The organism is Knoellia locipacati (genome assembly GCF_044791685.1).
GTDB classification, from domain to species: domain Bacteria; phylum Actinomycetota; class Actinomycetes; order Actinomycetales; family Dermatophilaceae; genus Knoellia; species Knoellia locipacati_A.
Map to the genome: position 1 here is coordinate 2,572,633 of NZ_CP087730.1, position 110,721 is coordinate 2,683,353.

Consider the following 110,721-nt stretch of genomic DNA (forward strand, 5'->3'; position numbering starts at 1 on the left):
TTCACCGCCGAACTTGAGAGCGGTTGCGCCGCCCAGCTCCGGGCCAAAGCCTACGCTCTCTTGAGCGATCTGCCGAGAGTAGTGGAGGAGGGTTGCCCTGTCTAGGGCCAGTAGGCAAGGAAGGCAGGGATGACCAGCAGGATCGGGACGGCGACGGCGATCCAAGGCGCGGCGCTAAGTGCACCCGATGCCAGAACCCGTGCCGTGTCTCGTCGCCTCTCCGGAGGGGGAGGTTTCAGCGATCGTTGGGCGCGCATGAAGTCGACGGTGGTGTGGTTCTCGCTTTCGTCCAACAGATCGTCATGTTCAGAGTTCAGTTTCTCAAAAACCTCCCGTGTGCACTGATCTTCATCACGTTTCGCCGTTTCAGCTTGCACGGAGAGACGCTGGAGTTTTCGGTAATTCTGAAACATGTTGCGACTTCGAGCCCCGTAGCCGATGGATGAGGAGGTGAGCGACCCGGCAAACGTCAATATTGAGATAAACAACCACAAAACATCGCCGTTCGCTCCATATAGGTTACGATCTCTCAGCATTCCGCCTGCGGCGATAAGTCCCGATAGGGATAGAGCGACTACTAGGCCATTTAGCGCTCGGGCTCGAGCCTCTAGCCGTTTGCAGGCCTCCAACCTAGCCTTGTAGGTGAGGTACGACCGGCTCTCTAGAGTGGCAAGTCGTCCGGACCATAGTTCGGTTCCGCTCATCTACTCTCCTAATGCTCGATGGGCTGACGACGCTACCGTTGTGTGGCTATGGATGCTGGCGGTAATGGTTCCTGAGAAGGATTTCAGAGCAGCGTCCAGGTGGGGCAACTGAGCGGGGTTGTAGCGGGCGGCCGGCATTGAGATCGAGAGGCCAGCCACTGCCGCATCTGACGACCCGCGGACTGCTCGACCGACCGCGGCGACGCCTTTCTCGGAGAGGCCACGGTTGACGGCCAGTCCGCGTGACCGGATCCGCGCCAGCGTCCGAAGCAGCCGCGGCACATCCGGTCGCTCGCTTTCGCGGCCGGCATACCGGTCCGCCGAGTACAGCTCCTCCACGTCGGCATCGGTCAGCTCGGCCAGCAGGATCTGCCCGCCCGTCACCCGGTGAGCAGGGAAGACCATCCCCTCTCGCGACCCCACCCTCAGCGCCTGGGGTGACTCCACCGACGCAATGAACCGCGCCGTGTCCCCGGTCCGGATCGTCAGGTTCACCGTCTCACCGACCAACGCCACGAGGTCCTGCATCGGCCCCAAAGCCGCCGCCCGCAGAGCAGACGTCTCCGAGGGCGAGTTCCCCGCCAGCTCCAGCACCGGCCCCGCCCGATAGCCGCGATCGGCGTTCTGCACCGCGAAGTCGCGATAGACGAGCATCGCCAGCAGCCGATGCGCTGTCGAGCGTGCCACCCCCAGTCGCGAAGCAGCCTCCGCCACCGTCAGCCCGCCCTCGAGCTGAAGCCAAGTCGCGAGGCGCAGCGCATGGTCGACGGACGTCACGGCATACGTGGGTTTGGTCTTGAGCTCACGCGCGTTCACCCCAAGAGTCAAGCACACGCTGTTCTGTCAGACAGAATTCACTTTTCCGCTCCACCGAATGGCCGTCACTCTCGAACGCATGGCAACGACGCCCACCCTCACCGCACAGCCCACACGGGTCCGCCCGGCCTGGCTCGTGATCCTGCTCTGCTGGCTCATCGTCGTCTTCGACGGCTACGACCTCATCGTCTATGGGACGACGCTGCCCTCGATCCTCGCCGAGCCGGAATGGGGCCTCACGGCCACCACGGCCGGCCTGATCGGGAGCCTCGCCTTCCTCGGGATGCTCGTCGGGGCCCTGGCCGCCGGCCGCCTCGCCGACGCACTCGGACGCCGCCGAACCATCCTCTGGTGCACGCTGTGGTTCTCGCTCTTCACCGCCCTCTGCTACGTCGCCCCGAACGCCGAGACCTTCGGCGCCTTCCGCTTCATCGCCGGCCTCGGCCTCGGCGGTCTCGTGCCCAGCGCCAATGCGCTCACCGCCGAGTTCGTCTCGGTCCGCGCCCGCTCCGCCGTCGCGACGATCATGATGTCGGCGTCCCGATCGGCGGCACCATCGCGGCCCTGGTCGGTCGTGAGGTCATCCCCGCGAGTGGCTGGCGCCCCATGTATGCCGTGGCGTTCGTCGCCGTCGTCGTCCTCCTCCCGCTGTGCTGGCGCTACCTGCCGGAGTCGCCGACGTGGCTGCGGTCGCGTGGCCGCCTCGACGAGGCTGCTGCCGTCGACGCCCTGCATGGCATCGACACCTCCGGTGTACCGACCGAGAAGCCGGAGCACGAGGGGATCAAGGGCATCCTGCGTGGGCCCTGGCTCGTCGCCACCGTGCTCTTCTCCCTGGCGACCGTCGCCACGCTCTTCGCCTGGTACGGCCTCGGCACCTGGCTGCCGAAGCTCATGGGCAGCGACGCCCGCTTCGACCTCGGCAACCCGCTCAACTTCCTCATCGCCCTCAACGTCGGTGCGGTCATCGGCTCCGTCGTCACCGCTTGGGCGGGGATGCGGTTCGGCCCGCTGCGCAGTGCCATCGGCGCCGCCCTCCTCGCCGCCGCCGGGCTGGCGTTCCTCCTGACCTACCCGTCCGAGGTCACCCCGATCTACGCCGCGCTCATCCTTGCCGGCGTCGGCACCCACGGCACTCAGTGCCTCATCATCGCCGCCGTCGCGAGCCACTACCCGCAGCAGACCCGCGGCACCTCGCTCGGCTTCGTCCTCGGCATCGGGCGCATCGGTGCGGTCGCCGCGCCCTACATCGGCGGCTCGCTGCTCGACGCCGGGCTCGGAGTCGGCAGCAACTTCGTCGCCTTCTCGCTGGCCGCCGCCCTCGCCGCCGTCCTCCTCGTCGTCACCGCCGTGGTGACCACCCGCCCGCGAGCGGGCGCCAACACGACCGAGCCGCGCACCGAGCGCGTCCCCGTCGCCGCCCACTGACCCTCCCTCTCACCCTCCCCACCCGAAGGAGAACCCGAGATGACCGACACCATCGACCAAGCCGCGCACCAGCGCGTCGCGTCGCCCGTCACCATCACTGCCGAGGACGCCCCCGGCCAGCCCAAGGTCACCCCCGAGCTCGAGGACCTCTATCGCGGCTTCGAGAAGGAGCTGCTCGTTCCGCTCTGGACCGAGATCGGCGACCTCATGCCGCACGAGCCGAAGTCCAAGGCGCAGCCACACCTCTGGGAGTGGGCCACGCTCATCGAGCTCGCCGGCAAGGCGGGCGACATTGTCCCCGTCGGCCGCGGCGGCGAGCGCCGGGCCATCGCGCTCGCCAACCCCAGCCTCGGCGGTCGCCCCTATGCCAGTCCCACGCTCTGGGCCGCGATCCAGTACCTCAACGCCGGCGAGGACGCCCCCGAGCACCGCCACACCCAGAACGCGTTCCGCTTCGTCGTCGAGGGCGAAGGCGTCTGGACCGTCGTCGAGGGCGACCCGGTGCCGATGCGCCGCGGCGACTTCCTCCCGCAGGCCGGCATGAACTGGCACGCGCACCACAATCAGGCGACGACGCCGATGGCGTGGATCGACGGCCTCGACATCCCGTTCCAGTTCGACATCGAAAGCCAGTTCTTCGACTTCGGTCGCGACGCGATCAGCGACGCCGAGCGCATCTCACCCGAGCGCTCCCGCTCGCAGCGCCTCTGGGGCCACCCGGGTCTCGCGCCCGTCTCACAGCTGGGCGCCACCGCGGCAAGCCCGCTGCTCGCCTACCGCTGGGAGGACACCGACCGTGCCCTCGCCGACCAACTCGCCCTCGAGCGCGAGGGCCACGTCGGCACGATCGAGCCCGGCCACGCGCTCGTCCGTTACACCAACCCCACGACCGCCGGCGACGTCCTCCCGACGATCCGCACGCAGTTCCACCGCGTCGCCGCCGGCGTCGAGACCGTGCCCCGCCGCGAGACCGGATCCTCGGTCTACCAGGTGTTCGACGGCTCCGGCCGCGTCACCGTGGGGTCGTTCTCGTGGTCGGTCACCCGCGGCGACCTCTTCGTCGTCCCGTCGTGGCAGCCCTTCTCAGTGGTCTCGGAAGCAAGCGCCTCCGACTCCGACTCGGGCGCGCTCGACCTCTTCCAGTTCTCCGACGCCCCGATCTTCGAGCGTCTCCACCTCCACCGCACCCACGTCGAAGGAACCTCCTCATGAAGCTCGCCACCCTCCGCCTGCCGACCGGCACCACCGCCGTCCGGGTCGACGACGACGCCTACGTCGAGATCGGGGCCGCCGACGTCGGTGAGCTGCTCGCGATGCCCGACTGGCGCGAGGTCGTCGACGCCGCCGACGGTCCCCGCCACTCCCTCGACGACGCCGAGCTCGCCCAGCTCATCGAGCGCCCCGGCAAGGTGGTCTGCGTCGGCCTCAACTACCGCACCCACATCCTCGAGATGGGCCGCGACCTGCCCGAGCACCCGACCCTGTTCAGCAAGTTCGCCGACGCCCTCGTCGGACCGACCGACGACATCGTGCGCCCCGCCGAGACCGAGGAGTTCGACTGGGAGGCCGAGCTCGCCGTCGTCATCGGCTCCACGGTCCGCCGCGCCCGCGGCGCCGAGGCCGAGGAAGCGATCGCCGGCTTTACCGTCCTCAACGACGTCACCGCCCGCGACTGGCAGTTCCGCACCCGCGAGTGGCTCCAGGGCAAGAACTGGGACTCGACCACCCCCATCGGCCCGGTCCTCGTCACCCCCGACGAGCTGCCCGGCGGCGTCCGCCCCGACCTCGCCATCTCGCTCACCGTCGACGACGAGGTCATGCAGAAGGACTCCACCGCCGACCTCCTCTTCGACCCCGTCGCCCTCGTCGAGTACGTCTCGACGATGATCCGCCTCAACCCCGGCGACGTCATCGCCACCGGCACGCCCGGGGGAGTGGGCCACGCCCGCAAGCCTGCCCGCTACCTCACCGGCGGCGAGGTCGTCGTCACAGAGATCGAGGGCATCGGCCGGCTCGTCAACCACGTCGTGCGCGAGGCGGAGCAGGCCTGACATGAGCCACCCCCTGGAGAGCTCCCGAGCCTGGGTCGACGAGGGCACCGCCCTGTGCCGCAAGGCCATCGCGGACCTCGACGAAAAGACCGTCCGTATGCCGTCCGCCCTCGACGGCTGGACCCGCGCCCACGTCGTCGCTCACCTCGCGGCGAACGCCGACGCGGTCGGCAACCTCGCGACCTGGGCCCGGACGGGCGTCGAGACCCCAATGTACTCCTCACCGCAGCAGCGGGCCGAGGACATCGAGGCCGGGTCGGCTCGCTCGCTCGACGACCTCCGGGAGTGGTTCGACCGCTCCGCCGACCGGCTTGCGGCCTCGTTCCACGCACTCTCCGCCGACCAGTGGGAAGCGCCGGTCCGCACGGCCCAGGGGCGCACCGTCCCCGCGACCGAGACCCCGTGGATGCGGGCCCGCGAGGTCATGGTCCACGCCGTGGACCTCGCAACCGGCGTCACCTTCACTGACCTGCCGAGTGACTTCCTCGAGGCGCTCCAGGCCGACATCCGCGCGAAGCGCGGTCCCGACGCCGTGCCCGAGGTGAGCGGACCGCTCGCCGAGGTCACGGCATACCTCGCGGGTCGGCCGTTCCACGACGTCGTGACCCGCGACGGCCACCGCGCCCCGGCACTGCCGGCCTGGCTCTGAACGACCGAACACACCACATGACACAAGGAAGTGTTGACCATGACCAGCAACGTTGTTGACCCGAACGCGGGAGCCATCGTCGTCGGTGGCGGCATCGGAGGGCTCGCCGCCGGCATCGGCCTCGTCCGCGCGGGAGTGCGCGTGCGGCTCTTCGAGCGCGCGGCGGAGTTCGGCGAGGTGGGAGCAGGTCTGCAGATCGCGCCCAACTGCACCCGGATCCTCGCCGAGCTCGGGCTGCTCGACGAGGTGCTCGCCCTCGGCGTGCGGCCGCAGTCGATGGTCATGAAGGACGCCGTCGACGGTGGCGAGCTCACCCGGCTCGACCTTGGCGACCTCGAGGAGCGCTACGGCTTCCCCTACGTCGTCATCCACCGCAGCGACCTGCACGGCGTGCTGCTGCGCGAGGCCTGCCGGCTGGGAGTCGAGCTCGTCAACAACGCTGCGGCAGTGGCCTACTCGACCGGCACCGACCACGCCGAGGTGACGTTCGCCGACGGCACGACCCACCGCGCCGAACTCGTCGTCGCGGCCGACGGGCTGCACTCCGTGGCCCGCAGCCTCGTCTCCGACGACGAGCCGGTGAGCTCGTCCTACGTCGCCTACCGCGGCGCCGTGCCGATCGGGGCGGTGCGCGAGGACGGCGTCTCCGAGACCGACGTCGTCGTCCACGTCGGGCCCGGCTGCCACTTCGTGCAGTACCCGCTGCGCGGTGGCGCGATGTTCAACCAGGTCGCCGTCTTCGAGTCGCCGAAAGCGATTGCAGGACAGGAGGACTGGGGCACGCCCGACGAGCTCGACGCGGCGTTCTCCCGCACGTCGGAGGAGGTCCAGCAGGGGCTCCGCCACATGTGGCGGGACCGCTGGTGGCGGATGTTCGACCGTGACCCCATCTCGACGTGGGTCCACGGCCGGATCGCGCTCCTCGGAGACGCCGCACACCCGCCGTTGCAGTACATGGCGCAGGGTGCGGTCATGGCGATCGAGGACGCCTGGGTGCTGTCGCAGCACGCCGCCCGCCTGACCGACCGCATCGGCCGCGTCGACTGGGACGGTGCGCTCACGGCATACCAGGCGGTTCGTCCCGAGCACTGCCGGCGCGTCCTCACGACGGCACGCGACTGGGGCAAGCTCTGGCACCTCGACGGGCAGGAGCGGCTGCAACGCAACGCGGTGCTCACCGCTCGTGAGACCGACGACTACGCGTGGATCGACTGGATCTACGGGCCGACCGCGCTCTTCCCCGAGGACGAGCCCGAGCGCTACCCGCAGACCTCGCTCGCGTCGGCAGCAGCCGAGGTGAGCGTGCCTGCCTAAGTCAGGACAGGGTCAGCCGCACGACGTTGCGGTCCACCAGTGCTGCGCTGAGCTCTTCGAGGGTGGGGAGGCGGTCCACGTTGAGCTGCAGACCCAGCCTGTTGGCCCGGTCGCGACCCATGGCCGCGAGGAGGTCGGAGAAGATGACGGCCACCTCGTGGGGATCGTCGACCAGCACGCCGCGGGCGTGACGACGGCGCCCGTCCAGGGTCACGTCGCAGTCGGCGCCGTTCCTGAGGTTGCGCCTCCAGCTGCCCCCGGCAGAGGCCACCAGGCCGCCGTGGTGCTCGTGGCGCCCCACGGGGACGACATACACGCGTCCGGTCCTACGGCCCGTCACGTGCAGCAGCATGAGGTCCTTGCTGAAGGCACGGTGAGCCGGCGACCTCAGCACGGTCCTCAGGATCGGGTTGAGGATCCTGATCACCGCGGCAGGTGGGGGTTTGTCCTCCACCGCCGGGCCGCCGTCGTCGCGCACGCTTGGCACTGTCCGCGGTCCCGCGCCCTGTGAACAGAGTCATCATGGGACTCACCACGTGGGCACCATGACGGTGACGCGGGACCACATCCGACGGAGGGCCGGTTCAGGGGGCTCCTGCGTGCTCAGATGTGCTCAGGTGCCGGCGGCGAGGGCTCCGCGGTGGTCCCGGCAGGACGCGTGGCCCTGGCGGGGGCGGACCTGCGCTCGGCACGCTTCTCGCTGAGCAGCTCTTGGAGCTCCGGGTCCGACTGGACGAGGTAGACCAAGCCGCAGTTCTGCGGTCCGTCGGCGCCGGGGAAGCAGAGGCTGCAGGGTTCGCCGAGGCGGATCGGGCACATCGGCTGGGGCTGTCGGGGCAACGGAGTCTCCTCACTCGTACGAGGAGGTTAGGCCTGCAGCACGAGCCCGCACCTGGGTCCAAGGTCCCGCTGGTCGACCAGCAGGGTCGGTGACGGCCGAGGTCAACAGACCCGGACAGCGGTCAGAGCTTGGTCATCTTGCGGAACGGCGTCTCGACCCGCACCGTCTTGTTCGTGAAGTCGACCGTCACCCCACTCGCGTCGACACCCACGACTCGACCCAGGCCATGGGAGTCGTGGCAGACGCGATCATTGACCGCGAACAACTCGACCTCCGGCTCGGACCGGGCAGCGAACGGGCTGTTGGCGTGACGCGGACGCGGGTGTGCTGATGACGGGACCATGTCCCTGAAGTATGCGCCTTCTCCGCCGCTGTGGCGAACGCCGCAGGTCAGGGGTTGACAGTGGGGCGCGACAGGTCGACCTTGAAGAGGTCGGCCAAGGTGGGCCGTGCAGGCACAGGGAGGGAGCGCCACATGGCCATGTCGATCTTCGCCCGCGTCGGCACCATCAAGGGTGAGTCGCGCGATGCCCAGCACAAGGACGAGATCGAGGCACTGTCGTGGTCGTGGGGTCTGTCCCGGGCCGCGACGCCGGGTCGTGGAGGAGGCGCCGGCATCGCGCGGGCGGGCCGGCCGACCTTCCACGACTTCACCTTCACGCACCGGATCGACAGGGCCTCGCCGGCGCTGATGACCGCGTGCGCGACCGGGCAGCACATCGCCGACGCGGCCATCTCCGTGCGCAAGGCCGGCGCGGGGCAGCAGGACTACCTCCTCATCACGATGAAGGATGTCGTCGTCACGGGCGTCTCGACGAGCCTCAGCGCCGAGGCCGACGACACGACCGAGATCGTCGTGCTCGAGTTCGGCAAGGTCGACTTCGAGTACCGGCCGCAGCAGGCCGACGGCAAACTCGAGGCCGGGGTCCACTTCGTCTACGACCTGAAGGCGCACCACTGACCGCACTCTGAACGGACATGGCGGTAACTGCGTCAGTCCGCGGAGCGCAGCCCGCCGTCGGATGGTACGTCCGCCCCGAGCGGGTCCGCCCCGACCGGGTCCAGCGCGTCCGGCGTCAGCCCATCCGACTCGAGATCGTCCGGCGTCAGCCCTTCCGGCTCCAGCGCACCCGACTCAAGGGCGTCGGTGAGCAGCGACACCAGCGCCTCGAGCTGCACGTCCGCCGACGAGCCGACCTCCTCGTCGGACCCGTCGAGCGCCCGCGCGGCCAGGCCGGCCTTGTCGTCGATGAGCTGGGCGAGCCGTGAGTCGATCGTCTGAGCGGCGATGATCCGCCACGCCGTGACCGGCTCGGTCTGCCCGATCCGGTGCACGCGGTCGATGGCCTGCGTCTGCTCGGCCGACGTCCACGACAGCTCAGCGAGCACGACGTTCGACGAGACCTGGAGGTTGATCCCGACGCCGGCAGCGCTGAGCGAGCAGACGATCACCTCGACGGCGGGGTCGGTGAGGAACGCCTCGATGTTCTCCTTGCGCGACTTCGGGCTCTGGTCGCCGCGAATCGACGCGTAGCCGATGCCCCGCTTCTCGAACGTCGCCTCGGCCACGTCCATGACGTCGATGTGCTTGGCGAAGAAGACGACCTTGCCGACGTTGCGGGCCAGCTGGGCGGCGTAGTCGGCGGCGAGCCCGGCCTTGGCCTGACCGATCCGGCGCATGAGCGTGAAGACGTTGTCGCCCTTGTCGCCCGAGCCCGTGCCGGTGTTCTTGAGCTCGGCCGCCGCGACCCGGCGGACGAGGTCGTGGTCGATCCCGTCCGTGCCGTCGCTGCCCGAGACCGCGCCACCGGTGACCGCCCCCGACTCCTTGCGGGTCGCGATCGTGTAGCGGTAGCGCTCGACCAGCCGAGCGGCGAGCTCGGCCTCGGCGGCCCGGATGGACCGGCCGACGGCGTCGTCGAGCTCGACCGGCAGGTCTGCGACGCGACGAGCCGGGATGTCCGAGGCCACGTCAACCTTGCGCCGGCGCACGATTCCCATGTCGATGACGGTGTTGCGTGCGGCCCCGTAGAACCCGTGGTCGGACGGCGCCAGCCCCTTCGACTCGAGCGCCGCCATGAGCGCCGGCCGCGGCTGCTTGTCGTCGATCCACCCGAGGAACTGCCAGATCGCCCGGAAGTCCTCGATGTCGTTGATGAGCGGCGTCCCCGTGAGCGCCATGAACAGCGCGTTGGGGATGCGCTCGCGGATGCGCTCCGCCAGCGCGAGGACGTTCTGCGAGCGCTGCGACGTCTTGTTCTTGATGAAGTGCGCCTCGTCCACGACCATCCCGCGGAAGCCGTGGCTGCCCAGCCAGCCGACGTGGCGGTCGAGGATCTCGTAGTTGACGATGACGATGTCGGCGAACCCGTCGACGGTGTCACCGTCGCCGTGCACGACCGTCGCTGTCCGGCGCGGGGTCCACAGCTCGGCCTCGTGCGCCCAGTTCGCCTTGACGACGTTGGGGACGACGACGAGCAGCGGGAAGGCGTGCGCCGCGTCGGCCGCGAGCAGCGCCTGCGCCGTCTTGCCGAGACCCGGCTCGTCGGCGAGCAGGAAGGTGCGGTGACCCTCGGCAGCCGCTGCGACGACCTGGCCCTGGTGGTGCATGAGCTCGAGGTCCTTGATGCCGTGCACGACGTTCGAGGGCTCAGGCAGGGGCATCGAGGTGGCGTCGCCGCCGTACTCGAACGACCGGAACAGCGGGCTCAGCAGCTCCCATCCGGCGAGCCGGTTCGTCGTCGGTCGCGGGGCGTGCGCGATCGAGAAGTCGGGCGCGAGGAAGGGGTTGGCCAGCTGTCGCGCGATGACCGTCTGCGGGACCACGCTGCGGTTCGCGGGGGCCGGACCGGTCGTCTCCGGCTCGGGCGCCTCCTCGGGCTCCGGGTCGGGCTCGCGCCCTGCGGCCGTGAGCATGTCGTTGCGCAGGCTGGCTGCGGCAGGCGACACGGCGGCGCCGTCCGCGAGCAGCTGCAGCAGCGAGGTGTCACGGGCCGCGGTCTTGGCGAGGATCGTCGCGATCCCGTCGAGCCGGGTCATCATCGCGGTCCGCTCACCCTCGGAGATGGTGGTGTCGGCCCTGACCCGGGTGCGCTCCTCGCGGACCAGCAGGGCGACGACCTGGTATGCCGTCCGCTCCCGCGGGCGCACCTTGCCGCGCTGCGCGGAGGCCTCGACCTGGCGCACGGCCTTGGCCAGCACGGGGATGATGCCCTCGCCGTCGCCGCCCCGCGGGTGTCGACGGTCGCGTGACGGCGTGCGCGACTGCGTGCGGGATGAGCCGCCACGTCGCTGAGGTCGCTGGGCCAAGCGGAAACCTTCTCCTGAGTCAGGCACGGCCAGGGCGCGGATCGGCGCCGGACCACCGTGCTGGGGCAACGCGGTCACCGAGCCGGATGCACGGCATACCGGCTCGAAGGCGAACGCGTAGCGGGGGATGAGACCCCGGCCCCTTGTCGCTGAGCGCCCTCGCCGAACGACGGGGCGCACCACAAGGCTACGTGCTCCGCGGGCCGACGGGTACCTCGACGGCCCGTTCGTCTCAGGAGCCGCCCCCGCAGGCCCTGGGTCGTTGCCGGTGAGGAGGGCCGGTCGATACGCTCCGCGAGGGTCGGGCGCTCGCCGGACCTGCCCGACGGGAGGAACACCGTGTCATCAGCATCGGACGACTGGCCCAGCCTCCACGAGCTCGCCCGTGAGGAGCACGAGACCATCCTCTCCGAGCTCACCGAGAAGGTCGCCTACGACCTCGGGCGAGCGGCCGCCGACGCGGCGTGGGCCGACCAGCTGCCGGTCGTCGTGGGGATCTGGCGTGGGGAGCACCAGCTCTTCCACGCCGCGCTCCCCGGCTCCTCGCTCGACAACGACGAGTGGCTGCGCCGCAAGGGCCGGGTCGTCATGCGGTTCGAGCACTCCTCGCTCTACATGGGGCAGGTGTGCCGGGATGCGGGGACGACGCTGCAGGGGAAGTTCCTGCTGCCGGAGTCCGAGTACGCGGCACACGGAGGCGCGGTCCCCCTGCGCGTCGCGTCGGCCGGGGTGGTGGGGTGGATGGGCATCTCGGGTCTGCCGCAGCTCGACGACCACGCGCTCGTCATGCGGATCCTGCGCGAGCACGTCACCACCTTTTCCGGCTGATCACGGACGGGCGGTGTCCGGCCCGGAACCGTCCCCGGCTGAACCCTCCGTTTTCCTGATCGCCGGAAAAGGGGAGGCGGTGCCGCGGGTTGGGTGGCTCCAGCCGCCCAGTGACAGGATGACGACCATGCAGATCGCCCAGACCTCCGCCATCGTCACCGGCGGCGCCTCCGGCCTCGGTGCCGCGACGGCCGCCGCCCTCGCCGCCCAGGGCGCCCACGTCCACGCCTTCGACCTCGCCGAGAGCATCGAGCAGGCCCCGCAGGTCGACGGCGTCACCTACGTCGCGACCGACGTCACCGACGAGGAGCAGGTGCGCGCCGGAGTGGCCCAGGCCGCCGCCGACACCGCGTCCCCGCTGCGGGTCGTCGTCAACTGCGCCGGCATCGGCCCGAGCGCGCGCATCCTCGGCAAGAAGGGCGTGCACGACCTCTCGCTCTACCGCAAGGTCGTCGAGATCAACCTCGTCGGCTCGTTCACCGTCCTCGCCGTCGCCTCCGAGGCGATCGCGCAGACCGAGCCCGACGAGCACGGCCAGCGTGGCGTCATCGTCAACACCGCGAGCATCGCCGCCTACGACGGCCAGGTGGGCCAGGCCGCCTACAGCTCCTCCAAGGGCGGCATCGTCGGGCTCACGCTGCCGGCGGCCCGCGACCTCGCCCAGTACGGCATCCGGGTCTGCACCATCGCCCCCGGCATCGTCGAGACCCCGATGCTCGCGACCGTCTCCGACGAGTTCCGGGCGGGCCTCGCCGCCGGTGTGCCGTTCCCGCAGCGCCTCGCCATGCCGGCCGAGTACGCCAAACTCGCGCTCGCGATCGTCGACAACGACTACCTCAACGGCGAGACGATCCGCATGGACGGCGCCCTCCGGATGGCCCCGCGCTGAGCCGCTGCCGCGCGCACCGCTGACATGGACATGGGCCTCGCGCTGCTGCCGGGCGTCGACTGGTCCGTCTCGGTCGTCGACCTCGGCAGCGGCGAGGTGCTCGCCTCCCACGCGCCGGACCGTCTGCTCTCGACGGCGAGCGTGGGCAAGGTCTTCGTCCTCGTCGAGCTCGCCGAGCGGCTCCGCTCGGGCGAGCTCGCTCCCGACCAGCCGCTCGACCGCCGCGCCGTCGCCCCGGTCGCGGACTCCGGCCTGTGGCAGCACCTCATGACCGATGTCCTGCCACTCGTCGACGTCGCCCGGCTCGTGGGCGCGGTGAGCGACAACCTCGCCACCAACGTCCTCATCGACCTGCTCGGCCTCGACGCGGTCCGCGCCCGGGCCGGGGAGTGGGCGCCTCGCGGGTCCGACCTCGTCGACGTCGTCCGTGGGCTGCGCGGTCCGGACGACCCGCCTCACCTCAGCCTCGGCTGCGCCGCCGACCTCGTCGACGTCCTCGCGCGGCTCTGGACCGAGCGGTCGACGTCCGGCTCGGTCGGCGAGACCGTCCTCGGCTGGCTCGCCCCCGGCATGGATCTCTCGATGGTGGCCTCCGCCTGGCACCAGGACCCGCTGTCGCACGCCGAGGAGCCGGCCGGGCCGGTCATCGTCAACAAGACCGGCACCAACCTCGGGGTGCGCGCCGACGTCGGGGTCGTCGACAGCGGCGGGCGAGCCACGGCATACGCCGTGCTGGCGAACTGGACCGAGGACCCTCCCGGCAACGGCCGCGACGAGGTCATGCGGGCGCTGCGCGGCATCGGCGACGCCGTCCGCGCGGCCGTGGGCTGACCCACCCCGACGTGACAGGGTGACGGCATGAGCAGCGAGCACGAGCACCGCCCCGGCCACGCCCACTTCGACGAGGTCGCCCGCACCTGGGACGACGACCCCGCCAAGATCGAGCGCGCCCACGCCACCGCGGCCCTGCTCCGTGAGGCGCTCGCGCTGACCGGAACCGAGCGGGTGCTCGAGATCGGCGGCGGCACCGGCCGTCTCAGCCTCGCCCTGGCCGACGACGTGGGCTCGGTGCTCGTCACCGACGCGTCACCGGGGATGGTCGAGGTCGCCAGCGACAACATCGTCGAGGCGGGGGTCGCCGACCGGCTCACCGCCCAGCGCCTCGACCTCGTCGCCGACCCGCTGCCGGACGAGCGCTTCGACGGCGTGTGGGCCCAGCTCGCGCTGCACCACGTGGGCGAGGTCGACCTCCTCCTCGAGCGGGTCCGCTCGATCCTCGTCCCCGGCGGCTGGCTGGCCGTCGTCGAGCTCGACGACGACCGGGCCGGTGCCTTCCACGCCCACCACGACGACTTCACGGGGCACGACGGGTTCGACCGCGACGCCTTCGCGGAACGCTTGCGCGACAACGGGTTCCGCGATGTCGTGGTCTCGGACGCCGGTTCCGTCGAGAAGGAGCTCGGCGGCGACCACCAGGGTCGGGGGACGTTCTCGATGTTCCTCGCCGTCGGCCGTGCCTGAGCGCATGACCCGCACGCTGCGCGACGACCTCGGTCACGACGTGGTCCTGCCCGACACCCCCGTATGCCGTGTGGTCTCGCTCGTGCCCTCCCTCACCGAGGCGGTGGCCGCGACCGCGCCCGGCGCCCTCGTCGGCGCCACCGACTGGTGCACGCATCCGGCCGACCTCGACGTGCCCCGGGTGCGCGGCACGAAGAACCCCGACCGGGCGGCGATCGCCGTGCTCCAGCCGGACCTCGTCATCGCCAACAAGGAGGAGAACCGCGAGCTCGACGTGCAGCGGCTGCGCGCGGACGGCATACCGGTCTGGGTCACCGAGATCGAGACCGTGCCGCAGTCGCTGGCCTCGATGCGGCGGCTGTTGCTCGACGCCTGCGGGTGGGACGAGCCGGCCTGGCTGGCCGAGGCCGACCGGCTCTGGGCAGGGGAGGTGCCGGCGCCACGCGCCACGGTCGTCGTGCCGATCTGGCGCGACCCGTGGATGGTCGTCGGGCACCCGACGTTCACCGCCGACCTGCTCGCCCGCGTCGGGTTCGAGGTCGTCACCGCCGGTGAGCCCGGCCGCTACCCACACGTCGACGTGGACCGGCTCGACGCGGCGGGCGCCGACCTCGTGCTGCTGCCCGACGAGCCGTACGTGTTCACCGCGGACGACGGGCCGGAGGCGTTCTCGCGCACGGCCACCCGGCTCGTCAACGGTCGCCTCATCACCTGGTACGGGCCGTCGCTCGTCGAGGCGCGGTCCACCCTCGACGGGCTGTCCTGAGCGGGGCCGGGCTCGGTCAGACGTCGGCGTAGAGGACGCGGAACCGCTCGCACACGACCGGCATGTCCGGCGAGAAGCCGTGCTCGTGCGTGGCGTGCTCCGTGAAGAAGCGCTGGTGCACCTCGCGCCACGTGGCGAGTGACCGGTCGCCCTCGCCCTCGAGCCGGGCGTGCTCCTCGCCGACCTGGTCGAACGGCACGACCTCGACGTCGGTGGTCTCGATGAGGGCCCGGGGCATGCCGGAGCCGTCGAGGACGATGCTCAGCTCGCCCTTCTCGGGCACCTTCTCGTCATCGGCCTCGTAGTCCCAGAGGGCGCTGGCGGTGGCCGTCTTCGTGCCGGCGAGGACGAGGTCGAGCAGCTCGTCGGCCTGCGACTCGCTGGCGCCGAACGACCACGCCGGCGGGGGCACGGAGTCCAGCGGCGTCGGGCCGAAGTACGGCGAGGAGACGTTGAGCTTGGCGTGCACACGCGCCAGCTCCCAGAAGGTGGCGACGCGGTCGTCTTCGCTCATGCCCTCAGCCTAGGTGGGGCTCCGCCCCGGCCCGGCTGGGGCTCTGCGCACGCCCGGGTGGGGCTCCGCCCCGGCCCGGGTGGGGCCTCGCGCCGGGTCCGACACCGCGGGGGAGACTGGGGGCATGGCGAAGCGAACGGGATCCGAGCGCAGGGTGACGACGTGAGGGCCGTGGTCCACACGGCATACGGAGAGCTGCCGACCGTCGGCGAGGTGCCGGAGCCGACCTGCGCGAGGGACGGCGCCGTCATCGCCGTGCGGGCCACCGGGGTGTGCCGTTCCGACTGGCACGCCTGGAAGGGCCACGACCCGGTTGACCTGCCGCACGTCCCCGGTCACGAGCTGGCCGGGACGGTCGCCGAGGTCGGTGCCGACGTCACGCGCTGGCGGGTCGGGGACCGGGTCACCGTGCCGTTCGTCTGCGGCTGCGGGGTGTGCGAGTGGTGCCTCGCCGGTGAGGCGCAGGTGTGTCCTGACCAGACCCAGCCAGGGTTCACCGGCCCGGGGTCCTTCGCCGAGCGGGTCGCGATCAGCGCCGCTGACGTCAACCTGGTCGCGCTGCCGGACTCGGTCGACTTCGTCACGGCCGCGTCCCTCGGGTGCCGGTTCGCCACGGCGTTCCGGGCGATCACCGCGCACGGCCGTCTCGAGGCAGGGCAGGTCCTGGCCGTCCACGGGTGCGGAGGCGTCGGGCTCTCTGCGGTGATGATCGGTGCGGCCCTGGGCGCCACCGTCGTCGCGGTCGACGTCAGCGAGGCCGCATTGGCGCGCGCCCGCGAGCTGGGCGCGGCGCACGTGGTCGATGCGAGCAAGGACCCCGATCCCGCCGCCACCATCCGTGAGCTGACCGGGGGAGGGGCGCACGTGTCGGTCGACGCCCTCGGAGCACCGGCCACCGCGGTCGCGTCGGTCGCGTGCCTGCGGCGCCGCGGCCGGCACGTCCAGGTCGGGCTGCTGCTCGGCTCGTCGTCGACGCCGCCGCTGCCGATGGACCGGGTGGTCGCGCACGAGCTGGAGCTCTACGGCTCGCACGGGATGGCGGCCCACGAGTACCCCGCCATGCTTGCGCTCGTCGAGGACGGCACGCTGCGGCCCGACCTCCTCGTCGGCGACGTCATCCCGCTGGACGGGGCCGGTGCGGCGCTCGCGGCGATGGACCGTCCGGCGACGTCTGCCGGCATGACCGTCATCAGCCTCCCGGGCTGACCGGGAGCGGACGCTGGCCGGACGAAAACCGGCTCCCGCTGGGCCTCCCGGGGACGGATTTCGTCCGCGCGCGGGTGTCCGTGTAGCATTCCCGACGCACTCAGCCCGGGTCTGACCCGGTGCCTGATCGGCCCCCTTAGCTCAGTCGGTAGAGCGTTTCCATGGTAAGGAAAAGGTCGTCGGTTCGATTCCGACAGGGGGCTCTGGTCCGGGCCAGCACCTCGCGTGCCGGCCCTCGACCCCCAAGGCGGGGTAGCTCAGCTGGTTAGAGCGCACGACTCATAATCGTGAGGTCGCGGGATCGAGCCCCGCTCCCGCTACTCAAGGCGATTTCGGGGAATACCCGTCCTCGCGTATTCTGTTGTGCTGGCGTCGCGCGCAAGTCCCTTGGCGCGGCACGCTGACACACTTCACACACGATCAACGTTTCCCGAGAGCAGGTTGCCCCGATGGCCAAGGCCACTGACGTCCGCCCCAAGATCACCATGGCGTGCACGGAGTGCAAGGAGCGCAACTACATCACCAAGAAGAACCGTCGGAACGACCCCGACCGTCTCGAGCTGGCGAAGTTCTGCCCCCGCTGCAAGAAGCACACCGAGCACCGCGAGACCCGCTGACCCCAGCGTCTCGATCGGCCGAAGCCGCCCCCACGTCATGTGGAGGGCGGCTTCGCCGTTCCGGCTGCGACTGCGCGTTGCCTAGAGTGTCCGCATGCCCGTGAACGCAGACTTCCAGGGTCGGTCCTATCCACCGAGCGGTCCGTATGCCGTGACCGCCGCCGAGATCGCCGCCTTCGCCGCCGCGGTCGGCTCGGACGACCCGGTCCACCACGACGCGGACGCGGCGCGAGCCGCGGGTTATGGCGACGTCATCGCTCCGCCGACGTTCGCCGTGACGATCGCGCAGCGCTGCGACGCCGAGTACGTCAAGGACCCCGACTCGGGCATCGACTACAGCCGCGTCGTCCACGGTGAGCAGCGCTTCGTCCACCACCGCCCCATCACCGCGGGCGACGAGATCCTCGGCGAGCTCACCGTCGACTCGATCCGCTCGGCCGGCGGTCACTCGATGATCACGACCCGCACCGAGCTCGCTGCAGCCGGAGAGCCGGTCTGCACGTCCACGTCCACCATCGTCGTGCGAGGAGGCGAGGACGCATGAGCATCCGCACCGCAGCCGAGACCCAGGCCGGCGACGTCTTCGGACCGCAGTCCGTGCTCGTGACCCGCGAGATGCTCGTGGCCTACGCCAACGCCTCCGGCGACCAGAACCCGATCCACCAGGACGAGGACTTCGCGAGGTCGGTCGGACTCCCCGACGTCATCGCCCACGGCATGTGGACGATGGGTGCCGCCGGCTCGGCCGTCTCCGAGTGGGTGGGCGACGCCGGGCGCGTCGTCGAGTTCGGCACCCGCTTCACCAAGCCCGTGGTCGTGCCGAGCGGTGGAGCTGACGTCGTCATCACCGGCACCGTCAAGAGCGTAGACCCCGAGTCGCGTCGGGCCGTCGTCGACGTCACCGTGACCGCGGCCGGCGACAAGGTCCTCGGCCGCTGCGTCGCGGCCGTCCAGCTCGACTGATGCAGGAGACCCACGACGCCCCGCTCGCCGAGCACACGACGATGCGGGTGGGCGGCCCCGCCGATCGCCTCGTCGTCGCCGAGACGATCGACGAGATCGTCGACACCGTCCGTGAGGTCGACGACGCCGACGAGCCGCTGCTCGTCCTGGGCGGTGGCTCCAACCTCGTCGTCGCCGACTCCGGCTTCGCGGGCACCGTGGTCAAGATCGCGACATCCGGCATCGAGGTCGAGTCCGACGACATGTGCGGTGGCGCGATGATCCGTGTTGCCGCCGGTGAGGTCTGGGACGACGTCGTGAGCCGGGCGGTCGCGGAGGGCTGGTCCGGGATCGAGGCGCTGTCCGGCATACCCGGTTCTTCGGGAGCGACTCCGGTGCAGAACGTCGGCGCCTACGGGCAAGAGGTCTCCCAGACCATCGCCCGCGTGCGGGTCTGGGACCGAGGGACCCAGGAGGTGAGGACCATGACGGCCGACCAGTGCCGGTTCACCTACCGCCACTCGCTCTTCAAGGCGAGCTCGAACTACGTCGTCCTGGACGTGACGTTCCAGCTCAGGGTGGCCGACCTGTCGCAGCCGATCGCCTATGCCGACCTCGCCAAGGGGCTCGGCGTCGAGGTCGGTGCGCGAGTGCCGCTCGCCGAGGCGCGTGACGGGGTGCTCGAGCAGCGTCGACGGCGCGGGATGGTGCTCGACGCGGCGGACCACGACACGTGGAGCTGCGGGTCGTTCTTCACCAACCCGATCATGTCGGCGGAGCGCTTCGACCAGCTCGCCGACCGCGTGCGCGCGGAGCTCGGGGACGACGGACTCACCCCGCCCCGGTTCGCCGACGCGAGTGGCGGGGTCAAGACGAGCGCCGCATGGCTCATCGACAAGGCCGGCTTCGGCAAGGGGTTCGGGATGCCCGGTCCTGCGGCGCTGTCGACCAAGCACACGCTCGCGGTGACGAACCGGGGCTCCGCGACCGCTGCCGACGTGGCCGCGCTGGCCCGGCAGGTGCGCGACGGTGTCCACGACCGCTTCGGCGTCACGCTCGTCAACGAGCCGGTCTTCGTCGGCCACGAGCTCTGAGAGGACCGAGCATGCGGACCCACACGCTGCAGGTGCGGACCGGTGGCGAGGACGTCGTCCTCGACCTCACCGACGAGTGCGCTGACTTCGTGCGGGAGCTCGGCGACGGGCTGCTGCACGTCTTCGTCCCGCACGCCACTGCCGGTATCGCGATCATCGAGACCGGCGCGGGCTCGGACGACGACCTGCTCCGCGCCTTGGCCGACCTGCTGCCCGCCGACGATCGGTGGCGACACCGGCACGGCACCCCGGGCCACGGCCGGTCGCACGTCATGCCGGCTCTCGTGCCGCCGTATGCGAGCGTCCCCGTCGAGGGCGGCCGGCTCGCTCTGGGCACGTGGCAGAGCATCTGCCTGGTCGACCTCAACGTCGACAACCACGAGCGCAGCGTCCGACTGGACTTCCTCGCCGGTTAGCGACGACGCGTCCGGGGCGGCAGCTCGTGCAGCACGAGGTCGGTGATGGCGCCCCCGCCCACCGTGCACGTCAGGTAGGTGCAGTGCGGCTGTCGGCGCCGGTCGGTGGGGGAGCCGGGGTTGAGAAGGCGCAGCCCCTCGTGCTCGGTGTCCCACGGGATGTGACTGTGCCCGAAGACGAGCACGTCGAGATCGGGGTGTGCCGCGCGCATGCGCTCCTCGCGCCCGGCCTTTGCGCCGGTCTCGTGGACGACACCCCAGACCAGACCGCCCAGCTCGACCCGGGCCACCTCGGGCAGGCGGCGGCGCAGCTCGGGTCCGTCGTTGTTGCCCCACACGCCGACGAGCCTGTCCGCTCTCGCCTCGAGGGCGTCGAGCAGGGCGGGGCTCATCCAGTCGCCGGCGTGGATCACGACGTCGGCGGCATCCACGGCGCGCCACACCTGCGCCGGCAGGTCCCGGGCGCGGGCGGGCACGTGCGTGTCGGCGAGCAGGAGCAGCCTCATCGGAGAGTCGTCGTCCGGACGGCGGTCGCGATCAGTCGTCGAGCCGGTCAAGGTCGGTCAACGCCTCCTCCCAGCGACGACGCCGCTCCGGGGCGTCCTGCTCCCACCACGCAGTGCCACGCTCGCCCAGGCCGTGCTTGGCGAGGTCCACCCGACGACGAGAGCGGGCCGGGTCCTCACCGGCCCGGGTGGCCGCGCGCACACCCGAGCGGCCACGGCCCAGGTGGGAGAGGAGTCGCTCGGCGACCTCGGGAGGCAGGTCCGGGTCCTGGCGCCGCCAGCGCCGACCGTTGACGACGAGCCACCGGTCGGGATGCTCCTCCGTCGTGGGCGTCGGCTCAGCCACGACGCGGCTCCTCCGGGTCGGCGCGAACCTGCTGGGAGGCGGCATATGAGGGTTCGCGCAGCCGTGCCCACAACGGGTGTGTCCACGCCCCGGCGGGAGGGTGCCCGACGGGGTGGTGTCGTCGCGTGCAGTCCTCGTTGGTCCAGGTGATGTCGAGCCGGCCTCGCTCGTGCCACGGTCGGCCCGGCGCCGCCACGAGGAGCCGGTAGGACGAGGGCGGGTCGGCCGTGTCCGTCAGGGGGTCGAAGCGCAGGAGCAGTGGGCCCGACGGGGTGCTCAGCGGGAGCAGGGTGGTGAGGGGGCCGTGGTCCTGACGACGGCGGACGGTGAGCAGGTGCCGGGTCAGGACCCCGGTACCGGTCGAGGCGACGAGCACGTCGCCGGACGCTGGCCCCTCCAGCCGGACGGCGAGTCCCTCGATGTCCGGGCCATCCCGCATGCCGGTGGCGCGTGACCACCGCACGAGACAGGGGTGCGGGCCGGGGTCGTCGAGCAGCACCACACCGCTGCGGGCGCCGGGACGGACGGTCAGCAGGCCGGTGCCGCAGAACCCGACCGCGTGCAGGGCCCGGGTGCCGCGCATGCGCGCTGCCAACCCGAAGGTTGCCGCCAGTACCTGCCCGCCGAACCACCCGAGGAGTGCGGTCGACCCCGATCGGATCGTGGCTGACGTCGCGCCCCCGTGCCCTGCGTGACGTGCTTCCATGGCCCCAACCTAGGTGCCGGCAGCCCCGCTTCGGGGGCCGCTGCGTCAGGCGTTGTCGCCCGCGAGCCACGCGTCGATGTCGGCGTATGCCGTCTCGCGCACCTCCGCCGGGGCGCGCGACGCCCGCAGCGAGGCCCGGGCGAGGTCGGCGAGCTCGGCGTCGGAGAACTCGAGCAGTCGCGCGACCTCGTACTGCGCCTGCAGCCTCGACCCGAAGATCAGCGGGTCGTCGGCTCCCAACGCCACGGTCGCCCCGGCATGGACGAGCCGCCGCAGGGGCACGTCGTCGAGGTCGTCGTAGACACCGAGCGAGATGTTGCTCCCCGGGCACACCTCGAGCGCGACACCGTCCTCGACGACGCGGTCCAGGGTGCGGGGGTCCTCGACCGAGCGGACGCCGTGGCCCAGCCGGTCCGGAGCCAACGAGCTCAGGGTCCGCTCCACCGCATCGGGCCCGAGCAGCTCGCCGGCGTGCGGCACGAGCGCGAGCCCGGCCCGTCGGGCGATGGCGAAGGCCGGCGCGAACGCCTCGGTCTCGCCGCGCCGCTCGTCGTTGCTCAGGCCGAAGCCGACGACGGCACCCGGCCCCTCGCCGGCATACCGGGCCGCCAGGCGAGCCAGGGTGCGCGCCTCGAGCTCGTGGCGCATCCGGGACGCCGCGACGATGACGCCGACCTGCGCGGCACCCGGCTCCCGCGACACCGCGGCGGCCTCGTCGAGCACGATCTCGAGCGCCGGCGTGATGCCACCGACAAACGGCGCGTACGAGGTCGGGTCGACCTGCAGCTCGAGCCAGCGGGAGCCCTCGGCCGCGTCGTCGTGGGCGGCCTCGCGCACGATCCGCCGCATGTCGGCCTCGCCGCGCACGCAGTGACGGGCGGCGTCGTAGAGGCTCTGGAAGCGGAACCACCCACGCTCGTCCCGCGTCTCGAACGTCACCGGCCAGTCGGCGCCCAGGGCGGACGGCAGCCGCATCCCGTGCGACTCCGACATCTCGCGCACGGTGGTGACGCGCATCGAGCCGGTGAAGTGCAGGTGCAGGTGGGCCTTGGGCAGGGTGGCGGTGTCGCGCTCGCTGCCGCGCAGGCTGTCGCGCTGGGCGCCATCCACGCTGTCGTTGGCGGCAGCGAGCGAGCTACCCGGCCCGGACGAGTCCTCGCTCACTCCTCGACGATGCGCATGCCCGACTCCTCGGCCGTCTCGCCCTCCGTCGAGCCGGGCTCGCCAGAAGCGAACCCCTCGTCGCCGACGAGGGTGCCCTCGTCGTCCGGACCCGTGCCCTGGTCGGGGCTGGTCAGCGACCCGCCGTCGACGTCGGTGCTGGGCTCGCCGAGGAAGTCGTCCTCGGCCGGGATCGCGTCGGGGTCGTCGCCGCCCACGGGTGCCTCGCCGTCGAGGCCGGACTCGTTGTCCGGGGCGCCGTAGGCGGAGTTGGGGTCCGGCTCCTCCTGGGCGATGCGCTGGTCGATCGTCTCGTCCTGCGCCTGCTCCTCAGCGGTGGTGCCCCACTCGGTGTTGCGCGGCTGCAGGTCGGGCGGCGACACGGGGAGGTTGTCGCCCTCGCTCGAGTCGAGCAGGTCGGGCTGGCCGCCCCCGGCGTCGACGCCGTCGTCGAGGCTCATCGAGCCCAGGTCGTTGTCGAAGCTCTCGGTTCCAGGCTGGTCGCTCATGACCTCAGCCTTGCACGCCCGCCAGCTTTTCGGCGGCCGCGAGGAGCACGCAGGTCGCGACACCGGCCATCGCGGTCTCGACCTCCTCGAGCACGGGGAAGGACGGCGCGAGGCGGATGTTGCGGTCGCGCGGGTCCTTGCCGTGCGGGTACGACGCGCCGGCCGGGGTGAGCGAGATGCCCGCGCCCCTGGCCAGCTCGACGACACGCGAGGCCGTCCCGTCGAGGACGTCGAGGTTGACGAAGTAGCCACCGGACGGCTTCGACCACGTCGCGACCTCGCGACCGTCGAGAGCCGAGGTGAGCGCCTCGTCGACGGCTGCGAACTTCGGCCCGAGGATCTCGCGGTGACGCTTCATGTGCTCGCGCACGCCGTCGGCCGTGCCGAAGAACTGGACGTGCCGCAGCTGGTTGACCTTGTCCGGCCCGATCGATGCGAACTGCTGGTGGCCGAGGTACCAGTCGACGTTCGCCTTCGACGCCGCGAGGAAGGCGACACCGGCGCCGGCGAAGGTGATCTTGGAGGTCGACGCGAACATGATCGGCCGGTTGGGGTGCCCCGACCCCGACGCGAGCGTGATGATGTCCGCGCTCTTGGCCTCGTCCTCGGTGAGGTGGTGGAACGCGTACGCGTTGTCCCAGAAGATCCGGAAGTCCGGCGCGGCCGTCTCCATCGAGGCGAGCTCGCTCGCGACCTCCTGCGAGCACGTCGACCCCGACGGGTTGGCGTAGGTCGGGACGATCCACATGCCCTTGACCGACGGGTCCTTGACGACCTCGCGCACGGCAGCGACGTCGGGCCCGTCCTCGTTCATCGGCACCGTCACCATCTCGATGCCGTACGACGCCAGCATCGTGAAGTGCCGGTCGTACCCGGGCACGGGGCAGACGAACTTCACGGTCGCCTCCTGCGACCACGGCCGCGGCGAGTCGGGCCCGCCGTGGAGCAGCATCTGGACGAGGCAGTCGTGCATCATCGTCAGGCTCGAGTTGCCCCCGGCGACGACCTGGTCCTGCTCGACCCACAGCAGGTCGGCGAACATCGCGCGCAGCTCGGTGAGGCCGGCCAGTCCGCCGTAGTTGCGCACGTCCGTCCCACCGGCGTCCTGGTGCCCGCGCGGGAGGCTGAGCAGCTCGTTGCTCAGGTCGAGCTGCGCGACCGACGGCTTGCCGCGCGTCAGGTCGAGCTTGAGCCCGCGCTCCTGAAGTGCGGCGTATGCCGTGCGCTGGCTCTCGAGGAAGGCCTCCAGCTCGGCGGGGGAGAGGGACGACAGGGCGGCGTGGGTCGGCTCGGTCACGTGCTACATGCTTCCAGACCCGGGCGCGCACCGAAATATCTGCTCAAACCGGGGAACCCCGGGGACCTCACGCTGCGACAGTCGTTGTATGTGGCACGTCGATGAGCCCGCGGACGCGGAGCTGGTCCGGGCCCTCCACCGGGGGGACGTGGACGCGCTGCGGGTGCTCTACGACCGCCACGCCCCGTGGCTCGCCGCCCGCCTCCGCCGCCGGTGCAGCGACCCCGACGTCGTCGCCGACGCGCTGCAGGACTGCTTCACCTCCGTGTGGCGGACGAGCGGCGCCTGGCGGGGTGACGGCGAGGTCGCGGCATGGCTCTGGGGCATCGCCATCCGCAGGCTCGTGTCGCGGCTGCGCTCACCCGGCGCGGTGCACCGCGACCCGGCGCGCTCCGAGGCCGCGCCCGCCACGACATCAGAGAGCGCCGAGGAGCGCGTCCTGCTCGGGATCGAGTACGGCGACCTCGGAGGAGCCCTCGACCGGCTCAGCCCGGAGATGCGCGCCGTCGTCGAGGCCACCGTCCTCGACGGGCTCACGAGCAGGGAGGCCGCCACCCTCCTCGGCATCCCGCAGAACACCGTCAAGACCCGGCTGCACCGCGCGAAGGCGCAGCTCCGGGCAGATCTCGCCGGAGGTGCGTCATGACCCAGGGACAGCCCAGGTGGCACGCGGACGGAAGGCTGCTCACGGCATACCTCGAGGGTTCGGCCACGGCGGCAGTCGCGGCGTCGGTCGAGCAGCACCTCGTGAGCTGTGCGCAGTGCCGTGGTGGAGTGGCCGACCTCTCCGACCCGGAGCCGCTGCGGCTGGTCTGGGACCGCGTCGTGGCCGAGGTGTCGACACCCGCACCGTCACGGGTCGAGCGGCTGCTCTGCCGGCTCGGGCTGCCCGACCGAGACGCCGTGCTCATCCGCTCAGCGCCGGCGGTGCAGGGCGCGTGGCTCCTCGGCATCCTGCTGTGCCTGCTCTTCGCCGTGATCGCCGCGGCGACGGGCGGTCGCTACGGCTCGCTGCTCTTCCTGTGGACCGCGCCGCTCGTGCCCGTGCTCGCCGTGGGCACGGCGTTCGGTCCGCACGCCGACCCGAGCTGGGAGCTCGCGGTGAGCAGTCCGTCGTCACCGCTGCGGGTCATCCTCGTGCGGGCAGGGGCGGTCATCGCCACGGCCGTCCCGCTGTCCGCGCTCGCGGGCGCCGTCCTCCCCGGGTCGCCCTGGGCCTCGGTCGCGTGGCTCCTGCCCTCACTGGCCGGGGTGGCGCTAACCCTGGCGCTCGCGACGTGGTGGCCGGTGGCGCACGCGGCGGCGAGCGTCGGCCTCACCTGGTCGGTGGTCACGGGAGCGGTCGTCGCCGACGGCCACCGGTCCCGGTTCGGGGAGACCGCCACGGACCTGCTCTCGGCGAGTGCCGCACCCGCCTACGTCGTCATCGCCGTCGTCGCGGGGGTCGTCTTCGTCCACCGCGCGGACCGTCTTTCACACATGGGGGAAACAGCATGAGCACCAGCCTCAGCACCGGCACCAGCACCACCGTCCGGTTCGACGCAGTCACCCGGCGCTACGGCAAGGGCATCGCGCTCGACCGCCTCGACCTCGTCCTCCAGCCGGGAGTCACCGGCCTGCTCGGGCCCAACGGCGCGGGCAAGACCACCCTCCTCCGGCTCCTGGCGACGGTCCTGCCGCCCACGGAGGGCGCGGTCCGGATCCTCGGGATGGACCCGGACGAGGCGCAGGACCGCACGGAGATCCGTCGCCGGCTGGGCTACCTGCCGCAGGAGGCCGGCCACCCGCGTGGGTTCACCGCCTTCCAGTTCGTCGACTACGTGGCGGCCCTCAAGGAGTGGACCGACCGTCCGGAGCGTCACGCCGAGGTGGGGCGGGTGCTCGACCTCGTCGGGATGCGCGAGCTCGCCGGCAAGAAGATGCGCCGGCTGTCCGGTGGCCAGCGCCGCCGGGTCGCCCTGGCCCAGGCCTTCATCGGGTCGCCCGACCTGCTCGTCCTCGACGAACCCACCAACGGCCTGGACCCGGAGCAGCGCGCCTCGCTGCGCGGAGTGCTCTCGGAGGCAGGCCGCCACTCGACGGTCCTGCTCGCCACCCACCAGACCGAGGACGTGGCCGCGCTCTGCGAACGCGTCGTCGTCCTCGATGCCGGGCGGGTCCGCTACGACGGGCCGGTGCGCGAGCTCGTCGCCCGGGCCGCCGGGCGCGTGTGGCTCGCGGACGAGGAGTCCCGCCACGCCCTGAGCTCGTGGCGCGTGGGCACGGGTCGCTACCGGCACGTCGCCCACGAGGCGCCTCCCGGCGCCGAGCTGGCCGAGCCCACCCTCGAGGACGCCTACCTGCTGCTGCGCGGTGGCCGGGCCGACGCCGACGACGCTGCTGCGGAGATGACGGCATGAGCGCCGCGGTCGCCGCCGCTCTGCCGTCCGCGCCCCCGGCCACGGGTGACGTCGTCCGCAGCCTGGCTCGGATCGAGACCCGTCGCCTGCTGCGGCAGCCAGTCTTCGTCGTCGCGGTGCTGCTCTTCGTGCTCGTTGCCGCGACGACTCCTTTCAGCGAGTACGCCAACGCCGACTTCGTCGTCACCGCCGAGAACGGCACCGAGACCAACCTCGACTGGCCCGTCCTCCCGGCCTTCGCGCTCGGGTTGGGTGGCCTGCTCGCGATGAACCGCCTGACCAAGAGCGCCTCGCGCACGGGTGACGTGCTCCTCGCCGCGCCGGCCACCGCCTTCCAGCGCAGCCTCGCCCTGTGCCTCGTCTGCCTCGTCCCGGCCGGGATCGCGCTGGTCGGAGCTGCCTACGTCTTCGTGTTCTGGATGGTCGACCCGCCGATCCAGGCGGTCGCGTGGACCGAGTTCACGACCGCCCAGCTGTTCTCGATCATGGTGCAGGGCGTGCTGACGGCCGCCGGTGGCCCGCTGCTCGGTGTCGCCGTCGCCCGGTGGTGGCGCTGGCCGACCGCGGGTGCCATCACCGCGGTCGGGCTCATCCTGTGGGCCGTGCTCGGGAGCCTGTTCCGCGACACCTCGTGGTGGGACCGGCTGCTCCACCACCTGTCGCCCTTCGCCCTCGTGGCCGCCAACAGCGAGACCTCCACGTGGATCCAGGGTGGCAGCCACCACTGGCGCGTGGTCTACCTCCTCGGCCTGTGCCTCCTCGCCGCGCTGGCAGCGTGCGCCCACGGGTCCGCGGGACAGCAACGGCGTCGCCTCGTGCGGCTGTCCCTCACGGTCGCAGGCCTGACCGTGCTCGCACTCGCCCTCACCGTCCTCACCGGACCCGAGGGCTACTACGGGCCGTGGAACCCGCTGTGGTGACCCGGCCCGCCCTCGCCGCCGAGCTGCGAGCGATCGCATGGCCGCCGGTCGTGGCTGCGGCCGGGGCCTCCGGGCTGCTCCTCGTCCTCGACGCCACCGTCTGGCCGAACGGCCCGGGTGCGGTGACCGCGTGGCTCGGCGTCACGCTGCTCACCGGCGCGGCCTGCTTCGCCCTCGACCAGCCCGCCGAGGACGTCGTGCGGTCGTCGCCGACCACCCGGGCCTGGCGCACGGCGGTGCGTGCCGGCGGCGGTCTCGTCGTGCTCGCGGTCTGGGCGGCGTATGCCGTGTGGTGGCGTTCGCAGCTGACGTTCGCCGTTCCGTCGTGGTGGGCCCAGGGGCTGGTCGGCCTCTCGCTCGTCGTCCTCGGCCTCGGGCTGTGTGCGGCCCTGGTCCGGAGGGGGCGCAGCGAGCCGGCGGCGACGGTGTCCGGGGGACTGGTGTTCGCGGTGCTGGCCCTCGGGCTCGTGCCGGTGCCGGGGGACGTGCAGACCCTCGACCTCTCGGGGACACGTGGCTCGACCACGGCGTTCTGGGTGGTCGTGGGTGCGGTGGGGGCTGTCGGTCTGGTGTGGGGCAGTCGGGATGAGGGATCCCGCTGGAGGGGGCCCCACACCGGACCGGCGGTGCATCGCTGAGGTTGCCGGGCGGCCGGGAGTCGTGCTCCGGTCGACCTTCCTCGGGGGAGTGCTCCCCATGGCCGATTCGGCAGCCCGCTGTGAGGGTGGGGACACCGGGGGGTCGAGACGCGACTCCCCGATGTCTTTGGGGAGGAACACATGAAGCTGTCCACCATCCGCCACGGCGCCGCACTCGCGGCCGCTGCACTGGCGACGACCGGCGCCCTCGGCGCCGCAGCCATGACGCCGGCACACGCAGCACCGATCAGCCTGAAGATCGTCCAGCACAACACCGACCAGGACAAGGCCCGCTGGAACCGGGTCGTCACGCTGATCGCCTCAGGCAGCTGGGACGCGGCGACGGTCCAGGAGGTCTGCAAGGGCTGGAAGGACGATCTCGTTGCCGCCCATCCGACCTGGACCATCGCCTATCACGAGCAGGTCGCCAAGGGGGACTGCCCGGGCGGTGCCAAGGGGAACGTCGTCATCCGGCCCGGTGGTGGGTCGCGGTTCGGCGAGGCGTTCGACGTCCCGGGGGAGGACAAGAACTTCGGAATCGCGTGCGTGAAGTTCGGCAAGGCCGGGCGCACCGTTCACGCCTGCTCCACGCACTTCACTGTCTACGCCGACAACCCGAAGGAGGTCCGGCTGCGGCAGGCTCGTCGGGTCAAGGAGATCACCGCGCCATGGATCGGCAACGGCCACTCGGTCGTCGTCGGCGGCGACCTCAACACCACTCCGACGGCCGCCGCACTCAACCCGGTCTACAAGTACCCGACGACACGGTCGAGTGGCCGGTTCGTCGAGGCGGAGCAGCTGAGGACGGGCTCTACGGGCAGGGTCGGCCGGGACACCGTCACGGGTCGCAAGATCGACTACGTGTTCTTCTCCGCCAACCGCACTCCGTTGTCGGCGCGGGGCACGCTCACCTTCGAGACGCCGGTCGAGGGCAAGCACAAGATCCTCAAGGCGACCACGACCATTCGCTGAGCTGTCGTCGGGGCGAGCCCCGGTCCCGCGCACGAGCGGGGCCGGGGCTCGCTCGTGCGGTGTCGGCGCGGCGGGTGAGGACTGGCTCAACGGCGTCGAGCCTCGAGCTTCGCGGCCCGGGTCGGGCCGGCGGCCACGGTTTCGCGTCGGGCCGGGGCGTCACGTATGCTGGTTCCTCGGTGATTGCACCATGATTCGTCATGCCTGCCGTCACCAACGGAACCACCACCCCAGCGGGTGCGTTCCTAGGGCAGTGGCTCAATTGGTAGAGCACCGGTCTCCAAAACCGGCGGTTGGGGGTTCGAGTCCCTCCTGCCCTGCACGTTCAGATCATTTCGGAGAAGAGGAACCGTGACGGAAGTGGGCGAGTCCCGCGACTCTCGCCAGGCGAACAAGCGCGCCGGCAAGAGTGGCAACCCCGTGTCGCGGCTGTTCGGCTCCCTGGGTCTGTTCATCAGCCAGATCCTCGACGAGCTGCGCAAGGTCGTCCGTCCGACGCGCTCCGAGCTGTGGAACTACACGCTCGTCGTCATCGTGTTCGTCTCGGTGATGATGGCGCTCGTGTCCGGCATGGACTTCGGCTTCCAGAAGCTCGTCGGTCTGGTCTTCGGCAACGGGGGCTGACCCCCCAGGCTCGTCCGCGAGGTCGCGCCCGCCCCACGATTGAACTCAACGCTGTACAGGAAGTAGGTCTGCACGTGTCCGACCACACGACGTCCCAGGACGCCGAGTCGACCTCCGGCGACCCCGACACTCTCGCCGTCGACGATGCCGACAGCGCCGCCCAGCGTGAGTCGCTGACCCTCGGCGACACCGCCCCCGAGTTCCTCGACACGCTCGCCGACGAGCCTCGCGAGAGCCTCGACACCGTCGTCTCCGACGACGAGAAGGTCGAGGACACGGACGGCACCGACGCGGACGGCACCGACGAGGACGAGGACGACGCGCCCGCCGAGAGTGCGCTCGCGGCCGCGACCACCGAGTCCGACGAGGACGGCGACGTCGTCCCGACCGACATCGACCCGGTCCAGGCGTTCAAGGACGACCTCGCAAGCAAGTTCGGCGACTGGTACGTCATCCACTCCTACGCGGGCTACGAGAACCGCGTCAAGACCAACCTCGAGACCCGGATCCAGTCCCTCAACATGGAGGACTTCATCTTCGAGATCGAGGTCCCCATGGAGGAGGTCACCGAGATCAAGAGCGGTCAGCGCAAGCTGGTCCGCCGGGTCCGGATGCCCGGATACGTCCTCGTCCGCATGGACCTCACCGACGAGTCGTGGGGCGCCGTGCGCCACACGCCGGGCGTCACCGGTTTCGTCGGCAACGCGCACCAGCCGGTGCCGCTGAGCCTCGACGAGGTCTACACGATGATCAAGCCGGCCGAGCTCGAGATGGCCGCTGCCGCCTCCGCTCCGGGCGCGGCTGCCTCATCCGGCGGCTCATCCTCCGACACCCCGCTCGTCGACTTCGAGATCGGCGAGTCGGTCACCGTCATGGACGGCCCCTTCGAGACCCTGCCGGCGACGATCTCCGAGATCAACGCCGAGAGCCAGAAGCTCAAGGTCCTCGTCTCCATCTTCGGCCGGGAGACCCCGGTCGAGCTGTCGTTCAGCCAGGTCGCCAAGATCTGACGCTCGACCAGCACTGCAACCGGGTCATCGCCCACGGCGTGGGCCCACAACCAGAAAAAGGAACACAGACATGCCTCCCAAGAGCAAGAAGGTCTCGGGCTACATCAACCTGCAGATCCAGGCAGGTGCCGCGACCCCGGCTCCCCCCGTCGGCCCGGCCCTCGGTCAGCACGGCGTCAACATCATGGAGTTCGTCAAGGCCTACAACGCTGCGACCGAGCACCAGCGGGGCAACATCATCCCCGTCGTCATCACCGTCTTCGAGGACCGCTCGTTCACCTTCATCACGAAGACGCCGCCGGCCTCCGAGCTCATCAAGAAGGCCGCGGGCGTCCAGAAGGGCTCCGGCGAGCCGCACAAGACCAAGGTCGCCAACCTCACCGTCGACCAGGTCCGTGAGATCGCCGAGCAGAAGCTCCCCGACCTCAACGCCAACGACGTCGACGCCGCGATGAAGATCATCGCCGGCACCGCCCGCCAGATGGGCATCACGACCGACCTCGGCTGAGGTCACCAACGACGTTCCGTATGCCGGCCGCCCAGGCGGGCGGCCGGCATACGGGAAGCGTTTCCTCACCTGAGCGAAGCGCGTGGGAGGGCCAGCGCTGGCCCGGACCACAACTCCACCACTGCAACCCAGGAGCAGACATGAAGCGCAGCAAGGGCTACCGCGCCACCGCCGAGAAGATCGACGCCGACAAGGTCTACACCCCGCTCGAGGCCGTCCGCCTCGCGAAGGCCGGCGCCAAGGCCAAGTACGACGAGACGGTCGAGGTCGCCATGCGACTCGGCGTCGACCCCCGCAAGGCCGACCAGATGGTCCGTGGCACGGTCAACCTCCCCAACGGCACGGGCAAGACCGCCCGCGTCCTCGTCTTCGCCAACGGCGACAAGGCCGAGGCCGCCAAGGCTGCCGGTGCCGACTTCGTCGGTTCCGACGACCTGCTCGAGAAGGTCGCCGGCGGCTGGCTCGACTTCGACGCGATCGTCGCCACCCCTGACCTCATGGGCAAGGTCGGTCGTCTCGGCAAGGTCCTCGGTCCGCGTGGCCTCATGCCCAACCCGAAGACCGGCACGGTCACGATGGACACGGCCAAGGCCGTCACCGACATCAAGGGTGGCAAGATCGAGTTCCGCGTCGACAAGCACGCGAACCTCCACTTCATCATCGGCAAGGCCTCCTTCGACGAGAAGGCCCTGGTCGAGAACTACGCCGCCGCGCTCGAGGAGATCCTGCGCCTCAAGCCGGCGTCGTCGAAGGGCCGCTACATCAGCAAGGCCACGATGTCGACGACGATGGGCCCGGGTGTCCCGCTCGACTTCACCAAGACCCGCAACCTCCTCGAGGACGACGCGCAGGCCGACGCCTGATCGTCGATCTCGACCCGCAGCGGCCCCCGTTCTCCGGAACGGGGGCCGCTGCCGTTGTCCGGGGAGGGGGACGGGGGGACGGCCAGACGCGGCCGGGGACCACGTCGAGAGATGGCTCCGACCTAATCCCCCGTGCGGCGCCGATGTGACCTTGACTGCTCTCCGTGCCTGGAACTTGTCTCCGAGGTAACCCCGGGGTAACTTCACCGAAGCCCTGTTGCACGGTCGCCTCGGGCTCAGCTCGCGGCGACGTCCCCCTGCCCCGCAGCACGAGCTGGAAATGAGGTTGTGATGGGTGTCGCCATCGACGTCCAAGGACTCACGAAGTCCTTCGGGTCCCAGCAGATCTGGAACGACGTCACCCTCACCCTCCCCCCGGGCGAGATCTCCGTGATGCTCGGTCCGTCGGGCACCGGCAAGTCGGTCTTCCTCAAGACCCTCGTCGGGCTGCTCAAGCCGGACAAGGGCTCGATCGTCATCAACGGCGAGGACCTCGTCACGCTCAAGGAGCACGACCTCTACGAGGTCCGCAAGCTCTTCGGTGTCCTCTTCCAGGACGGCGCGCTGTTCGGCTCGATGAGCCTCTACGACAACGTGGCGTTCCCGCTGCGCGAGCACACGAAGAAGTCCGAGAGCGACATCCGCAAGATCGTGCTCGAGAAGATGGACCTCGTCGGCCTGTCCGGGGCCGAGGACAAGCTCCCCGGCGAGATCTCCGGTGGCATGCGCAAGCGCGCCGGCCTCGCCCGCGCGCTCGTGCTCGACCCCGAGATCCTCCTCATCGACGAGCCGGACTCCGGCCTCGACCCGGTGCGCACGTCCTACATCAACCAGCTCTTCATCGACCTCAACGCGCAGATCGACGCGACGTTCCTCATCGTCACGCACGACATCAACACCGCGCGCACCGTCCCCGACAACATCGGGCTGCTCTACCACCGCCACCTGGCGATGTTCGGCCCGCGCGAGATGCTCCTCAGCTCGGAGGAGCCGGTCGTGCGCCAGTTCCTCAACGCCCAGACCATCGGGCCGATCGGCATGTCCGAGGAGAAGGACGCCGACGAGCTCGCCGCCGAGTCGGGTCAGGAGCTGCCGCCGCTGCCGCCCATCCCGCTCCAGCTGGGCACGAGCGACGGCACCCCTCGCCGCGCCGAGAAGCCTGCGGGGGAGTGGTGCCGGGCCAACGGCGTGACGCCGCCCCCTGGCTCGTTCCAGTCCAACAACGCCGGTGTCCCCGGGGTCTCGCAGTCCGTTGCTGCCACGTCCGTCCTCGACCGAGGTCCCGTGGCATGAACCTCCTCACCGGGCCGATCAAGCAGGCCGGCGCGTTCTTCGCCATGTTCCTCGACGTCGTGCGGGCGCTGCCGAAGCGGCCGTTCCAGACCAAGGAGTTCATCCAGCAGTGCTGGTTCATCGCCTCGGTGACGATCATCCCCACGGCGCTGGTGTCGATCCCGTTCGGCGCGGTCATCGCCCTCCAGCTCGGCACGCTGACCCGCCAGCTCGGCGCCCAGTCGTTCACCGGCGCGGCGAGCGTCCTCGCCGTCGTCCGTGAGGCCTCCCCGATCGTCACCGCCCTGCTCATCGCGGGTGCCGGCGGCTCCGCGATCTGCGCCGACCTCGGGTCACGCAAGATCCGCGAGGAGATCGACGCGATGGAGGTGCTCGGCATCAACCCCATCCACCGACTCGTCGTGCCCCGGGTGCTCGCGGCCATGCTCGTCGCGGTCCTGCTCAACGGGCTCGTCTCCGTCGTCGGCGTGGGTGGCGGCTACTTCTTCAACGTCGTCATCCAGGGCGGCACCCCCGGTGCCTACCTCTCGTCGTTCACCGCGCTCGCCCAGCTCGCCGACCTCTGGACGTCGGAGATCAAGGCCCTGCTGTTCGGGGCCGTGGCGGCGATCGTCGCGTCCTACAAGGGACTCACGGCGGGCGGAGGGCCGAAGGGCGTCGGCGACGCGGTCAACCAGAGCGTCGTCATCACCTTCATGCTCCTCTTCGTCATCAACTTCGTCGTCTCCGCCGTCTACTTCCAAGTCGTTCCGCAGAAGGTCTGAGGGGTGATCACACGATGAGCCGGACCAAGGACCTCGCTGCCCGCCCGGGCAAGGCACTCGACAGCCTCAGCGACCAGATGCACTTCTACGTGCGCTCCATCGCGTGGAGCCCGCGCACGATCCGCCGCTACAAGAAGGAGGTGCTGCGCCTCCTCGCCGAGGTCTCGCTCGGCAGCGGAGCGCTGAGCGTCATCGGCGGCACCGTCGGCGTCCTCACCTTCATGGCGTTCTTCACCGGCAGCCAGGTCGGCCTTCAGGGCTACTCCTCGCTCAACCAGCTCGGCACGGGAGCCTTCGCCGGCTTCCTCGCGGCCTACCTCAACACCCGCGAGATCGCGCCGCTCGTCGCCGGGTTGGCGCTCGCTGCGACCGTCGGCTGCGGCTTCACCGCCCAGCTCGGCGCCATGCGCATCTCGGAGGAGGTCGACGCGCTCGAGGTCATGGGCATCCCGTCGCTGCCGTTCCTCGTGACGACCCGGATGATCGCCGGCTTCATCGCCGTCATCCCGCTCTACGTCCTCGGTCTGCTGTCGTCCTACGCCGCGACCCGCTTCATCGTCACGGACTACTTCGGGCAGTCCAAGGGAACGTACGACCACTACTTCCATCTCTTCTTACCGCCGATAGACATCCTCTACTCGTTCCTCAAGGTGCTCGTCTTCGCGGTGATCATCATCCTGATCCACTGCTACTACGGCTACAACGCCAGCGGCGGCCCGGCCGGCGTCGGCGTCGCGGTGGGCAAGGCCGTCCGAACGTCGATCGTGGCCATCAACCTCGTCGACTTCTTCTTCTCGCTCGCGGTGTGGGGCGCGACGACGACCGTGAGGATTGCGGGATAGCCATGGCCACCACCTCAGCTCTCGGACGCCTCGGGCACCGCACCTACGGTGTGGCGTTCCTCCTCGTCGTCGCCCTGCTCCTCTCCCTGTCGATCGCGTCGTTCAACAAGGTCTTCGCCGACGTCGTCAAGGTGAGCCTCGAGACCAACCGGATCGGCAGCCAGCTCCAGGAGGCGTCGGACGTCAAGATCCGCGGCCTCATCGTCGGCGAGGTCCGCACGATCGAGCCCCACGGCGACGGCGTCACCCTCGGCCTGGCGCTCAAGCCCGAGATGGTCGACCTCATCCCGGCCAGGGTCAGCGCGAGGCTGCTCCCCAAGACGCTCTTCGGTGAGCGCTTCGTCGACCTCGTCCCGCCGGAGGGTGACGCCGGCCGGTCCATCCGCGCCGGGGACGTCATCCCGCAGGACCGCACCACCCTGGCCATCGAGCTCGAGGAGGTCTTCGAGAACCTCCTGCCGCTCCTGCGCGCGGTCGAGCCGGCCAAGCTGTCGGCCACCCTCAACGCGCTCGCGACGGCGCTCGACGGCCGCGGCACCAAGCTCGGCAAGAACCTCGTGCTCGTCGACGAGTACTTCACCCAGCTCAACCCGCACATGCCGACGATCCAGGCCGACATCTCCGGTCTCGCGGACCTCGCGAGCACGTATGCCGCCGCGGCCCCCGAGCTGCTCCGCGCGGCGAAGGCGCTGCTCACGACCAACGCGACGATCGTCGAGAAGCAGAAGGAGCTGTCCGGCTTCCTCGCCGGGACGGCCGGGTTCGCCAACACCACCGCCGGGTTCCTCGAGACCAACCAGAACCGGATCATCCAGGTCGGCCGGGTCCAGCGACCGACCCTCGAGGTGCTTGCCAAGCACTCGCCGATCTACCCCTGCTTCACGCAGGGACTCGTCGGCTGGCTTCCCCGGGCGCGCGAGATCTTCCGCGACGGCATGTTCCACATCACGATGGAGCTGCCGCAGCAGCGGCAGGGCTACCGCCCCGGTGAGGAGCCGGTGTGGCGAGACAAGCGCGGGCCCGACTGCAAGGGCCTGCCCAACAAGGTGGGCAACCAGGATCGCCCCCGCGGCGGGTCGAAGTTCGACGACGGCTCCGAGGGCGCAGCCACCTTCGTGAGCCACTCGGCCCTGCCTCCGGCCTTCCTCACGCCCGAGGGTGCACGGATCCCCATGGTCGACGCCGGCCTCGCCGGGACGGTCGAGGAGCAGCAGCTCGTCGGCGCTCTCGTCGGTGTCTCGGAGGGCGAGGACGCGTCACTGACGACCCTGCTCGCCGGCCCCATGATGCGCGGGACGGTGGTGAGCCAGTGAAGACCACGCCCAGCCTCGTGAAGTTCATCGTTTTCGCGATCGTCACCATCCTCGCCACCGGCACCCTCGCCGCGACGATCGCCAACATCCAGCCGGGAGACCGCAACTCGTTCACCGCCCGCTTCAGCGACGTCACTGGTCTGGCCAAGGGCCACGAGATCCGCATCGCCGGCGTGCGAGTCGGCACGGTCAAGAGCATCGACGTGGCCCGCGACCGCACCAACGCCGAGGTGACCTTCGACGTGCTCTCGTCGAGCGTGCTCACCCAGGGCACGGTGGCGACGATCAAGTACCGCAACCTCGTCGGCGAGCGCTACATCTCGCTGACCCAGGGCCCCGGCGCCGCGACCCCGCTCAGGGACGGTGCGACCATCCCGCTCGAGCGCACCCACCCGGCGCTCGACCTCACGGTCCTGTTCAACGGGTTCAAGCCGCTCTTCGCCGCGCTGTCACCCAAGCAGGTCAACGAGCTGTCGGCCCAGATCATCTCGGTGCTCCAGGGCGAGGGCGGCAACATCAACACACTGCTCGGCCAGACGGCGTCCCTCACGAGCACCCTCGCCGACCGCGACCAGGTCATCGGCCGGGTCATCACCAACCTCACGACGACCCTCACCACGGTCGAGCAGCACGACGACGCGCTCGGTGAGCTGCTCATCCAGCTCCAGCGCTTCGTGTCCGGTCTCGCGGCCGACCGCAAGGCGATCGGTGAGTCCCTCACCAACATCAACTCGGTGACGGACGAGACGGCCCGGCTGCTCGCGGCCGGCCGGCCCGACATCAAGAACGACGTCGCGCAGCTGCGCGCACTGGGGGCCACGCTCAACAAGCCGGCCAACACCGCGGCATACGAGAAGTTCATCACCGGCTCACCGGAGAAGATCGCGGCGATCACCCGGACCGCGACCTACGGCTCGTGGTTCAACTTCTACCTCTGCCGCTTCGACGCCAAGAACATCGTCCTGCCGACCGGCTCGACCCCGGCCGGGCTCGGCTACAACGTCGCATCTGCGAGGTGCCGATGAGTACCCAGTTCCGCGCTCGTGACCCGCTGCCCATCGGCATCGCCGGGCTGGTCGCCATCGCGCTCGTGCTGCTCGCAGCGTTCAACGCCTCCGCCCTGCCCCTCATCGGGGGAGGGGACGAGTACGCCGCCTCCTTCACCGAGGCCGGCGGCCTGCGCGACGGCGACGAGGTCCGCATCGCCGGCGTCCGCGTCGGCAAGGTCACCGACATCCGCCTGGCCGGCAACAAGGTCGACGTCGACTTCCGGATCACCGAGGACGTCGCCTTCGGGCCGGACTCCGGCGCCTCGATCAGGATGAAGACCCTGCTCGGCCAGAAGTACGTCTCGCTCGAACCCAAGGGTCGTGGCCAGATGAAGGAGGGGACGACGATCCCCACCTCGCGCACGGTGTCGAGCTACGACATCATCGACGCCTTCTCCGACCTCACCGAGACGACCGAGCGCATCGACACCGAGCTGCTCGCCGACTCGCTGGACACCATGGCGCGCGAGTTCACCGACACCCCCGCCAACGTCACGCTGGCGCTCGACGGCCTCAGCCGGCTGTCGCGCACGGTCGCCAGCCGTGACACCGAGCTCCAGGCGCTGCTCAAGGCCGCCAACTCGGTCTCGGGCACCCTGGCCGACCAGAACAAGGTCATCGAGAAGATCATCATCGACGCGGACCTGCTCCTCGCCGAGCTCTACGAGCGCCGCGACGCGATCCACACCCTCTTCACGAACACCAGCGCGATGGCCGTGCAGGTGACCGGGCTCGTCCGGGACAACCGGGCGCAGCTGGGGCCGGCGCTCCAGCAGCTCCGGGGCGTCCTGGCGACACTGCGCGAGCACGAGGCCGACCTCACCCGGACCATCGACGCCATGGCGCCGTTCACCCGCGTCTTCGCGAGCACCCTGGGCACCGGACGCTGGTTCGACACCTACATCCAGAACCTCACGGTTCCCGTCGGAGGGGTGGGCCGATGAGGCACGGACAGGCGCCGGGCATCCTCGGCAAGGTCGTCGCGGCGCTCGTCGTCGTGGGCCTCGTCGCGGCCGCGTTCGTCTGGTGGCCGCGCGGTGACAAGGTCACCGTGACCGGTGAGTTCGGGCGTGCCGTCGGACTCTTCCCCGGCTCCGACGTGCGGATCCTCGGGGTGCGCGTGGGCAAGGTGCTCGCGGTGGAGCCGCGCGGCGAGACCGTGCAGGTGACCTTCGAGGTCGAGGACGACGTCAAGGTGCCGGCGGAGGCCAAGGCTGCCGTGGTCGCACCGTCTCTCGTGAGCGACCGCTACGTCCAGCTGCTGCCGGCCTACACGACCGGACCGGTCATGCGTGACGGCGCCCGGATCCCCCAGGAGCGCACCGCCGTCCCCGTCGAGCTCGACCGGGTCTCGCAGAGCCTGGACGACCTCATGGTGGCCCTCGGTCCCGAGGGCGCCAACAAGGAGGGCGCGCTGACCCGCCTCCTCGACACCGGTGCCCGCAACCTCGAGGGCAACGGCGAGAACCTCCACGAGATGAACCGCAGCCTGTCGCAGGCGGTGCAGACCTTCGCCGAGGGTCGTGGCGACCTCTTCGCGACGGTCAAGAACCTCGACACCTTCACCGGGATGCTCGCGAAGAACGACGCGCAGGTCCGCCGTCTCAACACCGACCTGTCCAAGGTGTCGGACCAGCTCGACGGCGAGCGCGACGACCTCGCGGCGGCCCTGAAGAACCTCGCGGTCGCGCTCGCGGAGATCTCGACCTTCGTCAAGGACAACCGGGCGGTTCTCACGCAGGACGTCGACCAGCTCACCGCCCTGACGAGCGCGGTGGCGGCCAAGCGCGACAGCCTGGCAGCCACGCTCGACAACGCGCCGGTCGCGCTGTCCAACCTCCAGCTCGCCTACAACCCTTCTTCCGGCACCTTGGACACCCGGGCCAACATGGAGGGTCTCGACGACCCGGCGCTCATCCTGTGCTCGCTCATCACGGGCCCCACCGGGACGGGCAACACCAACCTCTGCGCGACGCTGCAGCAGCTCATCCCCAAGGGCGGCTTGCCGCTCCCGGGCGTGCTCAACCTGCCCGGCCTGTCGGCGGTCCCCGACGTGCTCACGGTGGCCGGGACGACCGGCTCGTCGCCCTCCACGACGACGGCGAAGCCCGCAGCGGCGTCTCCCGGCGTGACGGTCCGGGGTGCCGACGTGACGCTCGGCGGACTGCTCCCGAAGGAGAAGCCATGACGTATGCCGGCCCACGCAGAACGTGGGACCCGCGCCCACCTCGTGCGCGCCGCCCGTTCCGGGCGGTCGCGGTGGCTACTGCCGTGGCCCTCACCCTGACCTCGTGCCAGGGCGCCTTCGACCTCCCGCTCCCCGGCGGCGCCAAGGGGGAGGGGCCGTCCATGACGATCAAGGTGGACTTCGCCGACGTGCTCGACCTCGTCCCCAAGTCGGCGGTGAAGATCAACGAGGTCTCCGTGGGCCAGGTCGAGGACATCGAGCTCAACGGCTGGACGGCGAGGGTGACGCTGAGCGTGCCCCGCAACAGCAAGCTCCCCGACAACGCCACCGCCGAGCTCAAGCAGTCGTCGCTGCTCGGCGAGAAGTACATCGCCCTCGCGGCCCCGGCCGAGGGCAAGGGGGTGGGGACGCTCTCGCAGGGTGACCTCATCCCGCTCGAGCGCACCAACCGCAACCCCGAGGTCGAGGAGGTGCTCTCCGCGATGTCGTTGCTGCTCAACGGCGGTGGCGTCGGGCAGCTCGCCGTCATCGAGCGCGAGCTCAACAACGCCCTGCGCGGCAACACCGACGAGATCAAGCACCTCATCGGCGAGCTCAACACCTTCGTCGGCGGGCTCGAGGACCAGAAGGCCGAGATCGTGCGCGCCATCGACATGGTCGACCGCCTGGCCGCGCGTCTCGCCGCGCAGAAGGACCTCATCGCGCAGACGCTCGAGGAGATCCCCAAGGGCCTGAAGATCCTCGCCGACCAGCGGATCCAGCTCACCCAGATGCTCCAGGCCCTCAGCCGGCTCGGTGACGTGGGCACCAAGGTGATCCAGGGGTCCAAGGCGGACCTGCTGGCCAACCTCAAGCTCCTCGGGCCGATCCTCGGCCAGCTCAACAAGGCGGGCGACACGTTGCCCCGCTCGCTGGAGCTGCTCCTCACCTATCCCTTCCCGGACGCGGCTCTCGGTGCGATCAAGGGCGACTACACGAACCTGTCGGTCACGGCGGACCTCGACCTCAGCGAGCTCGAGATCCTCCAGGGCGGGGGAGGGCCGGCACTGCCTCCCGCGCCGAGCCTTCCCGGCATCCCGGTGCCGCCGGTGCCGGTCCCGTCCGTCCCCGTCCCCTCCGTGCCGGTTCCCGCGCCCACCGCGACGCAGCCGCCGGCGAACCCGCTGTGCCCGCCGCTGTGCGGCGCGGACGCCAACGGTGACCGCTCGTGGACCTCGCTGTACGGGGGTGGTGCGGCATGATCCGCACGTTCACCAAGGTCCAGCTCGCGGCCTTCACGCTCATCACGATCGTGGCCGTGTCGATCCTCTCCGCGAACTACATCGGGCTCACCGAGCGCATCCTCGGCGGCGGACCGACCATCCAGGCGTCCTTCGCCCAGTCCGGCGGCATCTTCGTGGGCTCCGAGGTCACCTACCGCGGCGTCAAGGTCGGACGCGTCTCCGGGCTCGAGCTCGAGAAGGACGGCGTCCTCGTCGAGGCGCAGCTCGACCGCGGGACCGAGGTGCCCAAGGACACGCGCGCCGTCGTCGAGAACCGTTCGGCCGTCGGCGAGCAGTACCTCGACCTCCAGCCCCGCACGGCCGACGGCCCCATGCTCGAGACGGGAGACCGCATCCCGCGCAAGGACACGGCATACCCGATCCGGGTCGACGAGCTGCTGCTCCACGTCGACAAGACCGTCCGCTCGGTCGACCAGGACGACCTGCGGACCGTCGTCGACGAGCTCGGCACCGGGTTCGACGGCGCAGGGCCGGACCTCTCGCGCCTCATCGACAACGGCGACCTGCTCACGCAGGCGGCGATCGACGCCCTGCCCGAGACGGTGCGGCTGATCAAGCAGAGCAAGACCGTGCTCGACACCCAGCGCGACACGGCTCCGCAGATCAAGAACTTCGCGACCGACTTCGCCAACCTCTCCGAGACCCTGCAGAAGTCCGACGGCGACCTCCGGCTCATCCTCGACCGCGGCGTTGTCGCCTCCAAGGAGCTCGAGGGCCTCGTCAAGGACAACGAGGCCGACCTCGCCGTGCTCATCGCGAACTTCATCACGATCGGCCAAGTGACGACCTCGCGCATCGACGGGATCGAGCAGATGTTCGTCACCTACCCCGAGGTCGTCGTGGGCGGATACACCGTGGTCCCGGGTGACGGCACCGCGCACTTCGGCGTGCAGACGGCGCACGACCCTGTCGTCTGCACCAAGGGCTACGAGGCCACGCAGCGCACCGACCCGAACCGGACCCAGAACCTGCCGCCGCTCAACACCAGGGCCGGCTGCACGCTCCCGCGCGGCTCGGCGTCCAACGTCCGTGGTGCCCAGAACGCACCCCGGCCGCGCAGTGGCGTCGCGTCCTCGCACCCGATGACGCTGGCGGACCGGATGCTGCCGCTGGGCAACGAGGCCGTCGCCGAGGGTGTGCCCCAGATCTCGGCCCCCCTCGCGCCGAGCGGCGGTGCCGCAGGGGCAGACTCGTGGTCGTGGATCATGCAGGAAGCCGTGCGATGAGCCGAGTGACACCGGCCCGGGTTCTCTGGGCCCTGACGACGCTTGCCCTCGTCGCGACCGTCGCCCTCGCAGCGACCCGTGGACGCGACTGGTGGGAGGCCCGCGCCACCGAGAGCGCCCAGAACGACGCCCTCGCCGCCGGACGGCAGCTCGCGGTGAACTTCGCGACGATCGACTACCGCAAGGTGGCCGAGGACACCGACCGCGTCAAGGCCGCGGCGACGGGGGAGTTCCTCGCGAGCTACACCGCACAGCTCGACGACCTGCGGAAGGTCATCGTCGACAACAAGTCGGTGAGCAAGGTGGAGAGGTCCGAGGCCGCCCTCGTCACCGGTGACCAGGACTCCGCGACCGTGATCGTCGGCCTCATCGCCCCCACGAGCAACAGCGTCGTGCCCCAGGGTGAGAAGAAGACCTATCGCACCAAGCTCGGCCTGCGCCGGGTGGGCGAGCAGTGGAAGGTGGAGCGCCTTGAGTTCGTCGGCTAACCGTCGCCCCCGCGTCGCCGGGCAGCGCCGCCGGCCTGGCACTGCACCGGACGCCCGGCCCGGCGTCGACGCGGGCACCGGCAGTGACCTCGCGCCGTCCCCGCACGTGCCGGACGGCGCGGGCAGTGACGACGCCGTGTCCGACGAGCCCGCACCCGCCGACGCGCACGCGAAGTCCGACGCTGAAGCCGCCGACGCAGATGCCGCCGACCCAGATCTCGACGACTCGGACGCGGGAGCCGACCCCGACGTCGACGACGGCGCTGACGCACCGGCGGCGCGACGCCGGCTGCTCGTCCCTGCGCTGGCCCTCGCGGCCAGCCTCGTGCTGCTCGCCACCGTCCTGTTCGTCACGCGCGAGGACCCCGCCCAGCGGGCGCGCGACGCCAGTGCCGCCAGTGCCACGGCGAGGTCGACGCTCGAGCAGATCCTCAGTTACAACCACGCGACGATGACCGAGCAGATCCCCGCCGGGCAGGCCCTGCTCACGGGCACGTTCAAGGACGAGTTCGCCACGACGATGAGCAAGACCATCGTGCCGATGGCCCAGAAGGACAAGACCGTGGTCAAGGCGCGCGCCTACGAGGTCGGGGTGATGTCGCAGACCGACGACTCGGTGACGGTGCAGGCCTTCGTCAACCAGGCCCGGACGAGCGACGCGCAGAAGGAGCCCTCGATCGACCAGAACCGGGTCATCGCCACGATGTCCCGGGTCGGCAACCGCTGGCTCGTCTCCGCGCTCAAGGCCTACTGACCGGCGGTTCGGTCCTCGACAGGGTGCGCCGTTACCCTCGAAGGACTCAACCGGGAGGGATCCACTCACCATGACCATCTCCATGCGCCGCTCCAGCGGCGCCGCGCTCGCCCTGTCCGCCCTCCTCGCGCTGGGTGCCTGCGGCTCCTCGGACGGCGGGTCCGGGAGCGGCACCTCCGAGACCGGGTCGTCCGACGCCGGCGCCGACGCCGCACAGGGCGACAAGGTCGACGCCGGCGAGGTCGCCGGCCGCATGGTCAAGGCCATGGAGAAGGCCGGCAGCGGCACGATGACCATGAAGACCGGGGGCCAGGAGGCGTCGGGCGACTTCCGCTACGTCGACGGCAAGCTCGAGCAGCACACGACGGTCCCCGTCGAGGGCTCCGAGATGGAGATCATCGCCGTCGGCGACTTCGTCTACCTCAAGGGCCTCCCGGGTCAGGCGAAGCCCTGGGTCAAGATCGACCCGAACGGTGAGGACCCGATCAGCCAGATGTTCAAGGGCATCGTCGAGGGCGGCGTGAGCGACCCGACCAAGATGGCGGCCAACCTCAAGGGCACCCAGGCCACCGTCAAGGCCAAGGAGGGTGGCAACACGACCTACGAGTTCGCCGTCGACCCGGCCAAGGCCATGGGCAGCACGCCGAGCCCGTCGGCCAGCGCCTCCGCCGAGCCGCTGACGATGACCTACGTCCTCGACAAGGACGACCGCCCCGTGACGATCTCGACGTCGGCCGCAGGCCAGTCGATCGAGGTCACCTACAGCGACTGGGGCAAGAAGGTCGAGATCGCCGCCCCGCGGGCCGACCAGGTCGGCTCGATCAGCCTCCCCTCCGCCAGCTGACCACACCGCGACCCGACGTCCTCCCGCTCGACCCGACGTCGTCCCGCTCCACCCTGGTTCCCAACCCGGGTGGAGCGGTCCTTTATCGGGTCACCCGATAAAGCGGCCGGGGGAGTGGTGCTCGCAGGCGACCAGGGGGACGATTTGGTCGCCGGGCCCTCGCCCGTCTACTGTGTCCCTTGACCAAAGACCGCCGGTTGTCCGGTGCACCCGCACCAGACCGAAGGTTCCGCGAGAGCGGGCAACCAGCGCAGGCCGAGATTCGACACAGCACGTCCAACGCGACGTGCCGCCACGAGCCCCGCGCCCTGCGCCGGGGCTCGATCTGTTTTTCGTGGCTCCTTCCCGGAGGTCGAACCGACGGAAGGAGGCCCGAATGTCTCGTGCAGACAAGTCCGCGGCGATCGCCGAGCTCGCGGAGAAGTTCCGTAGCTCCAACGCCGCTGTTCTCACGGAGTACCGCGGGCTCTCGGTGGCACAGATCACCGAGCTTCGTGGCGCCCTTCGTGGCAACGCGACCTACGCCGTGGTCAAGAACACGCTGACCGAGCTCGCCGCCAAGGAGGCCGGAGTCACGGCCTTCGACGGGCAGCTCGTGGGACCGTCCGCCATCGCCTTCGTCGACGGTGACCCGGTCGAGGCCGCAAAGGGCCTGCGTGACTTCGCCAAGGCAAACCCCCTCCTCGTGATCAAGAGCGGCCTGCTTGACGGCAAGGCGCTCTCGTCCGACGAGATCAAGAAGCTCGCGGACCTCGAGTCCCGCGAGGTTCTCCTTGCCAAGCTGGCGGGCGCCATGAACGCCTCGCTCAGCAAGGCTGTCTACCTCTTCGCCGCACCGCTCTCGCAGACCGCTCGGGTCGTCGACGCGCTGCGTGCCAAGGTCGAGGTCGAGGGTCCGGCTGCTGCCGCTCCCGCGGCCGAGGCCACCGAGGAGACCCCCGCCGAGGCCGCACCAGCGGCTGAGGCAACCGCAGACGTCGCCACGGGTGGCGACGACGCCTGAGTTCTGGGCGACACCACGCACAGAGCTCCAGGTTTTACACACCACCGCCACTCACGGCATACACGAAGTAGAAAGGCAGCCATCATGGCCAAGCTCAGCACCGACGAGCTCCTTGAGGCCTTCAAGGAGATGACCCTCATCGAGCTCTCCGAGTTCGTCAAGCAGTTCGAGGACACCTTCGGCGTCACCGCCGCCGCGCCCGTCGCGGTTGCGGCTGCCGGCGCCCCGGCCGGTGGCGGCGACTCCGCTGCCGCCGAGGAGCAGGACGAGTTCGACGTCATCCTGACCGCTGCCGGCGACAAGAAGATCGCCGTCATCAAGGAGGTCCGCGCGCTGACCTCCCTCGGTCTCAAGGAGGCCAAGGACCTCGTCGACGGCGCCCCGAAGCCCGTCCTCGAGAAGGTCGACAAGGCCGCGGCCGACAAGGCCAAGGAGCAGCTCGAGGGCGCAGGCGCGACCGTCGAGCTCAAGTGAGCTGAGCCTCGAGAGAGGCTGACTCGCCGTGAACGGGCGGTGTGGATCCGATCGGATCCACACCGCCCGTTCCGCATGTCCGGGGGCGGGGCAGCGGCGACACGCGAGAACGCCCAGGTGCCGCGCTTGACGTTCGCCGCTGGGACAGTCATCCTTTCCGGGTCACACCGCGTGCCTCCCGCATGCGACGGCTGACCGGACCTGCATCTCGCCCGTGAGGGCGAAATTGGACAGGGTTGGACTGTTGCGCCCTTTTTGTCTAGACTGTTGCTTTGCCCTGCCCATGACCTCCGCCCGCGCTCGTCGAGCGACCTCCGTCGTGCCACCGCCGCATCCCGGCTCCCGCACGAGTGCGTGGTCCTCTCAACCCCGAGACCGGACCGGTTCACATGGGTGGTGCGACCACCGTTGAAAACACATGGCCAGTGGAAGGACCATCCTTGGCTGCCTCGCGCACCGCGTCCAAGACCGTGACCACCGCATTGACGGCTTCGGGCCGTCTCTCGTTCGGCAAGATCCGAGAGCCCCTGGAGGTCCCCGACCTCCTCGCACTGCAGACCGAGAGCTTCGACTGGCTCCTCGGCAACGAGCGGTGGCAGGAGCGCGTCGCTGAGGCGCGCGCCGCCGGCCGCGACGACGTCCCGGAGCGTTCCGGGCTCGAGGACATCTTCGAGGAGATCTCCCCGATCGAGGACTTCAGCGGATCCATGTCGCTGTCGTTCCGCGACCACCGCTTCGAAGATGTCAAGTACTCCATCGAGGACTGCAAGGAGCGCGACCAGACCTACTCCGCGCCCCTGTTCGTCACCGCGGAGTTCATGAACAACACCACTGGCGAGATCAAGAGCCAGACCGTCTTCATGGGTGACTTCCCGCTCATGACCGAGCGTGGCACGTTCATCATCAACGGCACCGAGCGTGTCGTCGTCTCGCAGCTCGTCCGCAGCCCGGGCGTCTACTTCGAGCGCACCGCCGACAAGACGTCCGACAAGGACATCTACACGGCCAAGATCATCCCGAGCCGCGGCGCCTGGCTCGAGTTCGAGATCGACAAGCGCGACATGGTCGGCGTCCGCGTCGACCGCAAGCGCAAGCAGTCGGTCACCGTGCTCCTCAAGGCCCTCGGCATGACCGAGGCCCAGATCCGTGAGGAGTTCGCCGGCTACGAGTCGATCGAGCTCACCCTCGACAAGGACAACACCGAGGGCCAGGACGACGCGCTGCTCGACATCTACCGCAAGCTGCGTCCGGGCGAACCGCCCACCCGTGAGGCCGCGCAGAACCTGCTCGACAACCTCTACTTCAACGGCAAGCGCTACGACCTGGCCAAGGTCGGTCGCTACAAGATCAACAAGAAGCTCGGCCTCGACGGCGAGCTCACCAACTCGACGCTGGCCATCGACGACATCGTCGCGACGATCAAGTACATCGTGGCGCTGCACAACGGCGACGACACCCTGCCGGGCACCCGCAAGGGCGAGGCCGTCGACATCCGCGTCGAGACCGACGACATCGACCACTTCGGCAACCGTCGCCTGCGCAACGTCGGCGAGCTCATCCAGAACCAGGTCCGCACGGGCCTGTCCCGGATGGAGCGCGTCGTGCGCGAGCGGATGACGACCCAGGACGTCGAGGCGATCACGCCGCAGACCCTGATCAACATCCGCCCCGTGGTGGCGTCGATCAAGGAGTTCTTCGGCACCTCGCAGCTGTCGCAGTTCATGGACCAGAACAACCCGCTCTCCGGGCTGACGCACAAGCGTCGTCTGTCCGCGCTGGGCCCGGGTGGTCTCTCCCGTGACCGCGCCGGCATGGAGGTCCGTGACGTCCACCCGTCGCACTACGGCCGCATGTGCCCGATCGAGACCCCTGAGGGTCCCAACATCGGCCTCATCGGTTCACTCGCGTCCTACGGCCGCATCAACGCGTTCGGCTTCATCGAGACCCCGTACCGCAAGGTCGTCAAGGGTCGCATCACCGACGAGATCCACTACCTGTCGGCTGACGAGGAGGACGAGCACGTCATCGCCCAGGCGAACGCGACGCTCGACGCCGAGGGTGACCGGTTCGCCCACGAGCGCGTCCTCGTGCGCGTCAAGGGTGGCGAGGTCGAGTACATCCCGGCCGACGACGTCGACTACATCGACGTCTCCGCCCGCCAGATGGTCTCGGCCGCGACGGCACTCATCCCCTTCCTCGAGCACGACGACGCCAACCGTGCGCTCATGGGTTCCAACATGCAGCGCCAGGCCGTCCCGCTCGTCAAGGCGGAGGCACCGCTCGTCGGCACCGGCATGGAGTTCCGCGCCGCCGTCGACTCCGGTGACGTCGTCGTCGCCGAGAAGGCCGGTGTCGTGACCGAGGTCTCCGCCGACCTCGTCACCGTCGCCGCCGACGACGGCACCTCGCGCACCTACCGGATCGACAAGTTCACCCGCTCCAACCAGGGCAACAGCTACAACCAGCGTGTGGTCGTGGCCGAGGGTGACCGTGTCGAGAAGGGTGGCCTCATCGCCGACGGTCCCGCGACCGACGGTGGCGAGATGGCCCTGGGTCGCAACCTCCTCGTGGCGTTCATGCCGTGGGAGGGCCACAACTACGAGGACGCGATCATCCTCAGCCAGCGCCTGGTCCAGGACGACGTCCTCTCCTCGATCCACATCGAGGAGCACGAGGTCGACGCCCGCGACACCAAGCTCGGCCCGGAGGAGATCACCCGCGACATCCCCAACGTCTCCGAGGAGGTCCTCGCCGACCTCGACGAGCGCGGGATCATCCGCATCGGTGCCGAGGTCCGCGACGGCGACCTCCTCGTCGGCAAGGTCACGCCCAAGGGCGAGACCGAGTTGACCCCGGAGGAGCGCCTGCTCCGTGCGATCTTCGGTGAGAAGGCCCGCGAGGTGCGCGACACCTCGCTCAAGGTCCCTCACGGTGAGACCGGCACGGTCATCGCGGTCAAGGTGTTCGACAAGGACGACGGCGACGAGCTGCCCCCGGGCGTCAACCAGCTCGTGCGGGTCTACGTGGCCAACAAGCGCAAGATCACCGACGGTGACAAGCTCGCCGGCCGCCACGGCAACAAGGGCGTCATCTCCAAGATCCTCCCGGTCGAGGACATGCCCTTCCTCGAGGACGGCACGCCGGTCGACGTCGTGCTCAACCCGCTCGGGGTCCCCGGTCGAATGAACATCGGCCAGATCCTCGAGCTGCACCTGGGTTGGGCCGCGAGCCGAGGCTGGGACATCGAGGGCAACCCCGAGTGGGCCGAGCTCATCCCCGCGGACGCCCGTTCCGCCGAGCCGGGCACGCGTGTCGCCTCGCCGGTGTTCGACGGTGTGCGCGAGAACGAGATCGTGGGTCTGCTCGACAGCACCCGCAAGACCCGCGACGACGTGCGCCTCATCGACGGTTCCGGCAAGACGAACCTGTTCGACGGCCGCTCCGGTGAGCCCTACCCGCACCCCGTGTCGGTCGGCTACATGTACATCCTCAAGCTGCACCACCTCGTGGACGACAAGATCCACGCGCGCAGCACGGGTCCGTACTCGATGATCACCCAGCAGCCGCTCGGCGGTAAGGCCCAGTTCGGTGGCCAGCGCTTCGGTGAGATGGAGGTCTGGGCGCTCGAGGCCTACGGCGCCGCCTACGCGCTGCAGGAGCTCCTCACGATCAAGTCCGACGACGTCAACGGTCGCGTCAAGGTCTACGAGGCGATCGTCAAGGGCGACAACATCCCCGAGCCCGGCATCCCCGAGTCCTTCAAGGTGCTCATCAAGGAGATGCAGAGCCTCTGCCTCAACGTCGAGGTCCTGTCCAGCGATGGCCAGGCGATCGAGATGCGTGAGGCCGAGGACGACGTCTTCCGCGCCGCGGAGGAGCTCGGCATCGACCTGTCGCGCCGCGAGCCCAGTTCGGTCGAAGAAGTCTGATCCGTATGCCGTGCGCTCACCTGACGCACACCGCGCTCGGCGAGCGCACGGCATACCCAGGCTTGTTCTGACCCACCCATAGATTTAGCAAGAGACACGAGAGAAGGAACCACGTGCTCGACGTCAACTTCTTCGACGAACTGCGCATTGGCCTCGCCACCGCTGACTCCATCCGCGAGTGGAGCCACGGCGAGGTGAAGAAGCCCGAGACCATCAACTACCGCACCCTCAAGCCCGAGAAGGACGGACTCTTCTGCGAGAAGATCTTCGGCCCGACCCGGGACTGGGAGTGCGCGTGTGGCAAGTACAAGCGTGTCCGCTTCAAGGGCATCATCTGTGAGCGCTGCGGCGTCGAGGTGACCCGTGCGGCCGTGCGTCGTGAGCGGATGGGCCACATCGAGCTCGCCGCCCCCGTCACCCACATCTGGTACTTCAAGGGCGTCCCCTCGCGCCTGGGCTACCTGCTCGACCTCGCGCCGAAGGACCTCGAGAAGGTCATCTACTTCGCCGCCTACATGATCACGAGCGTCGACGAGGACCAGCGTCACACCGACCTGCCCTCGCTCGAGGCCCAGATCGAGGTCGAGAAGAAGGAGCTCGAGAACCGTCGCGACGCCGACGTCGAGACCCGCGCCAAGAAGCTCGAGGACGACATCGCCGCCCTCGAGGCCGAGGGTGCCAAGTCCGACGCCAAGCGCAAGGTCCGCGACTCGGCCGAGCGCGAGATGAACCAGATCCGCAAGCGTGCGGACGCCCAGGTCGAGCGCCTCGCGCAGGTCTGGGACCGGTTCAAGAACCTCAAGGTCCAGGACCTCGAGGGCGACGAGATCCTCTACCGCGAGATGCGTGACCGCTTCGGTCTGTACTTCGAGGGTGGGATGGGTGCCGCGGCGATCCAGAAGCGCCTGCAGTCCTTCGACCTCGAGGCCGAGGCCGAGCTGCTGCGCGAGATCATCGCCACCGGCAAGGGCCAGAAGAAGACCCGTGCCCTCAAGCGGCTCAAGGTCGTGTCGGCGTTCATGACGACGACCAACAAGCCCGACGGCATGGTCCTCGACGCCGTCCCGGTCATCCCGCCGGACCTGCGCCCGATGGTGCAGCTCGACGGTGGCCGCTTCGCGACGTCGGACCTCAACGACCTCTACCGTCGCGTCATCAACCGCAACAACCGCCTCAAGCGACTGCTCGACCTCGGCGCACCCGAGATCATCGTCAACAACGAGAAGCGGATGCTCCAGGAGGCTGTCGACAGCCTCTTCGACAACGGCCGTCGTGGTCGCCCGGTCACGGGCCCCGGCAACCGTCCGCTCAAATCGCTGTCCGACATGCTCAAGGGCAAGCAGGGCCGGTTCCGCCAGAACCTCCTCGGCAAGCGCGTCGACTACTCCGGCCGTTCGGTCATCGTCGTCGGCCCGCAGCTCAAGCTGCACCAGTGCGGCCTGCCCAAGCAGATGGCGCTCGAGCTCTTCAAGCCGTTCGTGATGAAGCGACTGGTCGACCTCGACCACGCGCAGAACATCAAGTCGGCCAAGCGCATGGTCGAGCGTCACCGCTCCGTCGTGTGGGATGTCCTCGAAGAGGTCATCACCGAGCACCCGGTGCTGCTCAACCGCGCACCCACCCTGCACCGCCTCGGCATCCAGGCCTTCGAGCCGCAGCTCGTCGAGGGCAAGGCCATCCAGATCCACCCGCTCGTCTGTACCGCCTTCAACGCGGACTTCGACGGTGACCAGATGGCCGTGCACGTGCCGCTCTCCGCGGAGGCGCAGGCCGAGGCCCGCATCCTCATGCTGTCGAGCAACAACATCCTCAAGCCGGCCGACGGTCGTCCGGTGACCATGCCCACCCAGGACATGATCATCGGTCTCTACCACCTCACCTCCGGTGTCGAGGGCTCGCAGGGCGAGGGTCGGGTCTTCTCGACCGTGTCCGAGGCCCGCATGGCGTTCGACGCCGGCGAGATCCTGCTCGGCACGCCCGTGCGGATCCGCCTCAAGGACGTCGTCCCGACGCCCGGCACCGAGCTGCCCGAGGGCGTCGAGGCCGACGCCGAGGGCTACGTCGCCGAGTGGCTGCCGGAGACCACCCTGGGTCGCGCGCTCTTCAACGAGACGCTGCCCGTGGACTACCCGTACGTCAACGACCAGGTCGACAAGAAGCGTCTGTCGACGATCGTCAACGACCTCGCCGAGCGCTACAGCAAGGTGCAGGTCGCGGCCTCGCTCGACGCGCTCAAGGAGTACGGCTTCCACTGGGCCACCCGGTCCGGCATCACGGTCGCCATCTCCGACGTGGTCACGCCTCCGCGCAAGCTCGAGATCCTCGAGGCCTACGAGACCAAGGCGACCAAGGTGCAGACCCAGTACGAGCGGGGTCTCATCACGGACGACGAGCGTCGCCAGGAGCTCATCGAGATCTGGACGCAGGCCACCAACGAGGTCGCCAAGGAGATGGAAGCGAACATCCCGCACACCAACACCATCTTCCGCATGGTGTCCTCGGGTGCTCGAGGCAACTGGATGCAGCTGCGCCAGATCGCCGGTATGCGTGGCCTCGTGTCCAACCCGAAGGGCGAGATCATCCCGCGCCCGATCCGCGCGAACTTCCGCGAGGGTCTGTCCGTGCTCGAGTTCTTCATCTCGACGCACGGTTCGCGCAAGGGCCTGGCCGACACCGCGCTCCGTACGGCGGACTCGGGCTACCTCACGCGTCGTCTCGTCGACGTGTCGCAGGACGTCATCATCCGCGAGGACGACTGTGGCACCGAGCGTGGCCTGCCCATGCCGATCGCCGCTGTCGACGAGCGCACGGGCAACCGCGCGGTCCACGACGACGTCGAGACCTCGGTCTACGCCCGCACGCTCGCCGAGGACGTCGTCAAGGACGGCGAGACGCTGGCCGAGGCCGGCATCGACCTCGGTGACATCGTCATCGGCGCGCTCTTCGCCGCCGGTGTCGACAGCGTCAAGGTCCGCTCGGTCCTCACCTGCGACAGCAAGGTCGGGACGTGTGCGCTTTGCTACGGCCGCTCGCTGGCCACCGGCAAGCTCGTCGACATCGGCGAGGCCGTCGGCATCATCGCGGCCCAGTCGATCGGTGAGCCCGGTACCCAGCTGACGATGCGTACCTTCCACACCGGTGGTGTGGCCGGTGACGACATCACGCAGGGTCTGCCCCGTGTCGTCGAGCTCTTCGAGGCCCGCACCCCCAAGGGTGTGGCCCCGATCGCCGAGGCCAGTGGCCGGATCACGATCGAGGAGACCGACAAGGCTCGTCGCATCCTGCTCACGCCGGACGACGGCTCCGAGGAGCACGCCTACCCGGTGACCAAGCGTGCGCGTCTGCTCGTCTCCGACGGCCAGAGCGTCGAGGTCGGCACGCAGCTGACGCAGGGTTCGATCGACCCCAAGCAGGTCCTTCGCATCCTCGGCCCGCGCGCCGTCCAGGTCCACCTGGTCGACGAGGTCCAGGACGTCTACCGCCAGCAGGGTGTGTCGATCCACGACAAGCACATCGAGGTCATCGTCCGGCAGATGCTCCGCCGGATCACGATCATCGAGGCCGGCAACGCCGACCTGCTGCCGGGCATGCTCGCCGAGCGTGGCCGCTTCGAGGACGAGAACCGTCGCGTCGTCGCCGAGGGCGGCACCCCTGCCTCGGGTCGTCCCGAGCTCATGGGTATCACCAAGGCGTCGCTGGCGACCGAGTCGTGGCTGTCCGCGGCCTCGTTCCAGGAGACGACGCGCGTCCTCACCGAGGCCGCCATGGAGGGCAAGTCCGACTCCCTCCTCGGCCTCAAGGAGAACGTCATCCTCGGCAAGCTCATCCCGGCCGGCACCGGTCTGTCGCGCTACCGCAACATCAACGTGGAGCCGACCGAAGAGGCCAAGGCCGCGATGTACTCGATGCCGAGCTACGACGAGTTCGCCTACCCGGCCTTCGGTCCGGGCTCGGGCGAGGCCGTCCGCCTCGACGACAGCGAGCTGGGTCTCGACCGTCTCTGACGGTCCAGGGACGGTCTGAGCCAGGCCGAACGACAAGGGCGGGTATGCCGTGTGGTCACCACACGGCATACCCGCCCTTTCGCGTGCACCCAGGTCCTCGGGAACGGGGGGAGATGCAACGCGTTCGTGAGGACCGGGGGCCGGGTGAGAGGGTGGGCGCATGCGTGACGACATGATCATCCGGCGCGAGCAGCCCGAGGACTTCGCGGCCATCGCCGCCCTGCACGACGACGCCTTCCCGCGCGTCGAGGGTGCCGCCCGGTCGGTCGAGTCGAGCCTGGTCGACGAGCTGCGTGGTGACGGGGACGTCATCGAGGACCTCACCTTCGTCGCCGAGCTCGACGGCGCGGTCGTCGGGCACGTCCTGTGCTCGGAGGCGACGCTGGGGGAGGGGGCCGCCGTCGGGCTCGGCCCCATCGCCGTCGCCCCGCACCTCCAGCGCCAGGGGATCGGTGCCGCCCTCATGGCCTCGGTCATCGCCTCGTCCGAGCAGCGCGGCGACACCGTGATCGTGCTGCTCGGAGACCCCGAGTACTACGGCCACTTCGGCTTCGTGCCCGCCTCGGAGCACGGCATCGGCTCTCCCGGACCCTGGCCCGACGCCCACTTCCAGGCCAAGACGCTGCGTGCGTGGCGAGCCGGGCTCGCCGGTCCCTTCCGCTACGCCCCCGCCTTCGAACGGCTCGACTCCTGAGGCGTCCTGCGCGATTTGGAGCACTCACGGCATACCGGTATCGTTGAGCACCGTGTCTGGCTAGGCCCAGACGTTGGTCAAGTGCAGGGCGCCGAGTGCCCCTGGAACTGACCGCCCACCTTTCGCCGGGCGCCCCGACACCACGACCGAGATCACGTCACTGTGATGCGGGCTGGAGCGGGGAGTGCAGGGGAAAGCATCCGGTGCGACACACCCGACCGCGGGGGTCGAGCGCCGGACATCCAAGGAGTTGCGGCAGCCGCCGTGACATCGACCAGACAGACAAAGGATCCAGGTTGCCTACCATCAACCAGCTGGTGCGCAAGGGCCGGCAGGACAAGACCACCAAGGTCACCACTCCTGCCCTCAAGGGCTCTCCGCAGCGCCGCGGTGTGTGCACGCGTGTGTACACCACCACCCCCAAGAAGCCGAACTCCGCGCTCCGCAAGGTCGCGCGCGTCAAGCTCACCTCCGGCATCGAGGTCACGGCCTACATCCCCGGTGAGGGCCACAACCTCCAGGAGCACTCGATCGTGCTCGTCCGCGGTGGCCGTGTGAAGGACCTTCCCGGCGTTCGCTACAAGATCATCCGTGGCTCGCTCGACACCCAGGGTGTCAAGGGCCGCAAGCAGGCTCGCAGCCGCTACGGCGCCAAGAAGGAGAAGAAGTAATGCCTCGTAAGGGCCCCGCTCCGAAGCGCCCCCTCGTCATCGACCCGGTCTACCAGAGCCCGCTCGTGACCCAGCTCGTCAACAAGATCCTCCTCGACGGCAAGAAGTCCATCGCCGAGACGATCGTCTACGGCGCCCTCGAGGGTGCCCGCGAGAAGAGCGGCACCGACCCCGTGCTGCTGCTCAAGCGCGCGCTGGACAACATCAAGCCGACCCTCGAGGTCAAGTCCCGCCGCGTCGGCGGTGCGACCTACCAGGTGCCGATCGAGGTCAAGCCCAACCGCGCCGTGACCCTGTCGCTGCGCTGGCTGGTCGGCTACTCGCGTCAGCGTCGTGAGAAGACCATGACCGAGCGCCTCATGAACGAGATCCTCGACGCCTCCAACGGCCTCGGCGCGGCAGTCAAGCGTCGCGAGGACACGCACAAGATGGCCGAGTCCAACCGGGCCTTCGCGCACTACCGCTGGTGACTTCCCGGTATGCCGGGTGCGCACCTCCCACGCAGAGCGTGGGACCCGTCGCTCCCGGCATACCGGAACCCGCGGTTCCGTTGGAACCGCACGGCACGACCGCACAGAACTTCCGCAACGAGCGAGATGAGATAACCGAGTGGCACTCGACGTCCTGACGGACCTCAACAAGGTCCGCAACATCGGCATCATGGCGCACATCGACGCCGGCAAGACGACGACGACGGAGCGCATCCTCTTCTACACCGGCGTCAACCACAAGATCGGTGAGACGCACGACGGCGCCTCGACGACCGACTGGATGGAGCAGGAGAAGGAGCGCGGCATCACGATCACGTCTGCCGCCGTGACCTCCTTCTGGGGCGACAACCAGATCAACATCATCGACACCCCCGGCCACGTCGACTTCACCGTCGAGGTCGAGCGCTCGCTTCGCGTCCTCGACGGCGCCGTCGCGGTGTTCGACGGCAAGGAGGGCGTCGAGCCCCAGTCCGAGACCGTGTGGCGCCAGGCCGACAAGTACGACGTCCCCCGCATCGCGTTCGTCAACAAGATGGACAAGCTCGGCGCGGACTTCTACTTCACCGTGCAGACCATCAAGGACCGCCTGGGCGCCGAGCCCCTCGTCATCCAGCTGCCGATCGGCGCGGAGAACGACTTCGTCGGTGTCATCGACCTCGTCGAGATGCGTGCCCTCGTGTGGCCCGGCGACGCCAAGGGCGACGTGACCATGGGTGCCAAGTACGAGGTCCAAGAGATCCCCGCGGACCTCCAGGCCAAGGCCGACGAGTACCGCCACCACCTCATCGAGCGCGTCGCCGAGTCCGACGACGCCCTCATGGAGAAGTACCTCGGTGGCGAGGAGCTCACGGTCGCCGAGATCAAGGCCGGCATCCGCGCGCTCACCGTCTCCTCGACGCTCTACCCGATCCTCTGTGGCTCGGCGTTCAAGAACCGTGGCGTCCAGCCGATGCTCGACGCGGTCGTCGACTACCTCCCCTCGCCGATCGACGTGCCCCCGATGGTGGGTCACAAGGCCGGCGACGAGACCGTCCCGATGACCCGCAAGCCGGACCGCGACGAGCCGTTCTCGGCCCTCGCGTTCAAGGTCGCCAGCCACCCGTTCTTCGGCACGCTGACCTTCATCCGCGTCTACTCCGGCCGCATCGCCGCCGGCTCCCCGGTCGTCAACACGACCAAGGGCCGCAAGGAGCGCGTCGGCAAGCTCTTCCAGATGCACGCCAACAAGGAGAACCCCGTGGACGAGGCCCTCGCGGGTCACATCTACGCGGCGATCGGCCTCAAGGACACCACGACCGGTGACACCCTGAGCGACCCCGACCAGCAGATCGTGCTCGAGTCGATGTCGTTCCCGGACCCGGTCATCCAGGTGGCCATCGAGCCCAAGACCAAGGGTGACCAGGAGAAGCTCTCCACGGCCATCCAGAAGCTCTCGGCCGAGGACCCGACCTTCCAGGTCCACCTCGACGAGGACACGGGCCAGACGATCATCGCCGGCATGGGCGAGCTCCACCTCGACATCCTCGTCGACCGCATGAAGCGCGAGTTCAAGGTCGAGGCCAACGTCGGCAAGCCGCAGGTCGCCTACCGCGAGACCATCCGTCGCACGGTCGAGAAGCACGACTACACCCACAAGAAGCAGACGGGTGGGTCGGGCCAGTTCGCCAAGATCCAGATCCGCCTCGAGCCGCTCGACACCACCGAGTCCGGTGAGCTGTACGAGTTCGAGAACAAGGTCACCGGTGGTCGCGTCCCGCGCGAGTACATCCCGTCGGTCGACGCCGGTATCCAGGACGCGATGCAGTACGGCGTCCTCGCCGGCTACCCGCTCGTGGGCATCAAGGCCGCGCTGCTCGACGGCGCCTACCACGACGTCGACTCCTCGGAGATGGCGTTCAAGATCGCTGGGTCGATGGCGCTCAAGGAGGCCGTCCGCAAGGCCGACCCCGTGATCCTCGAGCCGATGATGGCTGTCGAGGTGCGTACGCCCGAGGAGTACATGGGCGACGTCATCGGTGACATCAACTCCCGCCGTGGCCACATCCAGGCCATGGAGGACATCAGTGGTGCCAAGGTCGTCAAGGGCCTTGTCCCGCTGTCCGAGATGTTCGGTTACGTCGGAGACCTCCGGTCGAAGACGCAGGGCCGGGCGAACTACTCGATGGAGTTCGACTCCTACGCAGAGGTTCCCAAGTCCGTCGCCGAAGAGATCATCGCCAAGACCCGGGGCGAGTGACCGCTAGACTGGTCGCTGGTCCACGGATCTGAGCACCCTGGTCGACACGCCGTCGACCGCACTCAGTTCAACCACCCCCAAGTACGACGCCACGTCCTGCCCGGTCGTGAGGCGTTTCACCAAAGAGTCCTGAGGAGGACACCAAGTGGCGAAGGCAAAGTTCGAGCGGACCAAGCCGCACGTCAACATCGGCACCATTGGTCACATCGACCACGGTAAGACGACGCTGACGGCTGCGATCTCCAAGGTCCTGCACGACAAGTACCCGGACCTGAACCCGCAGTTCGCGTTCGACGACATCGACAAGGCGCCCGAGGAGAAGCAGCGCGGTATCACCATCTCCATCGCGCACATCGAGTACCAGACCGAGAAGCGTCACTACGCGCACGTTGACTGCCCCGGTCACGCGGACTACGTCAAGAACATGATCACCGGTGCTGCGCAGATGGACGGTGCGATTCTCGTCGTCGCCGCCACTGACGGCCCGATGCCGCAGACCAAGGAGCACATCATCCTGGCTCGCCAGGTTGGTGTCCCCTACATCGTCGTGGCGCTCAACAAGGCCGACATGGTCGACGACGAGGAGATCCTCGAGCTCGTCGAGATGGAGGTCCGCGAGCTGCTGTCCACCTACGAGTTCCCGGGCGACGACGTTCCCGTCGTCAAGGTCTCGGCGCTCAAGGCCCTCGAGGGCGACGCCGAGTGGGGCCAGACGGTCATGGAGCTCATGGACGCGGTCGACGAGTCGATCCCGGAGCCCGAGCGTGACGTCGACAAGCCGTTCCTCATGCCCGTCGAGGACGTCTTCACGATCACCGGTCGTGGCACCGTCGTCACCGGTCGTATCGAGCGCGGTGTCCTGAACGTCAACGAGGACGTCGAGATCGTCGGCATCCACGAGGGCGCGGCCACCAAGACCACCGTCACCGGCATCGAGATGTTCCGCAAGCTCCTCGACGAGGGTCGCGCGGGCGAGAACGTCGGTCTGCTCATCCGTGGCATCAAGCGCGAGGAGGTGGAGCGCGGCCAGGTCATCTGCAAGCCGGGCTCGATCACCCCGCACACGAACTTCGAGGCCAACGTCGTCATCCTGTCCAAGGACGAGGGCGGCCGCCACACGCCGTTCTACGACAACTACCGCCCGCAGTTCTACTTCCGCACCACGGACGTCACCGGCGTCGTCACGCTGCCCGAGGGCACCGAGATGGTCATGCCCGGTGACAACACCGAGATGTCGGTCGAGCTCATCCAGCCGATCGCCATGGAAGAGGGCCTCAAGTTCGCCATCCGTGAGGGTGGCCGGACCGTCGGCGCCGGTCGCGTCACCAAGATCACCAAGTGATCACTGGTTGACCGACTGCGTCACTGACGCACTCGTGAAGGGCCCCGTCTGCTTCGGCAGGCGGGGCCCTTCCGCATGCCGTGTCAGGGCCGCCGGACATGCACAACGCAGCAGGTGACCCGCGCGCCCTGCTCGGCTCCCCGTCGGCCGAGGGGTACTGCATGTCCGGCGGGCCGTGGGTGCATCCGGACCCACAGGTTCGTGACAGGTTCGCCATACGCATGGCCCAGTTCGCCGCCCCACTCTGGAGTCAGCAAGGTCGACCAGTGGGGTCGGCTGCGACGAGAGGAACCCCTCATGCCCAGGATCACCAGGACGACCGCACTCGCCGGAGTGGCCGGTGCAGCCGCAGTCACGCTCGCCGGCTTCGGAGCCAACGCCGCCCTCGCCGAGACCACCCCGAGCCCGACGTCGAGCTCGTCCACCTCGACCGCTCAGCCCGGAGACGAGACCGATCGGGGCCACGGCGGCAGGGGTCACGGCATGGGCGGCACGAAGGGCGCCGACGCCTCCACCCTCGCCGAGGCGCTGGGCCTCGACGAGGCCAAGGTCGAGGCCGCCATCACCAAGGTGCGCGAGGCCACCCGGCCCACGGAGAGGCCCGCCGAGGGCACGGAGCCCAGCGAGGCCGACCGCGAGGCGCGCAGGACGGCATACGTCGCCGCCCTGGCCAAGGAGCTCGGCTTGACCGAGGACAAGCTCACCGAGGCGCTCGAGACGGTGCGTGACGCCCACCAGGCCGAGCACCGCACCCGGCTGGGGGAGCGGCTCGACGAGGCCGTCACCGACGGCACGCTCACGGAGGCCGACAAGGCGTCGGTCCTCAAGGCCTTCGACGCCGGCGTCCTCGGTGGTGGCCCTCGCTGACGCTGCCGCGGTGCGCACGAGAAGCCCTCGCGGGATAGGGAGCCGCGGGGGCTTCGGCGTGCCCGGGGGAGCGGGCTCGGCGCGCCACGTGCGCTGGTATGCCGTCTGTGTGCGCCTCGATTTGGTAGGTCACCCCCGCCTCTGGCACACTTGTCAGGTTGCTTGGTGCGGGACGCCATCCCCTCGACCACTCGAGGAGAAACGGCCCGCCACTGCACCGTGAGAACACACCGAACCGGTCATTTCCGGGGCGACACACGGCAGGCCAGAGCAGCTCCGGTTCACCGGAGCTTCGATCCATTCGATGGACAGGCGCGGAATCGCGTATGCCGTTGAACCGCGGAGCGGGCGCGACACGCCCGACCTCGGGGGTCGGAGACACGAACCGACCTGAGACAGAAGTAAGAAGACGGCGAGAGAGAGACGGAAGCCAAGATGGCGGGACAGAAGATCCGCATCCGCTTGAAGTCGTATGACCACGAGGTCATCGACAACTCGGCGCGGAAGATCGTCGACACGGTGACCCGTGCCGGCGCGACGGTGGTCGGCCCTGTGCCGCTCCCCACGGAGAAGAACGTCTTCGTGGTCATCCGTTCGCCGCACAAGTACAAGGACAGCCGCGAGCACTTCGAGATGCGCACCCACAAGCGCCTCATCGACATCATCGACCCGACGCCCAAGGCCGTCGACTCGTTGATGCGTCTCGACCTGCCGGCTGACGTCAACATCGAGATCAAGCTCTGAGGGTTGACTGATGACTGACATTGCAACCAAGACCGTGAAGGGTGTGCTGGGCAAGAAGCTCGGCATGACCCAGGTGTGGGACGCCGACAACAAGCTCGTCCCCGTCACCGTCATCGAGGCCGGCCCCTGCGTCGTCACGCAGGTGCGCAACGCCGAGACCGATGGCTACGCCGCTGTTCAGATCGCCTTCGGTGCGATCGACCCGCGCAAGGTGACCAAGCCGCTCACCGGCCACTTCGAGAAGGCCGGCGTCACGCCGCGCCGTCACCTCGTCGAGCTCCGCACCGCGGACGCCGCCGAGTACTCGCTGGGCCAGGAGCTCACCGCCGAGACCTTCGAGGCCGGCACGGCCGTCGACGTCTCCGGCACCACCAAGGGCAAGGGCTTCGCCGGTGTCATGAAGCGTCACGGCTTCCACGGCGTCTCCTCCTCCCACGGTTCGCACAAGAACCACCGCAAGCCGGGCTCGATCGGTGGCTGCGCCACCCCGGGTCGCGTGTTCAAGGGCATGCGCATGGCCGGCCGCATGGGTGGCGTGCGCCAGACCACCCAGAACCTGACGATCCACGCGGTCGACGCCGAGAAGGGCCTGCTGCTCGTCAAGGGCGCCGTCCCCGGCCCCCGCGGCGCGGTCGTTCTCGTCCGCAACGCCGTGAAGGGAGCGTGACCACGATGGCCAACACCGTCAATGTCGACCTGCCCGCCGAGATCTTCGACGTGCAGACCAACATCCCGCTCATCCACCAGGTCGTCGTCGCCCAGCTCGCCGCCGCGCGTCAGGGCACGCACTCGACCAAGTCCCGCGGCGAGGTCCGCGGTGGTGGACGCAAGCCGCACCGCCAGAAGGGCACCGGCCGCGCCCGTGCGGGCTCGACCCGCGCGCCGCACTGGACCGGCGGTGGCGTCGTCCACGGACCGACGCCTCGCGACTACGCGCAGCGCACCCCCAAGAAGATGAAGGCTGCTGCCCTGCGCGGCGCCCTCTCCGACCGGGCGCGCAACGGTCGCATCCACGTCGTGGCCTCCTTGGTCCAGGGTGACGCCCCGTCGACCAAGGAAGCCGTCTCGCTGCTCGCCGGCCTGACCGAGCGCAAGAACATGCTCGTCGTCCTCGACCGCAGCGACATCATCTCGATGAAGTCGGTGCGCAACCTGGACAACCTGCACGTCATCGCGGTCGACCAGCTCAACACGTACGACGTGCTCTGCGCCGACGACGTGGTCTTCACGCAGGCTGCCTTCGACGCGTTCGTCGCCGGCCCGACCGCACAGGTCAAGACCTTCGACGCCACCGTCGTCACCGAGGCTGCTGCCCCGGCCGAGAAGGCCCCCAAGGCCGACAAGGTCGAGAAGGCCCCCAAGGCTGAGGAGGCTGCCAAGGCCGACAAGCCGGCCAAGGTCGCCGAGGTCGCACCCGAGGCCGACGCCGACGGCGGCTTCGGCCCAGACAGCCACGCTGCCCTCGAGGACGGCTCCGCCCCCGCGGGCTTCGACGTCAAGGGCAACAAGGACTCGATGAAGTACCACGTGCCCGGTTCGCGCTGGTACGACGCCACTGCCGCCGAGGTCTGGTTCCGCTCCGCGGACGCCGCCAAGGCCGCCGGGTTCGTCCCGGCCGGTGGCGAGGCCGCCCAGCAGATCTCCGAGGCCCAAGAGGAGGCAGGCAAGTGAGCCTTGCATCGGGGAAGAACCCCCGCGACATCCTGATCGCACCGGTCGTGTCCGAGAAGTCCTACGGGCTGCTCGACGAGGGCAAGTACACCTTCATCGTCGACCCGCGTTCGAACAAGACCGAGATCAAGATCGCCGTCGAGCAGATCTTCAACGTCAAGGTCGACTCCGTCCACACGCTCAACCGCAAGGGCAAGACGCGGCGTACCCGCTTCGGCCTGGGCAAGCGCAAGGACACCAAGCGCGCGATCGTCACCCTCCGCGAGGGCACGATCGACATCTTCGGCAGCGCCGGCGCCTGAGAGACGACTGAGGAACTTAAGGAAACACGACATGGGTATCCGCAAGTACAAGCCGACGACGCCTGGCCGTCGCGGCTCAAGCGTCGCCGACTTCGTCGAGGTCACGCGCTCCACGCCTGAGAAGTCGCTCGTGCGCCCGCTCACCAAGAGCGGTGGCCGCAACAACAACGGCCGCATCACGACGCGTCACATCGGTGGTGGCCACAAGCGCGCCTACCGACTCATCGACTTCCGTCGCCACGACAAGGACGGCGTGCCGGCCAAGGTCGCTCACATCGAGTACGACCCCAACCGCACCGCACGCATCGCCCTGCTGCACTACGCCGACGGTGAGAAGCGCTACATCCTGGCCCCCAAGGGCCTGGAGCAGGGCGCCAACATCGAGAACGGCCCCGGTGCCGACATCAAGCCCGGCAACAGCCTTCCGCTGCGCAACATCCCGACCGGTACGGTCGTCCACGCCGTCGAGCTCCGCCCCGGTGGCGGCGCGAAGATCGCGCGTTCGGCCGGTGTCCGCGTGCAGCTCGTCGCCAAGGACGGCCCCTACGCCCAGCTGCGTATGCCGTCCGGCGAGATCCGCAACGTCGACGCCCGCTGCCGCGCCACCATCGGCGAGGTCGGCAACGCCGAGCAGTCCAACATCAACTGGGGCAAGGCCGGCCGCATGCGCTGGAAGGGCAAGCGCCCGACCGTCCGTGGTGTCGTCATGAACCCGGTCGACCACCCGCACGGTGGTGGAGAGGGTCGCACCTCCGGTGGTCGCCACCCGGTGAGCCCCTGGGGCAAGCCCGAGGGCCGCACCCGTCGCCCCGGCAAGCCCAGCGACAAGATGATCGTCCGCCGACGCCGCACTGGCAAGAAGCGCTGACAAGGAGCCTTTGACACATGCCTCGTAGCTTGAAGAAGGGCCCCTTCATCGACGACCACCTTCAGAAGAAGGTGGACGTCCAGAACGAAGCGGGTACCAAGAACGTCATCAAGACCTGGTCGCGCCGTTCGGTCATCAGTCCGGACATGCTCGGCCACACCCTCGCCGTCCACGACGGCCGCAAGCACGTCCCGGTGTTCGTCACCGAGTCGATGGTCGGCCACAAGCTCGGCGAGTTCGCACCCACGCGCACCTTCAAGGGTCACGTGAAGGACGACAAGAAGGGCCGGCGCCGCTGATGGCCACCACCACCGAAACCAAGGCCACCGAGGCCGTGTCTCCTGCACTGGAGGCTCGGGCCCAGGCCCGTCACGTCCGGGTGACCCCGCAGAAGGCGCGTCGCGTCATCGACCTCATCCGCGGCAAGAACGCCAGCGAGGCCATCGCCACGCTGCGCTTCGCCCCGCAGTCGGCGTCCGACCCGATCCTCAAGGTCCTCGAGAGCGCCATCGCCAACGCCCGCGTCAAGGCCGACAAGACGGCCGAGCGCTTCGACGAGCGCGAGCTCGTCATCACGTCGGCGTTCGTCGACGAGGGCGCGACGATGAAGCGTTTCCGTCCGCGCGCACAGGGTCGCGCCTCACGCATCAACAAGCGCACGAGCCACATCACCGTGGTCGTCGCGCCCAAGCCCAGCAAGGGAGGCAACCGCTAATGGGTCAGAAGGTCAACCCGCACGGCTTCCGTCTGGGTATCACGTCCGAGCACCGCAGCCGCTGGTTCGCTGACTCCACCAAGGAGGGTCAGCGCTACCGCGACTACGTCAAGGAGGACGTCGCCATCCGCAAGCTCATGTCCGAGGGCATGGAGCGAGCCGGCATCTCCAAGGTCGAGATCGAGCGCACCCGTGACCGCGTCCGCGTGGACATCCACACGGCACGTCCGGGCATCGTCATCGGTCGCCGTGGCGCCGAGGCCGACCGCATCCGCGGCGAGCTCGAGAAGCTCACGGGCAAGCAGGTGCAGCTGAACATCCTCGAGGTCAAGAACCCCGAGACCGACGCTCAGCTCGTCGCCCAGGGCGTGGCCGAGCAGCTCTCTGCTCGCGTCTCGTTCCGTCGCGCCATGCGCAAGAGCATGCAGTCGGCGACCCGCGCCGGTGCCAAGGGCATCCGCGTCCAGGTCTCCGGCCGCCTCGGCGGCGCCGAGATGTCCCGCACCGAGTTCTACCGCGAGGGTCGCGTGCCGCTGCACACCCTCCGCGCGAACATCGACGTGGGCTTCTACGAGGCCCGCACCACCTTCGGCCGCATCGGCGTGAAGGTCTGGATCTACAAGGGTGACCTCACCGCTCGTGAGCTCGCTGCCCAGCAGGCCACCGCGCCGCGCCAGGGCCGTGGCCCGCGTCGCGACGGCCCGGGCGCCGACCGTCCGGCTCGCGCCCGTCGTGGCGACCGCCAGGACGCCCCCCAGACCGAGGCCCCGGCCGCTGCCGAGGCTCCGGCCGCCGCAGCGACCACTGAGGGAGGGACCAGCTGATGTTGATTCCCCGTCGCGTCAAGCACCGCAAGCAGCACCACCCGGGTCGTTCCGGCGCTGCCAAGGGTGGGACGACCATCGCCTTCGGTGACTACGGCCTCCAGGCTCTCGAGCCGGCATACGTCACCAACCGTCAGATCGAGTCCGCGCGTATCGCGATGACTCGCTACATGAAGCGTGGCGGCAAGGTGTGGATCAACATCTACCCCGACCGCCCGCTGACCAAGAAGCCGGCTGAGACCCGCATGGGTTCCGGTAAGGGTTCGCCCGAGTGGTGGATCGCCAACGTCAAGCCCGGACGCATCATGTTCGAGATCTCCGGTGTGTCCGAAGAGGTCGCGCGCGAAGCCATGCGCCTGGCCATGCACAAGCTGCCGATGAAGTGCCGCTTCGTCCAGCGTGAGGGTGGTGACTTCTGATGGCAGTCGGTTCCAAGGACCTGATCTCCAAGGAGCTTCGTGGGTTCGACGACGAGCGTCTCGTCGACGAGCTGCGCAAGGCCAAGGAGGAGCTGTTCAACCTGCGGTTCCAGTCCGCAACCGGTCAGCTCGACAACCACGGTCGGCTCCGTGCCGTCCGCAAGGACATCGCCCGGATCTACACCGAGATGCGCGAGCGTGAGCTCGGTATCGGTTCCGCCCCGACCGAGTCGGAGGACACCAAGTGAGTGAGAACGTGAAGGACGAGAACGTGACCGAGCAGACCGAGACCGCTCGGAACTACCGCAAGACCCGCCAGGGCTACGTCGTCAGCGACAAGATGGACAAGACCGTCGTCGTCGAGGTCGAGGACCGCGTCAAGCACGCGCTCTACGGCAAGGTTCTGCGTCGTTCCAGCAAGGTCAAGGCGCACGACGAGGAGAACGTCGCCGGCATCGGTGACCGTGTCCTCATCATGGAGACCCGACCGCTCTCCGCGACCAAGCGCTGGCGCCTGGTCGAGGTCCTCGAGAAGGCCAAGTAAGCCACTGTTCGGCCAGGCTCCGCCGCGAGGCGGAGAACCAGCACGACGTATAGGAGACAGATAAGTGATCCAGCAGGAGTCGCGAGTGCGCGTCGCCGACAACACCGGTGCCAAGGAAATCTTGTGCATCCGTGTTCTCGGTGGCTCGGGTCGCCGGTATGCCGGTATTGGCGACACGATCGTCGCCACGGTGAAGGACGCCATCCCCGGTGGCAACGTCAAGAAGGGCGACGTCGTCAAGGCGGTCATCGTCCGCACCAAGAAGGAGCGCCGTCGTGCCGACGGTTCCTACATCAAGTTCGATGAGAACGCCGCAGTGATCCTCAAGACCGACGGTGACCCCCGTGGTACCCGCATCTTCGGCCCGGTGGGCCGCGAGCTTCGCGACAAGAAGTTCATGAAGATCATCTCGCTGGCGCCGGAGGTGCTCTGAGCCATGGCGAAGTTCCGCATCAAGAAGGGTGACACCGTCCAGGTGCTCACCGGCAAGGACAAGGGTTCGACCGGCAAGGTCATCGCGGTCTACCGCGAGACCGACCGCGTCCTCGTCGAGGGCGTCAACCGCGTCACCCGTCACACCAAGGCCGGTCAGACTGCCCGTGGCAGCCAGACCGGTGGCCTCGTCGTGCAGGAGGCGCCGATCCACGTGAGCAACGTGCAGGTCGTCGACCCGTCCGACAAGAAGCCGACCCGTACCAAGACCCGCGTCGAGACCGTCGAGCGTGACGGGCGCCAGAAGGCTGTCCGGACCCGCGTCGGCGTGCGCTCGGGCAAGGACCTGTGAGCCTGATGACTGAGACCACCACCGTGGCAAGCCCCCGCCTCAAGCAGCGCTACGCGGACGAGATCCGCGCCGGCCTGCTCGAGCAGTTCGGCTACGCCAACGTCATGCAGGTTCCCGGCGTCGTCAAGGTCGTCGTCAACATGGGTGTCGGCGACGCGGCCAAGGACAGCAAGCTCATCGAGGGCGCGGTTCGCGACCTCACGGCGATCACCGGCCAGAAGCCGGTCGTCACCAAGGCGCGCAAGTCCATCGCCCAGTTCAAGCTGCGTGAGGGCATGCCGATCGGCACGCACACCACGCTGCGTGGCGACCGCATGTGGGAGTTCCTCGACCGCCTCATCTCGGTCGCTCTTCCCCGCATCCGCGACTTCCGTGGCATGAGCCCCAAGCAGTTCGACGGGCGCGGCAACTACACCTTCGGCCTCACGGAGCAGTCGATGTTCCACGAGATCGACCAGGACAAGATCGACCGCGTGCGTGGCATGGACATCACCATCGTCACCACGGCGACGAACGACGACGAGGGACGCGCGCTGCTCAAGGCGCTCGGCTTCCCCTTCAAGGAGAACTGAGATGGCCAAGACCGCTCTTGTCAACAAGGCGAACAAGAAGCCGAAGTTCAAGGTGCGCGGCTACACGCGCTGCCAGCGCTGCGGCCGTCCCCACTCGGTCTACCGCAAGTTCGGCCTGTGCCGGATCTGCCTCCGGGAGATGGCCCACCGCGGCGAGCTCCCCGGTGTGACCAAGTCCTCCTGGTGACGTTCCAGAACTGAAGATCCCCGGTATGCCGTGGGGCGCAAGCCCCGCTGCCACCGCACCCGCCGCACCACGCGGCATACCCCCAAGACCATCTACATCGAAGGTCAGCCGGAGCAACAGCCCCGGATGAAACCACGGTGAGAAGGGCGGAGAAGCCCACATGACAATGACTGACCCGATTGCGGACATGTTGACCCGCGTCCGGAACGCCAACTCGGCGCACAAGGACACGGTCGCCATGCCGTTCAGCAAGCTCAAGTCGCACATCGCGGAGATCCTCGAGGCCGAGGGTTACATCGCCGGCTGGACCGTCGAGGACGCCGAGGTCGGCAAGACCCTGACGATCAACCTCAAGTACGGCCCCAACCGCGAGCGTTCCATCGCGGGTGTGCGTCGCGTGTCCAAGCCCGGACTGCGCGTCTACGCCAAGTCGACCAACCTTCCCAAGGTTCTCGGTGGACTCGGTGTCGCCATCATCTCGACCTCCTCCGGTCTCCTGACCGACCGGCAGGCCGCCAACAAGGGTGTGGGTGGGGAAGTCCTCGCCTACATCTGGTAAGGGGATCTGACATGTCGCGCATCGGACGTCTTCCGGTTGCCATCCCCTCCGGTGTCGAGATCAACGTCGAGGGCCAGACCGTCAAGGTCAAGGGTCCCAAGGGCGAGCTCGCGCACACGGTGGCTCAGCCGATCACGGTTGAGAAGACCGATGGTGAGGTCCAGGTGTCCCGGCCGAACGACGAGCGCGAGTCGCGCTCGCTCCACGGCCTGACCCGCTCGCTCATCAACAACATGGTCCTCGGTGTCACCGAGGGCTACGTCAAGAAGCTCGAGATCCACGGCACGGGTTACCGCGTGCAGAACAAGGGCGGTTCGCTCGAGTTCGCACTCGGCTACTCCCACTCGATCACGGTCGAGGCGCCGCAGGGCATCACCTTCACCGTCGAGAACCCCACCCGGTTCCAGGTCGAGGGCATCGACAAGCAGCTCGTCGGTGAGGTTGCCGCCAACATTCGCAAGCTCCGCAAGCCCGACCCGTACAAGGGCAAGGGCGTGCGCTACGCCGGCGAGCACATCCGCCGCAAGGTCGGAAAGGCTGGTAAGTAGGCCATGGCAATGATCATCAAGCGTGCCAAGGGCAAGGTCGCCGCGCGCGGCCGTCGCCACGTCCGTCTCCGCAAGCACGTTGCGGGCACGGCGGCTCGTCCCCGCCTCGTCGTCTCGCGCTCCTCGCGTCACGTCTTCGTCCAGGTCGTCGACGACACCGTCGGCAAGACCGTCGCGTCGGCGTCGACCATGGAGGCCGACGTCCGCTCGTTCGAGGGCGACAAGACGGCCAAGGCCAAGAAGGTCGGCGAGCTCGTCGCCGAGCGCGCCAAGGCAGCCGGTGTCGAGGCCGTCGTGTTCGACCGTGGTGGCAACAAGTACCACGGTCGTGTCGCGGCCATCGCCGACGGCGCCCGCGAGGGTGGGCTGTCCCTGTGACCCACATGCTTTCCCACACCAGTGTTGAAATGAGGAACATCTGATGCCAGGACCCCAGCGTCGAGGCACCGGTCCCGCGTCCGACAACCGTGGCGGCGACAACCGCAGCGACAACCGCGGCGGCGGCGACCGTCGCGGTGGCCGCGGCGACGACCGTCGTGGCGGTGGCCGCGAGGCCGAGAAGAGCGCCTACCTCGAGCGCGTCGTGACCATCAACCGTGTCTCCAAGGTCGTCAAGGGTGGTCGTCGCTTCAGCTTCACCGCTCTCGTCGTCGTCGGTGACGGTGACGGCACCGTGGGCGTCGGCTACGGCAAGGCCAAGGAAGTTCCCGCCGCGATCGCCAAGGGTGTCGAGGAGGCCAAGAAGGAGTTCTTCAAGGTCCCGCGCATCCAGGGCACCATCCCGCACCCCGTGCAGGGTGAGGCCGCTGCCGGTGTCGTCATGCTCCGTCCCGCCAGCCCCGGTACCGGTGTCATCGCCGGTGGCCCGGTGCGTGCGGTGCTCGAGTGCGCCGGCATCCACGACGTGCTGTCCAAGAGCCTCGGCTCGAGCAACGCGATCAACATCGTGCACGCGACCGTTCAGGCCCTCAAGGACCTCGAGCGTCCGGAGTCCGTGGCTGCGCGCCGCGGCCTCCCCGTCGACCAGGTTGCCCCCGCGGCGATGCTGCGTGCCCAGGCTGCCGGTATCGCCGAGTCCCGCGACGCTGCCAAGGCAGGTGCGTGATGGCTCGACTCAAGGTGACCCAGACCCGTTCGGAGATCGGCGGCAAGCAGAACCAGCGCGACACCCTGCGCAGCCTCGGTCTCAAGCGCATTGGCGACGTCGTCGTCAAGGAGGACCGTCCCGAGATCCGCGGGATGGTCAAGACGGTGACGCACCTCGTTGCCGTCGAGGAGGTTGAGTGATCATGGCTGACAAGAAGGCCACCACCGAGAGCGCGGCCCCCGCGTCCGCTCTCAAGGTCCACCACCTGCGTCCCGCCCCCGGTGCCAAGACCGCCAAGACCCGTGTCGGTCGTGGTGAGGGCTCCAAGGGCAAGACCGCCGGTCGCGGTACCAAGGGCTCCAAGGCCCGCTACCAGGTTCCGGAGCGCTTCGAGGGTGGCTCGACCCCCCTGCACATGCGTCTCCCGAAGCTGCGCGGCTTCAAGAACCCGTTCAAGACCGAGTACCAGGTCGTGAACCTCGACAAGCTCGCGTCGCTCTACCCCGAGGGTGGCGACGTGACGATCGAGGACCTCGTGTCCAAGGGCGCCGTCCGCGGCGGCCAGCTCGTCAAGGTGCTCGGCACCGGCGAGATCTCGGTTGCCGTCAACGTCACGGCCGACAAGTTCTCGGCGACCGCCAAGGAGAAGATCGAGGCCGCTGGCGGCTCGACCACCCTGGGCGAGTCTGCCTGAAGCTGAACCGTATGGTTCGTATGCCGCAGGGCGAGGTTCCGGAGGCTCCCTTCGGAACTCGCCTTGCGGCATACGTCGTTTGACCCCCTGTGAGGACCGCGGTCGCTGACCGCTGTGCGCACCGGGTTATCTTTGTTCGTCGATTGCCACACTGATGCGGCTACAGCCGCCCACCTGGAGGACCTGTGCTCACCGCCTTCGGCCGCGCGTTCAAGACGCCCGACCTGCGCAGGAAGATCCTGTTCACCCTCGCGGTCATCGCGATCTACCGGCTCGGCGCCCACGTGCCGACGCCCGGAGTGAGCTACTCGCTCATCCAGGCGTGCCAAGAGGGTGCAGGCGACGCCAACGACCTTCTGGGTCTCGCGAACCTGTTCAGCGGTGGAGCCCTGCTCCAGCTGTCCATCTTCGCGCTCGGGATCATGCCCTACATCACCGCGAGCATCATCATCCAGCTGCTCACGGTCGTCATCCCGAAGTTCGAGGCCCTCAAGAAGGAGGGTCAGGCCGGTCAGTCGAAGATGACGCAGTACACGCGCTACCTCACGATCGCGCTGGCCGTGCTCCAGTCGGCCACCTTCATCACCTTCGCGCAGAACCCCTCGCAGCTCTTCGCGAACCCGGCCTGTACCAACATCCTCACCGACGACTCGACGGTCACGATCCTCATCATGGTGCTCACCATGACCGCCGGCACCGGCATGGTCATGTGGCTCGGTGAGCTCGTCACCGACAAGGGTGTCGGCAACGGCATGTCGATCCTCATCTTCACCTCGATCGCCGCGACCTTCCCCGGTGCCCTCTGGGCCATCCAGCAGCGCGAGGGCCGCTGGGACATCTTCCTGGGGATCATCCTCATGGGGTTCGTCATCATCGCGCTCGTCGTCTACGTCGAGCAGAGCCAGCGCCGCATCCCGGTCCAGTACGCCAAGCGTATGGTCGGCCGCCGCGTCTACGGCGGCACGTCGACCTACATCCCGCTCAAGGTCAACATGGCCGGCGTCATCCCGGTCATCTTCGCCAGCTCGCTGCTCGCGCTGCCGACGCTGCTCGCCCAGTTCAACCGCAAGGCCGACGGCTCCAGCCCCGGCTGGGTGCAGTGGATCGACGCGAACTTCGCCGGCGGCGACACCTGGGAGTACGCCCTCACGTACGTCCTGCTCATCCTGTTCTTCACGTTCTTCTACGTGTCGATCACGTTCAACCCCACCGAGGTCGCCGACAACATGAAGAAGTACGGCGGCTTCATCCCGGGTATCCGTGCCGGGCGACCCACGGCGGAGTACCTGCAGTACGTCCTCACCCGCATCACCGTCCCGGGTGCGATCTATCTCGCGCTGATCTCGATCATCCCGCTCATCGCCCTCGTCCTCGTCGGCGCCAACCAGAACTTCCCGTTCGGTGGCACCTCGATCCTCATCATCGTGGGCGTCGGTCTCGAGACCGTGAAGCAGATCGAGTCCCAGCTGCAGCAGCGTCACTACGAAGGGTTCCTCAAGTAATGACATCGACGGGCAGGCGCCTCATCATCCTCGGTCCCCCCGGCGCGGGCAAGGGCACGCAGGCCGCTCGGATCGCCGAGCACTTCGGGATCCCCGCGATCTCCACGGGCGACATCTTCCGCGCCAACATCAAGAACGGCACCGAGCTCGGCAAGCAGGTCCAGGAGATCACCGCCTCCGGCGGCTACGTCTCCGACGACATCACCAACGCCATCGTCGAGGACCGCCTCAACGAGGACGACGCCCGTGAGGGCTTCCTCCTCGACGGCTACCCGCGCACCACCGGTCAGGTCACCGCACTCGACTGGATGCTCGGCAAGCACGACCACGGGCTCGACAAGGTCCTCGCCCTCACCGTCGACGAGGACGCCGTCGTGTCCCGGCTGCTCAAGCGGGCCGAGATCGAGGGCCGTGCGGACGACACCGAAGAGGTCATCCGCGAGCGACAGGCGATCTACCGCCGCGAGACCGCTCCGCTCGTCGAGCTCTACGCCGAGCGCCACCTCCTCGTCGAGGTCGACGGCCTCGGCGACGTGGACGAGGTCACTGAGCGGATCATCTCCGCCCTGAGCTGACCGCTCGCGCCACCCGCAGCGCAACCCCTGAGATGGCCCCGGCACCTGGTGTCGGGGCCATCTCACGTCGTCGGGGCCGTGTCCGCGCCCGACGACGCAGGGTCGCCCCGACGAACCAGGGGGATCGGTGGGGCCGGCAGATCCCGAGGGGCTGGATGGGAATGGGTGGACGGCACACCCTGTTGGTTGAAATGTGAATCAACTGAGCATCATCGTGTCCAGCACCCGCCCCGGCCGCATCGGCGACAAGGTCACCCAGTGGGTGAGCGAGCAGGCCGCCCCCGAGCAGTGGCAGGTCAAGGTCCTCGACCTCGCCGAAATCGACCTGCCCTTCTTCGACGAGGAGGACATGCCGAAGAACGGCAACTACGCGAAGCCGCACACCCAGGCGTGGGCGAGCAGCGTCTTCGAGTCCGACGCCATCGTCGTGGTGACGCCGCAGTACAACCGCAGCTTCCCGGCCCCGGTCAAGAACGCCGTGGACTACCTCTTCGCCGAGTGGCACGGCAAGCCGATCGGCATCGTCGGCTACGGCTGGACGGGCGCCGCTGACGCCCGCGCCGACCTCGGCAAGGTCCTCAGCCACGTGCAGGCCGACGTCGTGGGCGACCTCGGGCTGAGCTTCCCCGAGCAGCTCACGGTCGACGGCTCCGTCGTCGACGCCGGCTCCGAGGCCACCGACGAGCTGCGCCGCCTCCTCGACGCCCTGCACGCCAAGGTCCTCGACCTCGACGAGGTCCCGGCGCAGTCCTGACCGACACCCGCTGTCGCCGACCGCCCGGCCGCCCGCTCCCGCGATTCGGGGGTGCGGGCGGCCGGGCGGTAGCGTGCCGCCCATGGGACTGTTCGGACGTGAGCGCATCGAGGCCAAGACGCATGAGCAGGTGGTGCTCATGCGCGCTGCCGGCCTCCTCGTCGGTCAGACCCTCGAGCTCGTGCGCTCGTCCGTCCGCCCGGGCATGACGACCAAGGAGCTCGACGCCCTCGCCGAGGCCCACATCCGCGACGGTGGCGGCACCCCGAGCTTCCTGGGCTACCACGGCTTCACCGGCACCCTGTGCACGTCGGTCAACGAGGAGGTCGTGCACGGCATCCCCGGCTCGCGCGTCCTCGAGGAGGGCGACCTGCTCTCGATCGACTGCGGAGCGATCGTCCAGGGCTGGCACGGCGACGCGGCCATCTCCGTCATCGTCGGCGGCCGTGGAGCCGCGCGCCCCGAGGACCTCGAGCTCATCGACGACACCGAGGCCTCCATGTGGGCCGGGATCGCTGCCCTCCATGTCGGAACATCCCTGTATGCCGTCGGCGCGGCCGTCGAGGACAGCCTCACCGAGGCGGGGGAGCGACGTGGTCGTGAGTACGGCATCGTCGAGGACTACGTCGGCCACGGCATCGGTACGTCGATGCACATGGACCCCCAGGTCCCGAACTACCGCGTGAGCGGCAAGGGCCCGACGGTGGTCGACGCGACGACGGTCGCCATCGAGCCGATGGTCGTGCTCGGTGACGAGGCCAACCGCGTCCTCGAGGACGACTGGACCGTCGTCACCAACGACCGGTCGCGCGCTGCCCACTGGGAGAACACCGTCGCCGCCACCGCGCAGGGACTCTGGGTCCTCACCGAGGTCGACGGCGGCGAGGCCCGGCTGCGCGAGCTCGGCGCGACCTACGCCCCACTGGCCTGACACGCTCTCCCGTGGGGGCGAGGCACTCGGTCCCGCGTCAGCCCTTCAGGACGTCGTAGACGAGCGCGACCGCACCGCCGCCGAACGTGCGCTGCTCACGCAGCGTCAACCCGGTCGTGTAGCCCTCGGGCAGCCAGGGGAGGCCGCCGCCGGCGACGTGCGGCATGACGTAGGCCGTGACCTCGTCGACGAGTCCCGCCCTGAGGGCGTGGGCGGCCAGGGTGGGTCCGCCGATGCTCACGTCGGTCGGGCTCTCCCGGACGAGGGTCGCCAGCCGGTCGAGGTCGAGAGTCGGCCAGAGCTCGGTGCGAGGCTCGGCAGGCGGCTCGAGCGTCGTCGAGACGACGACCTTGTCGGTCTGCCGCCACTGGGCGGCGAACTCCCGGTGCACGGGCGCGGCAGGCTCGTCGTCCGCCGGTGAGTCCTGCCACCACCGCATCGTCTCCCACATCCCGCGGCCGTAGACGACCGTGCCCACGTCGCGTTCCTGCTCGTTGACGAAGCCATGGAGGTCGTCGTCGGGGGTGGCCCAGTGGAAGGACCCTGAGGCGTCGCGGGCATAGCCGTCGAGCGAGACGAGCATCCCGTAGCGCAGTCGTCCCATCACGCCCCCTTGCGCTGGAAGAGCAGGTGGGTGACGCCCGACGTGGGTGAGTGAACGGTCTCGATGTCGAAGTCGGCCTCGACCCCCTCGAGGCCTTCCCAGAGGGAGACGCCCCGTCCGAGGACGATCGGCACCACTGCCACGTGCAGGAGGTCGACCAGCCCGGCGGCGAGGAACTGCCGCACGGTGGTCGGCCCTCCACCGATGCGCACGTCGAGGCCGCCTGCGGCGTCGCGGGCCTGAGCCAGCACCTGCTCGGGCGTCCCGTCGACGAAGTGGAACGTCGTGCCGCCCTCCATCTCCATCGGTTCGCGCGGGTGGTGGGTGAGCACGAAGACGGGCGTGTGGAAGGGCGGGTCCTCACCCCACCAGCCGCGCCAGTCGTCGGTCCACTCGCCGGGGTACGGCCAGAACTTCCGTCGCCCCATGATCTCCGCGCCGACGCTTCCGTCCCAGCCCGACGAGACGAGGGCGTCATCGACGCCCCGTCGGGCAGGGGCGTCGTCGCCGTGGACCTGGTGACCGAGACGGGTCGCGCTGAACCACTCCATGAGCCGGTGCCCGGCGTGACCGAAGGGCGCCTCGAGCGACTGACCCTCCCCGGTGGCGTAGCCGTCGAGCGAGACGCTGAACTGGGTGACCCGGACGAGTGACATGACATCTCCTGGAGGGTGGGCGAGTGATTGCGATGGGCAACCACTCGTCACGGTAGAGTAGAGTGATTGCACTTGGCAAGCACTCTGAGGAGATCGATGCGCAGCGAACCACGGTCCGGCTGCCCGATCAACGCCGCGGTCGAGGCTCTCGGGGACCCGTGGAGCCTCATCGTGCTGCGCGACGTCATGTTCGGCGACCGGCGCTACTTCCGCGAACTGCTCGCAGGCTCCGAGGAAGGCATCGCCAGCAACGTGCTCTCGTCCCGGCTGAAGTCGCTCGTCGCCGCCGGGCTGCTGACCCGCGACGACGCCACCCGGGGCCAGCGAGCGCGCTACACCCTGACCGAGGTCGGCATCCAGACCCTGCCCGTCCTCGTCGCCCTCGGCACCTGGGGTCGGGCCCACCGCGACACCAGCCCGCAGCTGACGATCCGGCAGCAGCTCATGGAGGAGGGTGGTCCCTCGATGGTGGCCGAGCTCATGGACGAGCTGCGGGCCCACCACCTCGGGACGCCGCCGCCCGCGCGCCACGGCCCGCTCGCGAGCGAGCGGCTGCGGGCGGCATACGAGCGCCTTTCCTGACCGTTGGTGTGCCCTAACTCTCGTCGGAGGGGGGACCTCCCGCGGGTAGGGTGACGAGAGGTTCGCAGACCTCGAACGCAGGTGCGGACCGCACGGACCAGCCAAGAGGAGCGGTGGATGACGGTGGCCCCGAAGCGGCCCGCGGCGATGACGCTGGCGGCACACTTCCCGGAGCGCACGCAGGCGCAGTGGCGCGACCTCGCCGCGGCCGTGGTCAACAAGGGGCGGCCGGAGGACCAGCACCTCAGCGCCGACGAGGCCGTCGCATCGATGCGCAGCCACCTCGCCGGAGGGCTCGAGGTGGAGCCGCTCTACACGCGACCGGACGGCCCCTCGGCCCTGGGCGTGCCCGGTGCGATGCCGTTCACCCGCGGGCGGGCACTGCGAGACACCGACGTGCCGTGGGACGTGCGCCAGGTCCATGACGACCCGGACGTGGCGACCACCCGCAAGGCCGTGCTCGGCGACCTCGAGAACGGCGTGACGTCGGTCTGGCTCCACGTGGGTGCCGACGGCCTCGCACCGGGGGATGTCGCGGAGGCGCTCGCTGACGTGCGGCTCGACCTCGCCCCCGTGGTCGTCTCCTCGTGGGACGACCAGCCTGCGGCCGCCGACGCCCTGTATGCCGTCCTGTCCGGCGCCGCTGCCAGTTCCGGCAACCTCGGCCACGACCCGTTGGGGGCGGCCGCAAGGACCGCTACGGCACCCGACCTCTCACCCCTCGCACCCGCGGTCCGTCGGCTCGCCGACCACGGCGAGGTGCGGGCGATCACCGTCGACACCCGCGTCCACGCCGACGCGGGTGCCACCGTCCCGGACGAGATCGGCTTCGCGCTGGCCACCGGCGTGGCCTACCTGCGCCACCTCGAGTCCGAGGGCGTCGACGTCACGGAGGCCTTCCGCCACATCGAGTTCAGGGTGAGCGCGAGCGCCGACCAGTTCCTCACTGCTGCCGCCCTCCGCGCCCTGCGCCGGGCCTGGGCGCGGGTCGGCGAGAGCGTCGGCGTCCCCGAGAGGTCCCGCGGCGCGTTCACGCATGCGGTGACGTCCGGTCGGATGTTCACCCGCGACGACGCCTGGACCAACATCCTGCGGAGCACCCTCGCGACCTTCGGTGCGAGCCTCGGTGGGGCGGACGCCATCACCGTGCTGCCGTTCGACACGGTGTCCGGCCTGCCCACGCCGTTCTCGCGGCGGGTCGCCCGCAACACCCAGATCCTGCTCGCCGAGGAGTCCAACGTCGCCCGGGTGACCGACCCTGCTGGTGGGGCGTGGGCCGTCGAGGCCCTCACCGACGAGGTCGCGGCCTCCGCGTGGTCGGCGTTCCAAGAAATCGAGCGCGCCGGCGGAATGACGTCGGCGCTTGCGAACGCCGCTGTCGCACAGCGCATCTCGACCGCAGTGGCCGAGCGTGACGCCGCCGTGGCCACCCGCCGACAGCCCATCACCGGCGTGAGCACCTTCCCGCTGGCGGGGGAGAAACCGCTCGAACGCACGTCGCGCCACGAGCTCGTGGTGCAGCCCAACGCCCTTGTCCCGCAGCGGGACTCGGGCGTCTTCGAAGCGCTCCGGGACCGCTCGGCGGCATACGCGGAGAAGCACGGTCACGCGCCGCGCGTCGCCGTGCCGACCCTCGACATCCCGCGCGCGGCCGACCGTCGCATCGATGCGGTCAACCTGCTCACGGTGGCAGGCCTGCAGGCCGTCGAGCCCGGTGCCGAGTCCGAGGCGAAGCTCGGCGCGACGGACAGGGGTTACGACGGTGTCGCCACGGACATGGACGTGGTCGCCTTCCTCTCCGCACTGCTCGACGAGACGGGAGCCCCCGCATGAGCACCATCCCCGACTTCAGCCAGGTCGACCTCGGTGACGGCCGCCCGGCCCCTGGTGCCGAGGTGCCCGATCTCGACCTCGACAGCCAGGTCTGGACCACGCCGGAGCAGATCGAGGTGCCCCCGCTCTACACCGAGGCCGACCTCGAGGGCCTCGACTTCCTCGAGACGATCCCGGGTGCGCCGCCGTACCTGCGCGGGCCCTACCCGACGATGTACGTCAACCAGCCGTGGACGATCCGCCAGTACGCCGGCTTCTCGACGGCCGAGGAGTCCAACGCGTTCTACCGGCGCAACCTTGCCGCGGGGCAGAAGGGGCTGAGTGTCGCGTTCGACCTCGCGACCCACCGCGGCTACGACAGCGACCACCCGCGCGTCGAGGGCGACGTGGGCATGGCCGGTGTTGCGATCGACTCGATCTACGACATGCGCACGCTCTTCGACGGGATCCCGCTCGACCAGATGTCGGTGTCGATGACGATGAACGGTGCGGTCATCCCGATCCTCGCGCTCTTCGTCGTCGCGGCCGAGGAGCAGGGGGTCGCGCCGGAGCAGCTCTCAGGGACCATCCAGAACGACATCCTCAAGGAGTTCATGGTCCGCAACACCTACATCTACCCGCCCGAGCCGTCGATGCGGATCATCAGCGACATCTTCGCGTTCACGTCCGAGAAGATGCCGCGCTTCAACTCGATCTCGATCTCCGGCTACCACATGCAGGAGGCCGGGGCCACGCAGGACCTCGAGCTCGCCTACACGCTCGCCGACGGGGTCGAGTACCTCCGCGCCGGCAAGGCGGTGGGGCTCGACGTCGACCGGTTCGCGCCCCGTCTCAGCTTCTTCTGGGCCATCGGCATGAACTTCTTCATGGAGGTCGCCAAGATGCGGGCGGCGCGCCTGCTCTGGGCGCGCCTCGTCGAGGAGCAGGGCGCCAAGAACGCCAAGTCGCTCAGCCTGCGCACGCATTGCCAGACCAGTGGCTGGTCCCTCACCGCCCAGGACGTCTTCAACAACGTCGTCCGCACCTGCATCGAGGCGATGGCGGCGACACAGGGCCACACCCAGAGCCTGCACACCAACGCCCTCGACGAGGCGATCGCGCTGCCGACCGACTTCAGCGCCCGCATCGCGCGCAACACCCAGCTCGTCATCCAGCAGGAGTCAGGCACGACCCGCACCATCGACCCGTGGGCCGGTTCGGCCTACGTCGAGCGGCTCACGCACGACCTCGCCGAGCGGGCCTGGGCCCACATCGAGGAGGTCGAGGCAGCCGGCGGCATGGCCAAGGCGATCGAGGCGGGCATCCCCAAGATGCGCATCGAGGAGGCGGCGGCCCGGACCCAGGCGCGGATCGACTCGGGCCAGCAGCCGGTCATCGGGGTCAACCGCTACGTGCCGGACATCGACGAGCCCATCGAGGTCCTCAAGGTCGACAACGCCGCCGTCCGCGCCAGCCAGATGGCCAAGCTCGAGCGCCTGCGCGCCGAGCGCGACGAGAACGAGTGCCGTGAGGCCCTCGCCCGGCTGACGGCGGCCGCGACGTCCGGCTCCGACGGCTCGCTCGAGACGAACCTCCTCGCCCTCGCCATCGACGCCGCACGCGCCAAGGCCACCGTCGGCGAGATGTCACAGGCGATGGAGGAGGCCTTCGGCCGCTACACCGCGCAGATCCGTACGATCGGTGGCGTGTACTCCGAAGAGGCCGGCTCCGACGCCACCGTGCGCCGGGCCCAGGACCTCGTCGAGGAGTTCGAGGAGGCCGAGGGTCGGCGCCCCCGCATCCTCGTCGCCAAGATGGGCCAGGACGGTCACGACCGCGGCCAGAAGGTCATCGCGACGGCCTTCGCGGACCTCGGCTTCGACGTCGACGTGGGCCCGCTCTTCCAGACCCCGGGTGAGGTGGCGCGCCAGGCGGTCGAGTCCGACGTCCACGTCGTCGGTGTCTCGTCGCTCGCGGCCGGACACCTCACGCTCGTGCCCGCACTCCGCAAGGAGCTCGACGCACTCGGCCGCGACGACCTCATGATCGTCGTCGGCGGGGTCATCCCCACCCAGGACTTCGACGACCTGCGCGCTGCGGGCGCCGACGCGATCTACCCGCCCGGGACCGTCATCGCCACGGCCGCCATCGACCTCATCGGAGACCTGCGCTCGCGGCTGCACGGCGAGGGTTCGGGCTCGGGGGTCTCGGCCGACGCCACGGGTGGCGCGTGACCGACGAGCTGTTCGACGGCATCCGCGCGGGTGACCGCGCCGCCGTCGCGCGCGCCATCACCCTGGTCGAGTCGAGCAGAGCCGACCACCGCGAGCGGGCACGTGCGCTCCTCGTCGAGCTCACGGCATACACGGGTTCTGCGGTCCGCGTCGGGATCTCCGGGGTGCCCGGGGCAGGGAAGTCGACCTTCATCAACGCGATGGGGTGCCGCCTCATCGACTCCGGGCACAAGGTGGCTGTCGTCGCCGTCGACCCGAGCTCGCGTCGCACCGGCGGCTCGATCCTCGGTGACCGCACCCGAATGGGCGAGCTCAGCGCGAGCGACCACGCGTTCGTGCGACCGAGCCCGAGCGGGCGCCACCTCGGGGGAGTTGCGCGCGCGACCCGCGAGTCGATGCTCGTGCTCGAGGCGGCCGGCTTCGACGTCGTCATCGTCGAGACGGTCGGCGTCGGGCAGAACGAGATCGCCGTCTCCGAGATGGTCGACACCTTCCTCCTGCTCACGCTGGCCAGGGCCGGCGACCAGCTCCAGGGCATCAAGCGCGGCATCCTCGAGCTCGCCGACGTCATCGCGGTCAACAAGGCCGACGGCGACGGCGAGCTGCCGGCCAGGGCCGCTGCCAAGGACCTCACCGCCGCGATGCGGCTCATGCTCCCGGGCGCCGACGTGCGACGACCGCCGGTGCTCACCTGCTCGGCCCAGACGGGGGTGGGCCTCGATGAGGTCTGGGCGGCCGTGCTCGAGCACCGCGCTCACCTTGCATCCGAGGGCTCGCTCGAGGTCCGACGGGCCCAGCAGCAGCAGGACTGGATGTGGGCCCTCGTCGACGCGCACCTCGAGGACGCGGTGCGCTCCGCACCCGCGGTCCGGGCGCAGCGGGCACAGGTCGAGGCGGCGGTGCGTTCGGGCCAGCTCAGCGCCGTGGACGGCGCGGCACGGATCCTCGACGCCTTCGGCCACTCCACCGACTGACTGCCCTGCCTCCTCCTGAGGCAGTCAGCTGGAGTGTCAGCCGGCCGCGGGAGTGCGCCACCCGCCGGGTGCGACGCCGCGCCGACGCGCGAGCCACAGCAGCACCGCCGTGACCACGACGGTTGCCCCGACGTTCATGGCCGCTGACACGGGCGAGCCCTCGGACGCCCCGTCGACGTAGGACTCCTCGAGCCCGCCGAGCAGGATCCCCGTGACCATGATGAGCACGTTGTTGACGACGTGCAGCACGATGACCGGCTCGAGCCCTCCGGTGCGCCACGCCAGCCAGCAGCCGGCGACGGCCAACGACCCGAGCTCGATGACGATCCACGGGTCAGCCGAGCCGTGGGCCGCGGCGAACAGGACGGTCGAGAGGACCGTGGTCACCACGAGCGCCACGACCGGTGACCGGAACCACGCCCCCACGCCCTGGACCAGCCCGCCGCGGAAGGCGATCTCCTCGCCGGCCGCCTGCAGGGGCGTGGTGAGGAGGGTGATGACGAGCAGCGCGACCCAGTGCTCGGGCCGCTCGAGCATCTCCTGGTCGAAGACGAACCACGTCACGACGAGGTAGGCCGCCCACAGCGGCGTCACGACGAGCAGGCACCACCCCAGCCAGCCCCACCGCAGACGCCCTGCGACCGAGAGCACCCGCCACGGGCTGCGCCGGAAGCCGACCCACACCCCGACCAAGGTTGCGGGGACGAGACCGGCGAGCAGGAGGTTCAGGGTGACCGACGCCCACGGGTTGACCGGGTTGAGCATCTCCTCCTCCGACTCGACGAGGAAGAGGGCGGGGATCGAGACCGCCGCCGCGACCATGAGCCAGACCACCGTGGCGACGGCGAGCGCGACGAGCGGGCGCCACCAGCGGAAGCGAGGTCCGCGCATCTGGTGCACGTAGCTGCGCGGCTCGCGCTCGGCGGCCTCGAGAGCCGCGGCCTCCGCGGCTCGCTGCTCACGGTGGATCCGGTATGCCGCCCGCGCCCGTGCCTGCCCGACGAACCCGGCGGGGGGTTCGGTGGGGGAGACGACGACAGGGGTGCCACCGCCCTGGGCCTCCCATGCGGCGCGCCGGACGCCCTCGGCCTCGGGTGCCTGGGGCCAGCCCATGAACCAGACCCCGTCCCAGCCGTCGAGCCCCCGGCCCTCGAGCTCGGCCACCGTCATGGGCCACCACTCGAGGTCGGCCGCGGCCTCCCGTGAGAGCGCCCGGGCCCGGGCGAGCGACTGCTGGTCCTGCAGGTGGCCGGGGTCCCCCACGGCGGCGATGCGCACGGTCATGGCCCCAGTCTCACCGAGCGACCCGGGAGGGGAGCCCCCGCCCCGGGGCGGACGGCATACGACTGCGGTCCGGGGCCCGACGACGATTTCGTGCTCAGCGCGGGCTCCCGTAGGATGGAGCGTCGGTCTCGTGTGCTCACGCATGCGCGGCCACACTCCCATGGTTTCACTGGTGGCCTCCGTGCCGCACCCAGGGTGGGACCAGCAACGGATTGAGAGGGTATGGCCAAGAAGGACGGCGTCATCGAGATCGAGGGCACCATCGTTGAGGCGCTCCCCAACGCGATGTTCCGCGTGGAGCTCACCAACGGTCACAAGGTGCTCGCGCACATCTCGGGCAAGATGCGCCAGCACTACATCCGGATCCTCCCCGAGGACCGCGTGGTGGTGGAGCTCAGCCCCTACGACCTGACCCGAGGCCGCATCGTCTTCCGCTACCGCTGACCGGGTTCGCCCGCAGCAGCAGCACGCACCACCAGCACCACCCAGAGAGCACAACCCGTCGTGGCCACCGTCGCGTCGGGACGATCGACAAAGACAGCAGAGGCAATGAAGGTTCAGCCGAGCGTCAAGAAGATCTGTGACAAGTGCAAGGTGATCCGCCGCAACGGTCGGGTCATGGTCATCTGCGAGAACCCGCGCCACAAGCAGCGCCAGGGCTGACCAGAGACCATCGCCGGCCCCGGCCGGAACCTGCACGAGGCACGGCTTCGAGCACACGCACAAATCCATGATGAGAAAGCAGCGCCCGACCCCCTTGTCCGTCACCTGTTGAGGTGAGCGAGGGACGTCACCCTCGGCCCGGAGGCCGAGGACCGGGAGCCACGGACACCGTGGACGACATCCCGGACCGGCGTTGCACCAGACCTCCGGAAACACAGAACAGGAACCATCACACGATGGCACGTCTCCAAGGAGTCGATCTCCCGCGCGAGAAGCGCGTCGAGATCGCACTGACCTACATCTTCGGTGTGGGCCGCTCCAGCTCGCAGAAGGCTCTCGCCGCCACCGGCGTCGACGCCAACACCCGCGTCAAGGACCTCACCGACGCCGACCTCGTCGCCCTGCGCGACTGGATCGACGAGAACCTCAAGGTCGAGGGTGACCTCCGCCGTGAGGTCCAGGCCGACATCCGCCGCAAGGTCGAGATCGGCTCGTACGAGGGTCGTCGTCACCGCTCGGGCCTGCCCGTTCGCGGTCAGCGGACCAAGACCAACGCGCGCACCCGCAAGGGTCCGAAGCGCACCGTCGCCGGCAAGAAGAAGGTTGGTAAGTAATGCCTCCCAAGGGCCGTTTGACCGGCGCCAAGAAGGTGCGCCGCAAGGAGAAGAAGAACATCGCCGTGGGCCAGGCCCACATCAAGTCGACGTTCAACAACACGATCATCTCGATCACCGACCCCACCGGTGCCGTCATCGCCTGGGCCTCGGCCGGCCAGGTCGGCTTCAAGGGCTCGCGCAAGTCCACCCCGTTCGCCGCGCAGACCGCCGCTGAGGCCGCTGCCCGTCGCGCCATGGACCACGGCATGCGCAAGGTCGACGTCTTCGTCAAGGGTCCCGGCTCCGGCCGCGAGACCGCGATCCGCTCGCTGACCGCTGCCGGTCTCGAGGTCGGTTCGATCCAGGACGTCACGCCCTCGCCGCACAACGGTGTCCGCCCGCCCAAGCGCCGCCGCGTCTGAGCGCCTGAGAAGACGGAAAGAGAAACCAGAACATGGCTCGTTACACCGGCCCCATCACGAAGAAGTCGCGTCGCCTCAAGGTCGACCTCGTCGGCGGCGACAAGAACTTCGACCTGCGCCCCTTCCCGCCCGGCCAGCACGGCCGTCGCCGGATGCAGGAGAAGGAGTACCTCACCCAGCTGCAGGAGAAGCAGAAGGCCCGCTTCACCTACGGCGTCATGGAGAAGCAGTTCCGCCGCTACTACAAGGAAGCGGCGAACCGCCCCGGCAAGACCGGTGAGAACATCCTGACGATCCTCGAGTCGCGACTCGACAACGTCATCTACCGCGCGGGCCTCGCCCGCACCCGTCGTGCCGCGCGTCAGCTCGTCACGCACGGTCACTTCGAGGTCAACGGCAAGCGCGTGGACGTTCCGTCCTACCGCGTCGAGCAGTACGACATCATCACCGTCCGCAAGCAGTCGACGGAGAAGCTGCCGATCCAGCTCGCGCGTGAGACCTTCGGCGACCGCCCCACCCCGGCCTGGATCCAGGTCGTCCCGGGCTCGCTGCAGATCCTCATCCACTCGCTCCCGGTTCGGGCGCAGATCGACTCGATCCTCACCGAGCAGCTCATTGTCGAGTTCTACTCGAAGAACTGATCAAGACCGACATATTGCCCGTTCCGGCCGGCGAGCTCCGGCGAGCTGGCCGGAACGGGCAATGAGTCGGGAACGGGCGTGCAGGACGTGCGCGCCCGGCATACGGAAATGCTTGTCAGGGCCACGTACCGAGGTGGCTCGGACAGCCGGTCTCGCACCCGGCAGTTTCACGAGGCGTCATATAGCGGTCGCCCGTGGGAAGGAAAATCACCGTGCTCATCGCACAGCGTCCACTCCTCTCCGAGGACGTCATCTCCGAGAACCGGAGCCGGTTCGTCATCGAGCCGCTGGAGCCTGGCTTCGGCTACACGCTCGGCAACAGCCTCCGTCGCACCCTGCTCTCGAGCATCCCCGGTGCCGCCGTGACGAGCATCCGCATCGACGGCGTGCTCCACGAGTTCTCCACGATCCCCGGGGTCAAGGAAGACGTCACCGAGATCATCCTCAACATCAAGGGTCTGGTCGTCTCCTCGGAGCACGACGAGCCGGTCGTCATGTACCTGCGCAAGCAGGGCGCCGGCGCCGTCACCGCTGCTGACATCGCGCCCCCGGCCGGCGTCGAGGTCATCAACCCCGACCTGCACATCGCGACGCTCAACGACAAGGGCAGCATCGAGATGGAGCTGACCGTCGAGCGCGGTCGCGGCTACGTCTCCGCCGCCCAGAACAAGTCCGGTGACCAGGAGATCGGCCGCATCCCGGTCGACTCCATCTACAGCCCGGTCCTCAACGTCACCTACAAGGTCGAGCTGACCCGAGTCGAGCAGCGCACCGACTTCAACAGCCTCGTCCTCGACGTCGAGACCAAGCAGGCCGTCACCCCGCGTGACGCGCTCGCCTCCGCCGGCAAGACCCTGGTCGAGCTCTTCGGCCTCGCCCGTGAGCTCAACGTCGAGGCCGAGGGCATCGACATGGGCCCGTCGCCGACGGACGCCGCGCTCGCTGCCGACCTCGCCCTCCCGATCGAGGACCTCGACCTCACGGTCCGTTCCTACAACTGCCTCAAGCGCGAGGGCATCCACACCGTGGGTGAGCTCGTCGGTCGCAGTGAGGCGGACCTGCTCGACATCCGCAACTTCGGTCAGAAGTCCATCGACGAGGTCAAGGCCAAGCTCCACGGCATGGGCCTGGCGCTCAAGGACAGCCCCGCCGGCTTCGACCCGAGCCAGATCGCTTCCTACGACGACGAGTTCAGCTTCTCCGACGCCGACGACGCAGAGGACGCGTCGTTCGCCGAGGACGAGCAGCTCTGACGCTGACTTAACCCCTAGGAGATAAAGACATGCCTACGCCCACCAAGGGTCCCCGTCTCGGAGGCGGCCCGGCTCACGAGCGGCTCATCCTGGCCAACCTCGTGACCTCGCTGTTCGAGCACGACTCGATCACGACGACGGAGTCGAAGGCCAAGCGCCTCCGTCCCCTCGCCGAGCGCCTCATCACGTTCGCCAAGCGCGGTGACCTCCACGCCCGTCGCCGGGTCATGACGGTCGTCCGTGACAAGGGCGTCGTGCATCGCCTCTTCGTCGAGGTCGCGCCCGACATGGCCGAGCGTCAGGGCGGCTACACCCGCATCACGAAGATCGGTCCCCGCAAGGGCGACAACGCCCCCATGGCGGTCATCGAGCTCGTCCGCGAGCCCGTCGCCAAGAAGGCCACCGTCAAGGAGGCCGAGGGCGCGACCAAGCGTGCCGCCAAGGAGTCCAAGGCCGCTGAGGCCGAGGCCCCCGTCACCGAGGCTCCGGCCGCAGCGGCGACCGAGGCTGCTGCCGCGGTCGAGCTGCCCCAGGGTGCCGTCGCCTCCAACGAGGACGGCTCCGCTCCCGAGGGCTACACGGTCAAGGGCAACGCCGACTCCGGCAAGTACCACGTCGAGGGTTCGCAGTGGTACGACCAGACCGAGGCCGAGTTCTGGTTCGCATCCGCTGACGACGCCAAGGCTGCCGGCTTCGAGCCGGCCGGTGGCGAGGCCAAGCAGGCCGAGGACGACAACGCCTGACTTGCCTGCCCACGAACGGGGCCGTTCACCTCTCGCCAGGTGGACGGCCCTTTCGTATGCCGTGTGTCTTTGGTTTTGCTTTCGGGTCGCGTCGCGCTGGGGTACCCGTTCGCCGCTGTCCCATCCGCCGTCCGCGCGCTGCGCGCACTCCCGGCTCCCGCCAGTCCCAGCCGGCGGCGAACGGGCACCCCATCGCTCCGTCGCTCCCGCACGCGCGGCTCGCGCTCCGTGCTCCCGCCAGGCCCGGCCGGCGGCGAATCGGCCTTCGACCGCTCCACAACTGTGCCCCACCCCTGCCTGACGTGCTGGTTCGTTGTCATGGGGTGGGGCTCCGTAGGGTGGCGGGTATGGACTGGGACCGGTATGACGCTGCGCTGTTCGACCTAGACGGGGTGCTGACGCCGACGGCGGAGGTGCACATGCGCGCCTGGGACGAGATGTTCAACGAGTACCTCAGGTCCAGGGGGGTTGCCGAGCCGTACACGGACCGGGACTACTTCGAGCACGTCGACGGGAGGCCGCGCTACGAAGGGGTCCGGGCGTTCCTGGACTCGCGCGGGATCGAGCTGCCCGAGGGGGACCCGTCCGACGGGCCCGACGCCGAGACGGTGAGCGGGCTCGGCAACCGCAAGAACGACGCCTTCAACAAGGTGTTGGCGCGTGACGGGGTGGAGGCGTATGCCGGCTCGCTGCGGCTGCTCGACGCGCTCGCCGAGCGGGGCACGAGGATGGCCGTCGTCTCCTCGTCGAAGAACGCCCCCGCCGTGCTCGAGGCAGCCGGGATCGCCGACCGTTTCCCGGTGGTCGTGTCCGGAGCGGTCGCGGCCGAGCTCGGCCTGGCGGGCAAGCCGTCGCCCGAGACCTTCCTGCACGCTGCCGAGCAGCTGGGGGTGAGCAAGGACCGTGCGGTCGTCCTCGAGGACGCGACGTCGGGGGTCAAGGCCGGCCGCGACGGTGACTTCGGGCTGGTCGTCGGGGTGGACCGGGGCGCCGGCGCCGACGGGCTGACCGCCGCCGGTGCGGACGTCGTCGTCCGGGACCTCGAGGAGCTGCTTCCGTGAGGCTCGACTTCGACGGCACCGACCCTCTCGACCGCGAGCGGTTCCCGGCCGACGAGTGGCGACTCGTCGAGACCTTCCCGAGCGATGACGACATCGGGATCACCGAGACGCTGTTCGCGATCGGCAACGGCTACCTCGGCATGCGCGGCAACCCGTCGGAGGGGAGGCCATCGGCGGCCCACGGCACCTTCGTCAACGGCTTCCATGAGACCTGGGACATCCACCACGCCGAGCAGGCCTACGGGTTCGCCCACACCGGCCAGACCATCGTCAACGCGCCCGACAGCAAGGTCATGAAGCTCTACGTCGACGACGAGCCCCTGCTGCTGTCGACGGCTGACCTCCTCGAGTACGAACGTTCCATCGACTTCCGAGACGGCATGCTGCGCCGACACCTCGTCTGGCGCACGCCCTCGGGCAAGATGGTCCAGGTCGACACGACGAGGATGATCTCGTTCACCGAGCGTCACCTCGCGATCATGACGATCGACGTGACGCTGCTCGGCGGCAGTGCCCCGGTCGTCATCTCCAGCCAGATCCTCAACCGGCAGGACGGCGCGGACGAGTACCAGGACCGCGAGGCCATGGCCGAGAAGATCGGATGGGACCCGCGAAAGGCGGGCGATTTCGCCTCACGCGTCCTCGAGCCGCAGGGCGACTGGCACAGCGACCGCCGGATGATCCTCGGCTACAAGTGTGCGCGGTCGGGCATGACGCTCGCCGTCGGCGCGGACCACTCCATCGAGACTGACAACGTCGTCGAGGAGCTCATCGACACCGAGCCCGACCTCGGCAAGAAGGTCTACCGCGTCGACGCCACCGAGGGCCACACGATCACGATCACCAAGGTCGTGGCCTACCACACCTCTCGCGGAGTCCCCGCCCGCGAGCTCTTCGACCGTTGCCGCCGCACCCTGGACCGAGTCCGCCGCGACGGTGTCGCGAGGGCTGTCGACCAGCAGCGCGACTGGATGCGGAAGTACTGGACCAACGCAGACGTCGAGGTCGAGGGCCACCCCGAGATCCAGCAGGCGGTCCGCTGGAACCTCTTCCAGATCGCCCAGGCGTCGGCGCGCGCCGATCAGCTCGGCGTGGCGGCCAAGGGCGTCACCGGCAGCGGCTACGAGGGCCACTGCTTCTGGGACACCGAGATCTACGTCGTCCCCTTCCTCGCCTACACCTTCCCGACCGCCGCCAAGAACCTCCTGCGCTTCCGGGTCAACCTCCTCGAGCACGCGCGCACCCGCGCCCGCGAGCTCGCGCAGCGCGGTGCGCTCTTCCCGTGGCGCACCATCAACGGCCTCGAGGCCTCCGCCTACTACGCGGCCGGGACGGCGCAGTACCACATCGACGCGGACGTGGCGTATGCCGTGGCGCGGTACACGGACGCCACCGGCGACCGGGACTTCCTCCGCCGCGACGGTGCCGAGATCCTCGTCGAGACGGCGCGCATGTGGGCCGACCTCGGGTTCTGGCGGGTCGACGGTGGCCGCACGTTCCACATCCACGGCGTGACGGGACCGGACGAGTACACGACGGTCGTCAACAACAACCTCTTCACCAACGTCATGGCGAGGTTCAACCTTGAGCGCGCGGCCGCGGTGGTGACCGACCTGCGCGAGAGCGACCCGACGGCATACGCGCGTCTGAAGTCCCGACTCAACCTGCAGGACGACGAGGTGGGGGAGTGGGAGGACTGCGCCGCCCACATGGCGGTGCCGTTCGACGAGGACCTCGGGATCCACCCGCAGGACGAGAACTTCCTCGACCGCGAGCTGTGGGACCTGTCGCGCACGCCTGTGGACAAGCGCCCCCTCCTGCTCAACTACCACCCGCTCGTCATCTACCGCTTCCAGGTGCTCAAGCAGGCCGACGTCGTGCTCGCGATGCTCCTGCAGGGTGACCGGTTCTCACTCGAGGAGAAGCGGCGCAACTTCGAGTACTACGACCCGATCACCACGGGCGACTCCTCGCTCAGCGCCGTCGTGCAGTCGATCATCGCTGCCGAGGTCGGGCACCACCACTGGGCGATGCACTACTTCCTCTCCGGCCTCTTCGTGGACCTGGCCGACCTGCACGGCAACACCGCGGACGGGGTCCATATCGCCTCCGCCGGTGGGGTGTGGAACGCGCTCGTCTACGGGTTCGCCGGGATGCGCGACCACGGCGAGGGGCTGACGTTCGACCCACGGCTGCCCATGGCGTGGCCTCGGCTGAGGTTCCCCCTCAGGGTGCACGGCACCCGAATCGTCGTCGAGCTCACTCAGGACGCCATGACCTTCACCCTCGTCGAGGGCGACCCGATCACGGTGAGCGTTCGGGGCGACGTGCACCCTGTGGGCGGCGACAGTCCGACGGTCGTCCCGCTTGACGGGCACGGACCGCGGCTCACCCACCTCGTGCCCCGCCAGCCGGCACCGGTTGTGCGCGCCGACGGCACGGTCATCACCGCCGGTGTGCCCAGCGACCCCGACACCCTTGCCGAAGAGGCTGCGGCACAGGCGAGCTCGGCCGCTCAGCTCGACTCGACGGTCCCGCCGGCACACCACTAGTTCCCGTCCGTGCGGTCGAGGAGCCCCTCCTCGACGAGGTGGCGCTGGTTAGCAGTCAGCGGCGCGCTGCCACTTGGGCTGCGAACTCGCGGACGGCGGTCACGGTCTCGGTGGGGGCGTCCCGGAAGACGGCATGCCTCGCCCCCTCGACCCGCAGCAGGCGGACGTCCGTCGCTGACAGGGCATCGACCATGTCCTCGACGACGTCGATCGTGCAGATGGGGTCATCACTCCCCGCGAGGACGAGGACGGGGCAGGTGACCCGGTCGAACAGGGACCACGGGTCGAGCTCGACCCCCGCCTGCTGGGCGCGGTTGAAGTGCAGGTTGACGTCGACGGTCATGGTCGACTGCCCCATGCTCGCGGCGAGCTCCTCGGCGAACCCCGGGCGCCAGCTGAACAGCGGCAGGCACACGCGGTCGAACTCCGCTGCCGACTCCTCGGTGAGCTCGTCGAAGTCGCGTCGAGCCACCTCGGCCACCTCGTCACCGCCGAGCCGGCGGAAGGTCTCGATGCTGGCCCCCACGTCGAGGCGTCCACCGGTGGTGTTGGCGAGGATCACCCCTCCGGGGTGCTCGGGGAACAGTCCGGCGTAGGCAGCGGCCACGAACCCGCCGAAGCTGATGCCCAGGACGATGGGCTTGACCAGGCCGAGAGCGTCGCAGAGGAGCTTGAGGTCGGTGGCCCACGTGCGCAGGTTCCACGTCTCGGGTCCTGCGTGGTCGGTGCGGCCATGGCCGCGCTGGTCGTAGTAGACGAGCTGGAGGTGGTCGGTCAGGTCGGCCAGGATCGTTCGCATGCTCACGTGGTCGATCCCGGGACCACCGTGCACCGTCACGACGGTGGGCCGCTCGGCCATGTGGCTGCCGTCGGCGACGAGGCCCGGGCCGGACACGTCGTAGTACACGCTGATGTCACCCAACGTCAGTCGCATCCCACGAGGCTAGGACTGCTCGAGCCGCTATGTCCCGAGTTCGGTGGTCACCGGAGCGGCACCGTGAGAGAGATGAAGAGCAGCCCCTGGACGAAGGAGGCCGCGCTGGTCGCGACGCGGGCGGGGCGCAGGTTCACCCGTGCAGCGTATGCCGTGCGCTCGCCCCGTCGTGGGTGCTCGATGGAGGGACTCGCAGGGGGTGCTCGAAGGCGTGGCCTAGGCTGCAGAACCATGACGTTGGTGCGGGTGCGGGTCGACCTCGCCTACGACGGCACCGACTTCTCCGGCTGGGCCGCCCAGCCCGGCCGGCGGACCGTCGAGGGCGAGCTGTCGGCAGCCCTGACGAAGCTGGTGCGGTCGCCGGAACCGGTGCGGCTCACCGTCGCCGGACGCACCGATGCGGGTGTTCACGCCCGCGGTCAGGTCGCGCACGCGGATGTCGACGAGGCCGCGTATGCCGGCCTGCCCGGTCGCTCGTCCCGCTCACCCGAGGAGGCGGCACGGGCCAGGCTGGCCGGCATCCTGCCGCCCGACGTCGTGGTGCGGTCGGTGTCCCGGGCCCCGAGCGGCTTCGACGCGCGGTTCTCCGCCACCCACCGCCGCTACCTGTACCGGATCTGCGACCGACCGGGCACGCTCGACCCGCTCCGACGGCGCGACACGGTTCTCGTCAAGGATGAGCTCGACGTCGACGCGATGGGAGAGGCTGCGGCCGGTCTGGTCGGCCTCAACGACTTCGCGGCGTTCTGCAAGAAGCGCGAGGGCGCGACGACCGTGAGGACCTTGATCGACTACTCGTGGTGGCGTGGGTCCGACGGCACCGTCGAGGGCAGCGTCAGCGCAGATGCGTTCTGCCACAGCATGGTTCGCGCTCTCGTCGGGGCTGTCGTCCCCGTTGGTCAGGGGCGGGCGCCGGTGGACTTCCCGCACTCCGTGCTCACCGCCCGCACGCGAGACCGGCGGGTCACGGTGATGCCGGCCCACGGTCTCTCGCTCGAGGAGGTCGGCTACCCGGCCGACGCCGACCTCGCTGCCCGCGCGCTCGAGGCGCGCGCCACCCGCTCGCTCGACCCCGACTGATTGCCCGTAGCGGCTCGCTACTCAGCCGGGTGGACCCTCGATGCGACGCCGCCAACGGCAACCAGTGGTCATCACGGCGACACGGTGACGCCGGCGCCGCGCAGGTGCGCACGGAAACCGCCCGCCTGCACGGACACCGACGTCAGCGCCATGCCCTCGGGAACGCCCTCGATGGTGTGGCGGATGGTCACGAGCTGACGAACGACCGACGACGCGGCCGTGTCGAGCCAGTCGGGCCCGTCGAGGTCGATCGTCTCGGGCTCGATGACGAGCTGGCCGCCCTGGGCCCGGACGGCACCCGTCGCACGCACCTCCACGTCACGACCCAGGACACTCACCCGGCGGCGCAGCCCGGCAAGTCCGTCTTCGGCGGCGAAGAGGGTGACACCGCCGCCGATCTGGGTCGCCGCGCTCTCGTAGGGCAGCGTGGCGTCGATGTCGAGCCGGTCGGCTCGCAGGCCCTCGGAGGTGAGCGTGATGCCCGACCCGACCGCGGTGACGTCGCGCAGGCCACCGTCAGTCGTCACGACCTGGGCACTGGTGAGGCGGACGTCGCCGAGCCAGGTCTCGCCGCGTCCCAGGTCCGCCGGGGCGCTGGGCCGGGCGGACGCGCTGACGGTGGGGGTGGGCACGTCCGCACCGCTCCCCGGGCTGCCCACGGACCAGAGGAGGGCGACGAGGGCCAGCACGAGCGCGACGAGCATCGAGGCCGCTCCGAGCACGAACTGCTTCACCTGCCACATCCTGCCTTGTGTGCCTGAGCGCGCGCTCCAACGCGGGCTCAGGCACACAAGGCAGGTCTTGGGCTTCATGTAAAACGTTTACGCAGCTAGCCTCGCCCCCAGACATTCCATCCGCGGGGCCAACGGAGGCGACGCGGGGACCTCGGAGGAGCAACGATGCCCATTCCACGCCGCCTGCTGGCCCTCGCCGCCGGTGCCGCAGTCGCCCTCTCGCCGGTCGTGGGGGCCTCGCTCCCCGCGTCGGCCGAGACCGTGTCCGTCGCCCTCGTCGGCTCGCTGCAGTCCGAGGTCGGCTGCTCCGCCGACTGGCAGCCCGAGTGCGTCGCGTCGGAGCTGACCCAGGTCGGTGACACGACGGCATACCGCAAGACGTTCACGATCCCCGCCGGCACGTACGAGTACAAGGTGGCGCTGGGCGACTCGTGGGCCGTCAACTACGGCGCCGGGGGAGTGCTCGACGGGCCCAACATCCCGCTCGTCCTCGAGGGCCCGGCGACGCTGGAGTTCACGTACGACCACGAGACGCACGTCGTCAGCCTCACCCCGCAGAACCTCTCCGGCGGCACGACGTCCGCTGACGCGGGCCTGGCCCAGAGCTCGCTGCGCTCGCCGCTCACCCGTGAGCGCTTCTACTTCCTCATGGCCGACCGGTTCGCCAACGGTCGCACCGACAACGACCGCGGTGGCCTGACCGGCGGGCCGCTGACGACCGGGTTCGACCCGACGCACAAGGGCTTCTACCACGGTGGCGACCTCAAGGGCGTCATGGACAAGCTCGACTACATCAAGGGCATGGGCACGACGGCCATCTGGCTGACGCCGAGCTTCAAGAACAAGCCGGTGCAGGGCAAGGCGGGCGAGGAGAGCGCCGGCTACCACGGCTACTGGATCACCGACTTCACCCAGATCGACCCGCACCTCGGCACCAACGAGGAGATGAAGGCGCTCATCGCGGCGGCGCACAAGAAGGGGATGAAGGTCTTCTTCGACATCATCACCAACCACACCGCCGACGTCATCGACTACGAGGAGCAGCAGTACACCTACCGCTCCAAGAAGAACTTCCCCTACAAGGACGCCTCCGGTGAGGAGTTCGACGACCGCCACTACGTCAACGAGACCTTCCCGGAGATGGACCCGGCGACGTCCTTCCCCTACACGCCGTTCTTCCACGAGGGCGACGAGGACGCGAAGACCCCGTCCTGGCTCAACGACCCGCTGATGTACCACAACCGCGGCGACTCGACCTTCGCCGGCGAGTCGGCGACCTACGGCGACTTCATCGGCCTCGACGATCTGTTCACCGAGCGCCCCGAGGTCGTCGACGGGATGGGCGAGATCTACAAGGCTTGGGTCGATCTCGGCATCGACGGCTTCCGCATCGACACCGTCAAGCACGTCAACCTCGAGTTCTGGCAGAAGTTCATGCCCGACCTGCTCGGCCACGCGGCCAAGAAGAACGAGGACTTCTTCGCGTTCGGTGAGGTCTACGACGGCAACCCCGCGGTCATGTCCGAGTACACGACACGCGGCAAGCTCCAGGCCACCCTCGACTTCGGCTTCCAGCAGCAGGGTGTCGACTTCGCCAAGGGCAAGCCGGCGAACGTCCTTGCCGACTTCTTCGCCAAGGACGACTGGTACACCGACCCCGACAGCAACGCCTACCAGCTGCCGACGTTCCTCGGGAACCACGACATGGGCCGCGTCGCGATGTTCCTCAAGGCCGACTCGAAGAACGAGGCCGAGCACCTCGCGCGGGTGAAGTTCGCCGAGTCGCTGATGTTCGCGACGCGCGGCAACCCGGTGACCTACTACGGCGACGAGCAGGGCTTCATCGGCACCGGAGGTGACCAGCTCGCCCGGGAGGACATGTTCGCGAGCAAGGTCGACATCTACAACACCGAGGACGTGCTCGCCGGGCCCGAGGGTTCGCGCGACCGCTACGCCACCGACCACCCGCTCTACGAGCACATCCGCGACCTCTCGATGAACCGCGCCAAGCACCCGGCTCTCGCCGACGGTGCGCAGGTCCAGCGCTACGCCGCCGAGGGCGACGGCATCTTCGCGGTGTCTCGCATCGACGCGGGCCAGAAGGTCGAGTACGTCGTCGCGGCCAACAACGCCACGACCGCGTCGGAGGCGACGTTCCCGACGTGGAGCAAGGGCAAGGGCGTGGTCTTCACGCCCGTGTCGGGCACGGACACGGCGGTCAAGCCGGCGGCCGACGGCTCCGTCAAGGTCACGGTCCCGCCACTGACCGTGAGCGTGTGGCGCGCCAACAAGCCGATCAGCACGACCGGCGCCGCGCCGACCATCGACCTCTCGACGGGCGCGACCAACACGGTCGCCGACCGTGCCGAGGTCTCGGCGGACGTCTCGGCGAGCACCTTCGCGCAGACGACCTTCCTCTACCGTCCGGTCGGCACGACGCAGTGGCGCACCATCGGGACCGACGACAACGCTCCGTTCCGCGTCTTCCACGACGTCGCCGGTATGCCGTTGGGCTCGCTCCTCGAGTACCGCGCGGTCGTGCGGGACGCGGCCGGCCGTGTGGCGGCCGACGGGACGTGGGCCTCGGTGGTGGCACCCAAGTCGGGTGGCTCGGTCGAGGGCGAGATCGGTGACCCGCCGGCGACGCAGCCCACGGCCGTGGCCGTCGCTGGCACGCACAACTCGGAGATGGGCTGCCCGGCCGACTGGGAGCCGTGGTGCGACAACGCGCAGCTCGCCCTCGACCCGGCCGACGGCATCTGGAAGAAGCAGTTCACGATCACGCCCGGGCCGTACTCGTACAAGGCGGCGCTCGACCGGGCCTGGACCGAGAACTACGGCGAGAAGGGCATCCGCGACGGCGGCAACATCTCGTACGAGACCGTCGACGGCGTCGTGACGTTCTTCTACGACCCGACGACCCACTGGGCCACGTCCGACGAGGAGACCGAGATCGTCACCGCGGCCGGATCGTTCCAGAGCGAGCTGGGCTGCCCGGAGGACTGGGCCCCGGCGTGCATGCGGCCGTGGCTCCAGGACAAGGACGGTGACGGAGTCTTCACCTGGGCCACGACGAAGATCCCCGCCGGGACCTGGCAGTTCAAGGTCGCCCACGACCGGTCGTGGACGGAGAACTACGGCGACGGTGGGGTCCTCGACGGTCCCAACATCACCGTCACGGTGCCCAGCGACGGGGCGAGGACGAACTTCGCCTACGACTCGGCGACCCACCGCACGACCGTGACGAGCGCCGTCTCGCCGTGACCGTCTGACCCCGGTCCACCTCTCACCCCGTGTGCCCGGGGCCGACGTCCACGTCGGTCCCGGGCACCTGCGGTTGACGCGTCAGGCCATGCTGACGGCATACCTCAGGCGGACGAGATCCGAGCCGTCCCAGCGGTGGACGTCGAGCAGCCGGAAGCGCGCCGGCTCGGACGACTCGAAGGCCGGGATGCCGCCCGTGCCGACGGTGCCGGGCCCGAACATGAGGTGGAGCTCGTCGACGAGCCCGTGCGCGAGGAGGTCGTTCCAGAGCACGTGGCTGCCGAATACGACGACGTCACCACCGTCCTCCTGCGCGCGCAGCGCCCGGACCGCCTCGTGTGAATGGGCGCGGGGGACGATGCGGGTGCTGTCGCCCCAGGGCTCGGTGTCGGCGTCGGTGAGGGAGTCCGAGACGACGACCTTGTCGACCGACCAGTTGAGCCGCGAGATCTCGCGCTCGAGCTCAGGCTGGTCGGGGTCGTCCTTGACGCCGGGCCAGTAGTCGCGGAACCCGAGGTAGCTCGTCCGTCCCAGCAGCACCGTGCCCGCGCCGCGGAGGAGCTCGGCGTTGTTCTCGCTGAAGCCGGCGTCGAACGGCATCACCATGACGTTGCCCTGCGGCCCGGTGAAGTGGCCGTCCAGGGACAGGATCTCGCTGACGATGACCTTGCGCACGCTGTGCTCCTTCGATCGGTATGCCGTGCCCTCACCCCTGTGACGGAGCGGCACCCACGTCCTCGACATCGGTCCGAGCCATCTTCTCGCGCCGACGGGACGGCAGGAAGCAGACGAAACCGGCGGTGCTGACGACTCCGGCGACGACGATCGCCGTGGCGATCGAGGTCCGCGCGGCGAGCAGGCCGAGGAGGGGACCGGTGAGGGCCCCACCCACCTGCATCGTCAGCGAGCTCATCGACAGCACCGTGGCCCGGTTCTTCGAGGTCGCCTCCCGGTGCATGAGGCCGAGGTAGGCGGGGCTCGCGGCGCCGTGCATCGTGTAGGTGAACAGGTAGGCGACGAGGAGGGCGGCCGGACCAAGAGCCAGGCCCATGGCGACGACGCCGAGCCCGTTGACGATGCGGCCCACGATCGCCGCTCGCACGAGCCCGAGCCGGTCGGCGAGCCGTCCACCCAGCCACGAGCCGAGGGAGAACAGGGCCCAGCCGCCGGCAGCGGCTGGTCCCATCCACACCCCGGCTCTGGCCTCGGATCCCAGGAGCTCGGCCAGGCGCAGCGGCATGAGCGTCTCGTACGCCATCATCCCGATGACCCAGAAGACCTCGACGAGCACGAGGTAGCGCAGCACCACGTTGCTGCGCAGCAGCCCCACCCCGTCGCGGATGACGCCCGGGGTCTCGCGGAGCGAGGACCTGAGGCGGGTCCCGAGGTGCCCCTCGCTGCGCGGGGACTCGCGCAGCAGGGCCAGCGTCGCCACGAGGTGCACGACGCACAGCGCGACGAACACCTGGACGGGCAGCAGCAGCGCGCTGGAGTCCTTGAACGGGTGCCACGCGACGAGCGCACCAGAGACAAGGGCCCCACCACCCATGCCGACGCCGACGAGCACGCCCTGGATGGACATGGCGCCGTGGACGTCGGCGCCGGGCTGGCGCTCGTGGACGGTGTCGACGTACCACGCCTCGAGCGGGCCGGAGTCGAGCGCCCGGTAGATCCCCATGAGGCCGGCGGCGAGAGCGAACGTCCAGAACGACTGGGCGAAGAGGTAGGCGAAGCCGGCGACGATGTTGACGAGCCCGGCGGCGAGCAGCACCGGCTTGCGTCCGAGGACGTCGGCGAAGCCGCTCGTCGGGAGCTCGAGCAGGAGGACCATGATCCCCTGCGCGGTCATGTAGAGCGTGATCTCCTCGACCGAGAGCCCGCGCTCGCGGGCGACGAGGGCGAAGATCCCGACGACGAAGCCCACGGGCAGCCAGCGGGTCGTGGACAGCATGTAGAAGACGCGCCGGGCGGCGTCGGGGGAGAGAGAGGTGCTCATGCGTCCTCACGTCGGGGGATCCGGTCGAGGTCGAGCGGGTAGGTGACGCTGTAGACGGCCAGTCGTCGGGCTGCCGGGTTGCCCTGGCCCACCCGGCGGTAGCGCGCGATGACGTCGTCGATCTCGGCCTTCATCTCCTGGAGCTGGGCCGGGGTGGCGATGACGTAGGAGTCGTTCATGCCCGCGGCGTCGCGCCACGCAGGCGGCCACGCGGCCTCGACGTCGAGCCACCTCTCGAACTGCTCGGAGAAGTGGCGCGTGTAGTCGCGCACGAGCCAGTTGAGCGCGGTCTCGGCGTCCTCGTCGCCGGCGAAGTCGCTCGGCTCGTACTGGTGGCTCTCGGTCGCCGCTCGCCAGAGGCGGCGCTTGCCCTTGCCCTCGCCGGTGTCGGCGACGAGGCCCACCGACTCGAGCTTGCGGAGGTGGTAGCTCGTCGCGCCCGAGTTCGTGCCCAACGTCGTGGCGAGGGCGGTCGCGGTCGCCGGGCCGCCGCGTCGCAACGTCGACAGGAGTCGTGAGCGCAGCGGGTGGGCGAGGACCTTGAGCGAGGTCGCGTCGAGCCGCAGTCCGGTCAGGCCGTGGGTGTCGAGCGGGGGTTCGGAGGGCATGCGTGCACAATACCTGTGCACACTCTGTTTGCACAAGATGTGTGCATGCGGTGCGAAAAGCACCGTTTGTGCAGGTCAGCGTACGTTTTCACGCCCGGAGAGCTGGATTTGGGTGCAGGACCGGGGATCCGTAAACTTGAGAACTGTTGTGCCGTGCGCCCTTCCCAGGGTGGCCCGAGAGGCAGGACCGAGAGGTTCGACCCTGGCGGGAGCACACGGCATACCCCTGAGGTCTGGTCCACGGACGAGGCCGCCAGGTCCTCCCGTTCCATTCACACGTTAGGCAACATCGTGCGTACCTTCACCCCGAAGCCGGGCGACATCACGCGGCAGTGGCACGTCATCGACGCCACCGACGTCGTGCTCGGCCGCCTCGCCAGCCAGGCTGCTGTGCTCCTGCGCGGCAAGCACAAGGCGATCTTCGCCCCCCACGTCGACACCGGTGACTTCGTCATCATCATCAACGCCGAGAAGGTCGCCCTCACCGGCGCCAAGGCGGAGCAGAAGAAGGCCTACCGCCACTCCGGCTTCCCGGGTGGTCTGCGGAGCCGCAACTACGTCGAGATGCTCGACAAGTTCCCCGAGAAGGCCGTCGAGAAGGCCATCCGCGGCATGCTTCCCCGCACGTCCCTCGGCCGTCAGCAGCTGACGAAGCTCAAGGTCTACGCCGGCTCCGAGCACCCCCACGCTGCCCAGCAGCCCAAGCCCTTCGAGATCACCCAGGTGGCCCAGTCATGACCGAGAACACCAGCATCGAGGTCGAGGACCTCGGCACCGACTCCGACGACGTCGAGATCACCGAGTACACCTCGGAGTCCTCGGCCGACGCCGCCACCGAGCCGGCCCGTCGCCCGTCCGCCTCGGCTCCCGGTGCCGCGACCGGTCGCCGCAAGCAGGCCGTGGCCCGCGTGCGCATCGTCCCCGGCACCGGCGAGTGGAAGATCAACGGCCGCACCCTCGAGGCCTACTTCCCCAACAAGGTCCACCAGCAGATCGTCAACGAGCCGCTCAAGGTCCTCGAGCTCGACGGCGCCTACGACGTGCTCGTCCGCGTGCACGGTGGTGGCCCCTCCGGCCAGGCCGGCGCCGTCCGTCTCGGCGTCGCCCGCTCGCTCAACGGTGTCGACGAGGAGCTGAACCGTCCGGCGCTCAAGAAGGCCGGCTTCCTCACCCGTGACGCCCGCGTCCCCGAGCGCAAGAAGGCCGGGCTCAAGAAGGCCCGCAAGGCGCCCCAGTACAGCAAGCGCTGATCGCAGCCGCGCCCGCACGGGCGGCCTGCACCGAAGGCGGCATCCCTCACGGGGTGCCGCCTTCGGCGTCCGGGGGATAGGTTGTCTCGTCGGCCCCTTTGCGGAAGCCGCACCCTGCTGCACACACGATGAACGACGAAAGGCACGGCACACGCATGTCACGACTGTTCGGGACCGACGGCGTCCGGGGGCTCGCCAACGTCGACATCACCGCCGACCTGGCCCTGCAGCTCGCCGTCTCGGCTGCGCACGTGCTCGGGCGCGAGGCCCGCGAGACGGGACGCAGGCCCAAGGCCGTCGTCGGGCGCGACCCGCGGGCATCGGGCGAGTTCCTCGGAGCGGCCGTCGTCGCCGGGCTCGCCTCGGCGGGCGTCGATGTGCACAACGTCGGTGTCCTCCCGACCCCGGCGGTGGCCTTCCTCACCGCCGACATGGACGCCCACTTCGGCGTCATGCTCTCCGCCTCGCACAACGCGATGCCCGACAACGGCATCAAGTTCTTCGCCTCCGGCGGCCACAAGCTGCCCGACGCGGTCGAGGACCAGATCGAGGCCGGCCTCGGCAAGGAGTGGGAGCGCCCCACGGGTGCCCAGGTCGGCCGGGTCCACCAGAACCGCGCCGGCCAGGCGCGCTACGTCGCCCACCTCCTCGAAGCCCTCCCCAACCGCCTCGACGGTCTGACCGTCGTCATCGACGGTGCTCACGGCGCGGCCTCGTCGGTCTCGCCCGAGGTCTTCCGCCTCGCCGGGGCCGACGTCATCGAGATCGGCACCGAGCCCGACGGCCTCAACATCAACGACGGCTACGGCTCCACGCACCTGGGCCACCTCAAGGCCGCGGTCGTGGCCAAGGGCGCGGACATCGGCATCGCCCATGACGGCGACGCGGACCGCTGCCTCGCCGTCGACGCCCAGGGCAACGAGATCGACGGTGACCAGATCATGGGCATCCTCGCCGTCGACATGAAGTCGCGCGGCGCCCTGCACGAGGACACCCTCGTCGCCACGGTCATGAGCAACCTCGGCCTGCTCCGGGCGATGGAGCGCGAGGGCATCAAGGTCAAGCAGACCGGCGTCGGCGACCGCTACGTCCTCGAGGAGATGCGCGCGTCCGCACACTCCCTCGGCGGCGAGCAGTCAGGGCACGTCATCATGCTCGAGCACGGCACCACCGGTGACGGCGTCCTCACCGGGCTCATGCTCGCGGCACGCATGGCGGCGACGGGTCGCACCATCGCCGATCTCGGCACGGTCATGACCCGCCTCCCGCAGGAGCTCGTCAACGTCAAGGGCGTCGACAAGGCCCGGGTCGAGACCGACGAGGGGGTTCAGGCCGCCGTCGCCGAGGAGACCGCGCGCCTCAACGGCTCTGGTCGGGTGCTGCTGCGCAAGTCCGGCACCGAGCCGGTGGTCCGCGTCATGGTCGAGGCGGCGACGGCCGACGAGGCCAAGGCCGTGGCCGACCGCCTCGTGAGCGTCGTCAAGGAACGCCTCACCCTCTGACACCCCGCGACTGATTGCCGCAGGAACACCGCGGGGGTCAGATTTCCGGGCTCTCGCGGTGGTCCTGGTGCAATCAGTCAGGGGGTGGTCAGTGGTGGGGCTCGTGATGGATCTCCCCGCCTTCGCCTGCGCGGTGGGTCAGGTGGCGCTGGGCGTGTGCCGAGTCCTCGGCTCCCGGGTCGACGTGCGTCGGGTCGAGCACGCGCTGGAGGAAGACGCGCGTGCGCTCCTCCTGCGGTTCGCCGATGACCTGGCTGGGGGCGCCCTCCTCGACGATGTTGCCGCCGTCCATGAAGATGACGCGGTCGGCGACCTCGCGCGCGAACGCCATCTCGTGGGTGACGACGAACATCGTCATGCCCTCGCTCGCCAGCCGGCGCATGACCGAGAGGACGTCACCGACGAGCTCGGGGTCGAGGGCCGACGTCGGCTCGTCGAAGAGCATGAGGGTGGGGTCCATGGACAGGGCGCGGGCGATGGCCACCCGCTGCTGCTGGCCGCCGGAGAGCTGCGCCGGGAAGGCCTCGGCCTTGTCGGACAGCCCGACCTTCTCGAGGTTCTCGCGGGCCTTGGCTTCCGCCTCGTCCTTGCCGCGCTTGAGCACCGTCATCTGGGCGACGGTGCAGTTGTCGAGCACCGACAGGTGCGGGAAGAGGTTGAACTGCTGGAAGACCATCCCCATGTTGCGGCGGATGGCGTCGATGTCGCAGTCGGGGTCCGTGACCTCGTCGCCGCCGACCTTGATCGACCCGCTCGTGGGCTGCTCCAGCAGGTTGATGCAGCGCAGGAAGGTCGACTTGCCCGAGCCCGAGGGCCCGATGACACAGACGACCTCGCCCTGGCTGATCGTCGCGTTGAGGCCCTGGAGGACGTGGTTGGACCCGAACGACTTGTGCAGGTCGGTGACCTCGACGACTGCGGTCTTCGTGGTGGCTGCTGACATCGTGCTCAGCGCTCCTTCTTCTGGCGGGATTCCATGCGTCGCACGAGGTAGGACAGCGGGAGAGTGATGACGAGGTAGCAGAAGCCGGCGACGACGAGGGGGGTGAGGTTCGCGTTGGAGCTCGCGAGGTCTCGGCCGTACTTCGTCAGCTCGTAGCCGGACGCGGAGAGCCCGAGCACGTAGACCAGCGAGGAGTCCTTGACGAGCAGGATGACCTCGTTGGTCAGCGGCGGGGTGATGATGCGGAACGCCTGGGGCAGGACGATCTTGCGCGTGGCGACACCGGCCGGCATACCGAGGGAGCGGGCTGCCTCGATCTGTCCCGGCGGGACGGCCTGGATGCCGGCCCGGATCGTCTCGGCCATGTAGGCGGAGGCGACGAGACCGAGGGCGACCCAGACGGTGCCGTAGGGATCGAACGGGATGATCAGCCCCGCGAAGGCCAGCGGCAGCAGGCTGAAGGCGATGAAGACGACGATGGCCGGCAGCCCACGGAAGAACTCGATCCACGCGGTCGCGATCCACCGGTAGGGACCGACCGAGGACAGGCGCATCAGGGCGAGCACCGTCCCCAGCAGCAGCCCGATGATGAACGCGCCCGCGGTGTAGACCAGCGTGTTCTTGAAGGCGTTGGGCAGGCCCTCGGTGAGCGTGGCCTTGACGAGGTCCGAGCGGAAGAAGACGCTCTGGATCTGGCCCCAGTCCGCGCCGAGCGCGAACGCGATGACGAAGGCGACCAAGAGGGCGTACTGCACCCACCGGATGCGTTGCGAGCGCTGGCGGGGTGACAGCTTCTTCTTCGGGGGAGCGTCAGTCGTGGTGGTGGTGCTCATGGGTTCTCCTGCCGACCTACGGGTGCTGGGACCACGGGTGCTGTGACCAAAGACGCCGAAGGGCGGTGGTCCGGTCGAACCGTACCGCCGCCCTCGGCGTCGAAGGAAGGATCACTTCGGGGCGTCGACCCCGAACCACTTCTTGTAGATCGCGTTGTAACGGCCGTCGGCCTTGGCGGCCTTGAGGACCTCGTTGGCCTTGTCGGCCATCTTCTGGCCGTTCGGGTCGTTGAGCTTGAACATCAGGCCGTACTGCTCGCCCGTGTCGAACTCCTTGACGACCTCGGTCGTGGGGTTGTCCTTGACGTAGTCCAGGAGCGGGCCGTTGTCGTTGATGGCGCCCTCGACTCGTCCGGAGAGGACACCGGCGAGCTGGGTCGGGAGGTCCTCGAAGACGACCGGGGTGAACCCGTTGGCCTCCTTCTCCTTCTCGCCGAACTCCTGGCCGGTGGTGTCGGTCTGGACGCCGAGCTTCTTGCCCTTGAGGTCAGGCAGGTCCTTGATCCCCGAGTCCTTCTTGACGATCAGGGCCGCGGTGGAGTCGAAGTACGGGTCGGAGAAGAGCACGGCCTTCTTGCGCTCGTCGTTGATCGTGGTGGCGCCGTAGCCGGCGTCGCACTTCTTCGCGGCGAACGCAGCGCCGGAGGTGATCGTCGCGAACTCGATGTCGACGACCTCCTGCTCGAGGCCGAGCTCCTTGGCAACGAGGTCCATGAGGTCGACGTCGAAGCCGACGACCTTGGAACCCTCCTTGAACTCGAAGGGCTTGTAGGACAGGTGGGTGCAGGCCTTGAGCTTGCCTGCCGTGATGGTGGTGATGCCGGACGCGTTGGTGGCGGCAGCGTCACCCTCACCGTCGTCGGAGCCACAGGCCGCGAGGCCGAGAACGGAGATGAGTGCCGCGGCGGCGAAGGTGCCGACCCGGCGGGGGCGTGAGGTGCTCACGGGGTACTCCTTGTTTGACTGTTGGCGTGGTCGACCCACACCGACTGGCGCTGACCATACCCAGCGCGACCCGGCATACGACGCTTTTGTCCGTCGTAGGGCCGAAATCGTGACCTGTGTTTCCCAGGCGTGACGCGGGTCAGCCGTGGTGGGCCGCGATGATCCGCGCGTACTCATGACCGGAGTCCTTGATGGTGCGCCTCTGGGTGTCGTAGTCGACGTGGACGATGCCGAAGCGCTTGCTGTAGCCGTAGGCCCACTCGAAGTTGTCCATGAGCGACCACGCGAAGTACCCGCGGATGTCCGCCCCGTCGTCGATCGCCTGGCGCACCGCGTCGAGGTGTCCGTGCAGGTATGCCGTCCGGTCCGGGTCGTGGACCGCGCCGTCCTCGCTCACCTCGTCGGCCCAGGCCGAGCCGTTCTCGGTGATGTAGACGGGCAGGCCGCACTCCTGGGCCGAGCGCATGAGGATGTCGTGGTGGCCCCGGGGGGAGATCTCCCAGCCCATGTCGGTGAGCGGCGGGCGCGGCTCGGTCTCCTCGACGCCCTCGCCGCCCGGGAGCGGGTGGACCGCTCCCTCGGTGTGCTTCACGCGGGTGGGGAAGTAGTTGTTGACGCCGAGGTTGTCGAGCGGGGCACTCATGACGTCGAGGTCGCCGTCGTGGATGTGGGCGTGATCGGTGAGGTGTGCGGTGTCCTCGAGGAGCGTCTCGGGGTAGGCGGCGTGGAAGAGGGGCCCGAAGAAGACGCCGTTGAGGGCGTTGTCGGCACGGCGCACCGCGTCGAGGTCGGCCTCGGTCGCGTCGTCGGGACCGTAGACCTGGGTGGGGTTGAGCGTGATCGACACCTCTGCCCCGGGGCAGTTCTCCCGGATGACCGGGACGGCCGTGCCGTGGGCGAGCATGAGGTGGTGGGCCGACACGAGCCCTTCGACCGGGTCGGTGTGGCCGGGCGCGTGGTGGCCGAGCGAGTAGCTCAGCATCGACGAGCACCAGGGCTCGTTGAGCGTCGTCCAGTTCGTGACGCGGTCCCCCAGGTGGCTGACGACGGTCTGCGTGTAGTCGGCGAACCAGTCCTTGATGTCACGGTTGAGCCAGCCGCCGCGGTCGTCGAGGACCTGGGGCAGGTCCCAGTGGTAGAGCGTGACGAAGGGGCGGATGTCGTTCTCCAGCAGCGTGTCCACGAGACGCGAGTAGAAGTCGATCCCGGCCGGGTTGACCTCACCGGTGCCCGTCGGGATGACGCGCGGCCAGGCCACCGAGAAGCGGTAGGCGTCCAGACCGAGCTCCTTCATGAGGACGACGTCCTGCGGCATGCGGCGGTAGTGGTCGCACGCCGGGTCGCCGGTGTCCTTGTTGACGACGTTGCCGTCGACCTCGCAGAAGGTGTCCCAGATGGAGGGGCTCCGGCCGTCGGCGGTGGTGGAGCCCTCGATCTGGAAGGAGGCGGTCGCCGCGCCCCAGAGGAAGCCGTCGGGGAACGTCGTCTCAAAGGTCATGCACCCAAACTAGTCCGACGTGGCGGACTGGGGCAGGGTGTCGTCATGCCATATGAAGCAGTCACCACCACGCTCTACACGACCGCCGCCACCGCCACGGGCGGCCGTCAGGGCACCGTCACGAGCGAGGACGGCGTCATCGACCTGCCGCTCGGCAAGCCGGGGAGCAAGGCCAACCCCAAGGCCAACCCCGAGACCCTCTTCGCCGCCGGCTACGCGGCGTGCCTCGGCAACGCCCTCAACACCGTCGCCCGGGCCCAGGGGATCGACACGAGCGAGTCGACCGTGACGGCGAGCGTCAGTCTTGGCAGGACCGAGACGGGGGTGGGCCTCGCGGTGGCGCTCGAGGCCGTCGTGCCCGGCGTCGACGAGGCCAAGGCGCAGGAGCTCGTCGAGCTGGCACACCAGACGTGCCCGTACTCGAAGGCCACCCGGGGCAACATCGACGTGACCATCACCGTGCGGGTGGCCTGAGATGGCCTCCGTCACGATCATCGGCGGGCACGGCAAGGTCGCCCTGCGCGCGTCCCGACTCCTCGCCGACGCCGGGCACGCCGTCACCTCGTGGGTCCGCAACCCCGACCACGCGGGAGACGTCGAGGAGACCGGCGCCATCGCCGTGGTGCGCGACGCCGAGCACATGAGCAGCGACCAGATGGCCGAGGCGCTCGCGGGCGCGGAGGTCGTCGTGTGGTCGGCCGGTGCCGGCGGTGGCTCGCCCGAGAGGACCCGCGCAGTCGACCACGAGGCCGCGGTCCGCTCGATGGACCCTGCCGCAACGCTCGCCGACCCGCTCTACGTCATGGTCTCCTACTTCGGGTCCAAGCCGGATCACGGTGTGCCACAGGACAACCCGTTCTTCGCCTACGCCGAGGCCAAGGCGGCTGCCGACGAGCACCTCCGGTCGACGGACCTGCGCTGGGTCGTCCTCGGGCCGAGCACCCTGCGCGACGAGGCCGGCACCGGACGTATCGAGGTGGGCGACGAGCTCGACAGCGGAGAGGTCACGCGTGACGACGTCGCTGCGGTCGTCGCACATGTGGTCGAGCACCCCGAGCTGGCCGGGCGGACGATCCGCTTCAACAACGGCGAGACGCCGGTGGCCGAGGCGCTCCCCCGACTCACCTGAGGCGCCGGGCACCGGACAGCGCGGCACCGGTCAGCCCGGCTCCACCTCGTCCCCGACGCGCACCTCTCCGGTGCCGTCGGGGATGAGCTGGACCGCGAACCACGTGGCGCCGTCCCAGCGGCGGTGCCGGGCCAGCGTGCGGATCGGCTCCTTGCCCGTCGCGAGGGAGTCGAGGTCGATCGTCGTCATGACACACCGGTCGACCGGCTTGGCCACCCGGAAGGTCACGTCACCGAGGCGGACCGTGCCCCACGTGTCCTCGGCGAACGGCTCCAGGTCGCCGTCGACGACGACGTTGGGCCGGAACCGCTCCATCGGCAGCGGCTCCGGCACCGGCTCACCGCGCTCGACCGCACCCTCGGCGATCCAGTAGTTGAGCCGAGCGAGCGAGCGGGTGCTCGCGAGGGTGACCGGATAACCATCGGCGTATGCCGTGTGGTCGCCCTCGCGGCTGAACTCCGGGTTGAGTGCCCGGGCGCTCGGGTCGACGCAGCGCACTAGGCGTAGGCCGGGGCGCCCGACCGCCTCGCTGACCCACGCGTCGGCGTCCGGCGACACGAGGGCACCGGTGAGGTCGTGGCGGTGGAGACGGACGGGGACGACGTTGCGGCCCGTGCCGCCGTCGGCGTCGCTGTCGAGGTGCAGGTCGGCCATCCCGGGTGCTCGCAGACGCAGCCCGCCCACCTCGCTGCTCGTCTCCGCGGTGTCGGGCACCACCGAGAAGAGCCCGTGGGCCTCGCGCGCCGAGACGAGCCGGTGGTCGGCGTCCACGACCATCCACCGCCGGTCACCGGCGAAGCCCGCGGCCTCGACGGTCGCGGACTCGACCGGGCGGATCGCGCAGCTCTTCACCGGGTGCACGTTGAGCGCGACGACCTGGACGGCATACGCGCTGTGCCGGGTCACGCGTGACGCTCGAGCAGGCCCGTGTCGACGTCGTAGATGAAGCCGCCGACCGCGACGGTGTCGGGGATGAGTGGGTGCGAGCGCACGGCCATGACGTCGGCCCGGAGGGCGGCCTCCTGGTCGGCGATGACGTGGAATCCCTGCCACGACGCGTCGGTGCCCGACTTCTCGCTGATGACCTGACGCAGCTCCACCTCGGAGTGCTTCGTCATGGCGCAACGGGTGTGCGGGACGACGAGGATGCGCTCGACCCCCAGCAGGTGCACGCCGAGGACGAGTGCCTCGAGCGCGGCAGCCGTCACCCGGCCGCCCGGGTTGCGGAAGATCTTCGCGTCGCCGGGGGAGAGGCCGAGCATGCCCAGCGGCGCGATGCGGGAGTCCATGCAGGTGACGATGGCGATGCCCGCGTGCGCGACGCCGTCGAACCCCCCGAGGTCGAAGGTCTCCGCGAAGGCACGGTTCGCGCGGAGCAGGTCGTCGAACTCGCCTGTGCCCGTGGGGTTCTCGGACTTCTCGCTCACAGCAGACCTGCTCTCTTGGGGATGGTCGTGGCCAAGGGCTTGGTGACCGAGGCGAAGAAGTCGTTGCCCTTGTCGTCGACGACGATGAACGCCGGGAAGTCCTGCACCTCGATCTTCCAGATCGCCTCCATGCCGAGCTCGGGGTACTCGAGCACCTCGACGCTCTTGATGCAGTCCTGCGCGAGTCGGGCGGCGGGCCCGCCGATGGAGCCGAGGTAGAAGCCACCGTGGGAGGCGCACGCGTCGGTGACCTGCTTGCTGCGGTTGCCCTTGGCGAGCATGACCTTGGACCCGCCGGCTGCCTGGAACTGCTCGACGTAGGAGTCCATCCGGCCGGCGGTGGTCGGACCGAAGGAACCGGACGGCATACCGGCCGGCGTCTTGGCGGGGCCCGCGTAGTAGACGGGGTGGTCGCGCAGGTAGTCCGGCATCTCCTCACCCGCGTCGAGGCGCTCCTTGATCTTGGCGTGCGCGATGTCGCGGGCGACCACGAGCGGTCCGGTGAGCGAGAGCCGGGTCTTGACCGGGTAGGCGGTGAGCTCGGCGAGGATCTCGTCCATCGGGCGGTTGAGGTCGACCTCGACGACGGCGCCCTGCCCGGTCGACCCGGCGCCCGTGGCCTCGTCGTCATGGCGCTCGAGCCCCTCGTGGGTCGTGTCCGGCAGGAAGCGCGCCGGGTCGGTCTCGAGCTGCTCGATGAAGACGCCCTCGGGCGTGATCTTGGCGAGCACCTGGCGGTCGGCCGAGCAGGACACGGCGATCGCGACGGGCAGGGAGGCGCCGTGGCGGGGGAGGCGGACGACGCGGACGTCGTGGCAGAAGTACTTGCCGCCGAACTGGGCGCCGATGCCGAACTCGCGGGTCAGGCGCAGCACCTGCTCCTCGAGCTCGGTGTCTCGGAAGCCGTGGCCGGTCACCGGGTCGCCGCTCGTCGGGAGGGTGTCGAGGTACTTGGCGCTCGCGTACTTGGCTGTCTTGAGCGCGAACTCGGCGCTCGTGCCACCGATGACGATGGCCAGGTGGTAGGGCGGGCAGGCCGCGGTGCCCAGGCCGCGGAGCTTCTCGTCGAGGAAGCGCATCATCGCCGCCTCGTTGAGGACCGCCTTGGTCTCCTGGAAGAGGAACGACTTGTTGGCGCTGCCGCCGCCCTTGGCCATGAAGAGGAACTTGTAGGCCGTCTCGTGCCCCGCCGCCGTGTCGGCGTAGAGCTCGATCTGCGCGGGGAGGTTGGAGCCGGTGTTCTTCTCCTCCCAGGTCGTCACGGGCGCCATCTGCGAGTAGCGCAGGTTGAGCCGGGTGTAGGCGTCGTAGATGCCCTGGGACAGGGCCTTCTCGTCGACGCCCTCGGTGAGGACGTGCTGCCCGCGCTTGCCCATGACGATCGCGGTGCCGGTGTCCTGGCACATCGGCAGGACCCCGCCGGCGGCGATGTTGGCGTTCTTGAGCAGGTCGAGCGCGACGAACTTGTCGTTGTTGCTCGCCTCGGGGTCGTCGAGGATGGTGCGCAGCTGCTGGAGGTGGGCCGGGCGGAGGTAGTGGGCGATGTCGTGCATCGCGGTCTCGCTGAGCAGGCGCAGCGCCTCGGGCGCGACCTGGAGGAACTGGCGCCCGCCGGGTCCGTCGACGACCTCGACGCCCTCGGTCGTCAGGAGCCGGTATGCCGTGTCGTCACTGCCGATCGGCAGCAGGTCCTCGTAGGCGAAGTCAGCCATGGTGTCCTTCAGATCTCCTCTCGGGTGGGGGCGTAGGCGCCGGAGCGGCCGACGGTGACGGCACTCGTGCCGAGCGCTCGCTCCACGGCTCCGGTGACCGTGTCGAGGGTCGCCGAGCGGAGCCGCTCGCGTGCCTCGGTGTCTCCGAGCAGGCCGGCGTCGAGGAGGCCGGACACGAGGCCGGCCATGAACGAGTCGCCGGCGCCCACGGTGTCGGCGACCTTGTCGACCCGGGCCGGGGCGTCGCCGAGCTCACCGGTGGAGCTCACCCGGTAGGTGACGCCGTCGCCGCCACGGGTGATGACGACGAGCCCGGGACCCATCCCACCCCACGCGGCCATGACCTCGGGAAGGGACCGGCCGGCATACACCCAGACGACGTCGTCCTCG

General features: G+C 69.5%; 123 protein-coding genes, 3 tRNA genes and 1 pseudogene (1 of these 127 only partly in view). 98 read left to right on the forward strand and 29 right to left on the reverse strand.

The genetic code is table 11. The features are described from left to right. Positions 1-101: 101 nt before the first annotated feature. Positions 102-704: an SLATT domain-containing protein gene (locus LL946_RS11900; protein ID WP_404380899.1), complete on the reverse strand. Its 603-nt coding sequence runs from the start codon at positions 702-704 to the stop codon at positions 102-104. After that, positions 705-1,520: an IclR family transcriptional regulator gene (locus tag LL946_RS11905; protein ID WP_404380901.1), complete on the reverse strand. Its 816-nt coding sequence runs from the start codon at positions 1,518-1,520 to the stop codon at positions 705-707. Between the two features lie 79 nt (positions 1,521-1,599). On the opposite strand from LL946_RS11905, the pseudogene LL946_RS11910 reads away from it, so the two are divergent. The 6 genes and pseudogenes from LL946_RS11910 to LL946_RS11935 all read left to right on the forward strand — a co-directional run. After that, positions 1,600-1,998: pseudogene (locus LL946_RS11910) on the forward strand (MFS transporter); the annotation flags it as partial. Continuing rightward, entirely contained in the window at positions 1,881-2,948 is a 1,068-nt protein-coding gene (locus LL946_RS11915; protein WP_404386881.1) for an MFS transporter, read from the forward strand. The pseudogene LL946_RS11910 and the gene LL946_RS11915, both read left to right, overlap by 118 nt. A gap of 39 nt (positions 2,949-2,987) precedes the next feature. After that, positions 2,988-4,160, forward strand: a complete 1,173-nt coding sequence (locus tag LL946_RS11920) for a cupin domain-containing protein (RefSeq protein WP_404380903.1) — start codon at positions 2,988-2,990, stop codon at positions 4,158-4,160. After that, on the forward strand, positions 4,157-4,999 hold the full coding sequence (locus LL946_RS11925; RefSeq protein ID WP_404380905.1) for a fumarylacetoacetate hydrolase family protein: 843 nt from the start codon (positions 4,157-4,159) through the stop codon (positions 4,997-4,999). The genes LL946_RS11920 and LL946_RS11925 overlap by 4 nt, the downstream gene beginning before the upstream one ends. 1 nt (position 5,000) lies before the next feature. Beyond that, positions 5,001-5,648, forward strand: a complete 648-nt coding sequence (locus LL946_RS11930) for a maleylpyruvate isomerase family mycothiol-dependent enzyme (protein WP_404380907.1) — start codon at positions 5,001-5,003, stop codon at positions 5,646-5,648. 39 nt (positions 5,649-5,687) lie between these two features. Next, on the forward strand, positions 5,688-6,962 hold the full coding sequence (locus LL946_RS11935; RefSeq protein ID WP_404380909.1) for an FAD-dependent monooxygenase: 1,275 nt from the start codon (positions 5,688-5,690) through the stop codon (positions 6,960-6,962). 1 nt (position 6,963) lies between these two features. On the opposite strand, the gene LL946_RS11940 is transcribed toward LL946_RS11935, so the two are convergent. The 3 genes from LL946_RS11940 to LL946_RS11950 form a co-directional block, all read right to left on the reverse strand. Further along, complete coding sequence (locus tag LL946_RS11940) at positions 6,964-7,440, reverse strand: nitroreductase/quinone reductase family protein (RefSeq protein WP_404380911.1); 477 nt, start codon at positions 7,438-7,440, stop codon at positions 6,964-6,966. Between the two features lie 125 nt (positions 7,441-7,565). Continuing rightward, on the reverse strand, positions 7,566-7,802 hold the full coding sequence (locus LL946_RS11945) for a DUF6767 domain-containing protein (RefSeq protein ID WP_404380913.1): 237 nt from the start codon (positions 7,800-7,802) through the stop codon (positions 7,566-7,568). 122 nt (positions 7,803-7,924) lie between these two features. Then, entirely contained in the window at positions 7,925-8,146 is a 222-nt protein-coding gene (locus tag LL946_RS11950; RefSeq protein ID WP_404380915.1) for a hypothetical protein, read from the reverse strand. Positions 8,147-8,278: 132 nt separating this feature from the next. On the opposite strand from LL946_RS11950, the gene LL946_RS11955 reads away from it, so the two are divergent. After that, entirely contained in the window at positions 8,279-8,764 is a 486-nt protein-coding gene (locus tag LL946_RS11955) for an Hcp family type VI secretion system effector (protein ID WP_404380917.1), read from the forward strand. A gap of 32 nt (positions 8,765-8,796) precedes the next feature. Here the strand turns inward: LL946_RS11955 and LL946_RS11960 are convergent, their stop codons facing one another. Continuing rightward, the gene (locus tag LL946_RS11960) at positions 8,797-11,112 is read right to left on the reverse strand and encodes a DEAD/DEAH box helicase (RefSeq protein WP_404380919.1); all 2,316 of its coding nucleotides are present in this window, start codon (positions 11,110-11,112) and stop codon (positions 8,797-8,799) included. Positions 11,113-11,451: 339 nt separating this feature from the next. On the opposite strand from LL946_RS11960, the gene LL946_RS11965 reads away from it, so the two are divergent. The 5 genes from LL946_RS11965 (at position 11,452) to LL946_RS11985 (ending at position 15,116) form a co-directional block, all read left to right on the forward strand. Further along, complete coding sequence (locus LL946_RS11965; protein ID WP_404380921.1) at positions 11,452-11,940, forward strand: heme-degrading domain-containing protein; 489 nt, start codon at positions 11,452-11,454, stop codon at positions 11,938-11,940. Between the two features lie 127 nt (positions 11,941-12,067). Further along, entirely contained in the window at positions 12,068-12,829 is a 762-nt protein-coding gene (locus LL946_RS11970) for an SDR family NAD(P)-dependent oxidoreductase (RefSeq protein ID WP_404380923.1), read from the forward strand. 24 nt (positions 12,830-12,853) lie between these two features. Further along, positions 12,854-13,660: a serine hydrolase gene (locus tag LL946_RS11975; protein WP_404380925.1), complete on the forward strand. Its 807-nt coding sequence runs from the start codon at positions 12,854-12,856 to the stop codon at positions 13,658-13,660. A 27-nt stretch (positions 13,661-13,687) separates the two neighbouring features. Beyond that, positions 13,688-14,350, forward strand: a complete 663-nt coding sequence (locus tag LL946_RS11980; protein ID WP_404380927.1) for a class I SAM-dependent methyltransferase — start codon at positions 13,688-13,690, stop codon at positions 14,348-14,350. Between the two features lie 4 nt (positions 14,351-14,354). Next, entirely contained in the window at positions 14,355-15,116 is a 762-nt protein-coding gene (locus LL946_RS11985; RefSeq protein ID WP_404380929.1) for a helical backbone metal receptor, read from the forward strand. Positions 15,117-15,132: 16 nt separating this feature from the next. Here LL946_RS11985 and LL946_RS11990 read toward each other — a convergent pair whose 3' ends face one another. Beyond that, positions 15,133-15,630 (reverse strand): ASCH domain-containing protein, encoded by a 498-nt coding sequence (locus tag LL946_RS11990; RefSeq protein WP_404380931.1) that lies wholly within the window; start codon positions 15,628-15,630, stop codon positions 15,133-15,135. Positions 15,631-15,792: 162 nt separating this feature from the next. On the opposite strand from LL946_RS11990, the gene LL946_RS11995 reads away from it, so the two are divergent. The 8 genes from LL946_RS11995 (at position 15,793) to LL946_RS12030 (ending at position 19,905) form a co-directional block, all read left to right on the forward strand. Beyond that, on the forward strand, positions 15,793-16,836 hold the full coding sequence (locus LL946_RS11995; protein ID WP_404380932.1) for a zinc-dependent alcohol dehydrogenase family protein: 1,044 nt from the start codon (positions 15,793-15,795) through the stop codon (positions 16,834-16,836). Positions 16,837-16,966: 130 nt separating this feature from the next. Continuing rightward, positions 16,967-17,039, forward strand: a tRNA-Thr gene (locus tag LL946_RS12000). 43 nt (positions 17,040-17,082) lie between these two features. Then, positions 17,083-17,156 (forward strand) — tRNA-Met (locus LL946_RS12005). A gap of 129 nt (positions 17,157-17,285) precedes the next feature. Continuing rightward, positions 17,286-17,453, forward strand: coding sequence for a 50S ribosomal protein L33 (rpmG, locus tag LL946_RS12010; protein WP_035913435.1), 168 nt, complete (start codon positions 17,286-17,288; stop codon positions 17,451-17,453). A gap of 94 nt (positions 17,454-17,547) precedes the next feature. Then, on the forward strand, positions 17,548-17,997 hold the full coding sequence (locus tag LL946_RS12015; RefSeq protein WP_404380934.1) for a MaoC family dehydratase N-terminal domain-containing protein: 450 nt from the start codon (positions 17,548-17,550) through the stop codon (positions 17,995-17,997). Next, positions 17,994-18,416: a MaoC family dehydratase gene (locus tag LL946_RS12020; RefSeq protein WP_404380936.1), complete on the forward strand. Its 423-nt coding sequence runs from the start codon at positions 17,994-17,996 to the stop codon at positions 18,414-18,416. The genes LL946_RS12015 and LL946_RS12020 overlap by 4 nt, the downstream gene beginning before the upstream one ends. After that, on the forward strand, positions 18,416-19,489 hold the full coding sequence (locus LL946_RS12025) for a UDP-N-acetylmuramate dehydrogenase (RefSeq protein WP_404380938.1): 1,074 nt from the start codon (positions 18,416-18,418) through the stop codon (positions 19,487-19,489). Before LL946_RS12020 ends, LL946_RS12025 begins: the two co-directional genes overlap by 1 nt. 11 nt (positions 19,490-19,500) lie before the next feature. Continuing rightward, positions 19,501-19,905, forward strand: a complete 405-nt coding sequence (locus tag LL946_RS12030) for a secondary thiamine-phosphate synthase enzyme YjbQ (RefSeq protein ID WP_404380940.1) — start codon at positions 19,501-19,503, stop codon at positions 19,903-19,905. Here the strand turns inward: LL946_RS12030 and LL946_RS12035 are convergent. The 6 genes from LL946_RS12035 to LL946_RS12060 form a co-directional block, all read right to left on the reverse strand. Continuing rightward, complete coding sequence (locus LL946_RS12035; RefSeq protein WP_404380942.1) at positions 19,902-20,411, reverse strand: metallophosphoesterase family protein; 510 nt, start codon at positions 20,409-20,411, stop codon at positions 19,902-19,904. The genes LL946_RS12030 and LL946_RS12035 overlap by 4 nt on opposite strands. 31 nt (positions 20,412-20,442) lie before the next feature. Then, the gene (locus tag LL946_RS12040) at positions 20,443-20,757 is read right to left on the reverse strand and encodes a 2-polyprenylphenol hydroxylase (protein ID WP_404380944.1); all 315 of its coding nucleotides are present in this window, start codon (positions 20,755-20,757) and stop codon (positions 20,443-20,445) included. Further along, positions 20,750-21,463: a phosphodiesterase gene (locus LL946_RS12045; RefSeq protein WP_404380946.1), complete on the reverse strand. Its 714-nt coding sequence runs from the start codon at positions 21,461-21,463 to the stop codon at positions 20,750-20,752. The genes LL946_RS12040 and LL946_RS12045 overlap by 8 nt, the downstream gene beginning before the upstream one ends. Positions 21,464-21,508: 45 nt before the next feature. Continuing rightward, on the reverse strand, positions 21,509-22,480 hold the full coding sequence (locus LL946_RS12050; RefSeq protein ID WP_404386883.1) for an adenosine deaminase: 972 nt from the start codon (positions 22,478-22,480) through the stop codon (positions 21,509-21,511). 143 nt (positions 22,481-22,623) lie between these two features. Beyond that, positions 22,624-23,133: an adenosine deaminase gene (locus tag LL946_RS12055; RefSeq protein WP_404380948.1), complete on the reverse strand. Its 510-nt coding sequence runs from the start codon at positions 23,131-23,133 to the stop codon at positions 22,624-22,626. Between the two features lie 4 nt (positions 23,134-23,137). Beyond that, the gene (locus LL946_RS12060) at positions 23,138-24,430 is read right to left on the reverse strand and encodes an aminotransferase class I/II-fold pyridoxal phosphate-dependent enzyme (protein WP_404380950.1); all 1,293 of its coding nucleotides are present in this window, start codon (positions 24,428-24,430) and stop codon (positions 23,138-23,140) included. An 88-nt stretch (positions 24,431-24,518) separates the two neighbouring features. On the opposite strand from LL946_RS12060, the gene LL946_RS12065 reads away from it, so the two are divergent. From LL946_RS12065 to map, 58 genes are all read left to right on the forward strand, one after another. Then, positions 24,519-25,076, forward strand: a complete 558-nt coding sequence (locus LL946_RS12065; protein WP_404380952.1) for an RNA polymerase sigma factor — start codon at positions 24,519-24,521, stop codon at positions 25,074-25,076. After that, the gene (locus tag LL946_RS12070; RefSeq protein WP_404380954.1) at positions 25,073-25,927 is read left to right on the forward strand and encodes a zf-HC2 domain-containing protein; all 855 of its coding nucleotides are present in this window, start codon (positions 25,073-25,075) and stop codon (positions 25,925-25,927) included. The genes LL946_RS12065 and LL946_RS12070 overlap by 4 nt, the downstream gene beginning before the upstream one ends. Next, on the forward strand, positions 25,924-26,829 hold the full coding sequence (locus LL946_RS12075; RefSeq protein WP_404380956.1) for an ABC transporter ATP-binding protein: 906 nt from the start codon (positions 25,924-25,926) through the stop codon (positions 26,827-26,829). The genes LL946_RS12070 and LL946_RS12075 overlap by 4 nt, the downstream gene beginning before the upstream one ends. Beyond that, the gene (locus tag LL946_RS12080) at positions 26,826-27,749 is read left to right on the forward strand and encodes a hypothetical protein (RefSeq protein ID WP_404380958.1); all 924 of its coding nucleotides are present in this window, start codon (positions 26,826-26,828) and stop codon (positions 27,747-27,749) included. Before LL946_RS12075 ends, LL946_RS12080 begins: the two co-directional genes overlap by 4 nt. Then, entirely contained in the window at positions 27,731-28,387 is a 657-nt protein-coding gene (locus tag LL946_RS12085; RefSeq protein ID WP_404380960.1) for a hypothetical protein, read from the forward strand. The genes LL946_RS12080 and LL946_RS12085 overlap by 19 nt, the downstream gene beginning before the upstream one ends. Before the next feature lie 141 nt (positions 28,388-28,528). After that, entirely contained in the window at positions 28,529-29,359 is an 831-nt protein-coding gene (locus tag LL946_RS12090; protein WP_404380962.1) for an endonuclease/exonuclease/phosphatase family protein, read from the forward strand. 247 nt (positions 29,360-29,606) lie between these two features. Next, positions 29,607-29,679: transfer RNA gene (locus tag LL946_RS12095), tRNA-Trp, on the forward strand. 31 nt (positions 29,680-29,710) lie between these two features. Continuing rightward, positions 29,711-29,983 (forward strand): preprotein translocase subunit SecE, encoded by a 273-nt coding sequence (gene secE / locus LL946_RS12100; RefSeq protein WP_404380964.1) that lies wholly within the window; start codon positions 29,711-29,713, stop codon positions 29,981-29,983. Between the two features lie 74 nt (positions 29,984-30,057). Then, entirely contained in the window at positions 30,058-30,993 is a 936-nt protein-coding gene (gene nusG, locus LL946_RS12105) for a transcription termination/antitermination protein NusG (protein WP_404380966.1), read from the forward strand. Positions 30,994-31,063: 70 nt separating this feature from the next. Next, a complete protein-coding gene (rplK, locus tag LL946_RS12110; protein WP_404380968.1) occupies positions 31,064-31,501 on the forward strand; it encodes a 50S ribosomal protein L11 in 438 nt (145 codons plus the stop codon). A 140-nt stretch (positions 31,502-31,641) separates the two neighbouring features. Then, positions 31,642-32,364: a 50S ribosomal protein L1 gene (gene rplA / locus LL946_RS12115; protein WP_404380970.1), complete on the forward strand. Its 723-nt coding sequence runs from the start codon at positions 31,642-31,644 to the stop codon at positions 32,362-32,364. Positions 32,365-32,655: 291 nt separating this feature from the next. Continuing rightward, complete coding sequence (locus LL946_RS12120; protein WP_404380972.1) at positions 32,656-33,657, forward strand: ABC transporter ATP-binding protein; 1,002 nt, start codon at positions 32,656-32,658, stop codon at positions 33,655-33,657. Beyond that, on the forward strand, positions 33,654-34,421 hold the full coding sequence (locus LL946_RS12125; protein ID WP_404380974.1) for an MlaE family ABC transporter permease: 768 nt from the start codon (positions 33,654-33,656) through the stop codon (positions 34,419-34,421). The genes LL946_RS12120 and LL946_RS12125 overlap by 4 nt, the downstream gene beginning before the upstream one ends. 14 nt (positions 34,422-34,435) lie before the next feature. Further along, positions 34,436-35,263: an MlaE family ABC transporter permease gene (locus tag LL946_RS12130; RefSeq protein WP_404380976.1), complete on the forward strand. Its 828-nt coding sequence runs from the start codon at positions 34,436-34,438 to the stop codon at positions 35,261-35,263. A 2-nt stretch (positions 35,264-35,265) separates the two neighbouring features. After that, positions 35,266-36,576: an MCE family protein gene (locus tag LL946_RS12135; RefSeq protein WP_404380978.1), complete on the forward strand. Its 1,311-nt coding sequence runs from the start codon at positions 35,266-35,268 to the stop codon at positions 36,574-36,576. A gap of 17 nt (positions 36,577-36,593) precedes the next feature. After that, on the forward strand, positions 36,594-37,601 hold the full coding sequence (locus LL946_RS12140; protein WP_404380980.1) for an MCE family protein: 1,008 nt from the start codon (positions 36,594-36,596) through the stop codon (positions 37,599-37,601). Then, the gene (locus tag LL946_RS12145) at positions 37,598-38,569 is read left to right on the forward strand and encodes an MCE family protein (RefSeq protein ID WP_404380982.1); all 972 of its coding nucleotides are present in this window, start codon (positions 37,598-37,600) and stop codon (positions 38,567-38,569) included. The genes LL946_RS12140 and LL946_RS12145 overlap by 4 nt, the downstream gene beginning before the upstream one ends. Then, positions 38,566-39,813, forward strand: coding sequence for an MCE family protein (locus LL946_RS12150; RefSeq protein WP_404380984.1), 1,248 nt, complete (start codon positions 38,566-38,568; stop codon positions 39,811-39,813). Before LL946_RS12145 ends, LL946_RS12150 begins: the two co-directional genes overlap by 4 nt. 83 nt (positions 39,814-39,896) lie before the next feature. Further along, complete coding sequence (locus LL946_RS12155) at positions 39,897-41,054, forward strand: MCE family protein (RefSeq protein ID WP_404380986.1); 1,158 nt, start codon at positions 39,897-39,899, stop codon at positions 41,052-41,054. Next, a complete protein-coding gene (locus LL946_RS12160; RefSeq protein ID WP_404380988.1) occupies positions 41,051-42,322 on the forward strand; it encodes an MCE family protein in 1,272 nt (423 codons plus the stop codon). The genes LL946_RS12155 and LL946_RS12160 overlap by 4 nt, the downstream gene beginning before the upstream one ends. Then, positions 42,319-42,810 (forward strand): hypothetical protein, encoded by a 492-nt coding sequence (locus tag LL946_RS12165; protein WP_404380990.1) that lies wholly within the window; start codon positions 42,319-42,321, stop codon positions 42,808-42,810. Before LL946_RS12160 ends, LL946_RS12165 begins: the two co-directional genes overlap by 4 nt. Further along, positions 42,794-43,564: a hypothetical protein gene (locus LL946_RS12170; RefSeq protein ID WP_404380992.1), complete on the forward strand. Its 771-nt coding sequence runs from the start codon at positions 42,794-42,796 to the stop codon at positions 43,562-43,564. Before LL946_RS12165 ends, LL946_RS12170 begins: the two co-directional genes overlap by 17 nt. 70 nt (positions 43,565-43,634) lie before the next feature. After that, complete coding sequence (locus LL946_RS12175) at positions 43,635-44,408, forward strand: hypothetical protein (protein WP_404380994.1); 774 nt, start codon at positions 43,635-43,637, stop codon at positions 44,406-44,408. Positions 44,409-44,784: 376 nt separating this feature from the next. Next, complete coding sequence (gene rplJ, locus LL946_RS12180) at positions 44,785-45,411, forward strand: 50S ribosomal protein L10 (protein ID WP_404380996.1); 627 nt, start codon at positions 44,785-44,787, stop codon at positions 45,409-45,411. 84 nt (positions 45,412-45,495) lie between these two features. Further along, positions 45,496-45,885: a 50S ribosomal protein L7/L12 gene (rplL, locus tag LL946_RS12185; protein WP_404380998.1), complete on the forward strand. Its 390-nt coding sequence runs from the start codon at positions 45,496-45,498 to the stop codon at positions 45,883-45,885. Between the two features lie 440 nt (positions 45,886-46,325). Further along, entirely contained in the window at positions 46,326-49,814 is a 3,489-nt protein-coding gene (rpoB, locus tag LL946_RS12190) for a DNA-directed RNA polymerase subunit beta (protein WP_404381000.1), read from the forward strand. Positions 49,815-49,927: 113 nt separating this feature from the next. Then, positions 49,928-53,818: a DNA-directed RNA polymerase subunit beta' gene (locus LL946_RS12195; protein WP_404381002.1), complete on the forward strand. Its 3,891-nt coding sequence runs from the start codon at positions 49,928-49,930 to the stop codon at positions 53,816-53,818. Between the two features lie 160 nt (positions 53,819-53,978). Then, positions 53,979-54,512, forward strand: a complete 534-nt coding sequence (locus LL946_RS12200; RefSeq protein WP_404381004.1) for a GNAT family N-acetyltransferase — start codon at positions 53,979-53,981, stop codon at positions 54,510-54,512. A 296-nt stretch (positions 54,513-54,808) separates the two neighbouring features. Next, positions 54,809-55,183 (forward strand): 30S ribosomal protein S12, encoded by a 375-nt coding sequence (rpsL, locus tag LL946_RS12205; RefSeq protein ID WP_147064741.1) that lies wholly within the window; start codon positions 54,809-54,811, stop codon positions 55,181-55,183. Next, positions 55,183-55,653: a 30S ribosomal protein S7 gene (gene rpsG / locus LL946_RS12210; protein WP_147064743.1), complete on the forward strand. Its 471-nt coding sequence runs from the start codon at positions 55,183-55,185 to the stop codon at positions 55,651-55,653. The genes rpsL and rpsG overlap by 1 nt, the downstream gene beginning before the upstream one ends. 139 nt (positions 55,654-55,792) lie before the next feature. Then, positions 55,793-57,910, forward strand: coding sequence for an elongation factor G (fusA, locus tag LL946_RS12215; protein ID WP_404381007.1), 2,118 nt, complete (start codon positions 55,793-55,795; stop codon positions 57,908-57,910). Positions 57,911-58,055: 145 nt separating this feature from the next. After that, positions 58,056-59,252 (forward strand): elongation factor Tu, encoded by a 1,197-nt coding sequence (tuf, locus tag LL946_RS12220; protein ID WP_404381009.1) that lies wholly within the window; start codon positions 58,056-58,058, stop codon positions 59,250-59,252. A 297-nt stretch (positions 59,253-59,549) separates the two neighbouring features. Beyond that, positions 59,550-60,119 carry a hypothetical protein gene (locus LL946_RS12225; RefSeq protein WP_404381011.1) on the forward strand — a complete coding sequence of 190 codons (570 nt, stop codon included), beginning with the start codon at positions 59,550-59,552 and terminating at the stop codon, positions 60,117-60,119. A gap of 435 nt (positions 60,120-60,554) precedes the next feature. Then, entirely contained in the window at positions 60,555-60,863 is a 309-nt protein-coding gene (rpsJ, locus tag LL946_RS12230; RefSeq protein WP_009775966.1) for a 30S ribosomal protein S10, read from the forward strand. Between the two features lie 10 nt (positions 60,864-60,873). After that, complete coding sequence (gene rplC, locus LL946_RS12235) at positions 60,874-61,530, forward strand: 50S ribosomal protein L3 (RefSeq protein ID WP_404381013.1); 657 nt, start codon at positions 60,874-60,876, stop codon at positions 61,528-61,530. Between the two features lie 5 nt (positions 61,531-61,535). Then, complete coding sequence (rplD, locus tag LL946_RS12240; RefSeq protein WP_404381015.1) at positions 61,536-62,534, forward strand: 50S ribosomal protein L4; 999 nt, start codon at positions 61,536-61,538, stop codon at positions 62,532-62,534. After that, a complete protein-coding gene (gene rplW, locus LL946_RS12245) occupies positions 62,531-62,836 on the forward strand; it encodes a 50S ribosomal protein L23 (RefSeq protein WP_404381017.1) in 306 nt (101 codons plus the stop codon). Before rplD ends, rplW begins: the two co-directional genes overlap by 4 nt. A 31-nt stretch (positions 62,837-62,867) precedes the next feature. Beyond that, entirely contained in the window at positions 62,868-63,704 is an 837-nt protein-coding gene (gene rplB / locus LL946_RS12250; RefSeq protein WP_404381019.1) for a 50S ribosomal protein L2, read from the forward strand. 17 nt (positions 63,705-63,721) lie between these two features. After that, a complete protein-coding gene (gene rpsS / locus LL946_RS12255; RefSeq protein WP_009775961.1) occupies positions 63,722-64,003 on the forward strand; it encodes a 30S ribosomal protein S19 in 282 nt (93 codons plus the stop codon). A 47-nt stretch (positions 64,004-64,050) separates the two neighbouring features. Continuing rightward, positions 64,051-64,419, forward strand: a complete 369-nt coding sequence (gene rplV / locus LL946_RS12260; RefSeq protein ID WP_404386885.1) for a 50S ribosomal protein L22 — start codon at positions 64,051-64,053, stop codon at positions 64,417-64,419. After that, positions 64,419-65,243 (forward strand): 30S ribosomal protein S3, encoded by an 825-nt coding sequence (gene rpsC / locus LL946_RS12265; RefSeq protein WP_404381021.1) that lies wholly within the window; start codon positions 64,419-64,421, stop codon positions 65,241-65,243. Before rplV ends, rpsC begins: the two co-directional genes overlap by 1 nt. Next, a complete protein-coding gene (gene rplP, locus LL946_RS12270) occupies positions 65,243-65,662 on the forward strand; it encodes a 50S ribosomal protein L16 (protein ID WP_009775958.1) in 420 nt (139 codons plus the stop codon). Before rpsC ends, rplP begins: the two co-directional genes overlap by 1 nt. After that, a complete protein-coding gene (rpmC, locus tag LL946_RS12275; protein ID WP_404381024.1) occupies positions 65,662-65,910 on the forward strand; it encodes a 50S ribosomal protein L29 in 249 nt (82 codons plus the stop codon). The genes rplP and rpmC overlap by 1 nt, the downstream gene beginning before the upstream one ends. An 8-nt stretch (positions 65,911-65,918) precedes the next feature. Next, positions 65,919-66,206, forward strand: coding sequence for a 30S ribosomal protein S17 (gene rpsQ, locus LL946_RS12280; RefSeq protein ID WP_404386887.1), 288 nt, complete (start codon positions 65,919-65,921; stop codon positions 66,204-66,206). Positions 66,207-66,270: 64 nt separating this feature from the next. Further along, a complete protein-coding gene (rplN, locus tag LL946_RS12285; RefSeq protein WP_035913313.1) occupies positions 66,271-66,639 on the forward strand; it encodes a 50S ribosomal protein L14 in 369 nt (122 codons plus the stop codon). Between the two features lie 3 nt (positions 66,640-66,642). Beyond that, complete coding sequence (gene rplX, locus LL946_RS12290) at positions 66,643-66,990, forward strand: 50S ribosomal protein L24 (RefSeq protein WP_404381026.1); 348 nt, start codon at positions 66,643-66,645, stop codon at positions 66,988-66,990. A gap of 5 nt (positions 66,991-66,995) precedes the next feature. Then, entirely contained in the window at positions 66,996-67,562 is a 567-nt protein-coding gene (gene rplE / locus LL946_RS12295; RefSeq protein ID WP_404381028.1) for a 50S ribosomal protein L5, read from the forward strand. A 1-nt stretch (position 67,563) separates the two neighbouring features. After that, positions 67,564-67,749 carry a type Z 30S ribosomal protein S14 gene (locus LL946_RS12300; protein WP_035902511.1) on the forward strand — a complete coding sequence of 62 codons (186 nt, stop codon included), beginning with the start codon at positions 67,564-67,566 and terminating at the stop codon, positions 67,747-67,749. A 160-nt stretch (positions 67,750-67,909) separates the two neighbouring features. Next, positions 67,910-68,308 (forward strand): 30S ribosomal protein S8, encoded by a 399-nt coding sequence (gene rpsH / locus LL946_RS12305; protein WP_035931779.1) that lies wholly within the window; start codon positions 67,910-67,912, stop codon positions 68,306-68,308. An 11-nt stretch (positions 68,309-68,319) separates the two neighbouring features. After that, on the forward strand, positions 68,320-68,856 hold the full coding sequence (rplF, locus tag LL946_RS12310; protein ID WP_404381031.1) for a 50S ribosomal protein L6: 537 nt from the start codon (positions 68,320-68,322) through the stop codon (positions 68,854-68,856). 3 nt (positions 68,857-68,859) lie between these two features. Beyond that, positions 68,860-69,234 (forward strand): 50S ribosomal protein L18, encoded by a 375-nt coding sequence (gene rplR, locus LL946_RS12315; RefSeq protein ID WP_404381033.1) that lies wholly within the window; start codon positions 68,860-68,862, stop codon positions 69,232-69,234. A gap of 43 nt (positions 69,235-69,277) precedes the next feature. After that, positions 69,278-69,961, forward strand: coding sequence for a 30S ribosomal protein S5 (rpsE, locus tag LL946_RS12320; protein WP_404381035.1), 684 nt, complete (start codon positions 69,278-69,280; stop codon positions 69,959-69,961). Next, the gene (gene rpmD / locus LL946_RS12325; RefSeq protein WP_035931789.1) at positions 69,961-70,143 is read left to right on the forward strand and encodes a 50S ribosomal protein L30; all 183 of its coding nucleotides are present in this window, start codon (positions 69,961-69,963) and stop codon (positions 70,141-70,143) included. Before rpsE ends, rpmD begins: the two co-directional genes overlap by 1 nt. A 2-nt stretch (positions 70,144-70,145) precedes the next feature. Next, positions 70,146-70,637, forward strand: a complete 492-nt coding sequence (gene rplO / locus LL946_RS12330; protein WP_404381037.1) for a 50S ribosomal protein L15 — start codon at positions 70,146-70,148, stop codon at positions 70,635-70,637. Between the two features lie 185 nt (positions 70,638-70,822). After that, the gene (secY, locus tag LL946_RS12335; RefSeq protein ID WP_404381039.1) at positions 70,823-72,139 is read left to right on the forward strand and encodes a preprotein translocase subunit SecY; all 1,317 of its coding nucleotides are present in this window, start codon (positions 70,823-70,825) and stop codon (positions 72,137-72,139) included. After that, entirely contained in the window at positions 72,139-72,714 is a 576-nt protein-coding gene (locus tag LL946_RS12340; protein WP_404381041.1) for an adenylate kinase, read from the forward strand. The genes secY and LL946_RS12340 overlap by 1 nt, the downstream gene beginning before the upstream one ends. Before the next feature lie 214 nt (positions 72,715-72,928). Then, positions 72,929-73,468 carry an NADPH-dependent FMN reductase gene (locus LL946_RS12345; RefSeq protein WP_404381043.1) on the forward strand — a complete coding sequence of 180 codons (540 nt, stop codon included), beginning with the start codon at positions 72,929-72,931 and terminating at the stop codon, positions 73,466-73,468. Between the two features lie 82 nt (positions 73,469-73,550). After that, positions 73,551-74,399, forward strand: coding sequence for a type I methionyl aminopeptidase (gene map / locus LL946_RS12350; RefSeq protein ID WP_404381045.1), 849 nt, complete (start codon positions 73,551-73,553; stop codon positions 74,397-74,399). Positions 74,400-74,436: 37 nt separating this feature from the next. On the opposite strand, the gene LL946_RS12355 is transcribed toward map, so the two are convergent. Then, positions 74,437-75,003 (reverse strand): dihydrofolate reductase family protein, encoded by a 567-nt coding sequence (locus tag LL946_RS12355; RefSeq protein WP_404381047.1) that lies wholly within the window; start codon positions 75,001-75,003, stop codon positions 74,437-74,439. Continuing rightward, positions 75,003-75,659 (reverse strand): dihydrofolate reductase family protein, encoded by a 657-nt coding sequence (locus LL946_RS12360; protein ID WP_404381049.1) that lies wholly within the window; start codon positions 75,657-75,659, stop codon positions 75,003-75,005. The genes LL946_RS12355 and LL946_RS12360 overlap by 1 nt, the downstream gene beginning before the upstream one ends. A 96-nt stretch (positions 75,660-75,755) precedes the next feature. Here LL946_RS12360 and LL946_RS12365 point away from each other — a divergent pair, with 96 nt between their 5' ends. The 4 genes from LL946_RS12365 (at position 75,756) to meaB (ending at position 81,261) form a co-directional block, all read left to right on the forward strand. Continuing rightward, entirely contained in the window at positions 75,756-76,241 is a 486-nt protein-coding gene (locus LL946_RS12365) for a winged helix-turn-helix transcriptional regulator (protein WP_404381051.1), read from the forward strand. 117 nt (positions 76,242-76,358) lie between these two features. Then, positions 76,359-78,074 carry a methylmalonyl-CoA mutase subunit beta gene (locus LL946_RS12370; RefSeq protein ID WP_404381053.1) on the forward strand — a complete coding sequence of 572 codons (1,716 nt, stop codon included), beginning with the start codon at positions 76,359-76,361 and terminating at the stop codon, positions 78,072-78,074. After that, a complete protein-coding gene (gene scpA, locus LL946_RS12375) occupies positions 78,071-80,287 on the forward strand; it encodes a methylmalonyl-CoA mutase (RefSeq protein WP_404381055.1) in 2,217 nt (738 codons plus the stop codon). The genes LL946_RS12370 and scpA overlap by 4 nt, the downstream gene beginning before the upstream one ends. Next, complete coding sequence (gene meaB / locus LL946_RS12380; protein WP_404381057.1) at positions 80,284-81,261, forward strand: methylmalonyl Co-A mutase-associated GTPase MeaB; 978 nt, start codon at positions 80,284-80,286, stop codon at positions 81,259-81,261. The genes scpA and meaB overlap by 4 nt, the downstream gene beginning before the upstream one ends. 36 nt (positions 81,262-81,297) lie before the next feature. Here the strand turns inward: meaB and LL946_RS12385 are convergent, their stop codons facing one another. Continuing rightward, positions 81,298-82,545: a lysostaphin resistance A-like protein gene (locus LL946_RS12385; RefSeq protein WP_404381059.1), complete on the reverse strand. Its 1,248-nt coding sequence runs from the start codon at positions 82,543-82,545 to the stop codon at positions 81,298-81,300. 222 nt (positions 82,546-82,767) lie between these two features. On the opposite strand from LL946_RS12385, the gene infA reads away from it, so the two are divergent. The 9 genes from infA (at position 82,768) to LL946_RS12430 (ending at position 90,476) form a co-directional block, all read left to right on the forward strand. Further along, the gene (gene infA / locus LL946_RS12390; RefSeq protein ID WP_006946284.1) at positions 82,768-82,989 is read left to right on the forward strand and encodes a translation initiation factor IF-1; all 222 of its coding nucleotides are present in this window, start codon (positions 82,768-82,770) and stop codon (positions 82,987-82,989) included. Positions 82,990-83,094: 105 nt separating this feature from the next. Next, entirely contained in the window at positions 83,095-83,208 is a 114-nt protein-coding gene (rpmJ, locus tag LL946_RS12395) for a 50S ribosomal protein L36 (protein WP_009775928.1), read from the forward strand. A 236-nt stretch (positions 83,209-83,444) separates the two neighbouring features. Beyond that, positions 83,445-83,822, forward strand: a complete 378-nt coding sequence (rpsM, locus tag LL946_RS12400) for a 30S ribosomal protein S13 (protein ID WP_147064793.1) — start codon at positions 83,445-83,447, stop codon at positions 83,820-83,822. After that, the gene (gene rpsK / locus LL946_RS12405; RefSeq protein ID WP_404381062.1) at positions 83,822-84,226 is read left to right on the forward strand and encodes a 30S ribosomal protein S11; all 405 of its coding nucleotides are present in this window, start codon (positions 83,822-83,824) and stop codon (positions 84,224-84,226) included. Before rpsM ends, rpsK begins: the two co-directional genes overlap by 1 nt. 32 nt (positions 84,227-84,258) lie before the next feature. Then, positions 84,259-84,867 carry a 30S ribosomal protein S4 gene (rpsD, locus tag LL946_RS12410; protein ID WP_147064797.1) on the forward strand — a complete coding sequence of 203 codons (609 nt, stop codon included), beginning with the start codon at positions 84,259-84,261 and terminating at the stop codon, positions 84,865-84,867. Between the two features lie 212 nt (positions 84,868-85,079). Then, positions 85,080-86,120, forward strand: coding sequence for a DNA-directed RNA polymerase subunit alpha (locus LL946_RS12415; RefSeq protein ID WP_404381064.1), 1,041 nt, complete (start codon positions 85,080-85,082; stop codon positions 86,118-86,120). Positions 86,121-86,149: 29 nt separating this feature from the next. Then, positions 86,150-86,863: a 50S ribosomal protein L17 gene (gene rplQ / locus LL946_RS12420; protein WP_404381066.1), complete on the forward strand. Its 714-nt coding sequence runs from the start codon at positions 86,150-86,152 to the stop codon at positions 86,861-86,863. A gap of 347 nt (positions 86,864-87,210) precedes the next feature. Then, entirely contained in the window at positions 87,211-87,924 is a 714-nt protein-coding gene (locus tag LL946_RS12425; protein WP_404381068.1) for an HAD family hydrolase, read from the forward strand. Continuing rightward, positions 87,921-90,476, forward strand: coding sequence for a glycoside hydrolase family 65 protein (locus LL946_RS12430; protein WP_404381070.1), 2,556 nt, complete (start codon positions 87,921-87,923; stop codon positions 90,474-90,476). The genes LL946_RS12425 and LL946_RS12430 overlap by 4 nt, the downstream gene beginning before the upstream one ends. Positions 90,477-90,531: 55 nt before the next feature. Here the strand turns inward: LL946_RS12430 and LL946_RS12435 are convergent, their stop codons facing one another. Next, the gene (locus tag LL946_RS12435; protein WP_404381072.1) at positions 90,532-91,410 is read right to left on the reverse strand and encodes an alpha/beta fold hydrolase; all 879 of its coding nucleotides are present in this window, start codon (positions 91,408-91,410) and stop codon (positions 90,532-90,534) included. A 231-nt stretch (positions 91,411-91,641) separates the two neighbouring features. Here LL946_RS12435 and truA point away from each other — a divergent pair, with 231 nt between their 5' ends. Beyond that, positions 91,642-92,490 (forward strand): tRNA pseudouridine(38-40) synthase TruA, encoded by an 849-nt coding sequence (gene truA, locus LL946_RS12440; protein WP_404381074.1) that lies wholly within the window; start codon positions 91,642-91,644, stop codon positions 92,488-92,490. Between the two features lie 71 nt (positions 92,491-92,561). Here truA and LL946_RS12445 read toward each other — a convergent pair whose 3' ends face one another. Next, complete coding sequence (locus LL946_RS12445) at positions 92,562-93,224, reverse strand: LmeA family phospholipid-binding protein (RefSeq protein WP_404381076.1); 663 nt, start codon at positions 93,222-93,224, stop codon at positions 92,562-92,564. Between the two features lie 165 nt (positions 93,225-93,389). Here LL946_RS12445 and LL946_RS12450 point away from each other — a divergent pair, with 165 nt between their 5' ends. Then, positions 93,390-96,488, forward strand: coding sequence for an alpha-amylase family glycosyl hydrolase (locus LL946_RS12450; RefSeq protein ID WP_404381078.1), 3,099 nt, complete (start codon positions 93,390-93,392; stop codon positions 96,486-96,488). An 81-nt stretch (positions 96,489-96,569) separates the two neighbouring features. Here the strand turns inward: LL946_RS12450 and LL946_RS12455 are convergent, their stop codons facing one another. The 3 genes from LL946_RS12455 to LL946_RS12465 are packed head-to-tail and all read right to left on the reverse strand — an operon-like array spanning position 96,570 to position 99,092. Then, entirely contained in the window at positions 96,570-97,163 is a 594-nt protein-coding gene (locus LL946_RS12455; protein ID WP_404381080.1) for a dihydrofolate reductase family protein, read from the reverse strand. A 31-nt stretch (positions 97,164-97,194) separates the two neighbouring features. Continuing rightward, positions 97,195-98,484, reverse strand: a complete 1,290-nt coding sequence (locus tag LL946_RS12460) for an MFS transporter (protein ID WP_404381082.1) — start codon at positions 98,482-98,484, stop codon at positions 97,195-97,197. Beyond that, the gene (locus tag LL946_RS12465; RefSeq protein ID WP_404381084.1) at positions 98,481-99,092 is read right to left on the reverse strand and encodes a winged helix-turn-helix domain-containing protein; all 612 of its coding nucleotides are present in this window, start codon (positions 99,090-99,092) and stop codon (positions 98,481-98,483) included. The genes LL946_RS12460 and LL946_RS12465 overlap by 4 nt, the downstream gene beginning before the upstream one ends. A 291-nt stretch (positions 99,093-99,383) precedes the next feature. Between LL946_RS12465 and rplM the strand changes: the two genes are divergently transcribed. The 3 genes from rplM to glmM all read left to right on the forward strand — a co-directional run bounded on the left by rplM (position 99,384) and on the right by glmM (position 101,844). After that, positions 99,384-99,830 (forward strand): 50S ribosomal protein L13, encoded by a 447-nt coding sequence (rplM, locus tag LL946_RS12470; RefSeq protein ID WP_404381086.1) that lies wholly within the window; start codon positions 99,384-99,386, stop codon positions 99,828-99,830. After that, positions 99,827-100,342, forward strand: coding sequence for a 30S ribosomal protein S9 (rpsI, locus tag LL946_RS12475; RefSeq protein WP_404381088.1), 516 nt, complete (start codon positions 99,827-99,829; stop codon positions 100,340-100,342). The genes rplM and rpsI overlap by 4 nt, the downstream gene beginning before the upstream one ends. Positions 100,343-100,497: 155 nt before the next feature. Beyond that, positions 100,498-101,844, forward strand: coding sequence for a phosphoglucosamine mutase (glmM, locus tag LL946_RS12480; RefSeq protein ID WP_404381090.1), 1,347 nt, complete (start codon positions 100,498-100,500; stop codon positions 101,842-101,844). An 88-nt stretch (positions 101,845-101,932) separates the two neighbouring features. Here the strand turns inward: glmM and LL946_RS12485 are convergent, their stop codons facing one another. The 4 genes from LL946_RS12485 to LL946_RS12500 form a co-directional block, all read right to left on the reverse strand. Then, the gene (locus LL946_RS12485) at positions 101,933-102,787 is read right to left on the reverse strand and encodes an amino acid ABC transporter ATP-binding protein (protein WP_404381092.1); all 855 of its coding nucleotides are present in this window, start codon (positions 102,785-102,787) and stop codon (positions 101,933-101,935) included. 5 nt (positions 102,788-102,792) lie between these two features. Continuing rightward, complete coding sequence (locus tag LL946_RS12490; RefSeq protein WP_404381094.1) at positions 102,793-103,620, reverse strand: amino acid ABC transporter permease; 828 nt, start codon at positions 103,618-103,620, stop codon at positions 102,793-102,795. A 111-nt stretch (positions 103,621-103,731) separates the two neighbouring features. Beyond that, positions 103,732-104,565 (reverse strand): transporter substrate-binding domain-containing protein, encoded by an 834-nt coding sequence (locus tag LL946_RS12495; RefSeq protein ID WP_404381096.1) that lies wholly within the window; start codon positions 104,563-104,565, stop codon positions 103,732-103,734. Between the two features lie 139 nt (positions 104,566-104,704). Further along, positions 104,705-106,063 (reverse strand): GH1 family beta-glucosidase, encoded by a 1,359-nt coding sequence (locus LL946_RS12500; RefSeq protein WP_404381098.1) that lies wholly within the window; start codon positions 106,061-106,063, stop codon positions 104,705-104,707. Positions 106,064-106,108: 45 nt separating this feature from the next. On the opposite strand from LL946_RS12500, the gene LL946_RS12505 reads away from it, so the two are divergent. Together LL946_RS12505 and LL946_RS12510 are read left to right on the forward strand one after the other, a co-directional pair. Continuing rightward, positions 106,109-106,537 (forward strand): Ohr family peroxiredoxin, encoded by a 429-nt coding sequence (locus tag LL946_RS12505; protein WP_404381100.1) that lies wholly within the window; start codon positions 106,109-106,111, stop codon positions 106,535-106,537. Between the two features lies 1 nt (position 106,538). After that, complete coding sequence (locus tag LL946_RS12510; RefSeq protein ID WP_404381102.1) at positions 106,539-107,192, forward strand: NAD(P)H-binding protein; 654 nt, start codon at positions 106,539-106,541, stop codon at positions 107,190-107,192. A gap of 30 nt (positions 107,193-107,222) precedes the next feature. Here the strand turns inward: LL946_RS12510 and LL946_RS12515 are convergent, their stop codons facing one another. The 4 genes in view from LL946_RS12515 to LL946_RS12530 are tightly spaced (at most 8 nt apart) and all read right to left on the reverse strand, a layout consistent with a single transcriptional unit that may run on beyond the window. Continuing rightward, positions 107,223-108,098, reverse strand: a complete 876-nt coding sequence (locus tag LL946_RS12515) for an MOSC domain-containing protein (protein WP_404381104.1) — start codon at positions 108,096-108,098, stop codon at positions 107,223-107,225. After that, positions 108,095-108,619 (reverse strand): beta-class carbonic anhydrase, encoded by a 525-nt coding sequence (locus LL946_RS12520; protein WP_404381106.1) that lies wholly within the window; start codon positions 108,617-108,619, stop codon positions 108,095-108,097. Before LL946_RS12520 ends, LL946_RS12515 begins: the two co-directional genes overlap by 4 nt. Further along, positions 108,616-110,331 carry a fumarate hydratase gene (locus LL946_RS12525; RefSeq protein WP_404381108.1) on the reverse strand — a complete coding sequence of 572 codons (1,716 nt, stop codon included), beginning with the start codon at positions 110,329-110,331 and terminating at the stop codon, positions 108,616-108,618. The genes LL946_RS12520 and LL946_RS12525 overlap by 4 nt, the downstream gene beginning before the upstream one ends. 8 nt (positions 110,332-110,339) lie before the next feature. Then, positions 110,340-110,721 carry the end of a carbohydrate kinase gene (locus tag LL946_RS12530; protein WP_404381110.1) on the reverse strand. It continues 557 nt past the right edge of the window, so only the last 382 of its 939 coding nucleotides appear in the window; its start codon lies beyond the right edge, outside the window; its stop codon occupies positions 110,340-110,342.

Coding starts and splice junctions, on each gene's coding strand:
- LL946_RS11900 (WP_404380899.1), bottom strand. CDS start 704: ATGAGCGGAACCGAACTATGGTCCGGACGACTTGCCACTCTAGAGAGC.
- LL946_RS11920 (WP_404380903.1), top strand. CDS start 2,988: ATGACCGACACCATCGACCAAGCCGCGCACCAGCGCGTCGCGTCGCCC.
- LL946_RS11925 (WP_404380905.1), top strand. CDS start 4,157: ATGAAGCTCGCCACCCTCCGCCTGCCGACCGGCACCACCGCCGTCCGG.
- LL946_RS11930 (WP_404380907.1), top strand. CDS start 5,001: ATGAGCCACCCCCTGGAGAGCTCCCGAGCCTGGGTCGACGAGGGCACC.
- LL946_RS11935 (WP_404380909.1), top strand. CDS start 5,688: ATGACCAGCAACGTTGTTGACCCGAACGCGGGAGCCATCGTCGTCGGT.
- LL946_RS11950 (WP_404380915.1), bottom strand. CDS start 8,146: ATGGTCCCGTCATCAGCACACCCGCGTCCGCGTCACGCCAACAGCCCG.
- LL946_RS11955 (WP_404380917.1), top strand. CDS start 8,279: ATGGCCATGTCGATCTTCGCCCGCGTCGGCACCATCAAGGGTGAGTCG.
- LL946_RS11970 (WP_404380923.1), top strand. CDS start 12,068: ATGCAGATCGCCCAGACCTCCGCCATCGTCACCGGCGGCGCCTCCGGC.
- LL946_RS11975 (WP_404380925.1), top strand. CDS start 12,854: ATGGACATGGGCCTCGCGCTGCTGCCGGGCGTCGACTGGTCCGTCTCG.
- LL946_RS11980 (WP_404380927.1), top strand. CDS start 13,688: ATGAGCAGCGAGCACGAGCACCGCCCCGGCCACGCCCACTTCGACGAG.
- LL946_RS11985 (WP_404380929.1), top strand. CDS start 14,355: ATGACCCGCACGCTGCGCGACGACCTCGGTCACGACGTGGTCCTGCCC.
- LL946_RS11990 (WP_404380931.1), bottom strand. CDS start 15,630: ATGAGCGAAGACGACCGCGTCGCCACCTTCTGGGAGCTGGCGCGTGTG.
- rpmG (WP_035913435.1), top strand. CDS start 17,286: ATGGCCAAGGCCACTGACGTCCGCCCCAAGATCACCATGGCGTGCACG.
- LL946_RS12015 (WP_404380934.1), top strand. CDS start 17,548: ATGCCCGTGAACGCAGACTTCCAGGGTCGGTCCTATCCACCGAGCGGT.
- LL946_RS12020 (WP_404380936.1), top strand. CDS start 17,994: ATGAGCATCCGCACCGCAGCCGAGACCCAGGCCGGCGACGTCTTCGGA.
- LL946_RS12025 (WP_404380938.1), top strand. CDS start 18,416: ATGCAGGAGACCCACGACGCCCCGCTCGCCGAGCACACGACGATGCGG.
- LL946_RS12030 (WP_404380940.1), top strand. CDS start 19,501: ATGCGGACCCACACGCTGCAGGTGCGGACCGGTGGCGAGGACGTCGTC.
- LL946_RS12035 (WP_404380942.1), bottom strand. CDS start 20,411: ATGAGGCTGCTCCTGCTCGCCGACACGCACGTGCCCGCCCGCGCCCGG.
- LL946_RS12045 (WP_404380946.1), bottom strand. CDS start 21,463: ATGGAAGCACGTCACGCAGGGCACGGGGGCGCGACGTCAGCCACGATC.
- LL946_RS12050 (WP_404386883.1), bottom strand. CDS start 22,480: ATGCGCGTCACCACCGTGCGCGAGATGTCGGAGTCGCACGGGATGCGG.
- LL946_RS12055 (WP_404380948.1), bottom strand. CDS start 23,133: ATGAGCGACCAGCCTGGAACCGAGAGCTTCGACAACGACCTGGGCTCG.
- LL946_RS12065 (WP_404380952.1), top strand. CDS start 24,519: ATGTGGCACGTCGATGAGCCCGCGGACGCGGAGCTGGTCCGGGCCCTC.
- LL946_RS12070 (WP_404380954.1), top strand. CDS start 25,073: ATGACCCAGGGACAGCCCAGGTGGCACGCGGACGGAAGGCTGCTCACG.
- LL946_RS12075 (WP_404380956.1), top strand. CDS start 25,924: ATGAGCACCAGCCTCAGCACCGGCACCAGCACCACCGTCCGGTTCGAC.
- LL946_RS12080 (WP_404380958.1), top strand. CDS start 26,826: ATGAGCGCCGCGGTCGCCGCCGCTCTGCCGTCCGCGCCCCCGGCCACG.
- LL946_RS12090 (WP_404380962.1), top strand. CDS start 28,529: ATGAAGCTGTCCACCATCCGCCACGGCGCCGCACTCGCGGCCGCTGCA.
- rplK (WP_404380968.1), top strand. CDS start 31,064: ATGCCTCCCAAGAGCAAGAAGGTCTCGGGCTACATCAACCTGCAGATC.
- rplA (WP_404380970.1), top strand. CDS start 31,642: ATGAAGCGCAGCAAGGGCTACCGCGCCACCGCCGAGAAGATCGACGCC.
- LL946_RS12120 (WP_404380972.1), top strand. CDS start 32,656: ATGGGTGTCGCCATCGACGTCCAAGGACTCACGAAGTCCTTCGGGTCC.
- LL946_RS12125 (WP_404380974.1), top strand. CDS start 33,654: ATGAACCTCCTCACCGGGCCGATCAAGCAGGCCGGCGCGTTCTTCGCC.
- LL946_RS12130 (WP_404380976.1), top strand. CDS start 34,436: ATGAGCCGGACCAAGGACCTCGCTGCCCGCCCGGGCAAGGCACTCGAC.
- LL946_RS12135 (WP_404380978.1), top strand. CDS start 35,266: ATGGCCACCACCTCAGCTCTCGGACGCCTCGGGCACCGCACCTACGGT.
- LL946_RS12145 (WP_404380982.1), top strand. CDS start 37,598: ATGAGTACCCAGTTCCGCGCTCGTGACCCGCTGCCCATCGGCATCGCC.
- LL946_RS12150 (WP_404380984.1), top strand. CDS start 38,566: ATGAGGCACGGACAGGCGCCGGGCATCCTCGGCAAGGTCGTCGCGGCG.
- LL946_RS12160 (WP_404380988.1), top strand. CDS start 41,051: ATGATCCGCACGTTCACCAAGGTCCAGCTCGCGGCCTTCACGCTCATC.
- LL946_RS12165 (WP_404380990.1), top strand. CDS start 42,319: ATGAGCCGAGTGACACCGGCCCGGGTTCTCTGGGCCCTGACGACGCTT.
- LL946_RS12175 (WP_404380994.1), top strand. CDS start 43,635: ATGACCATCTCCATGCGCCGCTCCAGCGGCGCCGCGCTCGCCCTGTCC.
- rplJ (WP_404380996.1), top strand. CDS start 44,785: ATGTCTCGTGCAGACAAGTCCGCGGCGATCGCCGAGCTCGCGGAGAAG.
- rplL (WP_404380998.1), top strand. CDS start 45,496: ATGGCCAAGCTCAGCACCGACGAGCTCCTTGAGGCCTTCAAGGAGATG.
- LL946_RS12200 (WP_404381004.1), top strand. CDS start 53,979: ATGCGTGACGACATGATCATCCGGCGCGAGCAGCCCGAGGACTTCGCG.
- rpsG (WP_147064743.1), top strand. CDS start 55,183: ATGCCTCGTAAGGGCCCCGCTCCGAAGCGCCCCCTCGTCATCGACCCG.
- LL946_RS12225 (WP_404381011.1), top strand. CDS start 59,550: ATGCCCAGGATCACCAGGACGACCGCACTCGCCGGAGTGGCCGGTGCA.
- rpsJ (WP_009775966.1), top strand. CDS start 60,555: ATGGCGGGACAGAAGATCCGCATCCGCTTGAAGTCGTATGACCACGAG.
- rplC (WP_404381013.1), top strand. CDS start 60,874: ATGACTGACATTGCAACCAAGACCGTGAAGGGTGTGCTGGGCAAGAAG.
- rplD (WP_404381015.1), top strand. CDS start 61,536: ATGGCCAACACCGTCAATGTCGACCTGCCCGCCGAGATCTTCGACGTG.
- rplB (WP_404381019.1), top strand. CDS start 62,868: ATGGGTATCCGCAAGTACAAGCCGACGACGCCTGGCCGTCGCGGCTCA.
- rpsS (WP_009775961.1), top strand. CDS start 63,722: ATGCCTCGTAGCTTGAAGAAGGGCCCCTTCATCGACGACCACCTTCAG.
- rpsC (WP_404381021.1), top strand. CDS start 64,419: ATGGGTCAGAAGGTCAACCCGCACGGCTTCCGTCTGGGTATCACGTCC.
- rplP (WP_009775958.1), top strand. CDS start 65,243: ATGTTGATTCCCCGTCGCGTCAAGCACCGCAAGCAGCACCACCCGGGT.
- rpmC (WP_404381024.1), top strand. CDS start 65,662: ATGGCAGTCGGTTCCAAGGACCTGATCTCCAAGGAGCTTCGTGGGTTC.
- rplX (WP_404381026.1), top strand. CDS start 66,643: ATGGCGAAGTTCCGCATCAAGAAGGGTGACACCGTCCAGGTGCTCACC.
- rplE (WP_404381028.1), top strand. CDS start 66,996: ATGACTGAGACCACCACCGTGGCAAGCCCCCGCCTCAAGCAGCGCTAC.
- LL946_RS12300 (WP_035902511.1), top strand. CDS start 67,564: ATGGCCAAGACCGCTCTTGTCAACAAGGCGAACAAGAAGCCGAAGTTC.
- rpsH (WP_035931779.1), top strand. CDS start 67,910: ATGACAATGACTGACCCGATTGCGGACATGTTGACCCGCGTCCGGAAC.
- rplF (WP_404381031.1), top strand. CDS start 68,320: ATGTCGCGCATCGGACGTCTTCCGGTTGCCATCCCCTCCGGTGTCGAG.
- rplR (WP_404381033.1), top strand. CDS start 68,860: ATGGCAATGATCATCAAGCGTGCCAAGGGCAAGGTCGCCGCGCGCGGC.
- rpsE (WP_404381035.1), top strand. CDS start 69,278: ATGCCAGGACCCCAGCGTCGAGGCACCGGTCCCGCGTCCGACAACCGT.
- rpmD (WP_035931789.1), top strand. CDS start 69,961: ATGGCTCGACTCAAGGTGACCCAGACCCGTTCGGAGATCGGCGGCAAG.
- rplO (WP_404381037.1), top strand. CDS start 70,146: ATGGCTGACAAGAAGGCCACCACCGAGAGCGCGGCCCCCGCGTCCGCT.
- LL946_RS12340 (WP_404381041.1), top strand. CDS start 72,139: ATGACATCGACGGGCAGGCGCCTCATCATCCTCGGTCCCCCCGGCGCG.
- map (WP_404381045.1), top strand. CDS start 73,551: ATGGGACTGTTCGGACGTGAGCGCATCGAGGCCAAGACGCATGAGCAG.
- LL946_RS12355 (WP_404381047.1), bottom strand. CDS start 75,003: ATGGGACGACTGCGCTACGGGATGCTCGTCTCGCTCGACGGCTATGCC.
- LL946_RS12360 (WP_404381049.1), bottom strand. CDS start 75,659: ATGTCACTCGTCCGGGTCACCCAGTTCAGCGTCTCGCTCGACGGCTAC.
- LL946_RS12365 (WP_404381051.1), top strand. CDS start 75,756: ATGCGCAGCGAACCACGGTCCGGCTGCCCGATCAACGCCGCGGTCGAG.
- LL946_RS12370 (WP_404381053.1), top strand. CDS start 76,359: ATGACGGTGGCCCCGAAGCGGCCCGCGGCGATGACGCTGGCGGCACAC.
- scpA (WP_404381055.1), top strand. CDS start 78,071: ATGAGCACCATCCCCGACTTCAGCCAGGTCGACCTCGGTGACGGCCGC.
- LL946_RS12385 (WP_404381059.1), bottom strand. CDS start 82,545: ATGACCGTGCGCATCGCCGCCGTGGGGGACCCCGGCCACCTGCAGGAC.
- infA (WP_006946284.1), top strand. CDS start 82,768: ATGGCCAAGAAGGACGGCGTCATCGAGATCGAGGGCACCATCGTTGAG.
- rpmJ (WP_009775928.1), top strand. CDS start 83,095: ATGAAGGTTCAGCCGAGCGTCAAGAAGATCTGTGACAAGTGCAAGGTG.
- rpsM (WP_147064793.1), top strand. CDS start 83,445: ATGGCACGTCTCCAAGGAGTCGATCTCCCGCGCGAGAAGCGCGTCGAG.
- rpsK (WP_404381062.1), top strand. CDS start 83,822: ATGCCTCCCAAGGGCCGTTTGACCGGCGCCAAGAAGGTGCGCCGCAAG.
- rpsD (WP_147064797.1), top strand. CDS start 84,259: ATGGCTCGTTACACCGGCCCCATCACGAAGAAGTCGCGTCGCCTCAAG.
- rplQ (WP_404381066.1), top strand. CDS start 86,150: ATGCCTACGCCCACCAAGGGTCCCCGTCTCGGAGGCGGCCCGGCTCAC.
- LL946_RS12425 (WP_404381068.1), top strand. CDS start 87,211: ATGGACTGGGACCGGTATGACGCTGCGCTGTTCGACCTAGACGGGGTG.
- LL946_RS12435 (WP_404381072.1), bottom strand. CDS start 91,410: ATGCGACTGACGTTGGGTGACATCAGCGTGTACTACGACGTGTCCGGC.
- truA (WP_404381074.1), top strand. CDS start 91,642: ATGACGTTGGTGCGGGTGCGGGTCGACCTCGCCTACGACGGCACCGAC.
- LL946_RS12450 (WP_404381078.1), top strand. CDS start 93,390: ATGCCCATTCCACGCCGCCTGCTGGCCCTCGCCGCCGGTGCCGCAGTC.
- LL946_RS12460 (WP_404381082.1), bottom strand. CDS start 98,484: ATGAGCACCTCTCTCTCCCCCGACGCCGCCCGGCGCGTCTTCTACATG.
- LL946_RS12465 (WP_404381084.1), bottom strand. CDS start 99,092: ATGCCCTCCGAACCCCCGCTCGACACCCACGGCCTGACCGGACTGCGG.
- rpsI (WP_404381088.1), top strand. CDS start 99,827: ATGACCGAGAACACCAGCATCGAGGTCGAGGACCTCGGCACCGACTCC.
- glmM (WP_404381090.1), top strand. CDS start 100,498: ATGTCACGACTGTTCGGGACCGACGGCGTCCGGGGGCTCGCCAACGTC.
- LL946_RS12485 (WP_404381092.1), bottom strand. CDS start 102,787: ATGTCAGCAGCCACCACGAAGACCGCAGTCGTCGAGGTCACCGACCTG.
- LL946_RS12490 (WP_404381094.1), bottom strand. CDS start 103,620: ATGAGCACCACCACCACGACTGACGCTCCCCCGAAGAAGAAGCTGTCA.
- LL946_RS12500 (WP_404381098.1), bottom strand. CDS start 106,063: ATGACCTTTGAGACGACGTTCCCCGACGGCTTCCTCTGGGGCGCGGCG.
- LL946_RS12505 (WP_404381100.1), top strand. CDS start 106,109: ATGCCATATGAAGCAGTCACCACCACGCTCTACACGACCGCCGCCACC.
- LL946_RS12510 (WP_404381102.1), top strand. CDS start 106,539: ATGGCCTCCGTCACGATCATCGGCGGGCACGGCAAGGTCGCCCTGCGC.
- LL946_RS12525 (WP_404381108.1), bottom strand. CDS start 110,331: ATGGCTGACTTCGCCTACGAGGACCTGCTGCCGATCGGCAGTGACGAC.